The sequence below is a fragment of the Thalassovita gelatinovora genome, from assembly GCF_001458355.1.
Taxonomy (GTDB): domain Bacteria; phylum Pseudomonadota; class Alphaproteobacteria; order Rhodobacterales; family Rhodobacteraceae; genus Thalassobius; species Thalassobius gelatinovorus.
Map to the genome: position 1 here is coordinate 173,922 of NZ_CYSA01000007.1, position 100,624 is coordinate 274,545.

Annotated in this window: 95 protein-coding genes, 1 tRNA gene and 1 riboswitch (1 of these 97 running past the window's edge); of the genes, 51 read left to right on the plus strand and 45 right to left on the minus strand. The window is 59.1% G+C overall.

The features are described 5' to 3' along the window. Positions 1–1,310, plus strand: partial view of a nidogen-like domain-containing protein gene (locus tag TG4357_RS03315; protein ID WP_058261444.1) — the 3' end only. It extends 2,494 nt beyond the left edge of the window; 1,310 of the gene's 3,804 nt are visible here — the last part of the coding sequence; its start codon lies off the left edge, out of view; the stop codon is at positions 1,308–1,310. 109 nt (positions 1,311–1,419) lie between these two features. Here the strand turns inward: TG4357_RS03315 and TG4357_RS03320 are convergent, their stop codons facing one another. Both TG4357_RS03320 and TG4357_RS03325 read right to left on the minus strand, forming a co-directional pair. After that, positions 1,420–2,025 carry an enoyl-CoA hydratase/isomerase family protein gene (locus TG4357_RS03320; protein ID WP_058261445.1) on the minus strand — a complete coding sequence of 202 codons (606 nt, stop codon included), beginning with the start codon at positions 2,023–2,025 and terminating at the stop codon, positions 1,420–1,422. After that, the gene (locus TG4357_RS03325) at positions 2,022–2,768 is read right to left on the minus strand and encodes an SDR family oxidoreductase (protein ID WP_058261446.1); all 747 of its coding nucleotides are present in this window, start codon (positions 2,766–2,768) and stop codon (positions 2,022–2,024) included. Before TG4357_RS03325 ends, TG4357_RS03320 begins: the two co-directional genes overlap by 4 nt. A gap of 126 nt (positions 2,769–2,894) precedes the next feature. Here TG4357_RS03325 and TG4357_RS03330 point away from each other — a divergent pair, with 126 nt between their 5' ends. The 6 genes from TG4357_RS03330 to lpxK all read left to right on the plus strand — a co-directional run bounded on the left by TG4357_RS03330 (position 2,895) and on the right by lpxK (position 9,251). Further along, a complete protein-coding gene (locus tag TG4357_RS03330) occupies positions 2,895–4,412 on the plus strand; it encodes a DUF2125 domain-containing protein (RefSeq protein ID WP_058261447.1) in 1,518 nt (505 codons plus the stop codon). A gap of 124 nt (positions 4,413–4,536) precedes the next feature. Then, positions 4,537–5,883, plus strand: coding sequence for a TldD/PmbA family protein (locus TG4357_RS03335; protein WP_058261448.1), 1,347 nt, complete (start codon positions 4,537–4,539; stop codon positions 5,881–5,883). Then, positions 5,870–6,655, plus strand: coding sequence for an inositol monophosphatase family protein (locus TG4357_RS03340; protein ID WP_058261449.1), 786 nt, complete (start codon positions 5,870–5,872; stop codon positions 6,653–6,655). The genes TG4357_RS03335 and TG4357_RS03340 overlap by 14 nt, the downstream gene beginning before the upstream one ends. Positions 6,656–6,785: 130 nt before the next feature. Then, the gene (locus TG4357_RS03345; RefSeq protein ID WP_058261450.1) at positions 6,786–7,028 is read left to right on the plus strand and encodes a DUF4170 domain-containing protein; all 243 of its coding nucleotides are present in this window, start codon (positions 6,786–6,788) and stop codon (positions 7,026–7,028) included. Between the two features lie 10 nt (positions 7,029–7,038). Then, a complete protein-coding gene (locus TG4357_RS03350) occupies positions 7,039–8,256 on the plus strand; it encodes a 3-deoxy-D-manno-octulosonic acid transferase (RefSeq protein WP_058261451.1) in 1,218 nt (405 codons plus the stop codon). Next, positions 8,256–9,251 carry a tetraacyldisaccharide 4'-kinase gene (lpxK, locus tag TG4357_RS03355; RefSeq protein ID WP_058261452.1) on the plus strand — a complete coding sequence of 332 codons (996 nt, stop codon included), beginning with the start codon at positions 8,256–8,258 and terminating at the stop codon, positions 9,249–9,251. The genes TG4357_RS03350 and lpxK overlap by 1 nt, the downstream gene beginning before the upstream one ends. A gap of 44 nt (positions 9,252–9,295) precedes the next feature. On the opposite strand, the gene TG4357_RS03360 is transcribed toward lpxK, so the two are convergent. Next, positions 9,296–9,790, minus strand: a complete 495-nt coding sequence (locus TG4357_RS03360; protein ID WP_058261453.1) for a L,D-transpeptidase family protein — start codon at positions 9,788–9,790, stop codon at positions 9,296–9,298. Continuing rightward, entirely contained in the window at positions 9,787–10,878 is a 1,092-nt protein-coding gene (gene ribA, locus TG4357_RS03365) for a GTP cyclohydrolase II (RefSeq protein ID WP_058261454.1), read from the minus strand. The genes TG4357_RS03360 and ribA overlap by 4 nt, the downstream gene beginning before the upstream one ends. 164 nt (positions 10,879–11,042) lie before the next feature. Between ribA and TG4357_RS03370 the strand changes: the two genes are divergently transcribed. After that, entirely contained in the window at positions 11,043–11,729 is a 687-nt protein-coding gene (locus TG4357_RS03370) for a response regulator transcription factor (protein ID WP_058261455.1), read from the plus strand. Positions 11,730–11,853: 124 nt separating this feature from the next. Here the strand turns inward: TG4357_RS03370 and TG4357_RS03375 are convergent, their stop codons facing one another. Beyond that, positions 11,854–12,984: a TauD/TfdA family dioxygenase gene (locus tag TG4357_RS03375; protein ID WP_058261543.1), complete on the minus strand. Its 1,131-nt coding sequence runs from the start codon at positions 12,982–12,984 to the stop codon at positions 11,854–11,856. A 277-nt stretch (positions 12,985–13,261) separates the two neighbouring features. Here TG4357_RS03375 and TG4357_RS03380 point away from each other — a divergent pair, with 277 nt between their 5' ends. Further along, on the plus strand, positions 13,262–14,050 hold the full coding sequence (locus TG4357_RS03380) for an exodeoxyribonuclease III (protein WP_058261456.1): 789 nt from the start codon (positions 13,262–13,264) through the stop codon (positions 14,048–14,050). 11 nt (positions 14,051–14,061) lie between these two features. Here TG4357_RS03380 and TG4357_RS03385 read toward each other — a convergent pair whose 3' ends face one another. Continuing rightward, positions 14,062–14,910 carry a LytTR family DNA-binding domain-containing protein gene (locus tag TG4357_RS03385; RefSeq protein ID WP_058261457.1) on the minus strand — a complete coding sequence of 283 codons (849 nt, stop codon included), beginning with the start codon at positions 14,908–14,910 and terminating at the stop codon, positions 14,062–14,064. Positions 14,911–15,218: 308 nt separating this feature from the next. On the opposite strand from TG4357_RS03385, the gene TG4357_RS03390 reads away from it, so the two are divergent. The 3 genes from TG4357_RS03390 to TG4357_RS03400 are packed head-to-tail and all read left to right on the plus strand — an operon-like array spanning position 15,219 to position 16,996. Further along, the gene (locus TG4357_RS03390) at positions 15,219–16,142 is read left to right on the plus strand and encodes a thioredoxin family protein (RefSeq protein WP_058261458.1); all 924 of its coding nucleotides are present in this window, start codon (positions 15,219–15,221) and stop codon (positions 16,140–16,142) included. A gap of 27 nt (positions 16,143–16,169) precedes the next feature. Further along, on the plus strand, positions 16,170–16,814 hold the full coding sequence (locus tag TG4357_RS03395; RefSeq protein ID WP_058261544.1) for an LON peptidase substrate-binding domain-containing protein: 645 nt from the start codon (positions 16,170–16,172) through the stop codon (positions 16,812–16,814). Then, complete coding sequence (locus TG4357_RS03400; RefSeq protein ID WP_058261459.1) at positions 16,811–16,996, plus strand: Trm112 family protein; 186 nt, start codon at positions 16,811–16,813, stop codon at positions 16,994–16,996. Before TG4357_RS03395 ends, TG4357_RS03400 begins: the two co-directional genes overlap by 4 nt. Before the next feature lie 21 nt (positions 16,997–17,017). Here the strand turns inward: TG4357_RS03400 and TG4357_RS03405 are convergent, their stop codons facing one another. Further along, on the minus strand, positions 17,018–17,443 hold the full coding sequence (locus TG4357_RS03405) for a DUF1810 domain-containing protein (protein WP_058261460.1): 426 nt from the start codon (positions 17,441–17,443) through the stop codon (positions 17,018–17,020). Positions 17,444–17,524: 81 nt separating this feature from the next. Between TG4357_RS03405 and TG4357_RS03410 the strand changes: the two genes are divergently transcribed. The 5 genes from TG4357_RS03410 (at position 17,525) to TG4357_RS03430 (ending at position 21,594) form a co-directional block, all read left to right on the plus strand. Beyond that, entirely contained in the window at positions 17,525–19,009 is a 1,485-nt protein-coding gene (locus TG4357_RS03410; RefSeq protein WP_058261461.1) for an AMP nucleosidase, read from the plus strand. Between the two features lie 131 nt (positions 19,010–19,140). Next, complete coding sequence (locus TG4357_RS03415; protein WP_058261462.1) at positions 19,141–19,428, plus strand: HU family DNA-binding protein; 288 nt, start codon at positions 19,141–19,143, stop codon at positions 19,426–19,428. A gap of 86 nt (positions 19,429–19,514) precedes the next feature. After that, a complete protein-coding gene (locus TG4357_RS03420; RefSeq protein WP_058261463.1) occupies positions 19,515–20,390 on the plus strand; it encodes a DMT family transporter in 876 nt (291 codons plus the stop codon). Between the two features lie 18 nt (positions 20,391–20,408). After that, the gene (locus tag TG4357_RS03425) at positions 20,409–21,161 is read left to right on the plus strand and encodes a cytochrome c biogenesis CcdA family protein (protein WP_306345473.1); all 753 of its coding nucleotides are present in this window, start codon (positions 20,409–20,411) and stop codon (positions 21,159–21,161) included. A 16-nt stretch (positions 21,162–21,177) separates the two neighbouring features. Continuing rightward, a complete protein-coding gene (locus TG4357_RS03430) occupies positions 21,178–21,594 on the plus strand; it encodes a thioredoxin family protein (protein ID WP_058261465.1) in 417 nt (138 codons plus the stop codon). Between the two features lie 25 nt (positions 21,595–21,619). Here TG4357_RS03430 and TG4357_RS03435 read toward each other — a convergent pair whose 3' ends face one another. Beyond that, the gene (locus TG4357_RS03435) at positions 21,620–23,509 is read right to left on the minus strand and encodes a CRTAC1 family protein (RefSeq protein ID WP_233487419.1); all 1,890 of its coding nucleotides are present in this window, start codon (positions 23,507–23,509) and stop codon (positions 21,620–21,622) included. Between the two features lie 598 nt (positions 23,510–24,107). Here TG4357_RS03435 and TG4357_RS03440 point away from each other — a divergent pair. Continuing rightward, positions 24,108–24,839 (plus strand): hypothetical protein, encoded by a 732-nt coding sequence (locus tag TG4357_RS03440; protein ID WP_058261467.1) that lies wholly within the window; start codon positions 24,108–24,110, stop codon positions 24,837–24,839. A 155-nt stretch (positions 24,840–24,994) separates the two neighbouring features. Here the strand turns inward: TG4357_RS03440 and TG4357_RS03445 are convergent, their stop codons facing one another. The 6 genes from TG4357_RS03445 to TG4357_RS03470 form a co-directional block, all read right to left on the minus strand. After that, positions 24,995–25,651: a sulfotransferase family 2 domain-containing protein gene (locus TG4357_RS03445; RefSeq protein ID WP_058261468.1), complete on the minus strand. Its 657-nt coding sequence runs from the start codon at positions 25,649–25,651 to the stop codon at positions 24,995–24,997. A 101-nt stretch (positions 25,652–25,752) separates the two neighbouring features. After that, a complete protein-coding gene (locus TG4357_RS03450; protein ID WP_058261469.1) occupies positions 25,753–26,919 on the minus strand; it encodes a hypothetical protein in 1,167 nt (388 codons plus the stop codon). Between the two features lie 49 nt (positions 26,920–26,968). Then, the gene (locus TG4357_RS03455) at positions 26,969–27,247 is read right to left on the minus strand and encodes a hypothetical protein (RefSeq protein ID WP_058261470.1); all 279 of its coding nucleotides are present in this window, start codon (positions 27,245–27,247) and stop codon (positions 26,969–26,971) included. 330 nt (positions 27,248–27,577) lie between these two features. After that, positions 27,578–28,783, minus strand: coding sequence for an SEL1-like repeat protein (locus TG4357_RS03460; RefSeq protein WP_058261471.1), 1,206 nt, complete (start codon positions 28,781–28,783; stop codon positions 27,578–27,580). Next, positions 28,780–30,387 carry an SEL1-like repeat protein gene (locus TG4357_RS03465; protein ID WP_058261472.1) on the minus strand — a complete coding sequence of 536 codons (1,608 nt, stop codon included), beginning with the start codon at positions 30,385–30,387 and terminating at the stop codon, positions 28,780–28,782. Before TG4357_RS03465 ends, TG4357_RS03460 begins: the two co-directional genes overlap by 4 nt. Positions 30,388–30,486: 99 nt before the next feature. After that, on the minus strand, positions 30,487–31,245 hold the full coding sequence (locus TG4357_RS03470) for a prepilin peptidase (protein ID WP_058261473.1): 759 nt from the start codon (positions 31,243–31,245) through the stop codon (positions 30,487–30,489). A 145-nt stretch (positions 31,246–31,390) separates the two neighbouring features. Between TG4357_RS03470 and gspG the strand changes: the two genes are divergently transcribed. From gspG to TG4357_RS03505, 7 genes are all read left to right on the plus strand, one after another. Further along, positions 31,391–31,846, plus strand: coding sequence for a type II secretion system major pseudopilin GspG (gene gspG, locus TG4357_RS03475; RefSeq protein ID WP_074646974.1), 456 nt, complete (start codon positions 31,391–31,393; stop codon positions 31,844–31,846). Continuing rightward, positions 31,831–32,331, plus strand: a complete 501-nt coding sequence (locus TG4357_RS03480) for a prepilin-type N-terminal cleavage/methylation domain-containing protein (protein WP_058261474.1) — start codon at positions 31,831–31,833, stop codon at positions 32,329–32,331. Before gspG ends, TG4357_RS03480 begins: the two co-directional genes overlap by 16 nt. Next, the gene (locus TG4357_RS03485) at positions 32,316–32,681 is read left to right on the plus strand and encodes a prepilin-type N-terminal cleavage/methylation domain-containing protein (protein WP_058261475.1); all 366 of its coding nucleotides are present in this window, start codon (positions 32,316–32,318) and stop codon (positions 32,679–32,681) included. Before TG4357_RS03480 ends, TG4357_RS03485 begins: the two co-directional genes overlap by 16 nt. Then, a complete protein-coding gene (locus TG4357_RS03490; protein ID WP_058261476.1) occupies positions 32,678–33,358 on the plus strand; it encodes a type II secretion system protein GspJ in 681 nt (226 codons plus the stop codon). Before TG4357_RS03485 ends, TG4357_RS03490 begins: the two co-directional genes overlap by 4 nt. After that, positions 33,355–34,278 carry a type II secretion system minor pseudopilin GspK gene (gene gspK, locus TG4357_RS03495; protein WP_058261477.1) on the plus strand — a complete coding sequence of 308 codons (924 nt, stop codon included), beginning with the start codon at positions 33,355–33,357 and terminating at the stop codon, positions 34,276–34,278. Before TG4357_RS03490 ends, gspK begins: the two co-directional genes overlap by 4 nt. 66 nt (positions 34,279–34,344) lie before the next feature. After that, positions 34,345–35,520 carry a type II secretion system protein GspL gene (gspL, locus tag TG4357_RS03500; protein ID WP_058261478.1) on the plus strand — a complete coding sequence of 392 codons (1,176 nt, stop codon included), beginning with the start codon at positions 34,345–34,347 and terminating at the stop codon, positions 35,518–35,520. Then, a complete protein-coding gene (locus TG4357_RS03505; protein ID WP_058261479.1) occupies positions 35,517–36,011 on the plus strand; it encodes a type II secretion system protein M in 495 nt (164 codons plus the stop codon). Before gspL ends, TG4357_RS03505 begins: the two co-directional genes overlap by 4 nt. Positions 36,012–36,018: 7 nt before the next feature. On the opposite strand, the gene TG4357_RS03510 is transcribed toward TG4357_RS03505, so the two are convergent. Beyond that, positions 36,019–36,531: an outer membrane protein assembly factor BamD gene (locus TG4357_RS03510; RefSeq protein ID WP_058261480.1), complete on the minus strand. Its 513-nt coding sequence runs from the start codon at positions 36,529–36,531 to the stop codon at positions 36,019–36,021. Between the two features lie 108 nt (positions 36,532–36,639). Here TG4357_RS03510 and TG4357_RS03515 point away from each other — a divergent pair, with 108 nt between their 5' ends. Next, entirely contained in the window at positions 36,640–37,122 is a 483-nt protein-coding gene (locus TG4357_RS03515) for a type II secretion system protein N (protein ID WP_058261481.1), read from the plus strand. A gap of 21 nt (positions 37,123–37,143) precedes the next feature. Here TG4357_RS03515 and TG4357_RS03520 read toward each other — a convergent pair whose 3' ends face one another. From TG4357_RS03520 to aroC, 6 genes are all read right to left on the minus strand, one after another. Further along, on the minus strand, positions 37,144–38,355 hold the full coding sequence (locus TG4357_RS03520; RefSeq protein ID WP_058261482.1) for a type II secretion system F family protein: 1,212 nt from the start codon (positions 38,353–38,355) through the stop codon (positions 37,144–37,146). Then, entirely contained in the window at positions 38,352–39,863 is a 1,512-nt protein-coding gene (locus TG4357_RS03525; RefSeq protein WP_233487420.1) for a GspE/PulE family protein, read from the minus strand. The genes TG4357_RS03520 and TG4357_RS03525 overlap by 4 nt, the downstream gene beginning before the upstream one ends. Then, positions 39,802–41,769 carry a secretin GspD/PilQ domain-containing protein gene (locus TG4357_RS03530; protein ID WP_082644056.1) on the minus strand — a complete coding sequence of 656 codons (1,968 nt, stop codon included), beginning with the start codon at positions 41,767–41,769 and terminating at the stop codon, positions 39,802–39,804. Before TG4357_RS03530 ends, TG4357_RS03525 begins: the two co-directional genes overlap by 62 nt. Before the next feature lie 226 nt (positions 41,770–41,995). Then, the gene (locus tag TG4357_RS03535; RefSeq protein WP_058261483.1) at positions 41,996–42,940 is read right to left on the minus strand and encodes an AEC family transporter; all 945 of its coding nucleotides are present in this window, start codon (positions 42,938–42,940) and stop codon (positions 41,996–41,998) included. After that, the gene (locus TG4357_RS03540) at positions 42,937–43,596 is read right to left on the minus strand and encodes an HD domain-containing protein (RefSeq protein ID WP_058261484.1); all 660 of its coding nucleotides are present in this window, start codon (positions 43,594–43,596) and stop codon (positions 42,937–42,939) included. Before TG4357_RS03540 ends, TG4357_RS03535 begins: the two co-directional genes overlap by 4 nt. After that, positions 43,596–44,702: a chorismate synthase gene (gene aroC / locus TG4357_RS03545; protein ID WP_058261485.1), complete on the minus strand. Its 1,107-nt coding sequence runs from the start codon at positions 44,700–44,702 to the stop codon at positions 43,596–43,598. The genes TG4357_RS03540 and aroC overlap by 1 nt, the downstream gene beginning before the upstream one ends. A 91-nt stretch (positions 44,703–44,793) precedes the next feature. Then, positions 44,794–44,905: riboswitch (TPP riboswitch) on the plus strand. Between the two features lie 39 nt (positions 44,906–44,944). Here aroC and thiB point away from each other — a divergent pair. From thiB to TG4357_RS03570, 5 genes are all read left to right on the plus strand, one after another. After that, entirely contained in the window at positions 44,945–45,925 is a 981-nt protein-coding gene (thiB, locus tag TG4357_RS03550) for a thiamine ABC transporter substrate binding subunit (RefSeq protein WP_058261486.1), read from the plus strand. After that, on the plus strand, positions 45,922–47,454 hold the full coding sequence (locus TG4357_RS03555; RefSeq protein WP_425329295.1) for a thiamine/thiamine pyrophosphate ABC transporter permease ThiP: 1,533 nt from the start codon (positions 45,922–45,924) through the stop codon (positions 47,452–47,454). Before thiB ends, TG4357_RS03555 begins: the two co-directional genes overlap by 4 nt. Then, positions 47,441–48,136, plus strand: a complete 696-nt coding sequence (locus TG4357_RS03560; protein ID WP_058261488.1) for a thiamine ABC transporter ATP-binding protein — start codon at positions 47,441–47,443, stop codon at positions 48,134–48,136. The genes TG4357_RS03555 and TG4357_RS03560 overlap by 14 nt, the downstream gene beginning before the upstream one ends. A 72-nt stretch (positions 48,137–48,208) precedes the next feature. Next, the gene (locus tag TG4357_RS03565) at positions 48,209–49,018 is read left to right on the plus strand and encodes an SDH family Clp fold serine proteinase (protein WP_058261489.1); all 810 of its coding nucleotides are present in this window, start codon (positions 48,209–48,211) and stop codon (positions 49,016–49,018) included. A gap of 38 nt (positions 49,019–49,056) precedes the next feature. Further along, positions 49,057–49,911, plus strand: coding sequence for an SDR family oxidoreductase (locus TG4357_RS03570; protein WP_058261548.1), 855 nt, complete (start codon positions 49,057–49,059; stop codon positions 49,909–49,911). 193 nt (positions 49,912–50,104) lie between these two features. Here the strand turns inward: TG4357_RS03570 and dxs are convergent, their stop codons facing one another. From dxs to TG4357_RS03605, 7 genes are all read right to left on the minus strand, one after another. Beyond that, the gene (dxs, locus tag TG4357_RS03575) at positions 50,105–52,033 is read right to left on the minus strand and encodes a 1-deoxy-D-xylulose-5-phosphate synthase (RefSeq protein WP_058261490.1); all 1,929 of its coding nucleotides are present in this window, start codon (positions 52,031–52,033) and stop codon (positions 50,105–50,107) included. Between the two features lie 18 nt (positions 52,034–52,051). Next, on the minus strand, positions 52,052–52,921 hold the full coding sequence (locus TG4357_RS03580) for a polyprenyl synthetase family protein (RefSeq protein ID WP_058261491.1): 870 nt from the start codon (positions 52,919–52,921) through the stop codon (positions 52,052–52,054). Beyond that, a complete protein-coding gene (locus tag TG4357_RS03585) occupies positions 52,922–53,164 on the minus strand; it encodes an exodeoxyribonuclease VII small subunit (protein ID WP_058261492.1) in 243 nt (80 codons plus the stop codon). It lies immediately after the preceding gene. Beyond that, positions 53,161–54,090: a histone deacetylase family protein gene (locus tag TG4357_RS03590; RefSeq protein WP_058261493.1), complete on the minus strand. Its 930-nt coding sequence runs from the start codon at positions 54,088–54,090 to the stop codon at positions 53,161–53,163. The genes TG4357_RS03585 and TG4357_RS03590 overlap by 4 nt, the downstream gene beginning before the upstream one ends. 37 nt (positions 54,091–54,127) lie before the next feature. Continuing rightward, entirely contained in the window at positions 54,128–54,625 is a 498-nt protein-coding gene (locus tag TG4357_RS03595) for a hypothetical protein (RefSeq protein ID WP_058261494.1), read from the minus strand. A gap of 152 nt (positions 54,626–54,777) precedes the next feature. Then, positions 54,778–55,479 (minus strand): response regulator, encoded by a 702-nt coding sequence (locus TG4357_RS03600; protein WP_058261495.1) that lies wholly within the window; start codon positions 55,477–55,479, stop codon positions 54,778–54,780. Then, positions 55,476–55,973 (minus strand): MarR family winged helix-turn-helix transcriptional regulator, encoded by a 498-nt coding sequence (locus TG4357_RS03605; RefSeq protein WP_058261496.1) that lies wholly within the window; start codon positions 55,971–55,973, stop codon positions 55,476–55,478. The genes TG4357_RS03600 and TG4357_RS03605 overlap by 4 nt, the downstream gene beginning before the upstream one ends. Positions 55,974–56,146: 173 nt before the next feature. On the opposite strand from TG4357_RS03605, the gene TG4357_RS03610 reads away from it, so the two are divergent. Then, positions 56,147–57,013: a branched-chain amino acid aminotransferase gene (locus TG4357_RS03610; protein WP_058261497.1), complete on the plus strand. Its 867-nt coding sequence runs from the start codon at positions 56,147–56,149 to the stop codon at positions 57,011–57,013. Positions 57,014–57,170: 157 nt separating this feature from the next. Here the strand turns inward: TG4357_RS03610 and TG4357_RS03615 are convergent, their stop codons facing one another. The 4 genes from TG4357_RS03615 to TG4357_RS03630 form a co-directional block, all read right to left on the minus strand. Continuing rightward, on the minus strand, positions 57,171–58,382 hold the full coding sequence (locus TG4357_RS03615; protein ID WP_058261498.1) for an ABC transporter permease: 1,212 nt from the start codon (positions 58,380–58,382) through the stop codon (positions 57,171–57,173). Between the two features lie 5 nt (positions 58,383–58,387). Next, a complete protein-coding gene (locus TG4357_RS03620) occupies positions 58,388–59,761 on the minus strand; it encodes an ABC transporter permease (protein ID WP_082644057.1) in 1,374 nt (457 codons plus the stop codon). A 73-nt stretch (positions 59,762–59,834) separates the two neighbouring features. Then, on the minus strand, positions 59,835–60,926 hold the full coding sequence (locus TG4357_RS03625; RefSeq protein ID WP_058261499.1) for an extracellular solute-binding protein: 1,092 nt from the start codon (positions 60,924–60,926) through the stop codon (positions 59,835–59,837). A gap of 113 nt (positions 60,927–61,039) precedes the next feature. Next, positions 61,040–62,140: an ABC transporter ATP-binding protein gene (locus TG4357_RS03630; protein ID WP_058261500.1), complete on the minus strand. Its 1,101-nt coding sequence runs from the start codon at positions 62,138–62,140 to the stop codon at positions 61,040–61,042. Positions 62,141–62,606: 466 nt separating this feature from the next. Between TG4357_RS03630 and TG4357_RS03635 the strand changes: the two genes are divergently transcribed. Beyond that, entirely contained in the window at positions 62,607–63,884 is a 1,278-nt protein-coding gene (locus TG4357_RS03635; RefSeq protein ID WP_074646976.1) for a M24 family metallopeptidase, read from the plus strand. A 104-nt stretch (positions 63,885–63,988) separates the two neighbouring features. Here the strand turns inward: TG4357_RS03635 and TG4357_RS03640 are convergent, their stop codons facing one another. After that, on the minus strand, positions 63,989–65,386 hold the full coding sequence (locus TG4357_RS03640; protein ID WP_058261501.1) for an aspartate aminotransferase family protein: 1,398 nt from the start codon (positions 65,384–65,386) through the stop codon (positions 63,989–63,991). Between the two features lie 107 nt (positions 65,387–65,493). Further along, entirely contained in the window at positions 65,494–66,150 is a 657-nt protein-coding gene (locus TG4357_RS03645; RefSeq protein WP_267886187.1) for a GntR family transcriptional regulator, read from the minus strand. Positions 66,151–66,318: 168 nt separating this feature from the next. Here TG4357_RS03645 and TG4357_RS03650 point away from each other — a divergent pair, with 168 nt between their 5' ends. The 5 genes from TG4357_RS03650 (at position 66,319) to TG4357_RS03670 (ending at position 71,629) form a co-directional block, all read left to right on the plus strand. Continuing rightward, entirely contained in the window at positions 66,319–67,404 is a 1,086-nt protein-coding gene (locus TG4357_RS03650) for a polyamine ABC transporter substrate-binding protein (RefSeq protein ID WP_058261502.1), read from the plus strand. A gap of 65 nt (positions 67,405–67,469) precedes the next feature. Continuing rightward, positions 67,470–68,597 carry an ABC transporter ATP-binding protein gene (locus TG4357_RS03655; protein WP_058261503.1) on the plus strand — a complete coding sequence of 376 codons (1,128 nt, stop codon included), beginning with the start codon at positions 67,470–67,472 and terminating at the stop codon, positions 68,595–68,597. 1 nt (position 68,598) lies between these two features. Then, positions 68,599–69,489, plus strand: a complete 891-nt coding sequence (locus TG4357_RS03660; protein ID WP_058261504.1) for an ABC transporter permease subunit — start codon at positions 68,599–68,601, stop codon at positions 69,487–69,489. Next, positions 69,486–70,301: an ABC transporter permease gene (locus tag TG4357_RS03665; RefSeq protein WP_058261505.1), complete on the plus strand. Its 816-nt coding sequence runs from the start codon at positions 69,486–69,488 to the stop codon at positions 70,299–70,301. The genes TG4357_RS03660 and TG4357_RS03665 overlap by 4 nt, the downstream gene beginning before the upstream one ends. Next, positions 70,301–71,629, plus strand: coding sequence for an NAD(P)/FAD-dependent oxidoreductase (locus TG4357_RS03670; protein WP_058261506.1), 1,329 nt, complete (start codon positions 70,301–70,303; stop codon positions 71,627–71,629). The genes TG4357_RS03665 and TG4357_RS03670 overlap by 1 nt, the downstream gene beginning before the upstream one ends. Positions 71,630–71,669: 40 nt before the next feature. Here TG4357_RS03670 and TG4357_RS03675 read toward each other — a convergent pair whose 3' ends face one another. Next, positions 71,670–72,593, minus strand: coding sequence for a DMT family transporter (locus TG4357_RS03675; RefSeq protein ID WP_058261507.1), 924 nt, complete (start codon positions 72,591–72,593; stop codon positions 71,670–71,672). Between the two features lie 128 nt (positions 72,594–72,721). Between TG4357_RS03675 and TG4357_RS03680 the strand changes: the two genes are divergently transcribed. Then, a complete protein-coding gene (locus TG4357_RS03680) occupies positions 72,722–74,242 on the plus strand; it encodes a malonate--CoA ligase (protein ID WP_058261551.1) in 1,521 nt (506 codons plus the stop codon). A gap of 138 nt (positions 74,243–74,380) precedes the next feature. Further along, positions 74,381–74,974, plus strand: coding sequence for an outer membrane protein (locus TG4357_RS03685; RefSeq protein WP_058261552.1), 594 nt, complete (start codon positions 74,381–74,383; stop codon positions 74,972–74,974). Between the two features lie 48 nt (positions 74,975–75,022). On the opposite strand, the gene msrA is transcribed toward TG4357_RS03685, so the two are convergent. From msrA to TG4357_RS03720, 7 genes are all read right to left on the minus strand, one after another. Beyond that, positions 75,023–75,523, minus strand: a complete 501-nt coding sequence (gene msrA / locus TG4357_RS03690) for a peptide-methionine (S)-S-oxide reductase MsrA (RefSeq protein WP_058261508.1) — start codon at positions 75,521–75,523, stop codon at positions 75,023–75,025. Next, complete coding sequence (gene msrB / locus TG4357_RS03695; protein WP_058261509.1) at positions 75,520–75,966, minus strand: peptide-methionine (R)-S-oxide reductase MsrB; 447 nt, start codon at positions 75,964–75,966, stop codon at positions 75,520–75,522. Before msrB ends, msrA begins: the two co-directional genes overlap by 4 nt. A gap of 66 nt (positions 75,967–76,032) precedes the next feature. Continuing rightward, a complete protein-coding gene (gene queG, locus TG4357_RS03700) occupies positions 76,033–77,082 on the minus strand; it encodes a tRNA epoxyqueuosine(34) reductase QueG (protein WP_058261510.1) in 1,050 nt (349 codons plus the stop codon). 69 nt (positions 77,083–77,151) lie between these two features. Further along, positions 77,152–77,817, minus strand: a complete 666-nt coding sequence (fzlA, locus tag TG4357_RS03705; protein WP_058261511.1) for an FtsZ-binding protein FzlA — start codon at positions 77,815–77,817, stop codon at positions 77,152–77,154. Positions 77,818–77,878: 61 nt separating this feature from the next. Continuing rightward, positions 77,879–78,607 carry a monofunctional biosynthetic peptidoglycan transglycosylase gene (gene mtgA / locus TG4357_RS03710; protein ID WP_058261512.1) on the minus strand — a complete coding sequence of 243 codons (729 nt, stop codon included), beginning with the start codon at positions 78,605–78,607 and terminating at the stop codon, positions 77,879–77,881. A 136-nt stretch (positions 78,608–78,743) separates the two neighbouring features. Continuing rightward, positions 78,744–83,282, minus strand: coding sequence for a glutamate synthase large subunit (gltB, locus tag TG4357_RS03715; RefSeq protein ID WP_058261513.1), 4,539 nt, complete (start codon positions 83,280–83,282; stop codon positions 78,744–78,746). 90 nt (positions 83,283–83,372) lie between these two features. After that, on the minus strand, positions 83,373–84,806 hold the full coding sequence (locus tag TG4357_RS03720; RefSeq protein WP_058261514.1) for an NAD(P)-dependent oxidoreductase: 1,434 nt from the start codon (positions 84,804–84,806) through the stop codon (positions 83,373–83,375). Positions 84,807–85,030: 224 nt separating this feature from the next. Between TG4357_RS03720 and TG4357_RS03725 the strand changes: the two genes are divergently transcribed. Beyond that, positions 85,031–85,834 (plus strand): undecaprenyl-diphosphate phosphatase, encoded by an 804-nt coding sequence (locus tag TG4357_RS03725; protein WP_058261515.1) that lies wholly within the window; start codon positions 85,031–85,033, stop codon positions 85,832–85,834. 48 nt (positions 85,835–85,882) lie between these two features. Here TG4357_RS03725 and TG4357_RS03730 read toward each other — a convergent pair whose 3' ends face one another. Beyond that, on the minus strand, positions 85,883–86,866 hold the full coding sequence (locus tag TG4357_RS03730; RefSeq protein WP_058261516.1) for a complex I NDUFA9 subunit family protein: 984 nt from the start codon (positions 86,864–86,866) through the stop codon (positions 85,883–85,885). A gap of 145 nt (positions 86,867–87,011) precedes the next feature. Here TG4357_RS03730 and TG4357_RS03735 point away from each other — a divergent pair. From TG4357_RS03735 to TG4357_RS03775, 10 genes are all read left to right on the plus strand, one after another. Next, positions 87,012–87,098: transfer RNA gene (locus TG4357_RS03735), tRNA-Leu, on the plus strand. Between the two features lie 254 nt (positions 87,099–87,352). Beyond that, entirely contained in the window at positions 87,353–88,468 is a 1,116-nt protein-coding gene (locus tag TG4357_RS03740) for an MHYT domain-containing protein (RefSeq protein ID WP_058261517.1), read from the plus strand. Between the two features lie 138 nt (positions 88,469–88,606). Next, the gene (locus TG4357_RS03745) at positions 88,607–89,461 is read left to right on the plus strand and encodes an FAD binding domain-containing protein (RefSeq protein ID WP_058261518.1); all 855 of its coding nucleotides are present in this window, start codon (positions 88,607–88,609) and stop codon (positions 89,459–89,461) included. Between the two features lie 12 nt (positions 89,462–89,473). After that, the gene (locus tag TG4357_RS03750; RefSeq protein WP_058261519.1) at positions 89,474–89,968 is read left to right on the plus strand and encodes a (2Fe-2S)-binding protein; all 495 of its coding nucleotides are present in this window, start codon (positions 89,474–89,476) and stop codon (positions 89,966–89,968) included. Continuing rightward, on the plus strand, positions 89,965–92,382 hold the full coding sequence (locus tag TG4357_RS03755) for an aerobic carbon-monoxide dehydrogenase large subunit (RefSeq protein WP_058261520.1): 2,418 nt from the start codon (positions 89,965–89,967) through the stop codon (positions 92,380–92,382). The genes TG4357_RS03750 and TG4357_RS03755 overlap by 4 nt, the downstream gene beginning before the upstream one ends. A gap of 52 nt (positions 92,383–92,434) precedes the next feature. Next, positions 92,435–93,310: an AAA family ATPase gene (locus tag TG4357_RS03760; protein ID WP_175473936.1), complete on the plus strand. Its 876-nt coding sequence runs from the start codon at positions 92,435–92,437 to the stop codon at positions 93,308–93,310. Next, positions 93,307–94,488 carry a vWA domain-containing protein gene (locus TG4357_RS03765; RefSeq protein WP_058261521.1) on the plus strand — a complete coding sequence of 394 codons (1,182 nt, stop codon included), beginning with the start codon at positions 93,307–93,309 and terminating at the stop codon, positions 94,486–94,488. The genes TG4357_RS03760 and TG4357_RS03765 overlap by 4 nt, the downstream gene beginning before the upstream one ends. Continuing rightward, on the plus strand, positions 94,485–95,288 hold the full coding sequence (locus TG4357_RS03770) for an XdhC family protein (protein WP_058261522.1): 804 nt from the start codon (positions 94,485–94,487) through the stop codon (positions 95,286–95,288). Before TG4357_RS03765 ends, TG4357_RS03770 begins: the two co-directional genes overlap by 4 nt. Next, positions 95,281–95,430: a hypothetical protein gene (locus TG4357_RS19440; RefSeq protein ID WP_158509045.1), complete on the plus strand. Its 150-nt coding sequence runs from the start codon at positions 95,281–95,283 to the stop codon at positions 95,428–95,430. The genes TG4357_RS03770 and TG4357_RS19440 overlap by 8 nt, the downstream gene beginning before the upstream one ends. A gap of 111 nt (positions 95,431–95,541) precedes the next feature. Continuing rightward, positions 95,542–95,991: an SRPBCC family protein gene (locus TG4357_RS03775; protein ID WP_058261523.1), complete on the plus strand. Its 450-nt coding sequence runs from the start codon at positions 95,542–95,544 to the stop codon at positions 95,989–95,991. 122 nt (positions 95,992–96,113) lie between these two features. On the opposite strand, the gene TG4357_RS03780 is transcribed toward TG4357_RS03775, so the two are convergent. Further along, the gene (locus TG4357_RS03780; RefSeq protein WP_074646982.1) at positions 96,114–97,436 is read right to left on the minus strand and encodes an MmgE/PrpD family protein; all 1,323 of its coding nucleotides are present in this window, start codon (positions 97,434–97,436) and stop codon (positions 96,114–96,116) included. A gap of 249 nt (positions 97,437–97,685) precedes the next feature. Continuing rightward, complete coding sequence (locus TG4357_RS03785) at positions 97,686–100,589, minus strand: DUF7933 domain-containing protein (protein ID WP_497986783.1); 2,904 nt, start codon at positions 100,587–100,589, stop codon at positions 97,686–97,688. Positions 100,590–100,624: the final 35 nt, after the last annotated feature.

Here is a 100,624-nt window from a genome sequence, read left to right on the forward strand (position 1 = left end):
ATACGGCGAACGGGTCCGGCGACCGGGTGGTCAACCTTGGTGACGGATCAACCCTGACGATGACAGGTGTGCCGCGCAACACCGCCCCAACCGGCGACGTGGGGATCAGCGGAACCGCCGCGCAGGGGTCGACCCTGACAGCCGACGCAAGCAGCGTGGCTGATGCGGACGGTCTTGGGCCGTTTTCGTACCAATGGATGCGCGGCGGGGCCGATATTGCCGGCGCGACCGGGGGAACTTATGGGCTGACGCAAGAGGATGTTGGTGAACAGATTTCGGTCCGTGTCAGCTATACCGACAGTTTCGACACCGACGAGAGTATCGCCAGCGATCCCACCACAGCGGTGTCTAACGTCAATGACGCCCCCACCGGGGCCGTGACCATTTCGGGTACGGCGGAAAGCGGTCAGACGCTTACGTCGGACACCTCCACCCTGGCCGATGCCGATGGGTTGGGCACACTTTCGTTCCAATGGCTGCGTGATGGCACGGCGATCACCGGCGCAACATCCGCGAGCTATGAGCTTACCAGCGCGGATATCGGGACGGCGGTATCGTTGATGGTCAGCTATACCGACGGTCAGGGCACCAACGAAATGGTGACAAGTGCGGCCACGGATACGGTCGCCACCAACAACCTGACCCTGACCGGAACGCCCGGTGCAGACAGGTTGATCGGCGCGGACGGAGATGACACCATTTCCGGGCTGGACGGCCCTGACACGCTGAGCGGCAACGGCGGCAATGACAGCATTACCGGCGGCGCAACCGAAGCCGATCTGCGCGACGTCATATTCGGCGGCGATGGCAACGATTATATCGACGGCGGGTTTGGCAATGACGAATTGCGCGGCGATGACGGAAACGACACGATTATCGGTGGTTTCGGTGTCGATACGGTGATCGGCGGTACCGGCGACGATGAACTGACCGGGCAGGCCTGGTCGGACCTGATCTTTGGCGGCGACGGCAATGATTTCATCAATGGTGGCTTTGGTTATGACCGGGTCAATGGCGGCGCTGGCGGTGATCGGTTCTTCCATCTGGGGATTGCAGATCATGGTTCTGACTGGATTCAGGATTATTCGGCGACGGATGGCGATGTTCTGGTCTTTGGCCAAGCCGGAGCTTCGGCCGGTCAGTTCCAGATCAATCTGGCCGAAACCGCCAATGCCGGTGTTGCCGGTGTCCAGGAAGCCTTTGTGATCTATCGCCCGACCGGGCAGATCATGTGGGCGCTGGTCGATGGCGGCGGGCAAGACAGCATCAATCTGGTGCTGGATGGGGTCACCCACAACCTGTTGGAGTAATCGGTTGGGCCGCTTTTGCGGCCCGATCAGCGAAAAACATACGGCGGCATGGAAACATGCCGCCGTAATTATTTCATCTTGCGACTTTGGTGTTTGCGCAACGCGCCGGTCAGCGGCACATATCCTTGATCCCGACCGCGATATCGGGACGTGCGGCCAGTGTATCGGCGGCGATTTCCCTGGCCGCGGCGACGACATCGCCTTCGACCAACCGGTCGACCAGACCGAACGCAAAGGCATCCTGAGCGGTGATTTTCTGACCCCCCATCAGGATCAGCTTGGTCCGGGCCGGACCGATCAGCGCCGTCATTCGTTTCGGATCGGACGGTTGCGGCAGATAACCCAGCTTCATCACCGGATAAAACACCTTGGCTCCCGGCACCGCCAGCCGCAAATCGCAAGCCAGCGCCATGCCGTTGGCCCCACCCGCCAAAGTGCCGTTCAGCGCCGCGATGGTCAGCCCCGGCAAAGCGGCGATGGCCCCCGACAGACGTTCCCATAGCGGCGAAGTGGCCAGCCCGGCCTTTGCTGCGTCCAGATCAGCCCCGGCGCTGAACACCTTGCCCGCACCGGTCAGGATCAGACCCCGGGCTTCTTGCGCGGATTCGGCGATTTCACACAGCCGTTCCAGCATGTCGCCGGTCAGCGAATTGGCCTTGTCAGGGCGGTTGATCGTGACGATCCACAGCCCGTTATCCTGTTCCAGTTCAATCATGTCAGCCCCACTTGTTTGCGCACGTCTTCATCCCGCAGCGACACTTCCTGACCGCGCAGTCCGTCCCCAGCGGGTCCGCACATCCACAACAGGCATTTGGCGGGCCATTCAGGGGGTACGTGGTCTTCCCAGTTCAGGTTCGAAACCGGGTTGACGCCGCTGGCCTTGATTTCGCGCTGCATTTGGGTTGCCACCGTGCCCGGCGAAAGGCCCATGACCCGGATGCCCTTGTCGCGGCATTCCAGATCGGTGCAGCGGGTCAGCATCGCCGCTCCGGCCTTGGAACTGCAATAATGGCTCCAGCCTTCCAGCGGGCTATGCGCCGCGCCGGAACTGATGGTGATAATGGTGCCCGCCCCCGTGGCCACCATCCCCGGCAGCGCCGCGCGGATGCCGTTGAAAACGCCCTTGAGGTTGATGTCGATGGCAGTGGCCCAGCCGTCGGGATCGGCATCAAGGACCGAAGCCACGGGTTCGATCACCCCGGCATTGTTGATCAGGATATCGAGACCGCCAAAGCGATCCACCGCAGCCGCGACGGCGTGGTCCATATCGCCATAGGTGGCGACATCGCCGGTGACTGCAAGGCCGCCGATTTCCGCCGCGATGTCTTCGATGGCACCGGCCGAACGGGCCATCAGGACCACGTTCGCCCCGGCGGCGGCAAATTCCCGCGCCGCAGCTGCGCCGATGCCGCGGCTGGCGCCAGTGATCAGCACTGTTTGACCGTTTATTTCTGTCATGTCGCTATCTCCTCGGTTGCGGTTAGAGGTAAACCGCGCGTTCCGCCGGGTCCAGCCCGTATGCCCTTGACCCTGACAATTCAAAAGCAGAAGCTAACGGCAAAATTTTCGGAGGAAGGTTCTTTCATGAAAAATACGATAGCTTTTAAAACGCCGCTGATGGCGGCGATACTTCTGTCTGCCTCTGCGGCTTGGGCCGACGTTAAACCGACCGATGTCTGGGGGGACTGGAAATCACAACTGTCCGGGTACGGGTACGATATTTCCGCGCAGGAAACCATGTCGGGCGGCGATTTGGAAATTTCCGATCTGAAGATGAACATCACCCTGCCCGAAGACGAAGGCACGGTTGACGTGATGCTGTCCGGGTTGAAATTCCGTGATAATGGCGATGGCACCGTTTCGGTTCAGTTCCCCGCGATCATGCCGATCGATATGCATGTCGAAGCAAAGAATGAAAACCCGGTCGATATCAAGGTGAATTACACCACCACAGGTTTGACCATGGTGGTATCGGGCACGCCTGAAAGCATGACCACGACCTTTTCCGCCGCATCGATGGGATTAGCCTTGGCAGATGTGATGGAAGGCGGGAATACCGTCGATATGGGTGACGCCAGTTTCAGCCTGACCAATATCAGCGGCAATTCCTCCACCGGCGGCACCGATATCAAGACCCGCAAACAGGATTTCCGCGCCGAGAGCCTGTTTTACGTGATCGACATGGCCAACCCGGACAATGCCGCCGACAAGGTGATGCTGAAGGGTCAGATGAACGGGCTGAGTTCCAATTTCGCGGCCGCGATGCCGGAAGGCGTGGATTTTCAGGATATGGCCGCAGCGCTTGCCGCCGGGTTTTCGGCCGATGGCACGTTCACCTATCAGGGTGGGCAATCCGAATTCGCCTTCTCCGGCGATGGCGACAGCGCCAGCGGCAATGGCAGTTCGAAAAGCGGCCAGTTCGCGGTTCAGATGAATGCCGACACGCTTGGCTATTCGTTCGAATCCACCGGCGCACAGATGACCATGCAGGTGCCCGATCTGCCGTTCCCGGTCGAATGGGCGATGGAAAAAGCCGGTTTTGCAATGGATATGCCCGCCGCCAAGACCGAAGACCCACAGGATTTCCGGTTCTCGGTGACGCTGGGCGATTTCACCATTTCCGACATGATCTGGGGCATGTTCGACCCCGCCGGTCAATTGCCGCGCGATCCGGCGACCATCGCCATCGACATGGCTGGCAAGGCCAAGATGCTGACCAATATCTTCGACCCGGCGGAAATGGAAACGATCGGCGAGGCAGCCCCGGGCGAATTGCATGCGCTTGAAGTCAAGGATCTGACCGTGCGCGCGGTGGGGGCCGAATTGACCGGCAAGGGCGCGTTCACCTTCGACAATAGCGATCTGGAATCCTTTGACGGCATGCCGCGCCCCGAAGGGGTGCTGAACCTGGCGCTGTCGGGCGGCAATGCGTTGCTGGACAAGCTGGTGGCGATGGGGTTCATCCCCGAGGATCAGGCGATGGGGACACGGATGATGATCGGCATGTTCGCGGTGCCGGGGGACGGGCCGGACAGCCTGAAATCAACCATCGAAGTCAACGATCAGGGCCATGTTATGGCCAATGGTCAACGGTTGAAATAATCCCGCCAGAACGACGTGATTTTGGGCTACGGGCAAATGTCCGTAGCCCTTTTTGTGCCGGGAACTTGCACCGGGGGCCGTGGCGGTTTACCTGACGTGGACCCTTTGAGATGCGATTGAACCCATGACCCAAGACCTGGACCAGCTGACCCATGCCCTTCTTGATGCCGCGCGCAAGGCCGGGGCAGAGGCCGCCGATGCCATCGCGGTGACCGACACGTCGGTTTCCATTGACGTGCGTGGCGGCGCGCTGGAACAGGCCGACCGGTCCGAAGGCACCGATATCGGATTGCGGGTTCTGATCGGACAGCGGCAGGCCAATGTGTCGTCATCGGACACCCGGCCGGAAACTTTGGCGATGATGGCCGAACGCGCGGTCGCGATGGCCAAGGAAGCCCCCGAAGACCCCTATATCGGTCTGGCCGATCCCAGCCAATTGGCACGGGATTGGGACATGGACGCGCTGGAAATGGCCGATCCGACAGCAGAACCCGACCCGGCGGTGTTGCAGGACGATGCCTGCCGCGCCGAAGCGGCTGCTTTGGCGATCGAGGGCGTAAGTCAGGTGCAATCGGCCAGTGCCGCCTATGGCCGTCGAAGGATTCACCTGGCCGCAAGCAACGGGTTTTCCGGCGGTTATGCCCGCACCGATCGTTCCACCAGCTGCGTTGCCATCGCCGGCACCGGGACCGAGATGGAGCGTGATTACGACGGCGATATGCGCATTTTCCAATCCGACCTGCGCAGCCCTGAAGACATCGGTGAAACCGCAGCGCGGCGCACGATCGAACGGATGAACCCGCGCAAGCCCAAGACCGGCAGTTACCCGGTGTTGTTCGACGAACGTATCGCCGCGTCGCTGATCGGGCATCTGTTGGCCGCGATAAATGGCAGCGCCATCGCGCGCGGGTCGTCTTGGTTGCGGGATGCGATGGGGGAACAGGTTCTGCCCAAGGGGTTCGACCTGATCGAAGACCCGTTGCGCCCGCGCGCCACCGGGTCGCGCCCGTTCGATGCCGAAGGATTGCCGACACAGCGCCGCGCCGTTGTCAGCGACGGGATGCTGACCGGCTGGACGCTGGATCTGGCGACCGCGCGCAAGCTGGGGCTGCAATCGACCGGCAACGCGGCACGCGGCACGTCGGCACCGCCTTCGCCCGCGACATGGAACATGGCGCTGACCCAAGGCGACAAGACCCGGGCCGAACTGTTGCGGGACATGGGCACCGGGTTGTTGGTCACCTCGATGATCGGATCGACGATCAACCCCAATACCGGCGATTATTCGCGCGGGGCGGCCGGATTCTGGGTCGAAAACGGCGAAGCGCAATACCCGGTCAACGAATGCACCATCGCGGGCAATCTGCGCAGCATGTTGAAATCGGTTCAGCCTGCCAATGATGCCCGCCCTTATCTGTCCCGCGTGGTTCCTTCGCTTCTGGTCAAGGGGCTGACCCTTGCCGGCGACTGATCTTGACCTGTTGATCGAAGCCGCCCGCGAAGCCGGGGACATCGCCCGCAGTTTCAGCGGTCCGACAGCACAGGCGTGGAACAAACCCGGCGATCAGGGACCCGTGACCGAAGCCGATCTGGCGGTGAACAGCGCCTTGCATGCGCGGTTGATCGGGGCGCGGCCATCCTATGGCTGGCTGTCGGAAGAAGACGAAGACACAGCGCATCGGCTGACCCGGCCGCGGGTTTTCATCATCGATCCTCTGGACGGAACCCGCAGCTTTATCGAAGGGGCATCGACATGGGCGCATTCGCTGGCGATTGCCGATAACGGTGTAGTGACGGCCGCTGCGATCTATCTGCCAATGAAGGACAAGCTTTATACCGCCGCAGCGGGACAGGGCGCGTTTCTGAACGGGCAGCCGATCAGGGTGTCAACGCGGCAGGATCTGACCGGGGCATCGGTTCTGGCGGCCAAACCCAACTACACGCCGACCAATTGGAAAGGTCAGCAGGTGCCGGATGTGAAGCGGTCCTACCGCCCGTCATTGGCCTATCGTTTGAGCCTTGTTGCCGAAGGGCGCTATGACGCGATGATGACCCTGCGCGACAGTTGGGAATGGGATATCGCGGCGGGTGATCTGATCCTGCGCGAAGCCGGTGCAACGGTGTCGGATGTGCGCGGCGCGGCGCTGCGGTTCAACAATCCCCACCCCAAGGTCAAGGGCGTGATCGCGGCCGGGAGCGCGGTGCATGACGCCATATCCCGGCGTTTGGCCCACTGGCCATAGTCGAATATATCCGACTTACCGGATGTACGTTTCCACCTTGGCGAGGCCTGCGCCGCCGCCTGGGTCCAACGCTGCCTTGCAGCATCAAGCGTCACCGCTTAGATTGACCCCGTCCTATCAGGAGACTTCCATGACCCAGCGCCTGCATCTCGTCTTTGGCGGCGAACTTGTCGATCCGTCCAAAAATGTTTTCAAAGATGTCGACGACATCCATATCGTCGGCATGTTCCCGGATTACAAAACCGCCTATGACGCGTGGAAATCCGAGGCGCAGCGGACCGTCGACAACGCTCATACGCGCTATTACATCGCCCATATCCATCGCCTGCGCGATGAAGAAGCGGAAGTATCGCCGACCGAAGAATTGGGCTGACCCGACCCCGATGGCGCCTTCTCTCAGCCTCGTGGCCTATATGGCTCTTGCACGGCGCGCGCCCCGCGACCGGATCGATTTCGATACCGACCGGCCCGATGGTGAACTGGTCTGGGCGCATGTGTCATCTTTGCCAAGAGCGGCGGCAATCTTGCAGCTGTTTCACCGGCTGGAACTGCTGCGCCCAGGGATCAGGCTGCTGTTGACCACCGCGCCGGGGCTGCCGCGCCCCGACCATCTGAAACGCCGTGTGATCTGGCAACAGATTCCCGAAGAATCGGTTGCAGCGATCCATCAGTTTCTGGACCATTGGAAACCCGATCTGTGCCTGTGGACCAGCGGCCATTTGCGCCCGGCGGTGATCGAGCTGACGGCGCGCAGCAATGTGCCGCTCTATCTGGTCGATGCCGAAACCGCCGCTTTGGAAGACGCGCGGTTTCGCTGGCTGCCGGATATGAGCCGCGGCATTCTGCGCCGGTTTCGCAAGATCCTGGCCAGCGATGCCGCCGCCGCGCAACGGCTGCGCCGGATCGGGCTGAGCAGCGATGACGTATTGAGCATCGGAGCGCTACAGGAAGGCCGCGCGGCGTTGAATTGCGACGAAGCTGCCCGTGATCGGCTGGCGGCGACGTTGACCGGGCGACCGGTCTGGTTGGCCGCGATGGTGCAGTTTGGCGAAGTCGGCATCGTCGCGCAGGCGCAGCGATCGGCGATGCGATTTGCCCATCGGCAATTGCTGATCCTGGTGCCAGATGACGAAACCCGAGGGCCGCAAATCGCCCGACAACTGCGCGATCAGGGCTGGACCGTCGCGGAATGGTCGCAAGGCGATTATCCCGAAGAAACCACCCAGATCCTGCTGGCCGATACCCGTGGCGAAATGGGGTTGTGGTACCGGCTGTCGCCGATCACTTTCATGGGCAGTTCATTGCTGTCCGGGTATGGTGGCCGCGATCCCTATGAACCGGCAGCGTTGGGATCGGCCATTCTTTACGGGCCGAATGTGGGCCGCTACCTGTCCGGCTACAGCCGGTTTTCGACCGCCGGAGCGGCGCGGATCGTGCGCGATGCCGATAGTCTGGCCGGTGCAGTGATGCAATTGTCGGCCCCCGATCAGGCCGCCGCAATGGCCCATGCGGCATGGGAAGTCAGTTCCTTGGGCGCAGAAGTGACCGATGCGGTGATCGAGATGATTCAGGACGAACTTGACCAGCGGGAGGCGTCGTGATGCGACCACCGCGTTTCTGGTTCACCGGTCCCGACAAACCCGCGATCCGGGCCCGGTTGTTGGCACCTTTGGGGTGGCTTTATGCCGCTGCGACGGCGCGGCGGTTGCGCCGGGGCGATCCGTACAGGGCAAAAGTGCCGGTGATCTGCGTCGGCAATCTGAATGCGGGCGGCACCGGCAAGACCCCGACCGCAATCGCGGTGATCGAACGTCTGACCGCGATGGGCAAGATGCCGGTGGTGGTGTCGCGCGGCTATGGCGGGTCCGAAACCGGGCCGGTCGCGGTCGATCCTGCATCCGATACGGCGGACCGGGTCGGGGATGAGCCGCTGCTGCTGGCGGCCTTTGCCAAGGTGGTGGTGGCGCGCGACCGCGCCGCCGGGGCGCGGTTGGCCTGCGATCTGGGTGCCGATGTGATCGTGATGGATGACGGGTTGCAGAACCCTGGATTGCACAAGGATCTGTCGATCATCGTGGTCGATGCCGCCAAGGGGTTCGGCAATGGCCGCTGCCTCCCAGCCGGACCGCTGCGCGAGCCGGTGGCGGCGGGGCTGCGCCGCGCCGACTTAGTACTGTCGATCGGTGCGGATGATGCGCAAGCGGCGTTTGCGGCGCAATGGGCCGGGCAGATCGCCCTGCCGCATCTGGCCGGGCATCTGGCACCGTTGCGGACCGGGATCGATTGGCAGGGGATGGAGGTTCTGGCCTTTGCCGGGATCGGCCATCCAGAGAAGTTTTTCCGCACCTTGCGGGAATTGGGCGCGGATGTTCTGCGGGCCGAGGCGCTGGACGATCACCAGATACTGACCCCGGCCTTGCTGACCCGGCTGGAAACCGAGGCCCGGCTGCGCGGGGCGCAGATGGTGACGACCGAGAAGGATGCGGTGCGGTTGCCGGACAGTTTCCGATCCAAAGTGGTGACGCTGCCGGTGCGGTTGGAACTGAAAGACGGTGCCGCGCTGGACGCTATGTTGCACGGGCTGTTCACGTCTTAGGGGGCGACGCCCCCCGGAAGTATTTTGCCGAACAGTGAAAGCGGTCAGCGGATGATCAGGCGGCAGCCCGGCGCGATGGCGCGGGCGATGCGGATCAGGTGATCGCGGCGAAAGGCGATGCAGCCTTCGGTCGGGAAATGCGGCCGCCGCCATTGATGCAGGAAAATGGCCGAGCCTTTGCCCGCTGTGGCGTCCGGGTAGTTCCAATCGGTGATCAGCACGATGTCGTATAGAGGATCAGCGCGGCGCAGGTTTTCGTGACTGTGGCGGTAAGGCGTGTGGACCGGGTGATTGTAATCGGGTTGTGACGCGTCGTCGGACCACAGGTCAGTCGGACCGATCGGGATTGCCCAAGGGGCCGGTTGCGGCAGCCGGTCGGGGCGGTAGAGCATGCCGAGGATGCGGTGCCGACCGATCGGCGTGGCACCGTCGCCTTCGCGCTTGTCGCCGGACAAACCGCCACGGCCGATGCTGCAGGGGAAATAGCGGCCCTGAAACCGCAGGCCGCGCCGGGTCAGTACCAGATCGGCAGGGGTCACAGCAGGTGCCCCGATTTCGCTGCCTTGGTCGCCAGGTAGCCGCGATTGTGATGGGTTTCACCGACTTTCAGCGGCACCCGTTCGACCACGTCGATCCCGTTCTTTTCCATCATCGCGATCTTACGCGGGTTGTTGGTCAAAAGCCGGATCTGGTGGAAACCCATCGATTTCAGGATGCTGGCCCCCAGTTTGAAATCGCGTTCATCATCTTCGAAACCGAGCCGGTGATTGGCTTCGACCGTGTCGAAGCCCTGATCCTGCAAGGAATAGGCGCGCATTTTATTGGCCAGCCCGATACCGCGGCCTTCTTGATTGAGATAGAGCAGAACACCGGCGCCTTCGGTGCCCATCTGGGCCAGAGCGCCGCGCAATTGCGGGCCGCAATCGCATTTCAGGCTGCCCATCACGTCGCCGGTGAAACAGGCCGAATGCAGTCGCGCCAACACCGGTTTGTCACGTGGCGGCGAGCCGATTTCGAAAGCGTAATGTTCTTCGCCGCCGTCTTCGGGGCGGAAGATGTGCAACCGTCCCGCTTCGGACGCTTCGACCGGCAAGCGGGCGCTGACCACCGGGTGCGGATGCGGTGAGGCGGTCAGAAGCGGCGCAGCGAGAACGGTATTGACCGCAGTCAGCGCGTTTTCACCGGCAAACACGTAAGGATCGGTCAGCGGCAGTACCAGCGCAGCGGGCAACAACCGCGCCGATTTGGTCAGCGCAATGGCAACCCGGTGCAGATCGGCGGCACCGTCGCGCAGGGTCTGCAGCGGTCCCTTCATCGGCGATTTCAGGTCATCGGCGGGATCGGCAACCCCGCGCAGCCATGCCATCGACACGTCGGAGGGCAGGACCACCCGGGCCAGGTCGCCGTCATAGGCACGCGCCTTGAGCGTTTCGGCGCGGCGCGATGTGATCGCCAGAACCGGCTGCCCGCCCAGCGCACGCAGATCGGCCAACCGCTGCGCATCGAGCGTTTCGGCGGCAAGGATCAGCGCCCCTGCGCCATTGCCGACCAGCACGACCGGCACCCCCATGCGCAGGTCGGCGCGGGCACGGGCGATGATTTCAACGGTGTCAGGGGCAAAGCTCATGCCGGATTCCTTCAAACTCAGGCCTGTGACTTAGTCCTTTTTGTTGGAATTTGAAACATTTCCCGGGCAAAGAACACGTCCGCGTGAGCGAATTGAAGCAAAACTTGTCAGGGTCGTCATCCAACCGCATGTCTATATCAACAAAAGGCAAGGAGGCCGTGACCATGGGACAGCTCAAGAAAATTCTGCTGGTCGACGATGATGACGATCTGCGCGAAGCGTTGAGCGAACAATTGGTGATGACCGAAGATTTCGACGTGTTTGAAGCCGATAGTGGCGTCGAAGCGATGAAACGGATCAAGGAAGGGATTTACGACCTGCTGATCCTTGACGTCGGATTGCCCGATACCGATGGCCGCGAGTTGTGCAAGCTGATGCGCAAGCAGGGGGTGAAAAGCCCGGTGCTGATGCTGACCGGTCATGACACCGATGCCGATACCATTCTGGGGTTGGATTCGGGGGCCAATGATTACGTGACCAAGCCGTTCCGGTTCCCGGTTCTGTTGGCGCGAATTCGCGCCCAGTTGCGCCAGCATGAACAATCCGAAGACGCGGTATTCCAGTTGGGCCCGTATTCGTTCCGCCCGGCGCAGAAGATGTTGGTGACCGAGGAGGACAAGAAAATCCGCCTGACCGAGAAGGAAACCAATATCCTGAAATTCCTCTACCGGTCGTCCGAAGGCGTGGTGCCGCGCGATGTGCTGCTGCACGAAGTTTGGGGGTATAATGCCGGGGTGACCACCCACACGCTGGAAACCCATATCTATCGTCTGCGGCAGAAGATCGAACCCGATCCGTCCAATGCCCGTCTCCTGATCACCGAAAGCGGAGGCTACAAGCTGGTCGCGTAAAAGTTGATCAGGATCAAGGAAACCGAGCCGTGTTCGAGTTACTTAATATGTATACCGTCGCATAAGCGGTCATCTTATGCACCTCCCTGTTGGACTGCCCGGGCTTGAAGCCCGGGCGTTTTTTTTAACAGATGCGCGGGTCGCGTGACCGTGACAACACCCTTATGCGGCTTTCGAATTCGCCACGGTCGACATAGCAACCGCGCAGATGCCGGAACCCGGTTTGCGGATCGAAGGCGTCGCGCCCATGCAGCACCCGGCGATTGTCGAACACCACCATTTCACCCCCCGTCAGTTTGAACCGGACCAGATAGGACGGATCGCGCGTCATCTGCATGACCTGCCGGTAGGCACGGTAATAAGGCGTCATCAAATCAGGTGCCAAGTCGAAGAAATCCGCCAGATGCGCGTTGAAGCAAATTTCGATCACCTGCCCGTCTTCGTCGAGATTGATCACCTTCTTGCGGTTGCGGATATCGGTCACCGCGTCGTGGAACCGGAACGGGATCGACACGGTGCTGAGCATTTCGAACGCTTCAGGGTCGCTTTGGCGCAGATCTTCGGCCACCGCATAGCCGTCACAGAACAGCGATCCGCCGCCTGTCGCCTCGTTGGCGAGGCAATGCAGAAACTGGAAGCCGGGCGGCAATTCCTGATTGGTCAGATCGGTATGCAATGGCAGCGCGATGGGCGTATAGGCCAGATTGTTCGGGTTCGGTTTGGATTTAACTTCGAAGGTGATGCCGAAATTGGTTTCGCGCAGGAACCCAATACGGCGGGCGATTTCCATCCCCGCTTCGGGATCGGCGCGCAGCCCCGCGACCACTGACAAACCGTGGCGTTGGGTCTGAATCAGCCAGTCTTGCAAAGCGGCATCCGACAACAGGATTTCGTCGGCTTGGATGCGCGGCACCCGATCGCGGCCGAGATCGGCGCGCCAAGGGGCGAAGCCGGTGCGGGCCGGATCGTGGGCGCGGCGGCCGGGCAGGTGCCCGCGCAGCCAAGTCAGGTCGAACCTGCTGGGGGTATCGCCGTCCTGCCACCAAAGAGTCAGGAAATTGCCGTCGGCTTGAACCTTGGTCACCCGGATATCAAGGGAAACCGCCGTCAGATCGGCCACCCGTTCGTGTGTTTCGGGGTGAAATCCGGCCGGATCGTTGTCTCGCAGCCAGATGAAGGGGAAATCGCCGCTGGTGCCGTCAGGCCAATCGACATGCACCATTGGGGCGTCGGGACGCAGATGAGCGTTCGTCATGGGAGCCTCCATGAAATTGAATTTGAAAGGGGGTGTCACGCGCAGCACTGGACCGTGGCGGCGGCCACCAGTCATAGGCTTTGCGATACGGGTGCCCCGGACGGCGCCCAAGTACGACAACCATTTCAACTTCATCCAATCGCATGAGGAAAAAGATGGTTTTCCCATATTGGTGGCTTTGGCAAGCGAATTGTCGCGCGGTTGCGTCGTATTTCGGGTTGCACCCGGTTGGACGCTGCGGGCATCCTGCACCGCATATCGCTGATCGGAGACCGCAATGTCCTTCACTCTTGCCACATGGAACATCAATTCGGTCCGCCTGCGCGAACCTATCGTTTGCAAGCTGCTGGCCGAGGAAGGTCCGGATGTCCTGTGCCTTCAGGAATGCAAAAGCCCGGTCGACAAAATCCCGACCGAGGCGTTTCGCGAACTGGGCTATGGTCACATGGTGGCGCGCGGGCAGAAGGGCTATAACGGCGTGGCGATCCTGTCGAAACTGCCGATCGAGGATGTCGGAGACAAGGATTTCGCATCCTTGGGGCATGCCCGGCACGTGGCGGGGCGGTTGGAAAACGGTGTCACCATCCACAATTTCTATGTCCCGGCGGGCGGCGACAAGCCGGATCGCGAAGTGAATGAAAAATTCGGTCAGAAACTGGATTACCTGACCGAGATGCGCGACTGGTTCCACAGCGATCGGCCGGAAAAGGCGATTCTGGTCGGGGATCTGAACATTGCCCCGCGCGAAGACGATGTGTGGTCACATAAGCAATTGCTGAAAATCGTCAGCCACACCCCGGTAGAGGTCGATCACCTGCACGACGTGATGGACGCGGGCAAATGGGCCGACGTGACCCGCAACGACATCCCCAAGGGCAAGCTTTATTCCTGGTGGTCCTACCGCGCTCGCGATTGGGACGTTGCCGACAAGGGCCGCCGTCTGGATCACATCTGGGCCACGCCGGACATTCAGAACGCTGCCCATTCCAGCCGGGTGCTGCGCGCAGCACGGGGATGGGAAAAGCCAAGCGACCACGCGCCGGTTTTTGCGACATTTGATTTGTAACCCGCGTCAGCCTATGCGTTGAGCCAGTTTTCAACCTCGATGCGCCGATTGCGCGCGACGGGGATTTCTTCGCCCTTCACCGTGGTCAGCAAGTGCTTGCCGCTTTTTCGGATCAGGTTTTCGGCCTCGGTGCGGGCGACCCAGTAGGATCGGTGGGGCTGGATGCCGTCGACCCCGTCAAGCTGATCGACGAGATCGCGCAAGACCGCGCGTTCCATGCGGGTTTCGTCGTCGTAGTTAAATTCGACATAATGTTCGACCGATTTCAGATACCGAAGGCCTTCGACCGGAAATTGCGTTTGATTGACACGCAGATGTTGCGTCTGCGTCGGTTCGGGCATGTCGCCGCTTTCTTCTGCGATCTCCCCCTGCGGTTTGGTTCCGAAAATCGACCTGCCCCATTTTTCGAAGGAGATTTGTTCGAACTGCGGCATGATGAAGGATACCGTGACGACTTCAAACACCAGCGCGATGAGCTGATAGCGCAGAAATTCCAGCCAGACGGACATCATGCTGAGTGCAGGGCCGCCCAGCAGTTCGCGGGAAATCAAATAATTCATCCAGACCGCCGCAGCGACGCCGACTGCGCTAAGAACGGTCAGGGGCGCGGGAATTTGCCGACCGGCACGCACATTCACCCAAGCGATCAACCAGAATTGCAGCATCCACAACGAAGTCACCAAGACGCAATCGAACAACCAGATCAGATATCGCCCGCCGAGCGACAGAGTCACCCCATGCGTTGGCGCGTTGAACATCGCCACCATGAAACAGAACAACAAAACCGACGTGAGTTGCAGTTTTGAAAAAACGACCTTCACCAGAACCTGAAAGGTCATCCGGTAGGCCGTGCCATTCATGGCAATCACGCACACTTCATGACAGTTGGGGTTGTTTGAATTGGTCTTCATAAGGAAAAACGGCTTCGGTAGTTAACGAGTGTGATCAATGGAATAGCGCGACGTCAGGGCTATTTCTAATTCTAATCAGTGTCTACCTGCCATTAACCTTGCCCGCAGTCTTTATGGCTGCGGGTTTTTTTCATTTCTCCCTTCGTTGAAGACAGCAGCCCGCCAATAAACACGGTTTGAAAAATCCCCGACCTTGGAATTTGTCCCGGCAGGGTTCATATAAAGACAAACGCGAAATCCCAAGGAATAGGGTTGTCATGCTTGAACTAGGTTCCACCCCACCCGCCACCGATCTGATCAAGGACGTGACCGAGGCCAATTTCATGGCCGACGTGGTCGAAGCCAGCCAGGACGTGCCGGTGATCGTCGATTTCTGGGCCACATGGTGCGGCCCGTGCAAAACGCTGGGCCCGATGCTGGAAGAGGCCGTGACCAAGGCCAAGGGCGCCGTGAAGATGGCCAAGATCGATGTAGATGCCAATCAGGGTCTGGCGCAGGCATTGGCCCAGCAGGGATTGCCTTTGCAGTCGATCCCGACGGTTGTCGCCTTTGTCAAAGGCCGCCCCATCGACATGTTCCAAGGCGCGGTTCCCGGATCGGAAATCGATGCCTTCATCGCGCGCGCGATTGAAGCGGGCGGCGGTGACGCCAGCGGCGGGTTGGATGATGCTTTGGCGGCCGCCGAAGAAATGCTGGCCGAAGGTGCGGTGGATGACGCCGCCCAGACCTTTGCCGCCATTATCGAAGAAGACCCGATGAATGCCGACGCCTTTGGCGGCCTGGCACGGTGCCAGATCGCGCTGGGCGAGCTGGATCAGGCCGAAGCGGTGCTGAACGGGGTTCCGGTGGAAATTTCCGCAGCCGCCCCAATCGAAGCGGCCCATGCACAGCTGGAACTGGCGCGGCAAGCGGCCAATTCCGGCCCGCTGGACGAATTGAAAGCCGCGATCGAAGCCGATCCGGACAATTTGCAGGCCCGGTTCGATCTGGCGACAGCGCAGCATGCTGCCGGTCAGGTCGAAGAAGCGGTCGATACCTTGCTGGAACTATTCCGCCGGGATCGGGAATGGAACGACGGCGCGGCCAAGACGCAGCTGTTCACGATCTTCGACGCGCTCAAGCCCAGCGATCCGATCGTGCTGCATGGGCGTCGCAAACTCAGCTCGATGATATTTGTCTGAGCGCCGGTTCGGGCTATGTCCTCGATCATGACAAGACCGATTGATCTGCCGGACACCATCCCGGTATTCCCGTTGCCCGGTGCGCTGTTGCTGCCCCGGGCCCGGCTGCCGCTACATATCTTTGAACCGCGTTATCTGGCGATGCTGGACGATGCTCTGAAAACGCCGGAACGGTTGATTGGCATGGTGCAAACCTGTCAGGCGCCGGGATGCGACAGCAACCGATTACATCAGATCGGCTGTGCCGGGCGGGTAACGCAATTTTCCGAAACCGAAGACGGCCGCTATATGATCACCCTGACGGGCATATCGCGGTTTCGCATTCGGTCCGAAGTCGACGGGTTCGCCCCTTATCGTCGTTGCGAAGTGTCCTGGGCCGGGTTCGAAAAGGATCAGGGCGCGGAAGAACACGATCCGGGGCTAAACCGGGACGGTTTCATGGACCTGCTGACGCGGTTTTTCAAACTGCGCGGGCTGGATACCGATTGGGAAAGCATGGCCGACGCCGACGACGAATTGATGATCAATTCGCTGTCGATGATGCTGGACTTTGCGCCCGAGGACAAACAGGCCCTGCTGGAAGCACCATGCCTGTGTACGCGGCGCGAAACACTGGTCACGCTGATCGAATATGCGCTGCGCGGCGGCGCGGATGAGGAGACGGTACAATGACCGAAACACCCCCCCTGTTCGACCGCCATATGCTGGAGGCGCTGATTTGCCCGGTCAGCCATGGCCGGTTGGATTATGACGCCGAGGCGCAAGAGCTGATTTCGAAATCGGCCAAGCTGGCGTTTCCGATCCGCAACGGTATTCCGATCATGTTGGTCGATGAGGCACGCAAGCTGACCTAAGCGGGCTGATCCGGGCCGCGTTCAGGATCGCCCCAGCAGCGCCAGCGTTTTGTCGCAGCGCTGACCGTCGTAAAACGCGTTCAGTACCTCGCTGAAAACCGGGTCCGCCCCGGGCAGTTCGGCAAACAGCGTGGCCGAGCTGCGCAGTTTCAGCGCGTCGATGCCGCCAAGGATGTCTTCGGGTCTGTGCCCCCTATGGGTCAGCATCAGCGCCATCATCTGCCGCAATCGCGCCCCCAGCACCGGATGAGCGAGATAGGCCGCCGCTTCGGTCAGATCGGCAATACCGTAAAGTTGGGCGAAATTGGACCGGCCCAATCCGCGCAGCTGTGGGTAGACGTACCATATCCAATGGGTCGTCTTGCGCCCTTGGGCGATTTCCCGTTCGGCATCGGCATAATTGCGTTGCTGCGCCAGCAAGAACCGATCAAGCCCGTCCTGTTTCATACCGCGCCCCGCTGTGTTTGCACGAATGGTTGAACCTGCACGGGTCCCGTGTCAACGTCGGTGGTAAAACAGGATATTGCGATGACCCCCAGCGCCCCCGACCTCAGGATCGAAACGCCAAACCTGCCCGACGCCGAAGCCTTTGACGATGCCGCCGCCGCAGTTGCCCGGCTGGAAGAGCTGTATCGTGGCGCAATCGATTTCTTGGGTCAGAATTTCCGCACCGCGATGGCAAGTGGCCAGTCCGATTGCCGCTACCGCGCATTTTATCCCGAAATTCGGGTCACAACCACCAGCTTTGCCAAGATCGACAGCCGGTTGAGTTTCGGCCACCTGTCCGAACCTGGCAGTTTTGCCACCACCATCACCCGGCCCGACATGTTCCGCCATTACCTTGAGCAACAGATCGGGCTGCTGATCGAAAATCATGGTGTGCCGGTGGTGATCGGGGTTAGCGACACGCCGATGCCGGTGCATTTCGCGGTGGCGAATGAACAGGATGTCACGGTGCCACAAGAAGGCGCGGGCGATTTCATCCTGCGTGACGTGTTCGACGTGCCGGACCTGAGCACCACCAATGACGATATCGTCAACGGCACCTACCAGATTCCCTCCGACGGAACCCAGCCTTTGGCCCCGTTCACCGCGCAGCGGGTGGATTATTCATTGGCCCGCCTGTCGCATTACACCGCCACCGATCCCGAACATTTCCAGAACCACGTGTTGTTCACCAATTACCAGTTTTATGTGTCGGAATTCGAAGCCTATGCCCGTGACATGCTGGCCGATGCGAACAGCGGCTATACGTCGTTCGTGGCGACCGGCAACGCCGAGATTACCGCGCCGGATCAGGATTTGCCGCGCGCCGACAAGATGCCGCAAATGCCGACCTATCACCTGAAACGCGCCGACGGATCGGGAATCACCTTGGTCAATATCGGGGTTGGCCCGTCGAACGCGAAGACCGCCACCGATCATATCGCGGTGTTGCGCCCGCATGCCTGGATCATGGTCGGCCATTGTGCCGGGTTGCGGTCAAGCCAGTCCTTGGGCGATTTCGTTCTGGCCCATGCGTATCTGCGCGAAGACAAGGTGTTGGATGACGACCTGCCGGTCTGGGTGCCGGTGCCGGCGCTGGCAGAAATCCAGATCGCGCTGGAACAGGCGGTGGCGCAGGAAACCCAGCTTGAAGGATATGACCTGAAGCGGGTGATGCGCACCGGCACGGTGGCCAGTCTGGATAACCGGAACTGGGAATTGCGCGATACATCCGGTCCCGTTCAGCGGCTGAGCCAATCGCGCGCGGTGGCTTTGGACATGGAAAGCGCGACCATCGCGGCCAATGGATTCCGGTTCCGGGTGCCCTATGGCACGCTTTTATGCGTCAGCGACAAGCCGCTGCATGGCGAATTGAAACTGCCCGGAATGGCGTCGGATTTCTATAAAACGCAGGTATCGCGGCATTTGCTTATTGGCATTCGAGCGATGGAAAGGTTAAGGGAAATGCCATTGGAACGCATCCACAGCCGCAAATTGCGCAGTTTTGATGAGACAGCGTTCCTTTGATCTCAAGTAAATCGTACTTTTTTGCTGGTTTAAGGCTTGTTGCAAGACACAATTCGTTGTGTTTATACGCGACATACAGTTAAATACGCGCAATGAGGCCCAAGTGATCGGGCAAGTTAAGGAGACCAAAAATGGCAAAACCGATGACCAAGACCCAGCTTGTGGCTGCTCTGGCTGAAGAAATGGGCGCAGAGAAAAAAACCGCAGGCGCGGCTCTGGACGCCGTCGTAGCGATCATCACCAAAGAAGTTTCTGCCGGCGGCGCAGTGACCCTGCCCGGCATCGGCAAAATCTACTGCCGCGAACGCCCCGAGCGTATGGTGCGCAACCCTGCCACCGGCGAGCAGATCAAGAAAGAAGCCGACAAGGTCGTGAAAATGACCATCGCAAAAGCGCTGAAAGACAGCGTGAACGGCTGATCTTGCATCTTTGGCAAGTTTCGGAAAGGGTCGCCACGGGCGGCCCTTTTCCATTTGGTCGGGCCTTTGGAGGATAGGGTTTCACAATGAATTTACGCGCGTTGGCGATGGGGCTGGCCTTTGCCCTGATGTGGTCATCGGCCTTTACTTCGGCGCGGGTGATCGTCGCCTATGCGCCGCCGATGGCGTCGCTGTCGCTGCGGTTTCTGGTGTCGGGGCTGTTGGGGATCGGGATCGCGCTGGCATTGGGTCAGAGTTTCCGGCTGACCCGGGCGCAATGGCGGGCAACCATCATTTTCGGCATCTGCCAGAACGCGCTTTATCTGGGATTGAATTTCATCGCGATGCAAACGGTCGAAGCATCGCTGGCGTCGATCGTGGCATCGACCATGCCGTTGATGGTGGCGCTGGCGGGGTGGGTGGTGTTCCGCGACCGGCTTTCGATGCTGGGCACGGCCGGGTTGGTTTTGGGCGTGATTGGCGTGACCTTGATCATGGGGGCACGGATCGAGGCCGGGGTGGACCGCTACGGATTGGCGTTGTGTTTCATCGCCGCTGCGGCGCTGACGGTAGCGACCTTGTCGGTGCGCGGCGCGTCATCGGGCGGCAACGTGATGATGATCGTCGGGTTGCAAATGCTGGTCGGGGCCGCCTGTCTGGCGGTGGCGGCAGTGCTGTTTGAACCGTGGCATCTGACCCTGAATTGGCAATTGGGCGTCGCCTTTGCCTATACCACGCTGGTGCCGGGATTGGCCGCGACATGGGTCTGGTTCACCTTGGTCAACCAGATCGGCGCGGTGAAGGCGGCGACGTTCCATTTCCTCAACCCGTTTTTCGGTGTCGCCATCGCGGCGGCTTTGTTGGGGGAACGGTTGGGCCTGCTGGATGTGATCGGTGTCGTGATCATCGCGGCGGGCATTCTGGCGGTGCAGCTTTCGAAACAAATGCCCACGGCGAAGTGATCCGCTGTCAGGGCATTGTTGGATGACAGAATTGCGCAGGCTGCGCATTCTGTCGCAATGGAATTGCTGTTTGGATATCTGGCCGGGTTGCTGACACTGATCAACCCGTGCGTTTTGCCGGTGCTGCCGATCGTGTTGACCGGGGCATTGCAGGCGCACCGGTTGGGGCCGGTGGCGTTGGCAGCAGGGATGAGCCTGTCCTTTGTCACGCTGGGCCTGCTGGTATCCGCCTTTGGCTTTGCTCTTGGTCTGAATGAACAGATGCTGGCGCAGGCGGGCGCGGTTTTGATGCTGGGTTTTGGTGTGATCCTGCTATTGCCGCGTGTCGGCATGGTGTTTTCCACCGCCACTACCGGGTTTTCCAGCCGCGCATCGGCACGGCTGGATGGGTTGGATCAAGACCATCTGGGCGGGCAGTTTCTGGCCGGGCTGTTACTTGGCGCGGTGTGGAGCCCCTGTATCGGGCCGACCTTGGGCGGGGCTATCGCATTGGCCGCGCAAGGCAGCAATCTGGGCTGGGCTGCGGCCATCATGATCAGCTTTGCTCTGGGTGTGTCGAGCATCATCCTGGTGCTTGGCTATGGCGCACGCGGGATGCTGAACCGGCACAAACCGGTGATGCGGGCGCTGGCGGAACGGGCGCGGCCCCTGATGGGCGCGGTTTTTATCATCGTCGGGTTCGCCATCCTGTTTCAACTGCACCATCTGATCGAGGCTTGGGCGGTGGAGGCTTTGCCGATCTGGCTTCAGGACCTATCGGTTCGTTTTTGATAGAAAGGAATACCGCATGAAACGTCGTGACTTCATTATCCTTGGGACTGCCGGGACGGTTTTGGCGGGGCAGCCTGTCCGGGCCGACCCGCTACAATATTCCGACGGGTTGTTACAAAGCCATTTGGCGGCGGGCGATACCGTCTTTCTGGATTTCAAGGCCAGTTGGTGTTCGACCTGCGCCGCACAGGATCGGGTTTTGACCAAGCTGAAGGCGGGCAATGCCGATTACGAAGCGCATATCACCTTCATCGATGTCGATTGGGACGCGTTTGGTCAATCCGATCTGGTCAAGCGCCTGCGTATTCCGCGCCGGTCGACATTGGTGGTGCTGAAGGGCGATCAGGAATACGGTCGCATCGTGGCGCAAACCGGCACCGCACAAATCCAGCAATTGATGGATGGTGCGCTGGCGCTGGCGCAAAGCAGCTGATCAGGCAGTCAACACCTTTCGCGGGTCAGCGCCGTTCGATCGTGTAGAGCGATCCCGGCAACAGCGGTCCGCTGATCACCGTTTCGGCCCCATCGATCCAGCGAATGCGCGCTTCGGTCACTTCGGTCGCATCGCCCAGCCCGAAATAGGCCCGTGGCGCGTCGAAGGACATGAAACCGCCGCCAAGCTGAATTTCGCGCGACCGTGTCCGGCCGTTTTCGTCGGTCACGGTGATCTTGGCGCCGATACCGTCACGGTTGCCGACAAAGTCGCGCAACGTAAAACCGACGGCCTGTTGTTGCGCATTGTTGCGGAACAGTTGCAGCGGCCCGTTCACCGTGTGGGTCAGTAGATCCTGATCGCCATCATTGTCGAAATCGAAGGACGTGGCCCCGGCGGTCATCAGGTAATCTTCCAACCCGGAAGGACCGGAGGCTTCGGTGAAGTGGCCGGTTCCATCGTTTTCGAAATACAGGTTGGAGGGCGAATTTTCATTCGGCACCCAAGTGCCGTTGGCGATGAAAACGTCCTGATCACCATCATTGTCGAAATCTTCGAACTTGGTGTCCCAGCTCCAGCCGCCGATATCCAGACCGCGCTCTTCAGCGGTGTCTTCGTAGGCGGTGCCGTTCCATTCCAACATCACGTTTTGATGCAGGATCTGTTGCAGGCTGGCATCGATTTCATCCGGGGTGGGGCGGCGGGTTTCCTTGAAATGCAGATCGCAGAAACTGCGCGGGACCGGCTGATTGGCCGGGATCAGGCCGCAGATCGTTTCATCGTCTTTCTGGATGGCCAGATCCTTGATCAGCATCGCCTTGCATTCGGCCTGATAACGTCCGGTCAGTTCGGTACATTTTTCGGCATAATCGGGATCAAATTGATTGCCGGAACGGTACCAGCGTTTGATTTCCATGTTCTTTTCGCACAACGCCCGGTCCGCGTCCCGCTTGATGCCGTCGCAATATTTCTGTTGATCCTGCATCTTCAGAATCTTCGACGCCTGCCGCGACCGCCCGGCGATTTGCGCCAGATATATTTCGTTTTGGCCGTCGCCGGTCAGATCCCCGACCTTGATCGCCATGGTGGTAGTGGTGGTGTGCGGAATGATTTCATCGTCATAGGTGATCGCTTTGAACCCGCCCTTGCCATCGCCAAGATAGAAATAATCGGGCACATCGAAATCGTTGCCGATCAATAGGTCGGTCAACCCGTCATCATTCATATCCGAAAACAGCACCGACAGAGTTTCACCGGGGATCCCCGGCAGGTCGGTGAAGGTTTCGCCGGTCAGTTCGCCGTTTTCGTTCCAAATGATCCGGTTGCGCGATTCTTCGCCCGGAATGCGGCGGTACCAACCGGCGGTCCAGTTGCCCAAAGCGATATCGAGATCGCCATCGCGGTCGGGGTCTGAAATCGCCATCGTCATGGTCAGGACGGCGTTTTCACGATTGGCCACCGGCAACGGCGGTTCGGTGCCGAATTTTCCGTCGACATTGCGCAGCACGTAATTACCGTGCCGGTAGGAGGTCAGGAACAGGTCGGGCCAACCGTCATTGTCGATATCGGCCAGAACCGCATTGAACATCGGCATCTTTGCCAGATCTCCGAAATCCGTATCGGTTCGCGTGAATTGACCGGTGCCATCGTTTTCAAACAGGTAAATGCCCGCTTCGGTCGACGCGATTGCAACATCGAGATCGCCATCGCGATCGATGTCGGCGCTGGAAACGGCGCGGCCTTCCCAGAACGGGGGCCACATGTCGCGCAGGCTGAATTCCAGCGGTTTGTCGATCCCGGTTTCCCAGGCTTCGATGCGGGTGAACCCGGTTTCACCGGCAGGCGAAGACGGGGCAAAGGCAGTGGCCTGAATGGAGATACCGTCTGCATCCGGGCTTGTTACGGCCCAAGGCATGTCGTCGGCCTGTGCCGCGCAGGTTAGTGCGCCGAAAAGTAGAACAGACCCACTAGGAAATCCCCTTTTCAGCAGGGTCGAAATGCGCCCGCCGCAACGAAAATAGTGAGAGAAGCGCGCAAAATCCACCATAACAAATTCCGGGAATATGAGGTTAAAATCAGCACAATATTGAGGCATTCAGGCCCGATTTGTAAATAGCCTTAGGGTGTCGCCCTGCGCACATGGCCATAGATGTCGTGTTCCAGCGGTCATTTGGACCGAAACCATTCACGAAGAGGTGGCTCGGAGAATCTGAACAGGTGAGTTCGGTGGATTTTCTACTCTCAAGCCAGTAGTTTTGCCGGGACAAAGGAGCAAAGATGGCCGAGACGGAACCCTGGCCCTGCTTTCAAGGCGAAAGTCGTGTGGCGGCTTTGAAGGACGACAGGACGATAAGCAAACTGGCGACGCAGTTCGACCTGCATTCGAACCACCTCTAGCTCGCATACGATATGTTATCCCGCGAACTGCCTTTACCCGAAAGAGGCAGACATTTAAGATGTGCGTCAGGAGCCTTCCTGCTGGCAACTACATTTTGGCTCTACAAGGACATTTTATGAAAGCCCACTTGGTCACCTTCGCAGATGGACCGTTTTCAACGCGTCTTTACAGCTTTCTGGCTCAAGCAGAAAGCATGGAGTTGTTCGATACGATAAAGACCCATAGTTTTTCCACTTTACAGCAAGATTTCCAAGCGCAGCATGCGGAGTTTGTAAACGCTAACCGACGCGGATTTGGCTTCTGGGTTTGGAAAAGCCAAGCCATTTTGGAAGCTTTAGAGAGCGCTGACAGCGATGATTGTATCATATATCTAGATGCCGGATACACGCTAAATCCCAAAGGCCGTGACCGCTTTTTGGAATATCTCGAAATCACGTGTGACAGTCGCCATTCGTTGCTGTCGTTTCAAAATATTCATACCGAAGCATATTGGACAAAAGCAGATCTACCTGCTCGCTTGGGACTGAAGACCAACGGAACTGAAATGAAAACGAGTCAGTTAACGGCGAATTTTATGATACTTCGACCAGCGCCTGATAATTTTGATTTCGTGCGACTTTGGCAACAAATATCGATTGAAAAAGATTATCATTACTTAAATGACAGCCCATCGGAGATACCGAACCATCCGCTTTTTCGGGAGCATCGGCACGACCAAAGCATATCAAGCTTGATCCGAAAAATGCGCGGAAGCGAAATCACCCATTTAGAGACACAGAGTTACGAAGGTTACTTTGATAAGTACAAAAACAGCCTTCCGTGTTGGGCCACCCGATCCAAGACCTGACTTCACTGAGCCCCATTGATCAAGTGCGAGTCGACACATCTCAAACGCCTGCCTAACCCAACCCACCAATTGAACAAATAAAATGGTGCTTCGTCTTCCTCTTATCCCTGATTGGTTGAGATAACCGCAACTAAAACGATGGCATTGCGACAGAACTATGCACCCTTTGCTAAGTAGGTGGGGTAATCAAAATATTTCATGTCGTCTGCATATCGTTGTTCAACTGCGTCTCGCAGCTCATAATTTGAAAGGCAGGCCAGGACTTGTTCCTTGGTTCCAGCACTCATATTGGAGTTGGGTATTTGAAATTTTGCCCCCACAGGGATTTTCAGATCATCAAATGCCTGTTTGCAATCTTCTTGCATGTACTCGGTCCGTATTTCGACATCCGGCTTGCGCAACTGCTCGTTGACGGTGATATAGCTCACCATGCTATGAAGCGCGCTGAGGCAATTCAAAAACTCAGATTCATCCCAGATCGGTTCGATTTGGCTCCAATCACCCTTGGGCGATTTCCGAATCCATCGATGTGGAGAATAATAGAATGACACCGCTCTTTCGAATGGATGACGCCGACTGACAACCACTTTGTAGTTGGTAAGTTCACCACCGAGAGCATCTGCGTAGAACTGTAGATTGGTATGTTTCTTGTCTGTTATCGGACCTGACAAACCAAACCGGTTGATGCCGTCATGATGCCCTTCAGTGATTTGAATTTCGTCATCGCTGAAGGGAATTAAAGATGACTGCAACGCATTGCCACCTGTCTTTGGAATATGGATGTAAATGAAACGGAACTTGCTCGAAATCATGTGAATTATCCGTGGTCATCCATATGGAGACAGTGTCTTGCAGTCATAAAAACTCCCGCGCAGACAAGGCGCGGGAGGGTCACATTTTTCGTGTATCGCGATCAGTTCGCGTCTGTAGCAAGCCGAGTTTCAAGCGCCGCGATACGATCATTCAGCTGCCCGATATAAATATGAGCGTGCTCCAGTTCGTTCAGCATCCGGCCCATTTTATCCGAGATATTGAACGGACCATCTTCGGCAGTCGGCCCGACATTGGGCAGGTATCCATTTGCCCACATCAGGTCCATCCGTTCATTCAGAGGCATGATTTCATATTCTGCATCAAACACACGGTCGCAACCGACCGAACAACTGCCCGAGGTCGTCAGGGTGCCTTCGAGCGTGAGATTCCCTGACGTGTCCAGAACGAATTCCTCATCGCTATCGGTATTGCTGGTCAGCCTGAATTCTTCGCTGGCCGTGTCGTGGAAAATCCGCCATTTGAAGCTGGTGTTGGAGTTTTCCATCGTGATGGAACTGCCGCCATTGTTTACAAGCGCCAGCATGTTGCGGGTTGCGGTGGTTCCGAACGTATCTTCGACCAAAATCTTCGCGGTTCCGTTCGAGCGCGAAACGTGCAGAGCGGTGTCCGGGGATGTACCGGCCCCCATCCCGATATCGCCATCGCTGTCGATGTAAATCGCGCTGGTTGGCGCACCGGGTTTAATCCGGAACGGCAATGTCGATCCGTTGGTTGCGTCCCGAACGAAGAAGTTGGTTTCGTTGGCCGCCACATCGAAGGTTTGAGCGGTAAAGCCGGACGACCCGTCCTGAGCCAGACGCAGAGTCGGGGTGTTGCCGCTGACGACATGGATATCGACCACCGGGGTCGAGGTGCCCAAACCAAGACGGCCAGCATCGTCAACATAAAGCGAATGCGATGGTGCTGTTGCTTCGATCGTGAACGGGGTCTTACTGTTTGTAATATCGTCGAGCGAGAACTTGTTGGCACCGCCATTGCTGCTGTCATTTGCGGTCAGTTGCCAGTCATTGCTCGGGAAGCTGGCGGAGCTCGACGTATCGTCGAATTTGATCCGGAGATTGTTTTCCTTCAGCCGGATGGTATCAAAGCCAAAGGCTTCGCCATTCACGCAATCCACCCCGACGCAGAGCGATCCGTCGACAATTACGTCATCATTGAAAACCTGATCGGCCGACGCGGTGCCGGCCAAGGCGACGATGGCGCTGCTTGCCATCAGTTTGAGTGTGTTGCGATTTAATTTTGCCATCGGTCCAGATTCTTTCTTTTCCAAATTTTGTTAACGGAAGGATGTCGGCCTAGCCGTCGTCTTCCTTGATTTCGTCCGGTGTGATGATCACACCTCGGGCCACGGTGAAATACCCGCTCGTATAGAACGGTTTCAGCATGGAATTTTCGGCTTTTTCGCCACGACCGTTATCGACCGGATTTACAATCTCGACCGTTTCTTCGGTCGCCGCCTTCAATTCGTACCGATAAACACCATCAACCGCGTCGCGGCCAGACAGCTGAAACACAGGCGTGCCCGAATCCGTGTAGATTGTATCGACTTTGCCATTCGGGGTGGAAATCGTCATGGTTGCATTGCTCAGACCAGTCCAGTTTTCAAACCAAACGGCATTCGAGTTATGCTGCTGAACAGGTTCTGGCCCAGCCGCGACAAGCGGACTCGCGCATGTCAGCGTCGCAGCTAAGAACAAGTGAGACAGAAACCGATTCATTAAAAACGCCTCCTCAAGCAAATTTCTTTAAACAAAATACAAGGTAAAAATATGGTTACAAACTGGATAATACCGAAAAATCTCTTTAAATGGAACTATTTTTAACCTCTCGTTAACTGAATGTATTCACGGATCATTGCTGATGCGACTGGACCCGTTTTAAACACGCGATGAAACGTACAAACGCTATTGCAGATTGGATTTGTTCGCAGCCAGTTGCTGTGCTTCGTTGATTTGGCCGGATGTCATACGTTCCGACAGTGCAGAACTGACCGAAATTGCATCCGGCATACCAGCCGTTCCGGCCAGAATCAGCCACATCTGACCGAGCACGTAATCTTGTGGCACGCCCGCGCCTTCGTAATAGAGAATGCCCAGATTCATCATCGCCGGGGCCAGGCCCTGTTCGGCGGCCTGTTGCAACAACCCCGCGGCCTGATACCGGTCTTTGATCGTCGGATCTGACTTGTGCAGCAGCAGCCACGCCATTTGAAACCGGGCAACCGGATCGCCCGCCTGCACCGCCTGACGCAGGATATTCAGGCCGGCTTCGGTGGTATCGGGCGGGGCCAGACGCCGATCATAGACCGGTTGCAGCGCCTGCTTTTGTGCTGCGTCGCCGCGGCCCCCCCGGCGGTACAATTCAGTGGCCAGTGCTTCGTTCACTTCGACCCCGAACCCATTTTCATACATCACGCCCAAATTGGTCATCGCCACCGACAGCCCTTGGTCGACAGCGCCGGAAAACAATTTTACGGCGCGTTCGTAATCCTGTTCGATGCCGTTGCCGCGCACATAAAGTAGACCCAGATTGTTCATTGCACGGGCGTGGCCGCGCGATGCCGGACCTTCATAAAGCTGCCGGGCGCGGGTCAAGTCCCGTTCGACGCCCAGCCCGTTTTGATACAGAACCCCCAGACTGACGATCGCATCGTCATGGCCCTGTTCTGCGGCGCGGGCGTAAAATTCAGCGGCCTTGGCCGGGTCCGCAGAGCCGTCCAAGCCGTTTTCCAGCGCCGAGGCGTAATCATAGAGGTATTGCGGAGTTCCCTTTTCCGCCGCCGATGCCAGCCATTTCTGCGCCAGCGCCGCATCGCGCGACACTCCCAGCCCAGAAAAGTAATACTGTCCCAGCCGGTTCATCGCGCCGGCGTGCCCCTGATCGGCGGCCTGCTGCAACAGGTCGACCGCGCGGGAAAAGTTCTGCAAAACCCCGCGCCCGTTGTGATAGCGCATTGCAAGGGCGAACTGGGCCTCGGCCGCGCCGGATTGCGCCGACTGCTGTAGTTTGTCGATGGGCGCGTTGGCCCAGTCTGGGGCGCTTTGCGCCCCGGCCCCGGTGGCCAGTAAGATCGCGATCAGCGCCAGCGCAAGCGATCGCTGCGGTTTCATTTTTGCACCTCGCCGGCAGGCAGGTTGCGGATTTCCTCGAAATAGGTGCGGGCCAGACGCTGTGCTTCGGCGATCTGTTCGGTGGTCATCAGATCGGAAATCACACCGCGCATCTTGGCGGCTTCGCCATTGCCGCTGGCGGCTGCGATGTTCAGCCATTTATGGGCTTGAACGTAATCCTGATCCACCCCTTGCCCTTTGGTCAGCATCATACCGAGCTGATATTGGGCTTCGACATCCCCGGCACGTCCCGCAGTTTCGAACAGATCTGCCGCCTGCAGTAGGTTTTCATCGGTTTCCAGATACCATTTTGCCAAGGCGGTCCGCGCCGGGCGCAGCCCCTGCCCGGCCTGCGTCTTGACCCAGTCGAGCGCGGCCATATCACCGTCCTGTGCCGCAACAATGGCCCAAGGCACCGCGTAATGCGGTGGCGTCAGACCGTCGAGCCTACCCGCCCCGGCCAGATGCCCCAGCCGCAACGCAACGCTGCTGTCTCCCTGTGCCAGCGCCTTGCGATAAAGCCCTACCGCCTTTTCCAGATCGGGCACATCGCCAATACCTTCGTCCGCCATGCGGGCCAACGCCGTTGTCGCCGGGCCGAAATCGTCATCCGACGCCCGTTGAAACCACGCCCAGGCCCGGCCCGGATCGGCCGACAGGGTTTTCCCGGCCAGATAGGCCGTGCCCAATTCATAAGCCGCCTGAGTATCCCCGCGCTTGGCCGCCAAAGTCAGCCAGCGCAGCGCTTCTTCTGCATTGGGTTCGACCGTTTCGCCGGCGATGTATTTCATTCCAAGCACACGTTGCGCCAAGATCATGCCGCCCTCGGCAGACCGGCGCAGCCAATCCACAGCAGCATGTTTGTTTTGCTCCATCCCGTTGCCGGTATCCATCGCAAGTGACACGAAAAATTGCGCCTCGGTATGGCCTTCTTCGGCGGCCCTGCGCAGCCAGCGCACCGCTTCTTCAGTGTTCAGCTTGGTTCCGCGACCGCGCGAATAGGCTTTGCTGACCTCATATTGCGCGCTGACATTGCCGCCCTCGGCGGCGGCAAGGAACCAGTTGAAGGCTTGTACCGGATCCGCCGGAGTGCCCAAACCGGACAGGTAAAGCCGGGCGAGATAATATTGCGCCTCGGTTTGGCCGCGCGCGGCGGCGTTAGCAAACAGATCAACCGCGCGTTCAGGGTTATAGAGAGGGTCGCCGTCTTGGCCAGACACATAAATCCGGCCCAACAGGGTTGCCGCTTCGGCATGGTTCTGTTCCACGGCTTTTTCCAGCCAATCACGCGCCGCCTTCATATCGCGCGGCCCGCCTTTGCCTTCCAGCAGGACCCGACCATAGCGGTATTGGGCAAGCGCGGTGCCGGTTTCTTCTGCCAGTTGTTGCAGCCCCTTGCGGACGAAAACAAAATCGCCGCGCTGATAGGCCCGTTCGATTTCGGCCATCGTCGGCATCGCGCCGGGCGCGGGGTCGGCAGCGTTTTCTGTGGGATTTTCTATGGCAATGGCCGCAGCATCTGAATCCGCTGTTGCCTGTGCGGTCAGAATGCCGGGCAGAACCAACAGGACCGGAAGAATGAATGTCAGCCTAAAATTGCCCATTTGCCACCGCTGTTCAAAATCTTTGTGAATAAGGAATTAGACCCGAAAGGCCCACGTTGGTGACCCTAGGACCTCTACCGGTCAAATTCAACGATGCAGTCAGACGCCCGCGCGCAGCAGCCACAAAATCGCCGCAGCAGCACACAAAGCCGAACCAAAGGGCAGTTTTCGCACCGCCAGCGGTGTGTCCTGCGCGGTCCTGTCGAGCAGGTATCCCCCCCCCGCCACGGCCAGCGCCCCAAACGCCGCGATCAGCACCAGCAATGGCAGGTCCAGCGGCCCGGCAAAGGCGCCCAGCCCCGCCATCAGCTTCACATCGCCCAACCCCAGACCTTCGCGCCCTCGGATCGCGTGATAGCCCAGCCGCAGCGCCAGAAACGCCCCTGCCCCCAACCCGGCCCCGATCAGCGCCTGATCCATCGCGCCGCCCCGGACCGCCATCCCCAAGGTGATCAAAAACAGCATCCCGGTCAGCAGATCGGGTAGCCGGAACCATTGCAAATCACAAAGCGTCAGCACCAGAAGCAGCCACAGGAAGCCCGCAGACAGCCAGATATCAATAGTCCCGCCCCCAGCCAGAACCGCCAGAATCGCCGCGCCGGTCGCGATGATTTCGCTATAAAGCGTCACCGGCGGGATCGCCGCACCGCAATGGCGGCAGCGGCCACGGGTCAGCCCAAAAGACAGGACCGGCAGCAGATCGCGCAGCCGCAGCCGGGCGTTGCAATCGCGGCAATGGGACGGTTTGACGATAACGTCTTCGCCGCGCGGCAACCGGTCGGCCAGCAGCGCCAAGAACGATCCCATGAAAGGACCGGCCAGGATCAGCAGCAACGCGGAAAAGCGGGGGTCAGGCAAAGCAACGGTCCAATCGGTGATGGCACCGTTTTAGGCGGAGGGCTGCGCGTTTGTCCATTGCCGCACGACGGGGCAGGCCTATACAACCGTGGACATTCGGGAATGGCTTTCCCTATCATGCCACAAGCAAAAGGATTGATCGCCCATGACGCCGCAGACCGCACCGATGCCAAAGACCCGCCGCGCCGGCGATGAGGGCTTTTCCCTGCTGGAACTGATGGTGGTGGTGGTGATCCTGTCGATCCTTGCCTTGGTGATCGTGCCGCGTGTCATCGACCGTCCCGATCAGGCCCGCGCAGCGCGCGCCAAGACCGATATCGCCGCCATTGGCAGCGCGGTGAACCTGTATCGGCTGGACAATTTCCGTTATCCCACAACCGAACAGGGGCTGCAGGCGCTGGTTACCCGGCCTTCGACCGATCCGGTGCCGGAAAACTGGGCCGGGTATATGGACCGGTTGCCGATTGATCCGTGGGGCAAGCCGTATCTCTATCTGCAACCGGGCGTGCATGGGGATTTCGACATCTTTTCCTATGGGGCCGATGGCAGTTCTGGCGGCGATGGCGCGGATGCGGATATCGGATCATGGGATGCCAGATAAATCCGCGATCGCGCGCGAAGGGTAACAGCGTGCTGCACCGGGTGAGGGATGCCGGTTTCACCCTGATCGAGCTGTTGATCGCGGTTGCCATCATGGCGATTCTGGCGGTCGGGGTCAGCCTGTCGGCGGCGCGGGGACCGCAGGAACGGTCCGATCTGGCGCTGTTTCGCGAACAGTTCAATAGCACACAGGCCCTGGCCATTGCCGGCGGGCAGAGCCGGGGGGTTCAGGTCAGCCCGCGCGGGTTGCAAATGGCGCAGCGGACCGCGGCGGGGTGGCAGGTTTCCGACCGGGTGCTGCGCTGGCGAGGCCGGGTTTCGCTGCGGGTGCCGTTCGGTACTGAGCCCGGCGGCCGCGACACCCCCGATCTGGTTTTTCTGGCGACCGGGCAGGTAACGGAATTCGACATTGTCTTTGCCGATCGGGGCCGGGTCGAAAGCTGCCATTCGGACGGTTGGACGGGGTTGATATGCGACGCCGACTGAAACCCGACACCGGTCTGACCTTGCTGGAATTGATCATTGCGATAGCCATTCTGGCGATTGGCAGCATCGCAGCGATCCGGGCAACCGATCAGTCGCGCATCGCCATCGGCGGTGAAACCCCGCGACTGCTGGCCCGTATCGCCGCCCGCAACCGGGCCGAAGAATTACAATTGCTGGGCGCGGCGGCGGCTTTGCCCGACACGGTGATGCAGGGCGGCCATGCCATCGCAGTGAGTGTTGCCACCGAAGCCACCGCAGGCGGGTTGGTCCAAGCCACCGTCACCGCGCGGGCCGAAACCGGGGAAGGGGCGCAGTTGATCCTGTATCTGCCGCCCAGGGTGACGCGATGACCCGGCGTGACGCCGCGACCCGTGGCCTGACCTTGATTGAATTGGTGCTGGCGATGGCGCTGTTCGCGCTGGTTGCGGTGATGGGGGCGCAGGCGCTGACCGGGATGATCCGGATGCGCGACGGCCTGACGGCGCGCAGCGAAACCGCGTCCGATCTGGCGATGGCCACCGGGTTGTTGCGGGCCGATCTGTCGGCAGCTTTGCCGATGCTGTTTTATCCGCCGGGTGGGGCCGCGCCGCAATCGGCGCTGCGCCTGCGGCAAGGGGTTTTCGCCATCACGGTCGGGGGGCAGCCAGTGTTGCGCCCCGGTGCTGACGGAATGTTGCCCGATCACGTCGATATCCGGGTCGAATACCGGCTTGAGCCATCTAATCAGACCCTGTTTCGGCGCAATTGGGCCGCATTGACCCCGGCGCGGGACGATGCACTGTCCCCCGAAACACCGATCCTGACCGGTGTGACCGCGCTGCACCTGCGCAGTTACTGGGACAAATTCGGTTGGGTCGACGGGGTGACCCCGCCTGCCGGGGCGCAGAGCGGGAATGGCACCAATGCCGACGACGACGTGACCGGCCCCGCCCCGGAAGTGTATTCCGACATCCTGCCCGACGCGGTCGAAATAACGCTGGAGACCGAAAGCCACGGCAGCATCATCCTGCTGGAGGCGTTGAAATGAGGGATCGCGGGTTCATTTTGGTCAATGCGTTGGTGATTGTGGCGGCGTTGACGGCAGTGGCGGTATTTTTGCTGAGCCGCGCCGAAACCGGCCGGGTGCGGTTGCTGGCCGGGACCGAGGCCGAACAATTGGCGCTGAACCTGGACGCTTACGAGGCCTGGGCGGTGACGCTGTTGGCCCGCGACAGCGATCCGGTGCGGGATCATCTGGGTGAAGATTGGGCCAATGCCGCTGCCGATCTGCCGTTGGCGCGGGGGCGGGCGGCCGGGAAAATCACCGATGTTCAGGGTCTGTTTAACCTGAATTGGCTTGCCGACCCGGAAAATCGCTTGGCGCGGGATGCGTTCGACCGGTTGTTGACCCGGATCGGGGTGCCACTTGAAGCAGGGGCCGCGATACGCGACCTGTTGCGCCCCGGCGGGCCGGAAAACCGCGACGCCTATCTGCGACTTGATCCGCCGATTGACCCAGTGGGGGGCAGCCTTCTGAGGCGTGATCAACTGCGCGGGATTCCGGGTCTGTCGCCGCAGGCCATGTCCCGGCTGGCCCGATATATCACCGCGATTCCGGGCGATAGCCGGTTGAACGTCAACACCGCACCCGAAGCCATTCTGGCCGCTTTCCTGCCCGATCTGCCCGCCGCTGCGTTGAACCGGATCGTGGCCGAACGGGACCGCGAGCCGTTTGCTTCGGTCGAGGCGTTCATGACCATCGTGGGGTTGGCCCGCGCCGAAGATGGCCAAGAAGACCCTGATACTGCGATCCTGAGCGTTGACCGGGTGGCGATCGGGTCGGACTGGTTCCGGGTCGATCTGGCGGCGCAACTGAACGGGCGCAGTGCCGAACGCGAAACCATGCTGCGCCGGGGACCGCCCCCGACCCGACCCGAAATCGTATGGAGGGTCAGCCGCAGGCCATAACCCGTTGCAACCGCAGGCCAAGCCCGGCATCCTGCCTGAAACCATCAATCCGAACTGGACCTCGTCGTGACAGCCACAGCGCCAAGACCTGACAGCCCCGCGGATTTTATCCGGCTGGGCACGGCAGCGCCCGGCACGCGTCAGGTGGCGTTGGTGCCGGGGGTTGAATTGCCGTTGTTCACGCTGGACCTGCCCAAAGGGTTGCGCGGGCAAGCGCGCGAACAAGTGGCGCTGCGGCAACTGGCCGACCGCGTCGGTTTGCGCGACGGCGCGGTGGAAATGCGGCCCTTCACCGCCGGGGCCAAACCCGACGACTGGACCCGGGTGTTGATTTCCGATCCCGACCGGATGGCACAATGGCGCGGGGTGCAATGCCGCGCGGTTTTGCCCGATTACCTGTCTTTGCCAAGCGCCGACGGCGTCTGGACGGTTCAGGGTGAAATGGTGGATGGCACGGCATTGGTCATGGTGCGGCTGGGACCGCAGGACGGGTTCAGCGCGGTGCCGGGCATTGCGCTGAAACTGCTGCAACAGGCCCTGACCGGGCCGAAACCGCGCGCCATTTTGCACTTGGGCGACCCGTTGCCCGGGCTGGCAGATCTGGCGGCGGAACAGGCGGTGCCTTTGGTTGATACAATCGAAGATATCGGCAAGATCGGACTGCCGCTGCCACAGGTTCTGGCCCATGGCGAATTGTCCTGCGATCTGCGCAATGATCCGATGGCGGCGCGGGCCCGGTTGGCGCGGCAGGTCTTGCCGTGGCGCTGGCCGCTGCTGATCGGGATGATCGCTGCCGCGCTGTGGGCGGCGGCACAGATCGTGGCGATTGACCGGATCGAGGCACGCAGTACCGGGATCAGCGCACAAACCGAGGCTCTGGTCCGGCAGGATTTCGTGAAAACCGGGCCGATTCTGGATACCCGGACGCAGGTCAGCCGCGCCTTGGACGAGACCCGTCGCGCTGCCCGATCCGGGGACGAAACAACCGATCCGCTGGACCTGACCCGGCACGCGTCCGAGGTCATTGCGGCAGCCCGCGCCGTGCCGGAAACGATCCGGTACACATCCGGCGAAGGGTTGACTCTGATCCTGCTATTGGCCGATTTCGCCGCCGCCGAACGGATCACTGCCGCTTTGATTGCCGAGGGAATGGAGGCTTCGTTGGTGGAATCGCGGGTCAGCGACGGCAATAGCGGCGTGCGCACCGAAATCCGCATCGCAAACAAGGAGCCGGTGCAATGAGCGCACGATTGATCGATCTGCTGCTCAGGCTGAGCCCACGCGAACGGGGGTTGCTGGCAATTGCCGTTTTCGTGGTGGGGCCGCTGGTGGTCGTGTTTGGTTTGTTGCTGCCGCTGACGGAGCGGCGCGAGGCCGCTTTGCAAACCGAGGCCGAGGCGGTCGCGCTACACAATTGGGTGCAGGATCGGGCCGCCGAGCAGGTGCAATATGGGGCCGCACCGCAGCAAGTTCCGCAACCTGCCATCGGATCAAGCGGGATCGAACAACAGCTGATCGACGCCCAACTGCGCCCATCGGTGTCCGAACTCGCCACGCAAGCGGGCGGCGTGGTCGAATTGCGCTTTGACGAGGTGGATTTCATCCGGTTGGCAAATTGGATGACTTCGGCGCATCCCGATTGGGGCTACGCCATCGCCAGCTTCCGGTTCGAAGCCAGTGACAGCCCGGGCAAGATCGCGGCCTGGCTGGTGCTGCGGCCGCAGCAGGGCTAAGCCGCGTTCAAATTCGGTTCAGACGCGAGTCGATCGCGGCCTTGCGCCCGGCCATCGATCCCAGCGGATCAAGATCGGGATCGTTTTTCAACAGTTCCTCCAGCGCCGTCTTGGCCGCCAGCAGCATCTGTTTGCCCGCTTGGGTTTCGCCGTCGTGCAGCAATTGCTGCGCCAGTTCGTGCTGTGCCGTGCCCTGTACCGCCAGCGCCGCGCTACGCGCGGTGCCTTTCTGGCTGTTGGCCAAACCACCGGCCAGTCTGGCCGCTTCGGCAAAATTACCGTCGCGCAGTTCGCTATGGGCGTATTCCAGTTGCAGCCGGGGCCGCAACGGTCCGGCATCATTCATCAGCCGCGCATAGCTGCGCTTGGCCCGGTCATAGTTGCCGGTTTCCAAAGCATCACGCGCCACCGCATATTGCGCCGCGAATCCGCTGCGACCGCCGCTGCCTTCTTCGCAACTGCCCAGCAATAAAATCAGCGCACCGGCAAAGCCGACTTTGAGAATGGAATTTGCCTGCATCTTATGCTCGTTATTGTTTGTTATTATGGTATTGTTTTGAAGAACCCTAGCATGATTTCGGCTTTGCGTCCATCTGGGACGCAACACCTCACGGAATTGGGAAAACCGATGCGCCTGATCGCCGCCCTTTTTACTTTGCTTTGCCTTGCCGCCGCCGCTTTGGCCGGTCAGGCGCTGTGGCAGCAGGTCAGTGCGCCCGAAGCCGTGATCGCGCCGCAGCAGAATCGAACCGCACAGGCCAATCAGGCCACACCCCCGACCGTGCCCCGTGTCGCGCGGCATTGGCCCGCGATTTTTGGTGAACCACAACCGCCGGTTCCGGCCCCCGCAGCGCCAGTCGTCAAGGCCGAACCACAGCCGCCGCAACCGCCCAAACCACCCTTGGACAGCCTTGGTTACACGCTAAAGGGTGTGGTGCAGGCCGGGACCGGAACTTGGGCAATCCTGTCCCATCCCACCGGTGAGCGGCTGTTGCGGGTGGGCGATGCGCTGACTCAGGGGATCATGGTGGCACGAATCGACGATGCCGGACTGTGGGTATCGCGCGACGGCGACGATCCCGAATTGATGGGCTTTCCGAAACAGCCCTGAACGATTGCCGGCAAACCCGTCCTACCCGGCCACGATTGCCTGTAGGTCGAAGATCGGCAGCAATACCGCCAGCACGATCACCAAGACCATACCGCCGACGATCATCATCAGCATCGGTTCCAGCAACGCCGCGATGCGTTTGCGTTCGGTCGACAGCCGATGTTCGACCAGAATCGCCGCCCGTTCGGTCATCTGTGCCAGCCGGACAGAAGTTTCACCGGCATGGATCAGTTGCCGGGCAACCGGCGGCAGGAAGCTGAGCCGTTGCAGCGACGAAGACAGGCTTTCCCCTTGGCGTACTGCGGTCGCGACCTGTTGGGCTTCACTGCGAAACCCGGCCACGGTCAGCACATCCACCGCGCTGTCGACCGCGCTGAGCACGGCGTGGCGGCTGCCCAGCACCAGAGCCAGCGTGCGCATATATTGCACCGCTTCGGCCAACCGCTTCAGCCGACCCAGAACCGGCAACCCGAGGACAACCCGGTCACGGATGTCCTTGAGCACCTCAACTCGGGGCGTCGCCACGCCCAGCACCAGCAATGCGACAAAACCAACGGCCAGCCCCACCAGATGCGCCTGTATCCAATCCGACACGGCCAGCACGGTGCGGGTCAGTTGTGGCAAGGGCCGGCCCGACATTTCGAACATCGCGACGATTTCCGGCGCGACGGTGGTCATCAGGATACCGCAGACCAGCATCGACACCGCCGCGACAAAGGCGGGATAGATCAGCGCGGTGGAAATCTGCGCCTTGTCCGTCCCCAATTGATCGAGATGATCGGCCAGTTCGGAAAACACCCCGGCCAGATCCCCAGCGGATTCACCCGCCCGGATCGCGGCCAGAAAATAGGGCGGAAATCCCGCGCCGGTGCCATCGAGCGCTTCTGACAGGGCCGCGCCGTCCATCAGCGCCGCCCGCGCCTGAGCCGCCACCGCGTCCAGCGCCGGATGACCGCCGGTCCGCACCGCTTCGAGCGCCGCTTCGACCGGCAATTCGGCTGCTAGCATCACTGCCATCTGGCGGGTGAAGACCGCTTGCAGATCGGCGTTCAGCCGGCTGCGAAGTCCCGATTTCATGCCGCCGGTGGCCCGGTTCCGGGTGGCCGAAACTTCGGCAACGAAAAGTTCCTGCTTGGTCAGCTGCGCCGCTGCGTCCGCTTCGGTTTCGGCTACAACGGTGCCGGATTTGCGCCGCCCTGTCCTTGTATAGGCGGTATAAGCATAGGCCTTCACGCGACGTCCCCAACCACGCGCAGGGTTTCGGTCAGGCTGGACGTTCCCGCCGCAGCTGCCGTCAGCCCCTGCCCGAACAGGGTTTCACTGACGCCCAGCGCATGCGTCTTCATTTCGGTTTCGGTGGCGCCCCGATCAATCGCGGCGCGCAGGGTTTCGCCCACTTCGATCATTTCGAAAATCCCGATCCGACCGGAATGGCCGGAGCCACCACAGGTGTCGCAGCCGAAAGGTTCATAAAGCACATCAGGCACCGCGATGCCGTGACGGCGAAAAAGGTCGGCTTCGTCTTCGGTTGGTTGGTGCGGGCGGCGACAGTCAGGGCAAAGTTTGCGCAATAACCGCTGCGCAATAACCCCGCGCAAAGTGGCGGCGATCAGGAAATTGTCGAGGCCGAGATCGCGCAGCCGCACGATGGCCCCGATCGAGCTGTTGGCATGCAGAGACGAAAACACCAAATGCCCGGTCAGCGCGGCCTGAGTCGCGACGCTGGCGGTTTCGGGATCGCGGATTTCACCCACCAGAATCACATCCGGGTCTTGCCGCAGCGTGGCACGCAGACCGGCAGCGAAGGTCATGCCGATATCGGCGTTGATCTGACTTTGCGATATGCCGGGCAGATCGTATTCGATCGGGTCTTCGACGGTGACGATATTGCGTTCGGCCCGGTCAGCCAGTTGCAACAGCGAATAAAGCGTCGTTGTCTTGCCCGCGCCGGTCGGGCCAGTGGCCAGAATGATCCCGTTGGGCAGCGCCGACAGCCGTTTCAACAAGGTCTGCTGCGTCCGGGTCAGGCCCAGATCGGTTAGCGGCATCAACCCTGCCGAGCGATCAAGAATCCGCAAAACGATGCGTTCGCCGTAATGACCGGGCAGCGATGATACCCGTGTGTCGATCATCCGCCCGCCCAGCGTCAGCGGAATGCGCCCGTCCTGCGGCAGCCGGGTTTCGGCGATATCCAACCCGGCCATCACCTTGAGCCGCGACACGATCCGTTTCACCGGCACGTCGGGGCGGTCCATCACTTCTTGCAGGAAGCCATCGATCCGCATCCGCACCCGCAGCCCGTGTTCATGTGGTTCCACATGCAGGTCCGACGCCCCGTTCAGCACGGCCCGTTTCAGCAACCGATTGACCAGCTGGATCACCGGCGCGTCGCCGGGATCGTCCAGCAGATCGCGCTGCCGGGCATTGGCAGCGCTGTCTTCGAGATCGAACAGAAGTTCGGGATCGGTGCCAGTATCGGCATCGGTTTCGCCGGCGTTGTATATTCGCGCCAGCGCGGTTTCGAACCCGGCCTGATCGGTTTCCTGCACATCGACATCGGGGACCAGACCCAGCCGCCGCTGCGCTTCGCGCAGGCCAAGCTGGGTGACGGCGGGGCCGACGATCAGCCGCCCGTCCTCCAGCAAAACCTGCTGATCACGGGCAAAAGCGAAGGGCAGCTTAGTTGCCAAACTGGATTCGGCTGGGAAGCGGTGGGAAGTTTCGGCGTTGCGCGACATCATCGACGAATCCGGCATCAAACGGTTGGTTCAGGTCAACCCCGTCAAAGGGCAGCGCCCCGGACGGTGATTTCGGGTACTTTCCGTCATCCAGGGGTTCGATGGCAAGGCTTGCTTTGCGCGCATCACGGGCGATTTTGCGGCTGAGGTCCTGCGCTTCTTGTTCGGAATTGACCACCTGTGGGCGCAACAGCACCAACAGAACCCGTTGGTTCTTGGTGGCGTTCTTGCCCCGGAACAACCCGCCGATCAGCGGCAGTTTGGAAATGCCCGGCACCCTTTGGCTGACTGACCCTGAGCCGTTTTCCAACAATCCGCCAAGCAAGATCACGTTGCCATCACGCACCAGAACGGATGTCGACAGCGACCGTTTCGAAGTGATTTCCCCGCCCGAAGCCGCCTGCGACGAGGTCAGGTTCGACACTTCTTGCTTGATATCCATCCGCACGGTGCGGTCGGCGTTGATCTGTGGCGTGACGTTCAGGGTCAGGCCGACATCCTGCCGTTCGATGGTCTGAAACGGGTTTTCCACCGCGCTATCGCCGACGGTGGAATAGGCCCCGGTGACGAAAGGCACGTTCTGCGCCACGACGATTTCGGCTTCTTGATTGTTCAGGGTCATGATCGACGGGGTCGATAACAGTCGGGTCGAGGTGGTCGAGGCCACGGCAGACAGGAACCCGGCGACGCCGCGGTCGCCCTGTGACGGCACCCCGGCAATGATCCCGCCCGATCCGGCATCGATGGTGGTGCCGTTGAGGACCGAGGCCACCAGATTGGTCAGGCTGGGACGGCCCTCCAGCGTGAATTGCGCCCCGCCAACCACCGCATTGTTCAGAATTCCGGCCCATTGCACCGCCAGATCGGCAAAGCCGTCGACCGACATTTCAAAGATCACCGCTTCGACCAGAACCTGACGCGGGCGGCGGTCAAGATAGCGGATCATGCTGACGATATCGTCCATCCGGTCCTGCGGTGCCGTCACCAGCAATGTATTGGTCTGTGGTTCCGGCACGATATGGATGGGGGCTTCGTTCGCGCCTTGCTGTTCGTTGGTGATGGCGCGCAACACTACATCCGCCAGCGCGGCAGCATCGGCATAGTTCAGCCCCACCGCGTGACTGACGACGTTGTTTTGCTGGGTATCCAGCCGCGATGCCAACACCCGGATCTTTTCCCGAAAATCGGCGGAACCGGACACCACAAGGGCGTTGGACCGGCGATCCACCGACAGCGCCGCGCCGTCCGGCAAGATGCCCATCGACTGAATCACCTGAGCCACTTCGGACGCGTTGGCATTGCGCAGCCTGATCATCTGAATCGGTTCATCGCGCGGTTGGTCCAGACGGCGGATCAGCGCTTCGATCCGGCGGAAATTCTGACCGCGGTCGGACAGGATCAGCATCTTAGAACCGGGCACCGGGGTCAGGATCGCATCGGCGGGCAACAATGGCCGCACCACTTCGACGACATCTTGCAAGGGTGCGTTTTCGACTTCGATCACCCTTGTTTCATAGGTGCCTTTGCTGCCGGCAACATCCGGTCCCGACGCCAATCCGCGCGCATTGCGCATGGCCACGATCCGATCCGCCCCGCCGCCTTCGATCAAGGTCAGGCCATTGAGTTCCAGCACGCTGAGAAAGACTTCGTAAAGTTCATCTGCGGACATGTCGTCGGGGGCAAGAACAGTGACGTTGCCGCGCACTTCGGGGTCCAGAATGAAACGGCGGTTGGTCGCTTCGGAGACGATTTCGATAAAGCTGCGGATATCGGCATCGCGCAGATCCAAAGCCACCTGCGCCCGCGCCGGTTGGGCATCCAGAACGAGGATTGCCAAGGGGCCGATACCCGTCGCGAGCATCAGCCCGAACGCGGCCAGTGCAGGCCGGATCGACGCTAGAATTTTCATAACCTGCTCTTTCGTCCCGGGCAGATTTCCCTTGTCCCGGGGTTGCCTGCCACTTGTAATTTCCCGGCATCATAGCCGAATGGGCGTCAAAAGGCACTCTTTTTGGTTTGAAGCGGTCGATCTGTGACTCGTTGGCTACAACCCGCCCGCCCCCGGAAGTGTGGGCACAATCGCTGCGACCGCAACGAAACCGGTTTTGGCACGATAAATCCCGGAAAATTCGGGGTCAGACCAGCACGGCCAGCAGGATACTGAGGGTCACAAAGGACCCAAAAGTCGCCCCCAGAAGCGCGATCGAGGCCACGCCTTCGTGGCCGTAATCCAGTGCGAAAACGGTGTAGATCAGAAACATCGGCATCGCCGCCGACAGGATCACCGCCATGTGCATGTCCGCCCCCAGCATCGGCAGGCCGATCAGCGGCAGCAACAGCGCCGCCGCAGCCACCAGCGCCGGGTGCAGGATCAGCTTACCCAAGATAATTTGCGTCGCCAGAACCTGATTTCCTTTCAACGGCAGCCCGAACAGCGATCCACCGATCACGAACAGCGCCAAGGCGCTGGCAGAAGCCGCCAGCATATCGAGCAACCGCAGCCCCGCCGCAGGCAGCGTGACCCCCGACAGCATGACCGCCAGCCCGGCCAGCAAGCCGATGAAAAGCGGCCGTTTCAGGATCGACAGGAACAGCGATCCCAGCATGTGCCAGCGGCTTTTATGCGTCTGGTCGCGCGACGATTCCAGCAACACCAGACCGATCGGGATCAGAACGAAATTTTCCACGACGAAGTTCAACGCCAGAATGATGCCCGCCTTGTCGGGAAACAGCAGCAACATGACCGGATAGCCGACAAAGCCGGAATTGGGACAGCTTGCCCCCATCACCCCGATGGCGCGACGCGCCGGGCCTGTGCCCTGCACCGACAAGATCGCATACATCACCGCGATCGTCGCCACCCCGCCGACGGCGAAAACCACGATATAGGACAGGTCCAGCACTTCGGCCAGATCGCGTTTCACCAATGCGGCGCATAGCAGCGCGGGCAGGGCGATGTTCTGAACGTATTTCCCCATGATTTTCATGTCGGTCGGGCTGAACATGCCGAACCGGACCACGGCAAAGCCAAAGGCGATGGCCGCGAAGATCGGGAAGGTGATGGAAAGGATGTCGATCATGTCTGAAAGGTCCAATGTTGCGGCGGTTCGGTGCCGATTTCGTCAGCGAGATCGGACAGGTAGCGGTGCATTGACGAAAGGCGTTTCTGCGCCAATGCGCGCCCGGTTTCGGTTGTCATGCCGTCGGCCAACCGCAACAGCTTAGCCGGCCAGTGATCCAGCGCATAGGCGCCGTCATCCGGGGTGCGGTGGATGGCGAAAGGGTCATCGGGGTGATGGATAGGGCGGTTCAACTGGCCCGACACGGCAAACGCCCGGGCAATGCCGATGGCCCCGATCGCATCCATCCGGTCGGCATCGCGCAGGATGCGGGCTTCTTGGGTTTCAGGCTCTATTCCAGCGGAAAAGCTGTGGGCTTCGATGGCGTGACGGGTTTGGGCAATCTCGGTTTTGGAAAATCCCAGTGTTTGCAGATGCGGCGCAGCGGCCTTTGCGGCCAGTTGCGACGCCTGCGTCCGGTTCGGTGCGTCCTTGGGCAGGTTGACCAGATCGTGCAGGTAAGCCGCTGCCAGCAGCACCTTGCGATTGCCGCCTTCTGCCGCTGCGATCCGGGTGCAAGTGGACCAGACCCGATCCAGATGCGCCAGATCATGGGCGCTGTCCTGCGCCATGTCGCGCCCGGCAATATCCCGCAGGGTCTGACGCAGAGGGTCCATCACCCGATGGTGCCGCGATTTTCGCCGATCTGACCGCGGTGCAACAGCAGGTGATCGAGGATCACGCAGGCCATCATCGCTTCGGCCACCGGAACCGCGCGGATGCCAACGCAGGGGTCGTGGCGGCCCTTGGTGATCACCTCGGTCGCGGTGCCGTCCCGGCGGATTGATTGGCGCGGGGTCAGAATCGACGACGTCGGCTTGACGGCAAAGCGCACCACCACGTCTTGCCCGGTGGAAATCCCGCCAAGAATGCCACCCGCGTGGTTCGAGGAAAACACAGGCTGACCATCATTACCCATGAAGATTTCATCGGCGTTTTGCGACCCGCGCAGTTTCGCCGCTGCCATGCCTTCGCCGATCTCGACGCCCTTGACGGCGTTGATCGACATCATCGCGGCGGCCAGATCGGTGTCGAGCTTGCCATAGACCGGGGCGCCAATGCCGGCAGGAACGCCGCGCGCCACCACTTCGACCACGGCGCCGACGGAATCGTGATCCTTGCGCAGCTTTTGCAGGTAATCTTCCCAGTGTTGCGCGATGTCGGCCGTTTGTGGAATCCAGAAATCATTCTGATCAATGGCATCCCAGTCGAATTTTTCCCGGTCGATTTCAAGATCACCCATCGCGGTCATGTAGCCCTTGATCTGCAATCCCGGCACCATCGCCTTGATCGCTTCGCGCGCCACACCTCCGGCGGCCACTCGGGCGGCGGTTTCGCGGGCCGAAGACCGGCCACCGCCGCGGTAATCGCGGTTACCGTATTTCAAATGATAAGTAAGGTCAGCATGCCCGGGGCGGAAGGTTTGTGAAATCTCACCGTAATCGCGTGACCGCTGATCGGTGTTTTCGATCATCAACTGAATTGGTGTGCCGGTGGTTTTGCCGTCAAACACGCCCGACAGGATTTTCACCGCGTCGGGTTCATTGCGCTGTGTGGTGTTTTTGTTCTGCCCCGGACGGCGCATGTCCAGCCAGTGCTGCAACATCGCCGCATCGACCGGCACTTCGGGCGGGCAGCCATCCACCGTTGCCCCCAAGGCAGGCCCGTGGCTTTCGCCCCAGGTGGTGACGCGGAACAGGTGACCGAAAGTGTTCATGCTCATTGCAGCGCTCCTTTGATGCCTGCAATACAAAGGGTGGCCGTGGCGCTCAAGCTGTTTTGCCTTGAAACGCGTGATCTGTGGCGCTAGGTCTGCGCTTACCTCGGGGTGCCTGCCACGCGTTGTGACCGGCTGAGATGCGATATTGCGAACCCGTTGAACCTGAACCGGTTAAGACCGGCGGAGGGAAGGTTTGGATAATGGTATCCGTTCTGACTCCGCCCGTCGCAGTGAGGAGGATACCAATGAAGTATCTTGCATTTGCCACGGGATTGTTTGCTGCCACCACAGCCGTGGCCGAAACACCCGTTTTGACAATCTACACCTATGACAGTTTCGTGTCCGACTGGGGCCCCGGCCCGGCGGTGGAAAAAGCGTTCGAAGAGGTCTGCGATTGCGACCTTCAATTCGTCGGTGCCGGCGATGGCGCGGCTTTGTTGGGGCGGTTGAAGCTGGAAGGTGCGCGCACCGAGGCCGACGTGGTTCTGGGGCTGGACACCAACCTGACTGCCGCTGCCGCCGCGACCGGGCTGTTCGCGCAATCCCCGGTCAGCGCCGAATACGCTCTGCCGGTGGCGTGGAACGATCCGCTTTTCGTGCCTTATGACTGGGGCTATTTCGCCTTCGTTCAGAATGCCGATCTGGAAAATGCCCCCGCCGATTTCAAAGCGCTGGCTGACAGCGATCTGAAAATCGTCATCCAGGACCCGCGCAGTTCGACCCCCGGTCTGGGCCTGCTGATGTGGGTGAAAGCGGCCTATGGCGACGAGGCCCCGGCGATCTGGGCGGGCCTGAGCGACAACATCGTCACAGTGACCAAGGGTTGGTCCGAAGCTTACGGGCTGTTTCTGGAAGGCGAGGCGGATATGGTTCTGTCTTACACCACATCGCCCGCCTATCACCTGATCGCCGAAGAAGACGCATCGAAAACGGCGGCGCCTTTTACCGAAGGACATTATCTTCAGATCGAAGTCGCGGGCAAAATCGCCGGAACCGATCAGCCTGAATTGGCCGATCAGTTTTTGCAGTTCATGGTGACAGATGCGTTCCAGTCGGTGATCCCGACCACCAACTGGATGTATCCCGCCGTGACCCCCGAAACGGGGTTGCCGGAAGGATTCGAGACCCTGATTCAGCCTGAAAAGGCCTTGATGGTGCCCCCAGCCGATGCGGATACCATACGCGACGCGGCGCTGGCCGAATGGCTCGAGGCGTTGACGCAATGATCAGAAGTGGCCCGGGATACGCGGCGGCAGGGTTTGTCCTGCTGTTCATTTTCGGGCCGCTGATCATGGTTTTTGTCAAAGCCGGGGGCGGGGTTTTACCCGGCCCCGGCGATTGGGCGGCGATCCGGTTTTCAATCACCCAAGCAACGTTGTCGGCGCTGTTCAGCACGGTTTTGGCAATCCCTGTCGCCCGTGCCTTGGCGCGGCGGCAATTTCGCGGCCGTGGGGTGTTGATCACACTGCTGGGGGCGCCTTTCATCCTGCCGGTGATCGTGGCGGTTCTGGGCCTGTTGGCGGTTTTCGGGCGTAGCGGCGCGCTAAACAGCCTGCTGATCTGGATCGGGGTGCCACCCGTGCAGATCTATGGCCTGCACGGGGTGGTGTTGGCGCATGTGTTTTTCAATCTGCCGCTGGCCACGCGCATCCTGCTGCAAGCCTGGCAGCAGATCCCGGCGGAACGGTTCCGGTTGGCCGCCAGCCTGAACCTGAGCGCGGGCCAAATCGCCCGGCAATTGGAATTTCCGATGTTGCGGGCCGCTGCGCCGGGGGCGTTCGTGGTGATTTTCGCGCTCTGCCTGAGCAGTTTCACCGTCGCACTGACCCTTGGCGGCGGGCCAAAGGCGACCACGGTGGAATTGGCGATCTATCAGGCGTTCCGGTTCGATTTCGATTTGGGTCGTGCCGCGATGTTGGCGGTGATTCAGACCCTGTTGGTGGGCATTGTGGCGCTGTTCGCGCTCAAATATTCGCACGGCGAAGGATTTGGCGCCGGGTTGGATCGGGTGGTGACGCGCTGGGATGCGCAATCGACCCTGTTACGGCTGAATGATGCTTTGATTCTGATTTTTGCGGCGCTATTTTTATTGCTGCCGCTGACGATGGTGGTGATCAACGGCATCGCTGGCTGGTCCAGAATGCCCGCTCAGGTCTATTCGGCGCTGTGGGTTTCGGTGACGATCGCACTGTTGTCGACCGCGCTGACGCTGGCGCTGGCGCTGCCTTTGGCATTGACCGCGCTGCGGCGCGGATGGATCGAAGTGATCGGGCTGTTCGGAATTGTCAGTTCACCGCTGGTTCTGGGCACCGGGTTGTTCCTGATCGTGCATCCCTTTGCCGATCCGGCACGGTTGGCCTTTGCGGTGACGGGTCTGGTCAATGCGCTGATGGCGCTGCCGTTTACCCTGCGCGTGCTCATCCCGTCCTTGCGCGCGTCCGAGCAGAATTATGGCCGGTTGGCGGATAGTCTGGGCCTGACCGGCTGGACCCGGCTGCGGTTGCTGTTGCTGCCCCGGGCGCGGCGGGCGCTGGGGTTTGCGGCCGGTCTGACGGCGGCGATGTCGATGGGTGATCTGGGGGTGATCACGTTGTTCGCCGATCCTAGCCACGCCACCCTGCCACTACAGATGTACCGGCTGATGGGAGCATTTCGGATGGAAGCCGCCGCCGGGGCCGGGTTGGTATTGCTGATGTCCAGTTTGGGCCTGTTTTGGATATTGGACAAAGGAGGGCGCGGTGATGTTGACGCTTGAACTGGTGCGGATCGTTCAGGACGATTTCAGCCTAGCGGTTGATTTTACGCTCGAACAGGGTCGCATATTGGCCCTGATCGGCCCGTCGGGGGCAGGAAAATCGACCCTGCTGAACGTCATCGCGGGATTTTTCCCACCGCAATCGGGTCGGGTGATGTGGCAGGGGCGTGATATCACCGGGCAAGTGCCCGGCCAGCGGCCAATCGCGATGCTGTTTCAGGACAACAACCTGTTCCCCCACCTGAGCGCGCTACAGAATGTCAGTCTGGGCCTGCGTCCCGATCTGAAACTGGATCAGGCCGAACGGGATCAGGTGCAAGACGCGCTGCGCCGGGTCGGATTGGCGGGGCTGGGGGATCGCAAACCCGGCAACCTGTCGGGCGGACAACAAAGCCGGGTGGCCTTGGCACGGATTTTGGTTCAGCGCCGGCCGCTGGTGTTGCTGGACGAACCGTTTGCCGCGCTGGGTCCGGCGCTGAAACGCGATATGTTGCGGCTGGTTCGGGACGTGATGGCCGATATTGGCGGCACCCTGATCATGGTCAGCCATGACCCCGATGATGCGCGAATGATCGCGGATTTGACGGCAGTCGTGGCCGATGGAACGGTCAGCACGCCGCAGCCCACGAAAGACCTGTTTGAAACCCCATCCGCCGCGCTGCGGGCCTATTTGGGCGATTGAATAGTGGCTGATGCTTGCACCGGCAGGCCGGGACGGCCACAATCGATTTGATGTCACTGAAAGGACCGCCCGATGGATTTCATGTCGTTGATCTGGATTTTTGTCCTGCTTATGGTGCTGCAGCCGGTTCTGCAGAAAAAGGTGCAAGAGGCGATGCGCCAGCGCAAGATCGACGAAATTCAGCGCAAACGCGGATCGCGGGTGATCGTGTTGGTCCACCGGCAGGAAACCATGAGCATCCTTGGCATTCCGTTGATCCGTTATATCGATGTGCAAGACAGCGAACAGGTGTTGCGGGTGATCGACAATACCGATGATGACACCCCGATCGATTTTGTCGTGCATACCCCGGGCGGTATGGTTCTGGCTGCGGTGCAGATCAGCCGGGCACTGAAGAAGCACAAGGCCGATGTGCGCATTCTGGTGCCGCATTATGCAATGTCGGGGGGGACTCTTCTTGCTTTGGCTGCGGATCAGATCGTGATGAACCGCCACGCGGTTCTGGGTCCGGTTGATCCGCAGTTGGGGCAACAACCCGCCGCTTCGATATTGGCGGCGGTGGCGAAGAAGCCGGTGAAAGACCTGGAAGACGCCACGCTGATCAATGCTGATATTGCGCAAAAAGCCATCGTTCAGGTTCGCACTGAAGCCGAAGACCTGTTGGCCAGCCACATGGATGCCGCGCAGGCCAAGGAAGTCGCCAACAAGCTGGCGTCAGGCGTGTGGACCCACGATTACCCGATTTCGGCCGAAGAAGCGCAGCAGATGGGGCTGCCGGTCAGCACCGACATGCCGATCGAAGTGATGGATCTGATGCGTCTTTATCCGCAGCCAGCCAATAAACAGGGCGGGGTGGAATACCTGCCGCGCAAACACGGGTAAGCCCTGCCGTTTTCCAGATGAAGGCCCAGAGCGACCGCATGACCAAGACATTGATTTCCTTTGGCCACGGCTATAGCGCCGCTGCGCTTGCCAAGCTGCTGATCCCGCAGGGATGGCGGGTGATCGGCACCACCCGCAAACCGGAAAAGTTCGAAAGCCTGCGCGCGGCAGGGGTGGACCCGGTGCAGTGGCCCGATACCGACCTGTCCCCGGTTCTGGATCAGGCCAGCCATTTGTTGATTTCCGCCGGGCCGGATGCCGACGGTGATCCGGTGCTGCGGCTTTACCGCGATCAGATCGCGGCGCGGGCGGATCGGTTCGACTGGGTCGGGTATCTGTCGACCACCGGGGTTTACGGCGATCATGGCGGCGATTGGGTCGACGAGTTTACCCCGCTGACCCCGGCCACCAAACGCGGCCAGATGCGGGTTGCCGCCGAAACGGAATGGCGCGGTATTGCCGGGTTGCCGCTGCATATTTTTCGGCTGGCGGGCATCTATGGCCCCGGTCGCGGTCCGTTTGCCAAGGTCCGAAACGGTACCGCGCGGCGGATCATCAAGGAAAATCAGGTGTTCAGCCGGATTCACGTCGAAGATATCGCGCAGGTACTGGAAGCGTCGATCCAAACCCCCAATCCGGGTGCGATTTATAACCTGTGCGATGACGATCCAGCCCCCCCCGAAGACGTGATCGCCCATGCGGCAGAGTTGTTGCAGATGCCGGTGCCGCCCGCCATCCCGTTTGAAACGGCGGACATGACGCCGATGGCGCGCAGTTTCTATGCGGAATCGAAACGGGTGCGGAATGATCGCATCAAGACCGAATTGGGCATTCGGTTGAAATATCCCAGCTATCGCGATGGGTTGGCTGCGATGCTGACGACCGGGGGCTGATTCCGCTTATTTCGGCCCGATTGCAACCAGCGTCACCACCAGCAAGGCCACACCCATCGCCAGAGTGGCGTCAGAAGAGGACGACGCGGCTTCGGCGACGATGACTTCGGGTTCCATGATCGGTTCAGCGGATTGCCAGCCCAGAGGGGATTTGCACCAAGTGTCAGGCAAAGCGGCAGGACAGTCAGACGTTTCATGCTCTTTTTTCTCCGATAGTAGCAATTCCAAGCGCATCAAGGACTTTGGCCTCGATATCGGACGCGCTCAAGCCCGCGACGTCATACATCACGTCGGGGGAGGCCTGATCGATGAAAATATCGGGCAGAACCATCGATCTGAACCGCAAACCGCTGTCGAAGACACCGTTTTCGGCCAGTAATTGCGCGACATGACTGCCAAAGCCGCCAATGGCGCCTTCTTCTATGGTGATCAGCGCTTCGTGATCATGGGCCAATGTCAGGATCAGATCTTCGTCCAGCGGTTTTGCGAACCGGGCATCGGCCACGGTTGGTCTGATCCCTTTGGCGGTCAGGTTTTCACAGGCTTTCATCACCTCCTGCAACCTTGTGCCAAAAGACAGGATCGCGACCCGGCTGCCCTTTTGGATCATCCGGCCTTTGCCGATCTGCAACGGCGTGCCGCGTTCGGGCAGGTCGACCCCGACCCCTTCGCCGCGCGGATAGCGGAAAGCGATCGGCCCGTCATCATGCGCCGCAGCGGTGGCGACCATATGGACCAGTTCGGCTTCGTCGGCGGCGGCCATCACCACCATGCCGGGCAGGTTGGCCAGAAAAGCGGTGTCAAAGCTGCCTGCATGGGTGGCACCGTCAGCGCCAACCAGACCGGCGCGGTCGATGGCAAAGCGCACCGGCAGGCGTTGAATGGCGACATCATGCACCACCTGATCATAGCCGCGCTGCAAGAAGGTCGAATACATCGCGCAGAACGGTTTCAGCCCACCCGCAGCCAGAGCGGCGGAAAAGGTCACACCATGCTGTTCGGCGATACCGACATCGAAACAGCGGCTGGGATAGCGTTCGGCGAACAGGTTCAAACCGGTGCCGTCAGGCATCGCGGCGGTCACCGCGCAGATCTTGTCATCACGCGCCGCCAGATCCAACAACGCCTTGCCAAAGACGTTGGTGTAGCTGGGCGCGTTCGACGGTGCTTTTTTCTGTTCGCCGGTCAACACGTCGAATTTGGCGGTGGCATGACCGCGATCGCGGGCGCGTTCGGCTGGGGCATAGCCTTTGCCCTTCTTGGTCTGCACATGGATCAGAACCGGCCCGGTGGCCCGCGCCTTGACCGTGCGTAGCACCGGCAGCAATTGGGTCATATCGTGGCCGTCGATTGGACCGATATAGGTAAAGCCCAGTTCTTCGAACAAGGTGCCGCCGATGGTCATGCCCTTGAGCATTTCCTTGGCCCGTTTAGCCCCTTCGCGGAACGGTTCGGGCAGCAGGCTAACCGCGCCCTTGGCGGCGGCCTTGAAATCTTGAAACGGTTCGCCGGAATACAGCCGGTTCAGGTAATTCGACAACGCCCCCACCGGCGGGGCAATCGACATGTCATTGTCGTTCAGGATGACGAAAAGCCGCTTTTTCAGGTGGCCCGCGTTGTTCATCGCTTCGAACGCCATGCCCGCGCTCATCGACCCGTCGCCGATCACCGCGATGGCGTCGCCCAGACCGCCTTCGGCGCTTCCGCCCAGATCACGCGCCACGGCAAACCCCAAAGCGGCAGAAATCGAGGTCGAGCTATGCGCCGCGCCGAACGGGTCATAGGGGCTTTCGCTGCGTTTGGTGAAGCCCGATAGCCCGCCTTGCTGCCGTATCGTGCGGATACGATCACGCCGCCCGGTCAGGATCTTGTGCGGATAGCTTTGATGGCTGACATCCCAGATCAGTTTGTCCTTGGGGGTGTCGAACACCGCGTGCAGGGCGACGGTCAGTTCGATCACGCCCAAGCCCGCGCCGAGATGGCCGCCGGTTTCCGACACCGCGCTGATGGTTTCGCTGCGCAATTCATCGGCAATCTGGCGCAGTTGCGGATCATTCAGCCGTTTCAGGTCGGACGGCTGATGGATTTCATCGAGCAACGGGGTTTTGGGTTTGTCTGGCATTGGCCCCCTCCGGGGAGTTTAGCTTTGCCGCGCAATAACGAAACGGGCGGCGTCCCGCAAGCTTTCGGCGGCGTCACCGTAGATATCCAACGCGGTGTGAGCCTGTTCGATCAGTTCGGCAGCACGGGCGCGGGCACCGTCCAGACCCAGCAGCGACACGAAAGTGGCCTTGCCCGCCTTTTCGTCCTTTTGCAGCCTTTTGCCAGCGGTTTCTTCATCACCCGTTACATCCAAGATGTCATCGGCGATCTGAAAGGCAAGCCCTAACGCCTGCGCATAGGTGCGCAGCGGCGTCGCATCGGCCCCGGCCAGAACCGGCCCGGCGGCGGCGGACCATTCGATCAGTGCCCCGGTTTTCCCCGCCTGCAATGCGGTAATCTGATCCAGCGTCAACGGGTCTGGCGCGGTTTCTGCGGCGATATCAAGCGCCTGTCCCAAAACCATACCTTCGGCACCGACGGCGCGGGCAAGGCCCAGAACCAGATCGACGCGCACGGCGGCATCGGGCGAACATTCGGGACGGGCCAGCAATTCAAACGCGAGCGTCTGCAACGCATCCCCGGCCAGTACGGCGGTGGCCTGATCCCACTGGATATGCACCGTGGGCAGTCCCCGGCGCAGATCGTCGTCATCCATGCAGGGCAGGTCGTCATGCACAAGTGAATAGGCATGCAAAGCCTCGACCGCGGCGGCGGGCCAGATCGCCTGTTGCGGTGCAATGCCGTGCAGCCGCGCCGTTTCCAATACCAGAAAGGCGCGCAGGCGTTTGCCGCCGGTGCTGGCATAGCGCATCGCCTGCACCACGGGCAGATCGCCCATCGGTGCGATGACGGCATCCAGATGCGCCTGCACCTGCTGCGCAGTGTCTTTCAAACGGGTTTCGAACACTTACAGACCTTCGACCGGCTTCAATCCTGTCGGGTTTCCGTCCCCGTCAAGGGTGATCGCGGCAACCTTTTCTTCGGCTTCTTTCAGCTTGGTTTCGCAGCGCTTCTTCAATTCAGCACCGCGTTCATAGAGCTTGATGGAATCGTCGAGCGCGACATCGCCGCGTTCCAGTTGACCCACAACCTGTTCCAGCTCTTTCATCGCGTCTTCGAAGCTCATTTCGCCGACGGGTTTATCGCTCATGCGCCCTTCTCCATCAAAACCTGAACATGCGCGGCGGTCGAAGCCGCCAGCGCCGTCAGATCATATCCGCCCTCCAAAGTCGAGACAACGCGGCCCGCGCAATGTCGTAAAGCCAGATCGCAGAGATGTTCGGTAATCCAAGTATAATCGTCCACTTCCCATTCCAGCTGTGCCAGCGGATCGGCGCTGTGGGCATCGAAGCCGGCGGAAATCAGGATCAGTTCGGGTTTGAATGCTTCGATCATCGGAAACACCTGACGCACATACATGTTGCGCATTTCCAAGCCGCCGGTTTGCGGCGCCAAGGGCAGGTTCACGATCTGATCGTATTTTCCGCGTTCGGATTCGGTGCCGGTACCGGGCCAAAGCGGCGACTGGTGCGAGGAAAAGAACAGAACCTTGTCATCGGTCCACAGCAATTCTTGGGTACCATTGCCGTGATGCACGTCGAAATCCACGATCACCACCCGGGTCACCCCATGCGCCATGATCGCGTGTTTCGCGGCAATGGCGACGGTCCCGAACAGGCAGAACCCCATCGGGGTTTCACGTTCGGCATGATGGCCGGGCGGGCGGCAGGCGACAAAGGCATTGGCCACTTCGCCGGTCATCACCGCATCGATTGCGGCACAAGTACCACCAACGGCGCGGCGCGCGGCTTGCAATGATCCCGGTGACATGAAGGTGTCTTCATCCAGCGCGATACAGCCTTGCTGTGGTTCCGCCGCCGCGATCCGGTCGATATAGCTTTGCGGGTGGCACAGACCGATCAGCCGATCCGGCGCAACCGGCGCGTCGCGCCGATCCAGTGCGGTAAACCCCTGCAAGGCCTCTGTCACGGATTGCAGCCGGCCAACCTGTTCGGCATGGCCGGTCGGTGTCTGATGTTTCAGGCAATCCGAATGCGTATAGAAGGCCGTCGTCATTTCCCCCCCTTAGCGCGATCCGCGACGCGGTTTTGCACTATTGCGAATCCTGGCATGCAATCGCTTCTTCCAGCGCGACCATGGATCCACCAAGTTCGATCGACATGACTTCGCCGTTATCGTTATACAGGGTCAGCGTGTATTTCGAAGCCAGATCCCACAGGAAATCTTCGCTGTCGAAATAGATATCGGCCCCCGGCATGCCGTTCAGATAGATCCCCGTCGCTTCGCCTTCATAGCTCTGTCCGTCGAGATCAAAGCTGATGTCGTATTGCGCGCCTTCTTCGATCCCGCCCCAATTGTCATGGAACGCGGTCAGGTAGGCGGACTCTTCGTTCAGATCGAAACCGATCCGAACCAACACGCCGTTGTCATACTCGGCCTGAATCAGGCAGCCATTGCCCAGCGTTGGATCGATCATTATATCCCAACCGCCGGCTTCGCCCCAATATTCCAGATCAGCCGCCGGCGCCATCACCGGGGCGGTCAAGGCAACGACAACTGTCATCGCCGAAAGAGTTTTAAACAAGTCCATTGTCGCTCTCTATCTGTTCGCAGTCGTTTTGATTCTGCGTTGGTAACTCTTGCGCGTGAAAGCTAGCACAATTCTTCCAGAAACAAGGCGTTATTCGGTCGGTCCGGACGCAATCCCAGATGCTGAAGCGACGACTCAACCGGGTCGCCCGGTCAATCGGGTGCCAACATGTATCCCGCACCCCGCACGGTTTGCAGATACCGCGGCTGTTTCGGGTCATGTTCGATCTTGCGGCGCAGCCGGGTGATTTGGACGTCGACCGCACGTTCCTGCGCCTGACCATGATCGCGGCCCAGATCTTCGACCAGATTGGCCCGGCTGATCGGTTCGCCGGGGCGGGCAGCAAAGATTTTCATCAGCTGGTTTTCGGTCGCGGTCAACCGTACCAATTCGCTGTCGCGCCATAATTCGCCCCGGTCGACATCGTAGCGGATCGGCCCCAGCGACAGAACCTTCGGGGCGGTATCTTCAGGCGTCAGCGCCGGCATCCGCCGCAGGATGGCATTGATCCGCAGCAACAATTCCTTGGGTTCGAACGGTTTGGACAGGTAATCGTCCGCCCCGGCTTCCAACCCTGAAATCCGGTCTTCGGTTTCACCCTTGGCCGTCAGCAGCAGGATCGGTGTGGTGATCGTCTGGCGCAGATCCCGGGTCAGGCTGATGCCGTCTTCGCCCGGCATCATCACGTCCAACACGATCAGATCGAAATCCAATCCTGACAGCAATCGACGTGCATGTGCCGCATCGCGTGCCGAAGAGACCAGAAACCCATTGCGGATCAGGAATTTTTGCAGCAACCCGCGAATGCGTTCATCGTCGTCGACGATCAATAGATGGGCATCGACATCGTTCATGCGCCATTTTCCTTGATAGCATGGTATTTGCGGCGCATTTCGGCATCCATCATCGCTTCCAAAACCTGCCGGAACCCGGCCACCGCCTGTGGCCCTGCGGCACGGTACGCCGCCCGCATACGGGCGCGTTGGGCATCGGACAATTTGCGTTCTAATTCGTGCCCTGCATCTGTCAGGTACAGGTGGCGTTCGCGTTTATCGGCCTTGCCGACACGGCTTTCCACCAAACCGTCTTCGATCAATGTGCGCAACACCCGGTTCAACGATTGTTTGGTTACCCCCAGCAGCACCAGCAGATTGTTGACCGTGGTGCCAGGGGCGCGGTTGATGAAATGAATCGCCCGATGATGCGCCCGACCATAGGCCATGCTGGCCAAGATGCGATCGGGATCGGCGGTAAAGCCGCGATAGGCGAAAAACATCGCCTCGATTCCCTGCCGCAACTGTTCGTCGGTCAGAAAAAGAAGTTTTTCACCCGTGGTCACATCCGCCATAAATATCCCCCGGAATTCATCAATATGCCCGCAATACGGGCAGCTTAAGTCAGTCTTATTGACTTTCCAAGATCAACTTGGTACCGAATCGCAGTTTTCGCGCAATATTATGTCCGTTTCGGACCGAAGATGCGCAATATTTGCAAAGGCGCGTAGGCGCAGGAGGACGGGATATGGCCGGATACGATGATCGCGACGGTAAAATCTGGATGAACGGCAAACTGGTGGACTGGCGCGATGCCAAGGTCCACGTGCTGACCCATGCCCTGCATTACGCGTCGTCGGTGTTCGAAGGCGAACGCTGCTATAATGGGACCATCTTTAAAAGTGTTCAGCACTCCGAGCGGCTGCGCAATTCCGCCAACCTGCTGGATTTCGACGTGCCCTATTCGGTGGAGGAGCTGGAAAAGGCCAAATACGACGTGTTGACCGCCAATGGCTGGACCGATGCCTATGTCCGCGCCATCGCTTGGCGCGGCGCGGGCGAAGACATGGGCGTGGCATCGCGCAACAACCCGGTTCAGGTTGCCGTCGCGGCCTGGGAATGGGGCAATTACTATGGTGACGCCAAGATGAAAGGTGCCAAACTGGACATCGCCAAATGGCGCCGCCCCGATCCGGCCACCATCCCCTGCGAAGCCAAGGCTGCCGGGCTTTACATGATTTGTACCATGTCAAAACACGCCGCCGAAGACAAAGGCTGTTCCGACGCGATGATGTTCGATTATCGTGGCTATGTCGCAGAAGCCACCGGCGCCAATATCTTCTTCGTCAAGAACGGCGAAGTGCATACGCCGAAACCCGACTGTTTCCTCAATGGCATCACCCGCCAGACCGTGATCGGCATGCTGAAAGAACGCGGCATCACAGTGACCGAGCGCCACATCATGCCTGAAGAGCTGGAAAGCTTCGAGCAATGCTGGTTGACCGGCACCGCCGCCGAAGTCACCCCGGTCGGCCAGATCGGCGATTACAAGTTCGAAGTCGGTGCGCTGACCCGCGACATTTCGGAAAGCTATGAAAAGCTGGTGCGCAGCTGATCAACCGGCGTAACCGGCCCTCGTTCTTCTGTTCACAAATATCCCGGGGGCGGTGCGCACCGCGCGGCGGGGGCAGCGCCCCCTCTGCTTCGCCCAAGGGGCGAAGCGCATCCTGCGCGCGCCGTCAGGCGCGCACAATCAAGTCACGTCAGGCACTTTACGACGGGCTCATCCCACGCATCCGTTCGGACCGGCGGCGCAACAATTCCACCGTGGTCAGCAACAGGATCGAAATCGCCACCAAGATGGTCGCCACTGCCAAGATGGTCGGGGATATCTGTTCACGCAGGCCGGTGAACATCTGCCAAGGCAACGTCTTCTGTCCGGCAGACCCGACGAACAGCACCACCACCACTTCGTCGAAAGAGGTGATGAAAGCGAACAGCGCCCCGGAAATCACCCCAGGCAGGATTAGCGGCATTTGCACCTTGAAAAACGTGGTGACCGGATCGGCCCCCATATTCGCGGCAGCCCGGGTCAGCGACCGGTCGAACCCGACCAGCGTCGCAGTGACCGTGATGATCACGAAGGGAATACCCAGAACCGAATGTGCCAAAATCACCTTGACGTAGCCGACGAAATTTTTCGGCAGCCCCAAAGTGCCTTCAAGCCAGTTGCCGATATCGGAGTAGAAGAAGAACATGCCGGTGGCCGAAATGATCAGCGGCACGATCATCGGCGAAATCATCACCGCCATGATGGCGCGACGCCCCGGCACATGCGATTGCGACAGACCGATGGCGGCCAATGTTCCCAGCGACACCGAAATGATCGTCGCGATCGGTGCGATGATCAGCGAATTCTTGAACGAACGCTGCCATTCGCTGTTGGTGAAGAAATCGACGTAATGTTTCAGCGAATACCCCGCCGGATCGAAACGCAGCATTTCCGGCGTGAAGGTGAAGAAGTTTTCAGCGTTGAAGCTGAGCGGCATCACCACCAGGATCGGCGTGATCAGGAAGACGAAGATGGCGCCGCAGATCACCCGGAAACTGTAGAACCACAGCACCTGACGCGATGTCAGATAGGGCAGCAATTTGGCGCGATACCGGCCTTCGTAAAGCCAATAGGTGAACCAGTGGTAGAACCAGCCCGAAAGCGCGCCCAGAACCACGCCCGGCACACCAGCAAAGACAAAGCCCAAGGTTGCGAAGCCGAGGATGGAAATCCATTTGGACAGCGTCTCGTTTTTCAACAATGCGATATAGACAAAGCCCATGAAGGCGATCAGCGCAGCGCCGATCACAACCCCAAGAAAACCGGATCCATTGGCGGTACCGACGAACAGCCCCAGAAAGGCCCCGGCCGCTGCAATCGTGGGCAGGACCAGGGACAGGGGTTTGCGGGAGATAGGAGTGAGTGCAGCCATGATCGTTACCCCAGTTTCACGTTGTCGATGCCGACAATCTTGTCATAGGCCCAGTACAGGATCAGCACGACAGCCAGCAGGATGGTGCCCAAGGCCGCAGCCAGACCCCAGTTCAACGAACTGGAAATGTGATAGGCGATCCGGTTCGAGATGAAGACGCCTTTGGTACCGCCGACGATTTCAGGTGTGATGTAATACCCAATCGACAGGATGAAGACCAAAATCGACCCGGCACCGATGCCCGGCACCGACTGCGGGAAATAGACCCGCCAGAACGCGGTCCAGTTGGTCGCCCCCATCGATTTCGCCGCCCGCAGATAGGTCGGCTGGATCGTCTGCATCACCGAATACATCGGCAAGATCATGAACGGCAACAGGATATGGGTCATCGCGATGATCGTACCGAGTTGGTTATTGATCAGCACCAACCTGGCGTCATCGGGCACGATGCCCAGCCAGACCAGAACTTCGTTGATCACGCCTTGTTGTTGCAACATCACCTTCCATGCCGAGGTGCGCACCAGAAGCGAAGTCCAGAACGGGAGCAGCACCAGGATCATCAGCATATTGGCAGACCGCGCCGGCAGGTTGGCCAGAATCCAAGCCACCGGATAGCCCAGCAAGATGCAGGACGTGGTGATCACCAGCGACATGAACAGCGTTCGCATGAACAGGGTGATCAGAATTCGTTTGTTTTCCGGCTGCGCAACCGCGCCTTCTGCGGTGCGCTGCATATCGATGGCATTGAGGAAATAGCCATTGGTGTAGCGAACCGAATGGGTCTTGATGGTGCGCCAGGTTTCCAGTTCACCCCATTTGTCGTCGATATCGATCAACTTGTCCTTGAACGGACCGTCGGTTTCTGGATCTATTTTCTTGATCTTGCGCCCGGTTTGCCGGAACAGCGACGACAGGCCGGTTTGTTCGTAATTCAGCCGCGACCCGAGCTTGGTATGTTCCTTGGCTTCGACCGCAGCGACCATATCGGTAACGAAAGCCTGATACAGCGCTTCGTCCGGCAAAGTGTCGCTTTCGGCATCCCAGTTTTTCAATTCGGCCACGGTCAGCGGCAGCGTTTGTTCAACGAAACCGTTTTCCACCGACCTGAACAGCATCGACCCAATCGGAATGATAAAGGAAAACAACACAAAGATCAGGAGGGGAGCAATCAATGCAAGGGCGCGCAGTTTTTGCCGTCGCAAGGCTCGGCTCAGGCTGCGCTTCAACGGTGTTCCGTCCGCAGCAAGGACAGGACCGCCATTGCGACCTGAACTTTGGGAATCCGTTTCGCGTGCGTCTAGCGCCGCCGCTTCGTGAAAAGCGTCTTCCGGTGTGGGCGCGTCAGCAGTTTGCTGACCGGTGCCTTTCAGTTCGCTCATGATGTCCCCGTCGTATGAATTGCGGATGGGCCTTTGGCGGCCCATCCTTTGTTACAGTCTCGAAGCGGACTGATTACTTGGCCAGCCAAGCCTGGAATTTCGCGTCGATATCGTCGCGATAGTCGGCCCAGAACTCGTAGTTATACAGGAACGTGTTCGTGGCATTGGCCGGATCAGTCGGCATGTGCGGAGCCATGTCGATGCCCAGTTCGGCATGTTTGCCGACCAGCGGTGCCGAGGAGGCACGGGCCGGACCGTAGGAGATGTACTGAGCCTGATCCGCCAGACGCTGGGTGTCGGTGGCGAAATAGATGTAATCCAGCGCCTGCTTCTGGCGCTCTTCGCTCAGACCGGCGGGGATGATCCAGCCGTCCAGATCGAACACCTGCGCGTCCCACAGCATGGCGACGGGCTGTTTCTGTTCGACGATCAGGCTGAACAGACGACCGTTATAGGTCGACCCCATGACGACTTCGCCATCGGCGAGAAGTTGCGGCGTGTCGGCACCGGCCGACCACCAGACTACGCTGTCCTTGATGGTGTCGAGCTTGGCCAGCGCTTTGTCCTGACCTTCCGGGGTTTCCAGAACGTCATAGACGTCTTCCTTGGCAACACCATCACAGAGCAGAGCCCATTCCATGTTGTTGATCGGACGCTTTTCCAGCGCGCGCTTGCCCGGATAGGCTTCGAGGTCGAACACGTCGCAGACATCATCCGGAGGGGTGTCACCGACCAGATCGGTGCGATAGCCGAAAGTAGTCGAATAGACGATCTGCGGGATGAAGCAATCAGACACCAGCAAATCGCCGAAATCGTCAGCTGCCGAGGTGCCATCCGGCGCCGGGGCCAGTTGAGTATCGGGATCGATTTCCATCGCCAGACCTTCGTCGCACAGACGCATTGCGTCGGCGGCCACAACGTCGACCACATCCCAGGTGACGTTGCCCGCTTCGTTCATCGCGCGCAGCTTGGCAACTGCTTCGTTCGAGCTGTCATCGTTGATGATATTGACACCGGTCTTGGCGGTGTAGGGTGCATGATACGCGTTCTGCTGCGACTTGGAATAGGCGCCGCCCCAAGACACGATGGTCATGTCTGCTGCAGCAACTGCGCCTGCCGAAAGGGCGAGGGCAGAGCTGGCAATCAGAAGCTTGGTCGGTTTCATTCAGTAACTCCCAGTAATTTCCCGTTCTAGAATTATGGACCCCGGGGTCACGGGTTTACCGCACGAGGTCTCAGGCGATCCCGCACCCCTGAACGGGATGCGGGGTTATCCTGTTACGCGTCGAGTGCGTGACAATCCTGAGGCAGCCAACCGATTTCGATCTGCTGCCCAGGTTTCAGCCGGACCTGGTCCGGCGCGTTGCGCGATTTGATGACGAAATCATCATTGCCGGCAACGCTGAGACGGGTGCGGAACACGTCGCCCATGTAAATGAATTCCTTGACCGTCGCCTTCAGAAGATGCGCGTCTTCCTTCAGCCGGTCCTTGTTGAATTCCACCCGTTCGGGACGGATCGACACCTTGGTGCGTTCGCCCACCTTCGACACGTTGACCGGTTTGCAGTCGATCAGTTCGCCATCGTCCAGTTGCACCACGGCAGAGTCTGAAGTGATTTCCTTGACCACACCTTCCAGCGTGTTGTTTTCGCCGATGAACTGCGCAACGAAGCTGTTTTGCGGCGATTCATACAAGGTGTCCGGCGGATCAAGCTGCTGAATCCGGCCATCGTCGAACACGGCGACGCGGTCGGACATGGTCAACGCTTCAGTCTGGTCGTGGGTCACGTAAACCGTGGTGATGCCCAATTCATGCGCCAAACGGGTAATTTCGAACTGCATATGTTCACGCAGCTGCTTGTCCAGCGCGCCCAAGGGTTCGTCCATCAAGACCAGTTCAGGTTCGAACACCAGCGCGCGGGCCAGTGCGATCCGCTGTTGCTGTCCCCCCGAAAGCTGTGCTGGGCGGCGGCCACCAAATTCACCCATCTGGACCATGTCCAGCGCGCGCCTGACCTTGGCTTCGCGTTCGGATTTGCCAATCTTGCGCACTTCCAGAGGGAAGGACAGGTTTTCGGCCACCGTCATATGCGGGAACAGCGCGTAATTCTGGAACACCATGCCGATGCCGCGCTTGTGCGGTGGAATGTTGTTGATCGGCTTGCCGTCCAACAGGATTTCACCATGAGTTGCTGTTTCGAACCCGGCCAGCATCATCAGGCAGGTGGTTTTGCCCGATCCCGATGGTCCGAGCATCGTCAGAAACTCGCCCTTCGGCAAACTGAGGTTCAGGTCTTTTACGACCAGTGTTTCGCCGTCGTAACTCTTTTGGACGCGTTCAAACGCGACAAAAGCATCGCTTGTCGATCCGTCTGGCAATGTATTTCCCCGTTCTCTAGTGGCGTATTTTACGCTCGTTCATTTCAAACTAAAGCCTGTAGCAACCAGTCTTGCAACCAAATCGCGGCACTTTTGAACAAAAAGCGACATTAAACTTCAGCCTGAAAGATTTATTCGGTTCCTTAGCCTGCTTGAGGCGAAGTTTCAGGCGAAACCGCCCCCATCGCCAATTTTGCCAGAAAAACAGGCAGAATCGAGCGCTTAAATTTTAGCCGATATCAAATCTCCGACAAAGGATTTGTCCGGAACCTGATGGGTTTCGGTACATAATTTTTTCTGCTCGGATCATGCGCCATTTTTTAGGCAACTGTCGTTTTTGAACCTTAAAAGAGCTGTTTTACGCATAACAACATAGATCAACCGTCATAGGATTCGAGTCGTAGGTCGATTCCGCACGGTCGAACCAGCGGGTCGCATTTCATCGTATTCTTATGCGGAGGCCCCGATGACTCAGAAAGCGATATCCTTTTCTCCAGCCGAATATCGTCGACGGTTGATGCTGACACGCGCTGCGATGGCCGAACGGGATCTGGACGCGATTTTCATCGAAGATCCGTCGAATATGGCATGGCTGACCGGCTATGACGGCTGGTCGTTTTATGTTCATCAAGGCTTGATCGTCACCCATAACACGGACCCGGTGTGGTGGGGGCGCAATATGGATGCCAATGGCGCGCGTCGCACCGCGTGGATCGGCGAAGACGTGATCCGCCCCTATGGCGATGAATATGTGCAATCCACCAGTCGCCACCCGATGCAGCACCTTGCGGCGCTGTTAAAAGAGATGGGGTTTGAAACCGCCCGGATCGGGGTGGAAATGGAAAATTACTATTTCTCGGCCAAAGCCTATACCACATTGTTGGCAGAACTGCCGCAGGCCGAAATCGTTGATGCCACAGCTTTGGTGAACTGGCAGCGTGCGGTGAAGTCGGATGAAGAACTGACCTTCATGCACCGCGCCGCGCGAATCGCTGAAAAGATGGTTTTGGGCGCGATTGACCGCTCTGACGTCGGGGTGAAGAAAAACGAACTGGTCGCAGACATCTATCACGATGCGCTGACCGGGGCAGACGGGCATTGGGGCGATTACCCGGCGATTGTTCCGATGTGCCCTTCGGGTGCCGATGCCTCGGCTGCGCATTTAACCTGGAACGGGGCGGAGCTGCGGTCGGGGGAATGCACCTTTTTCGAACTCGCGGGCGTTTATCGCCGTTATCACACGCCGCTTTCGCGGACCGTGTTCCTGGGCACGCCGCCCGAAGACATGAAACGTGCCGAAGCCGCTTTGGTCGAAGGGTTGGAGGCGGGGATCGATGCTGCCCGCGCAGGCAATGTCGCTGGCGATATCGCCCGGGCGCTGGCCGGGCCGCTGGATCGCGCCGGGATTGAGCGCGGGGCGCGTTGCGGCTATTCGATCGGCCTGTCTTATCCGCCGGATTGGGGAGAACGCACCATCAGCCTGCGAGACGAGGATGAAACCGAACTGCTGCCCGGCATGACATTCCATTTCATGCCCGGCCTGTGGACCCCGGAATGGGGGCTGGAAATCACCGAACCGGTGCTGATCACCGATAGAGGTCCGGCCAAACCGTTCTGCAACCTGCCACGCCAATTGTTCGTCAAAGCGGATCGAAATTCGATCATGGCACCGCTGGATCACAGTGATCCGATTCTGGCCGCGTCCTTGGCCGCGCAGGAGCTGAGCAAGGAAAACCCAATCTGATCAAGCGGTGATTTCGCCTTGATCACAAAGGTGCGCCCGCATCCAGGATCGGAGGCGGGCGCTTTTGTTGGTTTGTGCTTGCCCCGATCAACCGGCGCAAAAGTTCACGAAGCGGGCTTCCACAACCCTTCGTCCTTGATCCGTGCCATGCCTTCGTCCAACGATTTTGCCGCGCGTTCGATCAGGGTATCGACTTCGTCGCGGGTCATCACCAATGGCGGGCTGATGATCATCCGGTCGCCAACATGGCGCATTACCAGATTGTTGGCAAAGCAGCGTTCGCGGCAGATATAGCCGACGGTGCCCGCATCGGATGCGAATCGGGCGCGGCTTTCCTTATGTGGTGTCAGGGCGATAGAGCCCATCATGCCGACGATATTCGCTTCGCCCACCATCGGGTGATCGGCCAGCGCCTGCCATTTTTCTTTCAGGTAGGGGCCAACGTCGTCACGAACGTGTTCGACGATCTTTTCTTCCTGCATGATATTGAGGTTTTCCAAAGCAACGGCGGCGGCCACCGGGTGGCTGGAATAGGTATAGCCGTGATTGAATTCGCAACCGCCAATCACTTCGGCGATTTCATCGCTGACGATGGAGGCCCCGATCGGTTGATAGCCCGAGCTGAGGCCCTTGGCGATGGTCATGATATCGGGTTTCCACCCCACGGTCTGCGATCCGAACCAATTGCCAGTACGGCCAAAGCCGCAGATCACTTCATCCGCGATCAGCAGAATTTCGTACTTGTCGCAAATCCGCTGAATTTCGGGCCAATAGGTTTCTGGCGGCACGATGACCCCACCGGCCCCCTGCACCGGTTCGGCGATGAAGGCGGCGACATTGTCTTCGCCCAGATCGTTGATCGCCTGTTCCAGCTGGCGGGCGCGTTCCAGACCGAATTCTTCGGGGCTTTGATCGCCGCCTTCGGTCCACCAATCGGGTTGATCGATATGGTGGATATCCGGAATCGGCAGACCGCCCTGCGCATGCATACCGCCCATACCGCCCAGTGACGCGGCACCCACGGTCGACCCGTGATAGGCATTTTTACGGCTGATAATGATCTTTTTCGTCGGCTTGCCTTTTTCGGCCCAATAGGTGCGCACCATGCGCAGATTGGTGTCGTTGGCTTCGGACCCGGACCCGGCATAGAACACGTGGTTCAGGTTGCCCGGCGCGAGTTCTGACAATTTCTGTGACAGCGCGATGGCAGGCACGTGGGTGGTCATGAAAAAGGTGTTATAATAAGGCAATTCCTTCATCTGCCGCGCCGCGACTTCGGCCAGTCGATCGCGGCCATAGCCGATATTGACGCACCACAACCCGGCCATACCATCGAGGATTTTGTTGCCTTCGCTGTCGTGGATCCACACGCCTTCGGCGCGGGTGATCACCCGGGCACCGCGTTCAGCCAGTTCGTTCTGTGTGGTGAACGGATGCATGTGATGCGCCGCATCAATCGCCTGCAATTCATCCGTGGGCATGTGGTTGGAGATCGTGGACATCAAAGCCTCATTTGTCTGGAAATTACATTTGAACCGCGAATGGCGGCCGTTGATTCCAAAATATGATCAAATTAAATTTTGTCAATCGAATCGATCATGTCACCAAATCAAGACAACATCGCGCGAACTTGCTGCATACCTTGCATCATATCTTCAATATTTGCCTGCGCGGCGCGATCTTTTTCTCTGGCTTCCAGCGCGGCCACGAGGTCCTTGTGCATGTCCGGCAGGTTCTGCGTTCCGACCCGGCCACAGACGACCCGCAACGAAGGCCCGAAACGCAGCCACAAGCCTTCGGCCAGATCGCTGAGAATCGGCGCGTCGGCCATTTGGTAAATCCGTTGATGAAAGCGGTAATTGTTTTCCAGATAGGCCTGCAAATCACCGGTCACGATAGCCTGGTCCAGCAGATCGTCAAACCTTCTGAGTTCCCGTACATCGGCAGGCTTTGCATTCTCGGCAGCGCGTCGGGCCAGATCACCTTCAAGGCATTGTCGAGCAACAATAATTTCTTCTATATTCTTTGCCGTCAACAACGGCACAATGACCCGGCGATTGCCCTGAAACTTCAGCGCGCCCTCGGCGGTGAGACGACGGATCGCTTCGCGGACCGGCGTCATACCCGCATCCAGCCGTGCGGTCAGTCCCTGAATCGTCACCGGCTGGCCCGGCGCGATTTCCCCAAACAGTATTTGTTCCCGCATCTTGCGATAGACCAATTCATGCGTGGGGAGCCGCTTTTCAACGGTATCAATAACGGTCAATTTTCGGGCACCTCGGTCTATCACTGCTCATTTCTCAACTCTGCTTATTCGGCTTCGCTTGCGAGTTTAACGACAGCATGGATACTTTACCATATTGCCTTGTGCGGCAAAGTTTGATCAAATTAAATCGATGGGCACCAAGACCCTCGATCAACGGGAGATTAAAATATGAAGAATCGTTTTCTAACCGCGGCAGCCAGCCTTGCGCTGTTTGCGGGGGCCGCAACCGCCGAAGAAGTGCGGGTTTATAACTGGTCAGACTATATCGACGAAGAGTTGCTGGCCAAATTCGAAGCAGAGACCGGTATCGATCTGGTATATGACGTGTTCGACAGCAACGAGGTTCTGGAAACCAAGATGCTGGCAGGCGGGTCAGGGTATGACGTGGTGGTGCCTTCTGGCTCTTTCTTGCAGCGCCAGATCACTGCGGGTGCATTCCAGAAACTGGACATGGCGAAACTGCCGAATCATGCGAACATGTGGGATGTGGTCGAGAAACGCACTGTTCAATACGATCCCGACAACGCCTATTCGATCAACTACATGTGGGGCACCACCGGCATCGGCGTGAATATCGGCAAGGTGCAGGAGCTTTTGGGTGAAGACGCTCCGATCGACAGTTGGGCTTTGGTTTTCGATCCCGCCAACATGGAAAAGCTGGCCGACTGCGGGGTACATTTCCTTGACGCGCCGGGTGAAATGATCCCGGCGGCGTTGCAATATCTGGGCGAAAACCCCGACAGCCAAGACCCCGATGTGATCGCCAAGGCCGAAGGTGCCTATATGGCGATTCGCCCCTATATCCAGAAGTTCCACAGTTCGGAATACATCAACGCGCTGGCCAATGGCGACATCTGCGTCGCGGTCGGCTGGTCGGGTGACGTGTTGCAGGCACGTGACCGTGCGGCAGAAGCCGAAAACGGCGTCGAAATCGCCTTTCACGCGCCCAAGGAAGGGGCGCAGATGTGGTTCGACCAGATGGCGATCCCGGTCGATGCACCAAACCCGGATGCAGCGCACAAGTTCCTGAACTTCATCATGGACGCTCAGAACATGGCGGCGGCGTCGAACTATGTCTATTACGCCAACGGCAACAAGGCGAGCCAGGAATTCCTGGTTGAAGACGTGATTGGTGATCCGGCGATTTACCCGGATGCGGCGACCCTTGAAAATCTGTTCACCACCCGGCCGTATCCAGCCAAGGTGCAGCGGGTAGCCACCCGGCTGTGGACCAAGATCAAATCGGGCATCTAACAAACCTGTCATCCATATGGGCCTGCGCCACACCGGCGCAGGCCCTTTTTCCAGCAAGGACAGCCATGACTCAGACCGTATTCGCCCCTTGGGAAGACCCCGGGGAAAAGCCGCTGATTCAGTTCAAGAACGTCACCAAACGCTTCGGCAGCTTCACCGCCATCGACAACCTGACCCAAGATATCTATGAGCGCGAATTCTTCGCGCTTCTGGGGCCATCGGGCTGTGGCAAAACCACGATGATGCGTATGCTGGCAGGGTTCGAAGAAGTGACCGAAGGCCAGATTTTGCTGGCCGGTCAGGACATGGCGCGGGTGCCCCCCAATGAGCGCGCTGTAAACATGATGTTCCAGTCCTATGCGCTGTTTCCACATTTGTCAGTTTGGGAAAATATCGCATTCGGCCTGAAACGGAAAAAGATGCCGAAAAGCGAACTCGACGCGCGGGTCGATGAAATGCTGCGCTTGACCCGGTTGGAACGATTTGCCCGGCGCAAACCGCATCAGATTTCCGGCGGTCAACGGCAGCGCGTGGCGCTGGCCCGGTCGCTGGCCCGTGCCCCCAAGCTGCTGTTGCTGGACGAACCTTTGGGCGCATTGGACAAAAAGCTGCGGCAGGATACCCAGTTCGAACTGATGGATATTCAGGAAAAGACCGGCACCACTTTCGTGATCGTGACCCACGATCAGGAAGAATCGATGACCGTCGCTTCGCGCGTGGCGGTGATGGACGAAGGTCAGATCATCCAAGTGGCAACACCTGACAAGATCTATGAAGAACCCGCTTCGCTATATGTGGCCGATTTCATTGGCGACGTGAACATCATCGAGGGAATCGCGACGAAATCCGGTGAAGACGGTTACAAAATCAATTGGTCCGAGGGCAAAGAACCGTTTCAGGCCAAGACCCCCCGCACCCTGAGCGAAGGGCAGAAAGCCTATATCGCCATCCGGCCGGAAAAGATCGCGGTTTCACAGGACAAACCCGACAGTGCCTTGAATTCGATCAAGGGCAAGATCGTCGACATCGCCTATCTGGGCAATATGTCGACCTACCATGTCGAAATTCCCGGCGGGTTGACCATCAAGGCGCAGACCGCCAATACCCGCCGCCTGTCACGGCGCAGTTTCACTTGGGAAGACGAAGTCTGGCTGAGTTGGACGCTGACCGCCGGATCGGTATTGGAGCGATAGGATGAGACGATTTTTTCTCATCTTCATCCCCTATATCTGGCTTCTGGCGCTGTTTCTGGTGCCGTTCCTGATCGTGTTCAAAATTTCGCTCAGCGACATCGCGCTGGCGATCCCGCCTTATGTGCCGGTGATCGAGTGGTCTGATGGCTGGGCGGGGTTCAAGAATTTCCTGTCGCAGTTGGATTTGGAAAACTTTGTCTGGCTGACCCAAGACGACCTGTATTGGAAAGCCTACCTTTCCAGCCTCAAAATCGCCGCTGTTTCGACCGTGCTGACGCTTATGGTTGGTTATCCGATCGCTTACAGCATGGCGCAGGCACCGAATGAATGGCGCCCGACGCTGATGATGCTGGTGATCCTGCCGTTCTGGACCAGTTTCCTGATCCGGGTCTATTCCTGGATGGGGATTCTGGGAAAAGAAGGTTTTCTGAACCAGTTCCTGCTGTGGACCGGGATGATATCGGAACCTTTGCAGATCATGAACACGCCGACGGCGGTCTATATCGGCATTGTTTATACCTATCTGCCTTTCATGATCCTGCCGATTTATTCCGCTTTGGAAAAGCTGGACGCAAGCCTGCTGGAAGCCGCCGAGGATCTGGGATGTTCGCGGCTGTCGGCCTTTTGGCTGGTGACCATTCCGCTGTCGAAAAACGGTATCATCGCAGGTAGTTTCCTGGTCTTCATCCCGGCACTTGGCGAATTCGTCATTCCTTCACTTCTGGGCGGATCGGGGACGTTGATGATCGGTAAGGTTCTGTGGGAAGAATTCTTCTCCAACCGGGATTGGCCGGTGGCCAGCGCGGTGGCGGTGGTGTTGCTGCTGCTGCTGATCATCCCGATCATCCTGTTCCAGAAAAACGAACAAAAATCCCGGGAGATGGATCAATGAGACGGTTTTCATGGTTCAATGCGACCTCGCTGACCTTCGGCTTCGTCTTTCTGTACCTGCCGATGCTGCTTTTGGTGATTTACAGCTTCAATTCTTCCAAGCTAGTCACGGTGTGGGCGGGATTTTCGACCAAGTGGTACGGCGAACTGCTTCAGAACGAAGCCTTTCTCGATGCGGCTTGGGTCACCCTGCGCGTGGCGGTGATATCTTCGACCATCGCTACGGTTTTGGGCACGATGGCAGCCTATGTTCTGGTGCGCAGCGGCCGGTTCCTGGGCCGGACGCTGTTTTCCGGCATGATCTATGCGCCGCTTGTCATGCCCGACGTGATCACCGGCCTGTCGCTGTTGTTGCTGTTCATCGGTATCGGGCTGGACCGCGGTGTTCTGACCATCGTTCTGGCGCATACGACCTTTGCGATGTGCTATGTGTCGGTAGTGGTGTCGTCGCGGCTGGTCAGTTTCGACAAATCGCTAGAAGAAGCGGCTTTGGATCTGGGTTGTACACCGATGCAAAGTTTCCGGCTGGTCACCTTGCCAATCATTGCACCGGCGGTCATTTCAGGCTGGCTTCTGGCCTTTACCCTGTCGCTTGACGATCTGGTGATCGCGTCGTTTACCGCTGGTCCTTCGTCTACCACGCTGCCGATCAAGATCTTTTCGGCAGTGCGGTTGGGTGTCAGCCCGGAAATCAACGCGCTGTCGACCATCATGATCGGGATCGTCACCATCGGCGTCATTTCAGCGTCTTTGATCACGAAACGATCAATGGTGCGGCAACAACTGGAAGAACAAGAAGCGATACGTACCTGATGAAACGGATCATGCCGAATTACGCTTATGGCCCGGGACCGCGCGCGCGCTGTTTTTGGGGGCCAAGCACCCTGCCCGACGATCATATGCCACCGGCAAGTGGCACAATCCGCACTCAATTTGCGGTGATCGGTGCCGGCTATACCGGGTTGAACGCTGCGCTGCATCTGGCGCAGGCAGGGCATGCCGTCACCCTGTTCGACGCCGAAAGTCCCGGCTGGGGGGCGTCGGCCCGCAATGGTGGATTTTGCTGTCTGGGCGGGGCCGCGCTGCCGTTCAAGGCCATCGCCAAACGCTATGGGCAGCAGGGGTTGCAAGACTGGTGCGCCAGCGAAGTCGCCGCGATCAAACAGGTTCAGGACTTTCTGACCCGGACCGGCACCGATGCCGAAACCCATTCGAACGGCGAAACCATTTTGGCCCATACGCCCGCCTCCATGCGCGAACTGCGCGCCGAACAGGCAGAACTAGAGACTAATTTTGGCGTCGATACGACACTGATCGAAGCCGAGGATCTGGCCGCGCAAGGGATGCACGGGCGTTTTCACGGCGCACTGACATTGCCAATCGGATTCGGGCTAAATCCGCGCAAATATGCCGATGGACTAAGCCGCGCCTGTCTTGCGGCGGGGGTGACGATACACGCGCAAAGCCCGGTCAAATCGGTCAAGCGCGACGGGGACGGTTTCACCCTACAAACGCCGAAGGCCACGGTCCGGGCCGACAAGGTGATCTTTGCCACCAACGGCTATTCCTCCGAAGACGTGCCGGACTGGATGCGGGCGCGCTACATGCCGATGCAATCGAACGTCCTGGTCACAAGGCCGCTGAGCCCGGAAGAAATCCGCGCCGGGTGGAGCAGCGACCAGATGGCCTATACCCACCAGACATTCCTCAATTACTTCCGGCTGATGCCGAACGGGCAATTCCTGTTCGGGATGCGCGGCGGGTTGGGGTCATCGGCCAAGGTCGACACGGCGCTGCACCGGCGCACACGTGAACGGTTCGAAGCAGTCTTTCCCGATTGGGCGCATGTGGAAACGCCTTATGGCTGGAATGGCATTCTGGCCTTTTCGGCAAAGCTCGCGCCCTATGTCGGGCCAGTCCCGGAACTGCCGGGGGCTTTTGTCGGCTTTGCCTATCACGGCAACGGTGTTGCGATGGGGTCTTATGCCGGGGCTTTGCTGGCCGATCTTGCGCAGGGGAAAGACCCCGAACGGCCATATCCCGCCTTGATTCGCGATGTGCCGAAGCGGTTCCCGTTGGGCCGATTCCGCCGGATGCTGATCGCACCGGCATACGCCTATGCGTCGATGACGGGGAAGTAGCGGGCAAAGATCCGCGCCTGCCCGGTGGGTGGGCCTTTGTTCAGCCCTGCGGTGTCATCCCTGCCCGCGCCTTGGCCCGTTTCAACCCAAGCGCATGTTCGCGCCAGATGATCAGCACACCCGCCAAAATGATCAAAGACGCCCCGGCCAACATCTGCGACGTTGGCACTTCGTCAAAGATGAAATAGCCGATCAGCAGCGCGAACAGCATCGAGGCGTAATCGAACGGTGCCACCACTGACGCCCCGGCAAAGCGATAGGCGGAAGTCAGGAATATCTGTCCCAACCCGCCGACCAACCCCGCGATAATAAGCAGACCCGCCTCGGGCAGGGCGGGCACGACCCAGCCGAAGGGCAATGTCAGCAGCGACAAGGTGGTCGAGGTCAGCGAAAAGAAAAACACGATGGCCGAAGTCTGTTCGGTCTGAACCAGATTGCGAATGTGGATTTGCGCCAGCGCCGCGAAGACCGCCCCAAGCAGGACAAAGGCCGCGCCCAGCGCTTGGGCGGTCCGCACCGTTTCGCCGGCAAACAAAGTCAGACGCGGTTCGATCACGATCAGAACCCCGATCAGGCCTAACCCGACCGCCGTCATTCGGAACAAATGAACCTTTTCGCCCAGAAACATCGCCGCGAAAATCACCGTCAGCAACGGCGCAGCATAGCCGATGGCAGTCACTTCGGGCAGCGGCAGAAGGCCTAGACCGGCAAACATCATCCCCATTGCACAGGTCCCGATCAGGCCGCGCCAGAAATGCCCTATCGGCGAGGCCACCTTCAACCCGGTGCGCAGATCGCCGCGCAGCCACAACCAGATCAAAATCACCGGCATGGCAAGAAGCGAGCGGAAAAACACCGCCTCTCCGGGCGGCACATGACCAGATGTCGCCTTGATCAGCGCCGCCATGGTGATGAACATCACCACCGAACACAGCTTCAGCAAAATGCCTTTGACGGGGTTCATTTCGGGGTCTCCTTGCGGTTGCGGCGATGCTGAACGGGTTAAGGAAAAAGGTCCAGCCCTTGCGTTCGCTCAAATCCATGCGAAAAGAACAAGGCCAGATTGTAGAATACACAAGGATCGTGGGCCCAATGTTCGACGCCAATTACCTTATCAGCCGCTTGTCCCGGGCTATGGAAACCACGCCGGGCAAGGTTTTCGCCACCCGCCCGGGCCTGCCCGGTGTCACCTATGCGCAGTTGTTTGCAGGGGCACAAAGTCTGGCGCAGAAATTGATGCTGACGGGGCTACAGCCGGGAGATCGGGTGGCAGTTCAGGTGGAAAAGACACTGGAAGCGGTGGAATTGTATCTGGGCACGGTTTTGGCCGGTGGTATCTTTCTGCCGCTGAACACCGCCTATACCGGGGCCGAGATGGACTATTTCATCACCGACGCCGCCCCGCGGATTCTGGTCTGCGATCCGGGCCGGATTGATGAACTGGCCCCGTTGGCAGGCGGTGCCACGGTTTTCACCTTGGATAAAAACGGTAAGGGCACGTTAATGACCGACCTGCCCGATCCTGACCCGGCATTTAAACCGGTGCCGCGCGGGGCGGATGATCTGGCCGCGATCCTTTATACCTCTGGCACCACGGGGCGGTCCAAGGGCGCGATGCTGAGCCACAAGAACCTTGCTTCCAATTCCGAAAGCCTGCGCGATTTATGGCGGTTCACCGATCAGGACGTATTGATCCACGCTTTGCCGATCTTCCATACTCACGGGTTGTTCGTAGCAACCAATGTGGCGCTGTTAGCCGGGGCTTCGGTGGTGTTCCTGCCAAAATTCGATGCCGAGGCAATTCTTGATGCGATGCCGACATCGACCGCGCTGATGGGGGTACCGACATTCTATACCCGCTTGCTGGACAATCCGCACCTGACGCTGGAACAGTCTCGAAACATGCGGCTGTTCGTGTCGGGATCGGCGCCGCTTCTGGTCGATACCCATGAAAAATGGCAGACCCGCACCGGACATCGCATATTGGAACGATACGGCATGACCGAAACCAACATGAGCACCTCGAACCCGTATGACGGTGAACGTCGCGCAGGCACGGTTGGCTTGCCGCTGCCCGGGGTCGAATTGCGCATCATGGGGACCCATGGCGAAGTCGCGCAGGGCGAAATAGGCGTGATCGAGGTGCGCGGCGACAATGTATTTCAGGGCTATTGGCAAATGCCGGAAAAGACCGCCGAGGAACTGCGCCCTGACGGGTGGTTCATCACTGGCGATCTGGCGACCCGCGATGCCGACGGGTATGTCAGCATCGTCGGCCGGGCCAAGGATCTGATCATCACCGGCGGGTTCAATGTCTACCCCAAGGAATTGGAAAGCCTGATCGACGATATTCCCGGTGTGTTGGAAAGCGCGGTGATCGGGGTGCCGCATCGCGATTTCGGCGAAGCTGTGGTAGCGGTCGTGGTCAAGCAAACCCCTGACCTGACGCTTGAACAGATCAAAACCGTCACCAGCCGCGATCTGGCCAAGTTCAAACAGCCAAAACAGACCCTGTTCCTGCCTGAATTGCCCCGCAACACGATGGGGAAGGTGCAAAAGAAGGCTTTGCGGGAAACCTTTGAGGATCTGTTCAGCCAGGAATCGCCGACCTGACCCCGCGGCATCGGCAGGCATTGGCCGAAACGGAACCGCACGGTTTAATTCCGTCCGACGGACCCCAGATAGTTTTTCGTTCAACAGCGTATGTGGCCATTCAGACCCATGCCAGAAAAAGAACGAAAGGAACTGGATATGACTTTCAAAACACTAAGCTTCGCCACCTTGGGCGCGGCCCTGATTGCTGCCCCGGCCTTGGCCGGATCACCGGTTGAACCCATGGCCGAACCTGTTATCGCCGCCCCCGCCCCGGTTGTGTCCACCGGCGGCGACTGGACCGGCGCTTATGGCGGTCTGAGCCTTGGCTATGCCGATGTCAGCACGACCGGCACCTCGACGCTGAGCGGCGACGACGTGATCGGCGGTTTGAGCCTTGGCTATGATTACGATTTTGGCCAGTTCGTATTGGGTGCCGGGTTGGATTACGACGTGTCCAATACCGACCTCAGCGGCACCGACACGTTGGAAAGCATCGGGCGGCTGAAACTGCGCGCCGGTTACGATCTGGGCCGTGGGTTGATCTATGCCACTGGCGGTGTCGCACAGGCGTCCTTGGCCAGCATGGGCGAAGATACCGGTTACTTCGCCGGGATCGGGTATGAACACATGCTGACCGACAACATCTCGGTCGGGGGCGAGGTTCTGTATCACGCGTTCGACAATTTCAACGGATCGGGCACCGATGTTGAGGCAACCACCGCCTCGGCCAAGGTGAATTTCCGCTTCTGATCTGGCAACGGGCGCTTTGACAAGCGCCCGTTTTCGCCTTGTCAGAGTCTATTTCCGGCTCGGCAACGCCCAGTCGGGACGCGGAAAATGGCAGGTATAACCATTTGGAAGCCGTTCCAGATAATCCTGATGTTCCGGTTCCGCCTGCCAGAAATCACCAACCGGTTCGACTTCTGTCACCACTTTGCCCGGCCATATCCCGCTCGCCTCGATATCGGCGATGGTTTCCAGCGCGCAATCCTTTTGCGCCGCGTCGACGTAATAAATCGCGGACCGATAGCTCAATCCCAGATCGTTGCCCTGCCTGTTCAGCGTGGTCGGATCGTGGATCTGAAAGAAAAACTCCAACAGCTTGCGGTAGCTGATCTTGTCCGGGTCAAAGATGATTTCGATCGCTTCGGCATGGCTGCCATGGTTGCGATAGGTCGCATTGGGCACATCGCCGCCGGAATAGCCCACCCGCGTCGACAATACCCCGGGCAGTTTGCGGATCAGATCCTGCATCCCCCAGAAACAGCCCCCCGCCAATACAGCGCGTTGGTCCATCATATGTCCTCCACTTGATTGAGGTAATCGCCATAGCCTTCGGCCGTCATGTCATCGCGATGGATGAAGCGCAGCGAAGCTGAATTGATACAATAGCGCAGCCCGCCGCGATCCGGTGGCCCGTCGTTGAACACATGACCCAGATGGCTGTCGCCATGGGTCGAGCGCACTTCGGTACGAACCATGCCGAGGCTGGCATCGCGCAGTTCGGCAATATGGGCCGGTTCGATCGGCTTGGTAAAGCTGGGCCAACCGCAGCCGGATTCGTATTTGTCCGCTGACGCAAAAAGCGGTTCACCGGACACCACGTCGACATAGATACCCGGCGCCTTGTTGTTCAGCAATTTACCCGATCCGGGCCTTTCGGTGCCGTTTTCCTGAGTGACCCAGAATTGTTCCGGCGTCAGATTGGCCACCACATCGGGGTGTTTTTCAAATTTCGGCATTGCGGCCCTCCGGTCCTGTTACGTCCTGACAAGATGGCGCAGTTTGACCAAAAACAAAGTCCTGTTTCAATCCTTTGTCGCATTCGTGTTCAACCGCAGCACCGCCCAGCGCGCCGCATCCGCCACGGTGGCATCGGTATCTTCGGTCAACCGGCGCGCCACGGGCAACAGATCGGATTGGCCGGAATTGCCGATTGCATAGAGCACGTTACGGACAAAGCGGTTGCGTCCGATCCGCTTGATCGGACTGCCGGAAAAGAACGCCCGGAACCCGGCATCGTCCAAGACGGCCAATTCGGCCAGTTTCGGCGCTTTCAATTCTTCGCGCGCATGATAGCGCAATTCGCGCGCTTCAATCGCGAATTTGTTCCACGGGCACACCGCCAGACAATCGTCGCAACCATAGATGCGGTTGCCCAGCAACGGCCGCAGGTCCTGCTCTACCGGTCCGTGATGTTCGATGGTCAGATAGGAAATGCAGCGCCGCGCATCGATCTGGTAGGGTGCCGGGAAAGCCGCGGTCGGGCAAATGTCCTGACAGGCGGTACAAGACCCGCAATGGTCGGTTTCGGCTGGATCAGGGTCTAATTCCAGCGTGGAAAAGATCGAGCCGATGAAAAACCAGCTGCCCAGTTCGCGGCTGACCAGATTGGTATGCTTGCCCTGCCATCCCAGCCCCGCCGCCTGCCCCAAGGGTTTTTCGGCCACCGGCGCAGTATCGACGAACACCTTGACCTCGCCACCCGCTTCGGCAATCAGCCAGCGTGCCAGACGCTTCAGCCGTTTCTTGACAAGATCATGATAGTCCTTGTTCTGCGCATAGACCGATATCGCACCACAGTCGCGCTGCTGCAAAATCTGCAACGGATCATGTTCGGGTGTATAGCTTTCTGCCAGAACGATCACCGAACGTGCCTCGGGCCACAATGCCGAAGGGTTGCCGCGCCATTCGGCCCGGTTTTCCATCCATGCCATCTGACCGTGCCGCCCCTTGGCCAGAAACGCCGACAGGCGCTTGGGCACCTGCGGGATATCGCCGGGCCGGCAAATGCGACAGGCATCGAATCCCTCTTGCAGGGCCTGCGATACCAGCGATTGTTTCAACCCCTGTTTCATCTTGGTCAAAATACTCCGGGGGCGTCGCCCAAGGGGCGACGGGGGCAGCGCCCCCGACACCCGTCCGGATCAGAAATCCAGATCGGCATAATGCGCCGGCTGCGGAAAGCCGGGGATCTGGTCGGCCAAGATCGACCGGAACGCCGGGCGCGATTTAATCTTGGCATACCAATCCTTGACCACCGCATGGCGGTTCCAATCCACGTCACGGATATAGTCCAGCGTGGACAGATGCGCAGCGGCGGCAAAATCGGCCAGGCTCATCGCGTCGCCGGCCAGCCAGCGGCGTTGATCCAACAGCCAAGCCATGTAATCGAGATGATATTTAATCTTCTGTGCCCCGGCCTTCACGTTCTTCGAATCCGGATATCCCAACCCCATCACCTTCTTGTTGACCCGCTCATAAAGCAGTTTCGACGTCACTTCATGATGAAACTTGTCATCGAACCACGCCACCAGACGGCGCACTTCATAGCGATCATCCGGGGTGCGCGGCATTAGCGGCGGGTCGGGATAGACTTCTTCGAGATATTCGCAGATCGCCCCGCTTTCGGCCATCGTTTTGCCATCCAGCCGCAGCACCGGCACCTTGGCGGCGGGGTTGCGGCGCAGGAAGTCCGGGTCCTGTTCCCAATAGCGTTCTTCGACCAATTCGCATTCGATGCGTTTTTCGGCCAGACACAACCGGACCTTGCGGCAAAACGGGGACAGGGGAAAATGATAGAGCTTGGCCATTGGCTATATTGTTCTTTCAATCAGCGGGCGTATTCCTGAATGCCCTCTTGAGCGGGGATTTTCAATCCTCGAAACAGGCTGCGCGACCATCCAAACGGATAGTCTCGGCCCCGTCACGGACACTGGCGGCACGGCGTCGGACAAATTCCGCCGGTTGCGACGCCGACCGCGCTTTGGGCGACGGTAGGATGGCGGCCAGTCGCGCGGCCTGAACCGGGGTCAGCCGATCAGGCCCGACATCGAAATAGTGCCGCGCAGCCGCGTCGATGCCAAAGACGCCTTCATCGAATTCCGCCACGTTTAGATAAACCTCGATGATGCGCCGTTTCGACCAGACCAGTTCGACCATCGGCGTCATCAGGGTTTCCAGCGCCTTGCGCACCCAACTGCGGCCATGCCAGAGGAACGTATTCTTGACCACCTGCTGGCTGATCGTCGACGCCCCGCGCGTTGCACCGTCTTCAATCGCGGCGCGGATCGCCGCCATGTCGAAGCCCCAGTGATTGCAGTAATTGGCATCTTCTGCCGCGACCACCGACCGCGCCATCACCGGCGCGACGTTTTCCAGATCGGTCCATTGCCGATCAACTGAGCCCAATCGGCGGGTTTCCTGTGCGATATAAATGGTGGTAGGCGGATTAAACAGCCCGTAGGCGGCAATCCAGATCATCGCCAGGCCCCAGCCAAGCACAACAAGGCGCAGCGCCCAGATCGCCAGCCAGCGAAACGGTCGGATTGGCTGTCTTTTACCCTTGGTTTGTTTTTTCTTGGTGCGCTTCTTGCCTGCCATGGTTCAGCTATAGGCAGACCGGGGACGGCTGAAAAGCCCCGCAAACGGCTGCATCACGGACTTCGCCCGAAAAAAGCCGGGTGAAAACGAAAACGGCGGCCCGAAGGCCGCCGTTCATCGTCTTTTGACCCCGACCCTATTCCGCCGGAACCGCAGTTTCTTCCAGACTCAGAGGGTGCGGGATATGGATCAGCATTTCTTTCGGGCAGACCTGAAGGAAGTTTTTCAACTCGCTGTCCCAGTGTTGCAAGATTTCGGCGGCTTTGCGGCTGCCGGTCTCTTCCAGATGCTGTTCGATCAAGCCTTTCAGCTGATCATGCCAATAGGCCACCGTGACCGGGCAGGTCACCAGCGTTTCCATGTTCATCAGCGTATCGGCCCGCCCGTCGGGATCGTAAAGATAGGCCATGCCGCCGGTCATCCCGGCCCCGAAATTAGCCCCGATCGATCCGAGAATCACCGCGACCCCGCCGGTCATGTATTCACATCCGTTCGAACCGCAGCCTTCGATCACCACCTTCGCACCCGAATTCCGCACCCCGAAGCGTTCCCCGGCGCGGCCCGCCGCGAACAGATAACCATCGGTCGCGCCGTAAAGCACAGTGTTGCCGATGATGGTGTTGTCTGCAGCGACCAGCGGGCTTGCCATCGGTGGACGGACTACGACGGTCCCCCCCGACAGGCCTTTGCCGACATAATCATTGGCATCGCCCGACACTTCCAGTTTCAACCCAGGTGCCGCGAAAGCCCCCAAGGATTGACCGGCAGAACCGGTCAGTTTCACCGTCAGATGGTTCGGTTGCAGCGCGTTGCGCATTCCGAAATTCTTGACGATATGGCTGGACGTGCGGGTGCCTACGGTCCGGTCGGTGTTCTGTACCGCATAGCTGAGCTGCATTTTTTCGCCATCCTGCAAAAAGCGCTGCGCGTCGCGCACGATTTCGGCATCCAGAGTGTCGGGCACCACATTGCGCGGCTTGTTGCGGTCATAGGTGATATCCTTGACCCCATCGACCATCAGCAGCAGCGGATTGAGGTCCAGATCATCCAGATGCGCCGATCCGCGGCTGACCTGGCTCAGCAAGTCGGCACGTCCGATCACTTCATCCAGCGACCGGGCCCCGATGGAGGCCAGAAGTTCGCGCACTTCTTGCGCGTAGAAAGTGATCAGGTTGACCACCTTGTCGGCGTTGCCAGTGAACTTTTCGCGCAGCGCTTCGTCCTGGGTACACACGCCCACCGGGCAGGTGTTCGACTGGCACTGACGCACCATGATGCAGCCCATCGCGATCAGCGCGGCGGTGCCGATGCCGAATTCTTCGGCCCCCATCATCGCGGCCATGACGATATCGCGCCCGGTGCGCAGCCCGCCATCGGTCCGCAGGGTGACGCGGGACCGCAGGTTGTTCATCGCCAGAACCTGATGCGCTTCGGTCAGGCCCATTTCCCAAGGCAGGCCGGCGAATTTGATCGACGTTGCCGGGCTGGCCCCGGTGCCACCATTGGCACCGGAAATCAGGATCACGTCGGCCTTGGCCTTGGCCACACCGGCGGCGATGGTGCCGACGCCGGATGCCGCGACCAGTTTGACCGTCACCTTGCAGCGCGGGTTGATCTGTTTCAGGTCATAGATCAGCTGTGCCAGATCTTCGATCGAATAGATGTCGTGATGCGGCGGCGGCGAAATCAGGGTCACACCCTTGGTCGAATGGCGCAGACGGGCAATCAGGTCGGTGACCTTCATTCCCGGCAACTGACCACCTTCGCCGGGCTTGGCACCCTGGGCCACCTTGATTTCCAGTTCTTCGCACTGGTTCAGATATTCGGCGGTCACGCCGAACCGGCCCGATGCGACCTGTTTGATCTTGGCGGACGGGTTGTCACCGTTGGGTTCGGGTACGAAATGCGCCGGATCTTCGCCGCCTTCGCCGGAATCGGACTTGGCACCGATCCGGTTCATCGCCACGTTCAGCGTCTTGTGCGCTTCGGGGCTGAGCGCACCCAGCGACATGCCGGGCGTCACGAACCGTTTGCGGATCGAGGTGATCGATTCGACCTCTTCAATCGGCACAGCCTTGCCCAGCGGTTTGAAATCCATCAGATCACGCAGGTGAATCGGCGGATTGCTTTGCATCCTGGCCGAATATTGTTTCCACAGCTCAAACGAGGCGCGATTGCAAGCCTGTTGCAGCAGGTGCATGGTCTGGGCACCCCAAGCATGGGTTTCGCCGGAATTCCGCGCCTTGTAAAACCCACCGATCGGCAACACATCACGGCCACCGCGCCAGCCCATCGCGTGGACTTCTTCGACCTTGCGCTGAACACCGCTGACACCGATACCGGAAATCCGGCTGAGCATGCCGGGGAAGAATTCGGCAACCATGGCGCGGCTCAGCCCGACGGCTTCGAAATTCAGACCGCCACGATAGGACGAAATCACCGAAATCCCCATCTTGGACATGATTTTCAGCAGACCCTGGTCGACGGCATCGCGGAACCGTCTGGTCGCTTCGGTCAGGTTGCAATCCAGCAGGCCTTTTTCGATCCTGTCGGACAGGCTGTCTTCGGCCAGATAGGCGTTGACCACGGTGGCACCGCAGCCAATCAGTACTGCGAAATAATGCGGATCGATACATTCGGCCGACCGCACATTCAGCGAACAGAAGGTTCGAAGGCCCTTGCGCGTCAGATGCGAATGCACCGCGCTGGTGGCCAGGATCATTGGCATCGCGACCTTGTCTTCGTTTTGATGCTGATCGGTCAGCGCAATATGCCCGGCACCGGAACGCACGGCATCTTCGGCTTCGTTGCGGATGCGTTCCAGATGGGCGCGCAGGCCGCTGCTGTCACCGCCTGCGGGGAAGGTACAGTCGATTTCCACCAAATCAGCGTTGAATTGACGGATCAGTTCTTCCCATTGCGCGTTGCCGACAAAGGGGCTTTCCAGAACCAGAATTTCGGTCTGAGCCGAGCTTTCATCAAGCACGTTCTTCAGGTTGCCGAACCGCGTTTTCAACGACATCACCCGGAATTCGCGCAAGCTGTCGATCGGCGGGTTGGTGACCTGACTGAAATTCTGACGGAAAAAATGGCTGAGCGGGCGGTATTTCTTGGACAGGATCGCGGATGGCGTATCGTCCCCCATCGACGCGATCGCTTCTTTGCCATCTTCGGCCATCGGTGCAAGAACCTGTTCCAGTTCTTCGATGCTGTACCCGGCGGCAATCTGGCGCTTGCGCAGTTCTGCCCCGGCAAAGACCGGCTTTTCGGTCAACCCAGACAACGCTTCGTCGAGATCATTGATTTTTCCGACCCAGTCGCCAAAGGGCTGGCTGGCGGCCAGTTTGTTCTTGATTTCGGTATCGTGGAACAACGCGCCTTCTTGCATATCCACGGCCAGCAACTGACCCGGACCCAATGCGCCCTTTTCCTTCACCGATGCTTCATCGGTCGGGACCATCCCGGCTTCGGACCCGGCGATCAACAGATTGTCCCCGGTCACGACATAGCGCATCGGCCGCAGCCCGTTGCGGTCCAGACCTGCACAGACCCAGCGGCCATCGGTCATCGCCAAGGCGGCAGGACCATCCCAGGGTTCCATCACGCTGTTGCAGTAGCTGTACATATCACGCCAGGCTTCGGGCAGTTCCTGAGCCTGCTTGGACCAGCTTTCGGGCACCAGCATGGTTTTCGCCATCGGCGCATTGCGTCCAGCACGCACCAGAACTTCGAACACGGCGTCCAAAGCGGCAGAATCCGACGACCCCGACGGGATGATCGGCTTGATGTCTTCGGCCAATTCACCAAAGGCGCTGGATGCCATGCGGATTTCATGGCTTTTCATCCAGTTGATGTTGCCCTTGAGCGTGTTGATTTCGCCGTTATGGGCCAACATGCGGAACGGCTGCGCCAGCCACCATTCGGGGAAAGTGTTGGTTGAATACCGCTGGTGGTAAATCGCAAAGGCCGATTCAAAGCGTTCGTCCTTCAGGTCGGGATAGAATTCGGCGACCTGTTCAGCCAGCATCATGCCTTTATAGATGATCGACCGGCAGCTCAGCGAACAGACGTAAAGGCTGCCGATACCGGCGGCGGCGGCGGCCTTTTCAATCCGGCGGCGGATCACGTAAAGTTCGCGTTCGAACGCTTCTTCGTCGATATCCTTGGCGTTGGAAATCAGGATCTGTTCGATTTCGGGCCGGGTCGCATTGGCCTTCTCACCAAGACAGGAAATATCGACCGGAACGTGACGCCATCCATAGATGTGATGCCCCATCCGCAGCACTTCGGATTCAACGATGGTCCGGCAGGTTTCCTGCGCACCGAAATTGACCCGCGGCAGAAACACCTGACCGACAGCCATCAGGCGTCCGTTATGGGGTTCATGGCCGGTGCGACGGATCTGATCATAGAAGAATGGGACCGGGATCTGTACATGGATACCCGCGCCGTCGCCGGTTTTGCCGTCGGCGTCCACGGCACCACGGTGCCAGATCGCTTTGAGCGCGGTGATCCCGGCATCGACAACTTTGCGGCTGGGTTTGCCATTCAGGCTAACGACAAGGCCGACACCGCAGGACGAATGTTCGTCTTCGATCCGGTACATGCCGTTTTCGGCAACCCACTGGCGCTTGGCTTCTTCTGCTGCGGCCCAGTTTTCATCATATTTCGTCATATCTAACCCTTCCTTGGCTGGTGGGTCAGGACCCTGAACGGGCCCCCGGGGAATTCTGTGGGACGGGCGGGTATGCCGCCCGGATTTGGCTTATTCGGCAGCGACGGCCTTGGCGTCGTTCAGGTAATCGAGGACCGCATCGGCGCTGTCGCGTCCATCCTTGATCGCCCAGACCACCAGAGAAGCGCCGCGCACGATGTCGCCCACGGCGAACACACCGTCGAGCGATGTCTGACCCGTGGTGAAATCGGCCCGGATCGTGCCCCAGCGGGTCACGTCCAACCCTTCGACACCCCAGAGCTTGGGCAGGTCTTCGGGTTCAAAGCCCAGCGCCTTGATGACCAGATCGGCCTCTTCCACGTAATCGGCGCCTTCGATCACTTCGGGGGACTGACGGCCCGACGCATCCGGCGCGCCAAGGCGCATTTTCTGCACCATCACGCCGGACACCGGATCACCCGCAAACCCCTTGGGCGCGGCCAGCCAGACGAATTCGACGCCTTCTTCTTCGGCATTTTGCACTTCGCGCTGCGATCCCGGCATGTTGGCGCGGTCACGGCGATACAGACATTTGACCGAAGTCGCACCCTGCCGGATCGCGGTCCGCACACAATCCATCGCGGTGTCGCCGCCGCCGATGACCACGACCTTCTTGCCCGCCGCGTTTAGAGAGCCATCTTCGTATTCCGGCACATCGTCACCGAAGCTGTGCTTGTTCGACACGGTCAGGTAATCGATCGCGCGTTCGATCCCGGTGGCGGTCGATCCCGGGCCGGTCAGATCGCGGGTCTTGTAGACACCTGTAGCGATCAACACCGCATCATGCTTGCCGCGAATGGCGTCGAAGCTGATATCTTCGCCGACATTGCAGTTCAGCACGAATTCAACGCCGGATTGCTGCAACTGGTCGATCCGGCGCATCACCACGTCCTTTTCCAGTTTGAAACTGGGGATGCCATAGGTCAGCAAGCCGCCGGCGCGGTCATGGCGGTCATAAACGGTGACCTGCACCCCGGCGCGGCGCAGCACGTCGGCCGCAGCCAAACCGCCAGGGCCTGAACCGATGATACCGACAGATTGATCGCGTTCCACGGCAGGAGTGATCGGTTTCACCCAACCTTTTTCCCATGCAGTGTCGGTGATGTATTTTTCCACCGACCCGATCGTCACGGTGCCATGGCCGGATTGTTCGATCACGCAATTGCCTTCGCACAGGCGATCCTGCGGACAGATACGGCCGCAGATTTCCGGGAAAGTATTGGTGGATTGGCTGAGCGCATAGGCTTCTTCCAGACGACCGGTCGCGGTCATCCGTAACCAATCGGGGATGTTGTTGTGCAGCGGGCAATGCGACTGACAGTAAGGCACGCCACACTGACTGCAGCGGCTGGCCTGTTCGCGGGCCTTTTCATCGGCGAATTCCGCATAGATTTCGTGGAAATCCTTGTTGCGCAATTCCGCGTCACGCTTTTCCGGCATGTCGCGTTCAATCGTCACGAATTTCAGCATCGGTTGCTTAGCCACGGCGCCGCCTTCCTAAGAAATAGAATGAGTCCGGCGTTCTTTACGACACCTTATCGACTAATAAAAGTCAGAACTACTTACCTAAATGTAGAAAAGTTACCCCCGAATGGAAGAAGATCTCCATCTCAGCAAGGAAATTAGGTCCGATACGGAACTTTAAAAAATCTTTCCCCGCATTCTCAGTGCTTTATACCACCAATAACTCAATAAACACAGAGCATCCCATGACCATCTTACATTTGCTCATTATCGCGCTGATTCAGGGCGTTACTGAGTTTTTGCCGATTTCATCTTCGGGTCACCTGATTCTCGTACCGAATCTGACCGGGTTGCAGGATCAAGGCCGGGTGATCGATGTTGCCGCACATCTGGGCACACTGGCGGCGGTCGTTTTGTTTTTCTGGACCGATGTGCGGATCGGTTTGGCAGGCATTCCACGGATGCTGACCGGGCGAATCGACACGCCGGGGTCAAAGCTGGCATTCCTTTTGGTGCTGGCGACCATCCCGGTGATCTTGGCCGGACTGGTTCTGGAACTGACCGGGCTTAGCGATACGCTGCGCAGTACGGCCGTCATCGGCTGGACCATGCTGGGATTCGGCGTGGTGCTGTATTGGGCCGATCAAAAGGGCAGCACAGAAAAGGTTGATTCCGATTGGTCCGTGAAGGACGCGATTCAGATGGGACTGTGGCAGGCGGTGGCGCTGATCCCGGGCACTTCGAGATCCGGCATCACCATCACGGCGGGCCGTTTCCTTGGCTATAGCCGGCATGACGCGGCAAAACTTTCGATGCTGATGTCTATCCCGACAATCTTTGCCAGCGGGGCACTGCTGACCGGGGAAGTCATTCAAACCGCAGATGCGGCCGCCGCGCGGGATGGAGGCATCGTGGCGGGAATGTCTTTCCTGTCGGCGCTCGTGGCGTTGAGCCTAATGATGCGGCTGCTGAGATCGACCAGTTTCACGCCCTATGTGATTTATCGCATGATCCTGGGGGGGATCCTGCTCGTGATCGCGTATCAATGAAAAAAGGCGGGCCAAGACCCGCCCTTTTTAAAAGCTGTTTCGTTGTGATCAGCTGATCTTCAGGTTCTTCGCCGAATCCTTAATCGCGTCATACTGACCCGAGGGGCGGAACCGCCACAGGTAATCCGGCAGCACCGCTTCCAAGGCGACCGGCTTAATGCCCAGATCGGCCAATCCCCTGGCGTCGCCGGACACCACATTGTCCTTGGCCAACAGCGTCACCTGATCCCGGGTCAGCGGTGCCGTGAACAGCCCCAAGCTTATCTTGCTGGTCAGTTCGAACAGCATCGCGTTGATCCGCGCCAGCCAGAATGGCAGATTCATCACCAGCTTGCGGCGATGGATTACGGTCAGCATGTGATCGATCAGATCGCGCAGGGTGTTCACATCAGGTCCGCCCAGTTCATAAACGCCCGGTTCGGCCTTGCCATCAACCGCCAGCATCGCAGCTTGGGCGACATCATCGACATAAACCGGCTGAAACTTGGTGTTGCCACCGACGATCGGCAGGATCGGCCCCATCCGCGACATCGAGGCGAAACGGTTGAAGAAACCGTCTTCGGTCCCGAAAATCACCGATGGGCGCAGAATCACGGCATTCGGCATATGCGCCAGAACAATCGCTTCGCCTTCGGCCTTGGTGCGGGCATACGCGCTGGCGCTGTCTGCATCGGCACCGATGGCCGACAGATGCACGAAGGTTTCAATTCCCTGCTCGGCCGCGATACGGGCGATCCGCCCGGCACCGTCGGCCTGAATCGCGTCAAAGGTATTTGCGCCCTTTTCGCCCATCAACCCGACGCAGTTCACAACCGCATCGGCCCCGTTCATCACCGCCGCCACGCTGGCTTCATCACGGATATTGCACAACACCGGTTCGACCTGACCCGGGGTGCCATAGGGTTTGACATGCATCGCTTCGTTCGGGCGACGGACCGCCACACGAATGCGCCAGCCGTCTTTAGCCAGACGCCGCGCGATATAACGGCCAACAAAGCCCGACCCGCCATAGATGGTCACGAGTTTCGACATGGGGATGACTCCGGCTAATGAAAACGTTGCCTTTTCCTAGCTCTGAAAGGGCGTTTTCACAAGGAGATTTGCCATCACGGCAAAAAGTTGAAAAACGACGTTGACACTGCCTGCGGGCAGGGATACATCGCCCTCCACGACACCTGCCCAGGTGGCGGAATTGGTAGACGCGCTAGCTTCAGGTGCTAGTATTGGCAACGATGTGGAGGTTCGAGTCCTCTCCTGGGCACCATTCAAAAATCCCCGAAAAACAAGAAAATGCAGCCTGACCGGCATTTTCTTATGGGGTGCCCCACGTTTTACCCCGCTGTCCGCCGTGAGCGTCCAAGATTGAAACGCGTGTTTTGATTGCGCACCGTTCGTGCGAACCAGATAACTGCGGCCCATAGAAAACCGACTCTCTTGAAAACAGACGCACGGCGGTAACCGGGGAAGGCGCGTATTCAAAACTTGCGAGGTCTCCTACAAATCGTTTAATCGTCGCACATGCAATTCCTTGATTTTTCCCACAACCCATTGCTTGTCTTTGCATCGCTGTTTGTGGCGATGATGTCGGGATTCACCGGGCTTTCGCTGACCAAGGGATTGTCTGGCCGCAGCGTGGCCCAGCGAAAAGTCCTGATTGCGCTTGCCGCGATCGCATTGGGCGGCGGAATATGGTCGATGCATTTTGTGGCAATGTTGGGCCTGCAATTGCCGATCTTGTTTTATTATGACGCGGCGGTCACCCTAGCTTCGGCCCTGATTGCCATTTTGGCAACTGGGATTGCATTGCTGATCCTACATTTCCACCCACGGACGCGAACCACATTGGTATTGGCGGGCGGTATCGTGGGTCTTGGTGTTGTCGCAATGCACTATCTTGGAATGTCAGCAATGCAGCTGTGCCGAGCGGTCTATTCGCCATTGGGTATCGTTTTGGCCATCACGTCTTCAACCGGGTTGAATATTGCGGCTTTTGCAATTGCCTATGGTCGACGCACGCAACGGAATTTGGTTTTGGGCACGTTGTTTTTCGGGTGTTCCGTTTTTTCCGTTCATTTCATTGCGATCAGTGGCACCAGTTTTATCGCGGCACCGGTCACGAACGAAGTCGGTCCCTTGATCAGTAACGAGATTATGGCGATTGGCGTGGTCCTCAGCAGCTTTGTGTTGTGCGGCGCGTTTCTGTTGACCGGAGTTACATTTCTCGCGCCAGCACAGCCACAAGCCAGCGCACCCGAAAAACCCGAAGATACTCAGGCGCAGCCTGAACCCGTTGCCAACGTTGCCAACAAACGAATTCCATACGAACAAGATGGGCGCACGCATTTCGTCGATCAGCAATCAGTGGCCGTGATCCGGGCCGAAGGGCGCTATACTTACCTGTACACGGCAAACGCAAAACTGTTTTGTGTCTGGTCAATCACGGAAGCCGAAAAACGGCTTGATGCGGGTGTGTTCATCAAGACCCACCGCAGTTACCTTCTCAATCCGGCTTTTGTGACCGGGTTCGAACGCCTCAAGGACAGTGGTGTGTGCCATCTAGAATTGGCCAACTTGACCAAGGTGCCCGTCAGCAGATCGCGACTGCACGCTGTGCGCGACGTGCTGGGCATCTGAAGCGGCGCATTTCGTGCGTTCTGATGCGCATTTCGTGCAGAATACGTCTCTTTTAAAGCCAAAACAGATGCTGCCGCATGCGGTTGCATACGATCCTTTCTGACAGCGGTCTAAATTTCACGTCAGGGAGGACAAGGAATGATACCAGCAGCGTTCGATTACTATCGGCCTAAGAAGATGGACGACGTGATCGCCCTTTTGGAACAGCACGGCGATGATGCACGTGTGATGGCGGGGGGGCATAGTCTGATCCCGATGATGAAGCTGCGAATGGCCGAAGTCCCGCATCTCATCGATCTGCAAGACATTGAAGGCCTGAGCGACATTTCTGTCGAGGGTGGGAAAATCACTTTGGGCGCGATGGTGACCCAGCATGATTTGATCAATCATGCCGGGTTGACGGCCGCTGCGCCGATTCTGCGCGAAGCGGCGCTTCAGATTGCAGATCCGCAAGTGCGCTACATGGGGACCGTCGGCGGCAACGTTGCCAATGGCGATCCGGGCAATGATATGCCCGGATTGATGCAGTGCCTCGATGCACAGATCAATCTGGTTGGCCCGAATGGCACACGCAGCGTGGCCGCACGTGAGTATTACGAAGCGGCCTATATGACCGACCGAGAGGATGACGAAGTTCTGGTGTCGATCAGCTTTGATACGCCTTCAGGTGGGTTTGCCTATGAAAAGCAAAAACGCAAAATTGGCGATTATGCCACCGCCGCCGCGGCCGTACAGATCGTCAAAGACGGGGGCAAAGTCGCGGCCGCATCGATCGCGATGACCAACCTGAGCGACGTACCTGTTTGGTCGGAAGGCGCCTGCGATGCCTTGGTTGGCACGAGCTGTGACGCAGCCGCGATGAAGGCAGCTGCGGCTGCGATGCTGGGCGACATTGATCCATCCGAAGACAACAGGGGCCCCGTTGCCTTCAAGCGCCATGTGGCAGGCGTCATTCTGACCCGCGCCATCACGCGCGCTTGGGATCGGGCATAAGGGACAACAGAAATGACTGAAAAAATGCACATCAAGCTGAAAGTGAACGGCGAAGACAAAGAATTTCTGGCCGAACCGCGCGAATTGCTGATTTACGCGCTGCGCGAAAAACTCAACATCACCGGCCCTCATGTAGGATGCGAGACATCCCATTGTGGTGCCTGCACCGTAACGCTGAACGGAAAATCGGTGAAATCCTGCACCATGTTTGTGGCCCAGGCCAACGGTGCCGAAATCACCACGATCGAAGGCATCGGCACCCCGGACGCGCTGCATGTATTGCAAGAAAGTTTCCGCGAACATCACGGGTTGCAATGTGGGTTCTGCACGCCGGGGATGATCATGAGGGCAACCAAGTTGCTGGAAGAAAATCCGACCCCCACCGAAGAAGAAGTTCGCTTCGGCATGGCCGGCAACATCTGCCGCTGTACGGGCTATCAGAACATCGTCAAATCCATCCTTGCCGCAGCAAGCGAGTTGAACGCCGCGAAGGAGGCCGCACAATGAACGATTTGTCTCCAGAACGCCAAGAACGCTCTGCCAACCTGAAAGGCATGGGGTGTTCGCGTAAGCGCGTCGAAGATGCCCGGTTCACCCAAGGCAAGGGCAACTATGTCGATGACATCAAGCTTGATGGCATGTTGCACGGTGATTTCGTTCGGTCCCCTTATGCGCATGCGCGGGTTGTTTCGATCAACAAAGACGCCGCACTTGCGCTGCCCGGCGTCGTTGCCGTTTTGACCGCAGAAGACCTGGCGCCTTTGAACCTGCACTGGATGCCGACTCTGGCCGGTGACAAACAAATGGTGCTGGCGGATGGCAAGGTGCTGTTTCAGGGACAGGAAGTGGCGTTTGTAGTCGCATCTGACCGGTATGTCGCCGCCGATGCGGTTGAATTGGTCGAGGTGGAATACGAGGAACTGCCGGTTATTACCGACCCGTTTGAATCCTTGAAATCCGACGTGGTTTTGCGTGAAGACCTTGCAGGGCAAACCGAAGGCGCACATGGTCCGCGCAAGCATCACAACCATATCTTCACGTGGGAACAAGGTGAAGAAGCCGCAACCAACCAAGTGATCGACAATGCCGACATCGTTGCCGAAGAAAGCATGTACTATCATCGCACACATCCTTGCCCGCTGGAAACCTGCGGATCGGTGGCGTCGATGGACAAGGTCAACGGCAAGCTGACGCTTTGGGGCACATTTCAGGCGCCGCATGTGGTGCGCACTGTGGCTTCGTTGTTGTCGGGGATCGAAGAACACAACATTCGCGTCATCTCTCCCGACATTGGCGGCGGGTTTGGCAACAAAGTCGGCGTCTATCCCGGCTATGTCTGTTCCATCGTGGCGTCCATCGTCACCGGCGTTCCGGTGAAATGGGTCGAAGACCGGATGGAAAACCTGATGTCGACCGCTTTTGCGCGCGATTATCACATGACCGGCAAGATCGCTGCCACCAAAGACGGCAAGATCACCGGGTTGCATTGTCATGTGACGGCAGACCATGGCGGCTTTGACGCCTGTGCTGATCCAACCAAGTTTCCGGCAGGGTTCATGAATATCTGCACCGGGTCTTATGACATTCCGACGGCCTACCTGGCGGTGGACGGGGTCTATACCAACAAGGCGCCGGGTGGGGTATCCTATCGCTGTTCGTTCCGGGTGACGGAAGCGGTGTATTTCATCGAACGCATGATCGAGGTTTTGGCGATCAAGCTGGACATGGACGCGGCCGAACTGCGCCGGATCAACTTCATCAAGAAAGAACAATTCCCCTATACTGCCGCCTTGGGCTGGGAATATGACAGCGGCGATTATCACACCGCGTGGGACAAGGCGCTGAAGTCCGTCGATTACGAAGGCTTGCGTAAAGAACAAGCCGAAAGGGTCGAAGCCTTCAAGCGCGGCGAAACCCGCACGTTGATGGGGATCGGTCTGTCGTTCTTCACCGAAATCGTCGGGGCTGGTCCAGTCAAGAACTGCGACATCCTTGGGATGGGCATGTTTGACAGCTGCGAAATTCGTATCCACCCCACCGGGTCGGCAATTGCACGTCTTGGAACCATCTCTCAGGGTCAGGGCCACGCGACGACGTTCGCCCAGATCTTGGCGAGCGAAATCGGTATTTCGGCGGACAGCATCACCATCGAAGAAGGTGATACCGACACAGCCCCCTATGGGCTTGGAACCTATGGATCGCGGTCAACCCCGGTTGCGGGTGCGGCGACAGCGTTGGCGGGGCGCAAAATCCGCGCCAAGGCGCAGATGATCGCGGCTTACCTGCTTGAAGTACACGACGACGATGTTGAATTCGACATCGACCGTTTTGTGGTCAAAGGCGCACCGGAAAAGTTCAAGACGATGAAGGAAATCGCCTATGCGGCCTATAATCAGGCCATTCCGGGAATCGAACCGGGGCTTGAGGCGGTCAGCTACTACGATCCGCCCAACATGACCTATCCGTTCGGGGCCTATGTCTGCGTGATGGACATCGACGTCGATACTGGTGTGCCGGAAATCCGCCGTTTTTACGCGCTGGACGATTGCGGCACGCGGATCAACCCGATGATCATCGAAGGACAGGTCCATGGTGGCCTTACCGAGGCGCTCGCCGTCGCGTTGGGACAAGAAATTGCCTATGACGAACTCGGCAACGTCAAGACCGGGACGCTTATGGACTTCTTCCTGCCAACAGCCTGGGAAGTGCCCAATTACGAAACCGACTACACCGTCACCCCCAGCCCGCACCATCCGATCGGGGCCAAGGGTGTGGGCGAAAGCCCGCATGTGGGCGGCGTGCCGTGTTTTTCGAACGCGATTCAGGATGCGTTCCGTCCGTTCGGCAATACCCATACCAACATGCCGCACGATCACTGGCGCATCTGGCAGACGGCCAATGGGCTTGGGCTGCATGACTAAGTGACTTGGGGCAGCCTTTGCGGGCTGCCCCCTTTACAGGTTGGATATGATGATGGATTGGACCACGCTGCAAACCGCCATGGCGGAACAGGGTTATATTGCCGATGATGATCTGGCCATGGCCGTGCATCTGGCGTTGGCTTTGGGTCGTCCTTTGCTGCTTGAAGGTGCCGCTGGCGTCGGCAAGACCGAAGTGGCGCGCGTCCTGTCGCAGGTCCGCGATACCCAGTTGATCCGCCTGCAATGCTATGAAGGTCTGGACGCGGCGCAGGCCATTTACGAATGGAACTATCAGCGTCAGCTGCTTTCCATTCGGGCCGCTGCCGAAGACGGGGAAACTGGCCGCGCCGTAGAAGACCGCATCTTTTCCCAAGATTTCTTGTTGGAACGGCCCCTTCTCAAAGCCATTCGGCAAGATCAGCCGCCCGTCCTTTTAATCGACGAAATCGACCGGGCCGATGAAGAATTCGAAGCCTATCTTCTGGAAATTCTATCCGAATTTCAGGTGACAATACCGGAACTTGGGACGATTACCGCGACTTCGCGCCCGATCGTCATATTGACGGCCAACGGCACGCGTGACCTGAGCGATGCGCTGCGCCGTCGCTGCCTGTATGCTCATGTCGGCTATCCTGACCGCAACACCGAATTGTCAATTTTGCAAAGCCGTTGCGCGGGTATCAACGGGCAACTTGCCGGCCAGATTGTCGGGTTCGTACAATCCCTGCGCAAAGAAGATCTGGAAAAGAAACCTGGCGTCGCCGAGATGCTGGATTTTGCTGCCGCCCTGATGGGGCTGGGGATTGCAGACCTGACAACCGATCCGAAGGTGCTGCAAGCCACGCTTGCCACGCTTTTGAAAACCGAAAGCGACCGCTTCAACATCACGACCGAAATCGCCCAGCGTCTGGCCGGGAAAGCCGCATGAGCAGGGTCACGAAATTCGCAGCCCGTGATCCCGGCCCGGCGGCACGCATGTCGGGGTTCATGGCACATTTGCGCGACAATGGGTTACGTCTTGGCGTTGGTGAGGCAGAACTGTCCCTGACAGCATTGACCCATGTGCAAGCCAGCGATCCCAACGAAGTCCGCCACGCATTGCGTGCGGTGTGCAGCGGCTGTGCCGAAGATGCCGCGCGGTTTGACGATTTGTTTGATGCTTTTTGGCTCAACGGTGGGCGGGTGGCGGAAAAGACGATGCCGGCGCAATCGCCCACCGCTGACAACGTCCATAGTTCGCGTAATGCCAAAGGGCTGGATGCGGCAAGTGGAGCCGGTTCCGCCACGTCGCCCGATGGCGATGACGGTGGCGCCGCTGAGGACGGCGAGGGAAAACTGGTGGCCAGCGTGGTGCAGGCCACGATGAAGAAAGATCTGCGAGATCTGGTTCAGCCCGAAGATATTGCCGAAGCGCAAGTGATCGCTCGGAAGCTCGGTGCGGCGCTGCACGACCGCCGCTCGCGCCGTCGCAAACAGGCCCGCAAAGGCGATAAAATCCATTTTCGCAAACTGATCCGCCAAAGCCTGTCGACCGGCGGGGAACCGTTACAATTGCCCAAGAAACAGCGCCCGGATCGACCTTTGAAAATCGTGACGCTGTGCGACGTTTCCGGGTCGATGACTGTCTATGCTCAAGTTTTTCTGGCGTTCATCGCGGGGCTGATGCGCGAAGACGAGACGACCGACGCCTATTTGTTTCACACCCGGCTTGTCCGCATCGCCGAAGCCCTGCGCGACAAAGATGCGCTGCGCGCGTTGGGGCGATTGTCGGTGCTGGCCGACGGGTTTGGCGGTGGATCAAAGATCGGGGTGTCCTTGATGCAGTTTTCGCGGACCTATGCGCGCCGGTTCGTCGATGGGCGCACCGTCGTGTTGATCCTGTCAGACGGGTATGACACCGACAGGCCCGAATTGATCGCCGATGCCCTTGCCGCGTTGCGCAAGCGTGGCTGCAAAATCATCTGGCTCAACCCGCTGAAAGGCTGGGACGGCTATGAACCCGTGGCCCGAGGCATGGCAGCGGCCTTGCCCCACCTTGATCTGTTCCATCCTGCAAACCGATTGGCCGATCTGGAAGCACTTGAACCGGAGCTTAGACGCCTATGATGCCTGTTGATTTCACCGACAAAGACATTTCGAAACTGGCAAAGGACATGCGCGCGCGCGGTGAACCCTTTGCAATTGCCACGGTTGTACGCACTTTGGGGGCCACTGCGGCCAAACCGGGCGCGAAGGCGCTTCTCAATGCGCAGGGCGTGATCTTGCAGGGCTGGATTGGCGGCGGTTGCGTCCGCAACGCATTGGCAAAAGCAACACAGCGCGCGATGGCCGACGGCGCCCCCCAACTGGTGTCGTTACATCCGCAAGATCTGTTGGACGAAAAGGGGATCACAGCAGGCGAAGACATCGAAGGTGTGCGATTTGCCCGCAATGGCTGCCCGTCAAAAGGATCGATGGATATCTTCGTCGAACTTGTCCTGCCGTTGCCCGAATTGCGGATTTATGGCGATTCACTCGTTGCGCAATCTCTCGCCCATTTGGCAGCGCAGTTTCAATGGGCAGTCAGCCACGGAACAGCAGACACGACGGCACCGGCGTTGGGCGAAGGCGATATGCGGATGATCGTTGTGGCCACACAGGGTAAAAGCGATCTGGATTGCCTGAAGGCCGCTTTGAACAGCGATTCCTCCTTCATTGCCTTTGTCGGAAGTCGGAAAAAGTTTGCCGTGCTGTCAGAACGTCTTGTTGCTGACGGCCTGCCCCAGGAAACCGTTGCGCAGATCCAAGCCCCCGCAGGGTTGGCGATCGGAGCCGTGACACCCGACGAAATTGCCCTGTCGATCCTTGCGCAATTAACCAGCATTCGGCGGCACGATCAGCGGCATCAAGGGGGCGACAATGAATAATTGCACCGCAATTACAAAACCCCTGACCGCCATCCCGGTAAATGTCGGTGCTTGTGCGGCTTCGGCCCCGGTTGTTTTGCACATCGACAAGACGTCCATGGATTTCAAAAATTTACCAGCAACCAGCGAGATGAAAATATGAAGAAACTGAAGTGTCTTATTCGCCGCTGGGTGACGCCCGCAAAACTGAACGAAGAGCAGGCCGAGATTCTTGCTTCGATAAAATTCCCATGCTGTTAAGAAGGACCTTCTTATGGAACTGAACGACGAAATCACCATCAATGCTTCCAAGGCACGCGTCTACGAAGCGTTGAACGATCCTGAAATTTTGAAACAGTGCATTCCGGGTTGTGAGGAACTGATCAAGCATTCCGACACCGAACTTGAAGCGAAAGTCGTGTTGAAAGTCGGGCCGGTCAAAGCGCGGTTCAGCGGCAATGTTCAACTTGATACATCCGGCGCGCCGGATGCGTTTTCATTGACCGGTCAGGGCAATGGCGGTGCAGCAGGCCATGCCAAGGGTGGCGCTGACGTCACTTTGAAAGAAGTCGATGGCGCGACGGTTTTGACATATGCTGCCAAGGCGGAAATCGGTGGCAAGCTTGCGCAACTGGGATCACGTTTGATCCAAAGTACCGCGAAAAAACTTGCGGCGAAGTTCTTCAAGCAATTCGCGGAAGTCGTCGACGAGGTAACAGCTTGATCAGGCTGTCACCGGTGCCTTTCGCATCGTGGCCAGTGTAGCAGTCGGTTCCTTGCCATACCGGCCAACGACTTCGGTGCAGAGGATTATCTCTTTCAGGCCCCTGATCAGGACGGTTGGACTTATTGCTGTTTCGCTTTCACAAAGGTGCCAACTGTTGTTGCATCGATCCTGTCAAACCCATCACGCAGCGCAATAAGGTCTTCGGCCCCGTCACCGATCAGGCTTCGGGCCTTTTGTGCCAAACGCATTTCCAGCGTTTCAATCGGCATCCGGTCGGCAAGATCGTGGGAAACCTGGATGTCCGCGCCTTTGGTCAATTCGATCAACACCTGCGTTTGCTGATCCGATAGTGACGGGTCTGAGGTAACGATCACTTTGCCAGCGAAATCCTGAAGCAACGGGTCGGTGCAAAGCGCGTCTGCGTAAGTCCGGTCGTGCCCGGTCGCATGACCGTAGAAAATCATGCCCGCCAACCAAGCATAGCTAAACTTGACCTCAAGCCCGGTTCGAGGCGTTTTGATGTCGCAAACGGAAAGCCATCGCGGGTTCACCCGTACGCGCAAACAGGTGACTTGATCGGGGTCAATATCATGCGTTTGACGCGCCGCCAGCAATGCTTCGATCATTGCATGTGTGCCGTGGCAGCAGGCGTGAAATTTGTAGCTGTTCCGTACAAACCGGAACTGTTGCGGTGGGGACGTTTGCCATCCCGTATCCCTGTCCGGCGCATCCGAATGCGTTGCGATGAATCCCTGCGGCCCCATGATACCATCATCGGCCGATGTCACGCCCAAGCCAGCCAGCAAGGCACATTCCACCCCGTTGGAGGCAGCCAATCCCGCATTATACGGTTTGCCCATCGTGCCGAATTGGGATTTGAGACCGGAAGCACGGGTGGCGCACAGGCCCATAGCGGCGCGCATCTGGACACGGCTGAGTCGGTAAAGCCGCCCGGCGGCAAGCGTTGCCCCAAAAGCCCCGGCGGTCGCCGTCTGGTGAAATCCACGATTATAGTGGGCCGCACCCAAAATCCGCCCCAACCGGATTGCCGCTTCGGCCCCGATCAGGAAACTGTCGGCCACGTCACGCACGGATGCGCCGGTTTCTTCACCAACAGCAAGTGCGGCCGGAAAAATTCCAACTGAAAGATGACCGACATGATCGAAATGGGTATCGTCGAAATCGAGCGCATGGCTGGTTGCGCCATTGACCAAAGCGGCCATCCGCGCTGGCACCTGAACGCCGCCAAATACCGAAGACGTGCCCGAACGGGCTTCGTGATCAGCAAAACTGCGCAGCTTGGTCGCGACCGGTTCGCCGATCCCCGCCCTGCCACATGCCAGCCAGTCGAACAGCGACGCATATGCAAGCCTGCGCACCTCTTCGGTGATGTCAGAACCCGGCATTTCCGACAGGTCGAGTATTTGATCCATCACAGTCATGCTATGGCCCCGCTTCTTCATGGTTCGGAGTGTTTCAAAACCTGTTCTGCAAGAATGCACAATCTCAGGTCATGGCGTAAATTACAACGAGGGCGCAAATTCTAAAACGAAGCTCCGAGGTTTGCACGGCATCGGCTTATAGAGATGCCGGATGATCCTTGGCCCGTTTGGTAAAACGCCCCGCTCAGTGAGCGGGGCGTATCGTGATCCAAGCCAGCCAGTGTCTTCCAGGCCCCACTCAGCCCGACGCTATTGCAGCGGGACAATCAATTTGAAGCTGACCCCGTAGCTTTCGAAGTCGTCCTGACCGATACCATCGTAATTCGCGGTCATGCTGAATTGCAGACCTTCGCGGTTGGTATAGTTGAATCCGCCTTCAAGACGCGCCCGCAGGCCTTCGCTTTCGGTGGTCGCATTGGCAGACAAGGTCGCCCCCGACGCATCGCTAAAGTTATAGATTGCATCAAGTGTGAAGAACGGTTCCCACACATCGCCGCCCAGCATGTCGAACCGGCGGGAGAAGTTGGGACCAAACCGAAGCTGACCCAGCGAAACCTTCTGGCCCGGAATTGGAACGCCAAGCGAATCCACATAGGCCTGCTGATTTTCCCGGATATAGGAAAGGCTGATATTAGGTGACATCATCCAGTTGTTTTTCAGCTCATATTGTCCGGTCAGGCTGGCATTGGCCAGGAACCGTTCGGTTTCGAACGTATCCGTATAGGTGTTGAATGGGCTGATGTCGTTGGTCGACCGGCCCATGGCGAACCGACCGTCAAAGATCAGGTTCGGCGCCAGCCGTGCGGTGACATACGGCCCTGCCATCCAACCTTGCCCTTCAACGGTGCTGCTGGTGACGGTGGATGCGTCGCGCATCGAATCGAACTGGATCAACGCGCCGATCAGCAGGTCTTTGGACACGACGTAATCAGCCCCGAAATACCCCAGCGCGAAATGCCCGCCTGCCCCTTGGGTGCCCGAGAATTCATTGTAGAACCCTTCGAACCAGACATCCCAACGGGTATTTTGCACATACATGCTTTCCAGATCGGGATTATGCGCCAACAACGCCATCGCCTGTGCCGACCGCAGCCGTTGGGTCGATGTGGCTATATGGTAGTTGCCCGATCCAATTGACATCAGATCGAATTCCAGCGGCGACATCGCCATGATATCACCGCTGGCGAAACGCAGCTGTTGACCGCCGGTGCCACCTGAATTCAATCGCTGCAACCGGCGCGACAGGCTGGGCTGGTTTGACAGCAGCAGGTTATTGCGCCGCTGCAGGAAGTTGTGGATGGTATCCACCGTCTTCTGCAACGTTGCCACACTGCTGATTGTGCAGGTGACGGATTCGAAATCGCCCAGTACCAGATTGATTTCGCCGCCGGTGGCATTGACGGTGCTGTCGTCATCGCTGCAACGGATCGTTTCGTTGCCCACGCCGGTCGGACGGCTTTGTTTCACGGCGTAATCACCCGACGGAATTTCGATCGGGCCGAAACTTCCGGTTCCGCTTGCCGTCGCAATGGTAAAATTCAACAAAGATTCGGTCGAGGTGAAACCGAAGTTGCCATCTTCCGTCGTTTCCTGAATGAAAGTGACATAGGCGTTGGGATTCACCACCACGGTGACTTCGATATCCGCAGGTGCCGCACCGACCCCGACACTAGAAGATAGCGGGCTCAGTACGCTGGCCAATGCCCCGACCGTGACCGAGGTCACGTTCAGACGGATTTCACAGCTGCTTTGTATACCAACGGTGCCAGCGCTGAAGCTGAAACCAGACTCCCCAGAAGTCGCGCTCAACGTCCCGCCACAGGTCGAACTTGCCCCGGTCGGATCGGCAATCCTCAGATTGCTCGGGAAAGTTCCATTGAAGGCAAGCCCGCCAACTTCGATAAAGTTCGCGCTGTTGTCGATGGTAACGATCAAGGTCGATGTGCCACCCTGAGCAATCGTTTCCGGATTGAACCGCTGCGACATGATCGGTGCATTCGCTGCCGTTACGCTGAGCGACGCGGTCGCGGTGCCGCTATTGCCCAAGCTGGACGTTAGCTCACCGCTTTCATTGTTGTAATCGTCTACAACGGACGCGGTGACATCCACGCTGATTTCGCAAGTCGTTCCAGCATCGACCGATCCACCAGCATATCCGAACGAAGACGTTTCAGCGACGGCCGTCATTGTCCCGCCGGTGCAGGTGCTGGTCGCGTTCGGCGTGGCCGCCACGGTCATACCCGCCGGGAAGCTGTCGCTGAACTCGAGCGCCGTGGCCGAAACCAACGCCGCGCTGTTGTCGATGGTGAAGGTCAGTGTTGTAACGTTGCCCTGAACGATGCTGTCGGGTGCAAACGCCTTGGCAAAGCCGGGCGCACCCGCTGCTGTCACGCTCAGCGTCGCGGCGGCGGTGCCGCTGTTGCCCAAAGACGACGTCAGGTCGTCCGACACGTTATCGGCATCCCCCACGGTGGCCGAAGTCACATCGACGCTCACATCGCAGCTCGATCCCGCGGCAACGGTTCCACCGGTGAAGCTGACGCTATCCGTGCTGGCTGTTGCCGTCAGCGTGCCACCCGAACAGGTGCTGGTCGCGTTCGGCGTGGACGCCACGGTCATACCCGCCGGGAAGCTGTCGCTGAACTCGAGCGCCGTGGCCGAAACCAAAGCACTGCTGTTGTCGATGGTGAAGGTCAGCGTTGTAACGTTGCCCTGCACGATGCTGTCGGGCGCAAACGCCTTGGCAAAGCCGGGCGCACCCGCTGCTGTCACGCTCAGCGTCGCGGCGGCGGTGCCGCTGTTGCCCAAAGACGACGTCAGGTCGTCCGACACGTTATCGGCATCCCCCACGGTGGCCGAAGTCACATCGACGCTCACATCGCAACTCGATCCCGCGGCAACGGTTCCACCGGTGAAGCTGACGCTATCCGTGCTGGCTGTTGCCGTCAGCGTGCCACCCGAACAGGTGCTGGTCGCGTTCGGCGTGGACGCCACGGTCATACCCGCCGGGAAGCTGTCGCTGAACTCGAGCGCCGTGGCCGAAACCAACGCCGCGCTGTTGTCGATGGTGAAGGTCAGCGTTGTAACGTTGCCCTGCACGATGCTGTCGGGTGCAAACGCCTTGGCAAAGCCGGGCGCNCCCGGGGCTGTCACGCTCAGCGTCGCTGCTGCGGTGCCGCTGTTGCCCA

What these genes read in the sequence shown, in the direction of transcription:
- TG4357_RS03320 (WP_058261445.1), bottom strand. Translation starts at nt 2,025, where the DNA reads ATGATTGAACTGGAACAGGATAACGGGCTGTGGATCGTCACGATCAAC.
- TG4357_RS03325 (WP_058261446.1), bottom strand. Translation starts at nt 2,768, where the DNA reads ATGACAGAAATAAACGGTCAAACAGTGCTGATCACTGGCGCCAGCCGC.
- TG4357_RS03330 (WP_058261447.1), top strand. Translation starts at nt 2,895, where the DNA reads ATGAAAAATACGATAGCTTTTAAAACGCCGCTGATGGCGGCGATACTT.
- TG4357_RS03335 (WP_058261448.1), top strand. Translation starts at nt 4,537, where the DNA reads ATGACCCAAGACCTGGACCAGCTGACCCATGCCCTTCTTGATGCCGCG.
- TG4357_RS03345 (WP_058261450.1), top strand. Translation starts at nt 6,786, where the DNA reads ATGACCCAGCGCCTGCATCTCGTCTTTGGCGGCGAACTTGTCGATCCG.
- TG4357_RS03350 (WP_058261451.1), top strand. Translation starts at nt 7,039, where the DNA reads ATGGCGCCTTCTCTCAGCCTCGTGGCCTATATGGCTCTTGCACGGCGC.
- lpxK (WP_058261452.1), top strand. Translation starts at nt 8,256, where the DNA reads ATGCGACCACCGCGTTTCTGGTTCACCGGTCCCGACAAACCCGCGATC.
- ribA (WP_058261454.1), bottom strand. Translation starts at nt 10,878, where the DNA reads ATGAGCTTTGCCCCTGACACCGTTGAAATCATCGCCCGTGCCCGCGCC.
- TG4357_RS03370 (WP_058261455.1), top strand. Translation starts at nt 11,043, where the DNA reads ATGGGACAGCTCAAGAAAATTCTGCTGGTCGACGATGATGACGATCTG.
- TG4357_RS03375 (WP_058261543.1), bottom strand. Translation starts at nt 12,984, where the DNA reads ATGACGAACGCTCATCTGCGTCCCGACGCCCCAATGGTGCATGTCGAT.
- TG4357_RS03380 (WP_058261456.1), top strand. Translation starts at nt 13,262, where the DNA reads ATGTCCTTCACTCTTGCCACATGGAACATCAATTCGGTCCGCCTGCGC.
- TG4357_RS03385 (WP_058261457.1), bottom strand. Translation starts at nt 14,910, where the DNA reads ATGAATGGCACGGCCTACCGGATGACCTTTCAGGTTCTGGTGAAGGTC.
- TG4357_RS03390 (WP_058261458.1), top strand. Translation starts at nt 15,219, where the DNA reads ATGCTTGAACTAGGTTCCACCCCACCCGCCACCGATCTGATCAAGGAC.
- TG4357_RS03395 (WP_058261544.1), top strand. Translation starts at nt 16,170, where the DNA reads ATGACAAGACCGATTGATCTGCCGGACACCATCCCGGTATTCCCGTTG.
- TG4357_RS03400 (WP_058261459.1), top strand. Translation starts at nt 16,811, where the DNA reads ATGACCGAAACACCCCCCCTGTTCGACCGCCATATGCTGGAGGCGCTG.
- TG4357_RS03405 (WP_058261460.1), bottom strand. Translation starts at nt 17,443, where the DNA reads ATGAAACAGGACGGGCTTGATCGGTTCTTGCTGGCGCAGCAACGCAAT.
- TG4357_RS03410 (WP_058261461.1), top strand. Translation starts at nt 17,525, where the DNA reads ATGACCCCCAGCGCCCCCGACCTCAGGATCGAAACGCCAAACCTGCCC.
- TG4357_RS03415 (WP_058261462.1), top strand. Translation starts at nt 19,141, where the DNA reads ATGGCAAAACCGATGACCAAGACCCAGCTTGTGGCTGCTCTGGCTGAA.
- TG4357_RS03420 (WP_058261463.1), top strand. Translation starts at nt 19,515, where the DNA reads ATGAATTTACGCGCGTTGGCGATGGGGCTGGCCTTTGCCCTGATGTGG.
- TG4357_RS03430 (WP_058261465.1), top strand. Translation starts at nt 21,178, where the DNA reads ATGAAACGTCGTGACTTCATTATCCTTGGGACTGCCGGGACGGTTTTG.
- TG4357_RS03435 (WP_233487419.1), bottom strand. Translation starts at nt 23,509, where the DNA reads ATGCCTTGGGCCGTAACAAGCCCGGATGCAGACGGTATCTCCATTCAG.
- TG4357_RS03440 (WP_058261467.1), top strand. Translation starts at nt 24,108, where the DNA reads ATGAAAGCCCACTTGGTCACCTTCGCAGATGGACCGTTTTCAACGCGT.
- TG4357_RS03445 (WP_058261468.1), bottom strand. Translation starts at nt 25,651, where the DNA reads ATGATTTCGAGCAAGTTCCGTTTCATTTACATCCATATTCCAAAGACA.
- TG4357_RS03450 (WP_058261469.1), bottom strand. Translation starts at nt 26,919, where the DNA reads ATGGCAAAATTAAATCGCAACACACTCAAACTGATGGCAAGCAGCGCC.
- TG4357_RS03455 (WP_058261470.1), bottom strand. Translation starts at nt 27,247, where the DNA reads ATGACGATTTCCACCCCGAATGGCAAAGTCGATACAATCTACACGGAT.
- TG4357_RS03460 (WP_058261471.1), bottom strand. Translation starts at nt 28,783, where the DNA reads ATGAAACCGCAGCGATCGCTTGCGCTGGCGCTGATCGCGATCTTACTG.
- TG4357_RS03465 (WP_058261472.1), bottom strand. Translation starts at nt 30,387, where the DNA reads ATGGGCAATTTTAGGCTGACATTCATTCTTCCGGTCCTGTTGGTTCTG.
- gspG (WP_074646974.1), top strand. Translation starts at nt 31,391, where the DNA reads ATGACGCCGCAGACCGCACCGATGCCAAAGACCCGCCGCGCCGGCGAT.
- TG4357_RS03480 (WP_058261474.1), top strand. Translation starts at nt 31,831, where the DNA reads ATGGGATGCCAGATAAATCCGCGATCGCGCGCGAAGGGTAACAGCGTG.
- TG4357_RS03485 (WP_058261475.1), top strand. Translation starts at nt 32,316, where the DNA reads ATGCGACGCCGACTGAAACCCGACACCGGTCTGACCTTGCTGGAATTG.
- TG4357_RS03490 (WP_058261476.1), top strand. Translation starts at nt 32,678, where the DNA reads ATGACCCGGCGTGACGCCGCGACCCGTGGCCTGACCTTGATTGAATTG.
- gspK (WP_058261477.1), top strand. Translation starts at nt 33,355, where the DNA reads ATGAGGGATCGCGGGTTCATTTTGGTCAATGCGTTGGTGATTGTGGCG.
- TG4357_RS03505 (WP_058261479.1), top strand. Translation starts at nt 35,517, where the DNA reads ATGAGCGCACGATTGATCGATCTGCTGCTCAGGCTGAGCCCACGCGAA.
- TG4357_RS03510 (WP_058261480.1), bottom strand. Translation starts at nt 36,531, where the DNA reads ATGCAGGCAAATTCCATTCTCAAAGTCGGCTTTGCCGGTGCGCTGATT.
- TG4357_RS03515 (WP_058261481.1), top strand. Translation starts at nt 36,640, where the DNA reads ATGCGCCTGATCGCCGCCCTTTTTACTTTGCTTTGCCTTGCCGCCGCC.
- TG4357_RS03525 (WP_233487420.1), bottom strand. Translation starts at nt 39,863, where the DNA reads ATGATGTCGCGCAACGCCGAAACTTCCCACCGCTTCCCAGCCGAATCC.
- TG4357_RS03530 (WP_082644056.1), bottom strand. Translation starts at nt 41,769, where the DNA reads ATGAAAATTCTAGCGTCGATCCGGCCTGCACTGGCCGCGTTCGGGCTG.
- TG4357_RS03535 (WP_058261483.1), bottom strand. Translation starts at nt 42,940, where the DNA reads ATGATCGACATCCTTTCCATCACCTTCCCGATCTTCGCGGCCATCGCC.
- TG4357_RS03540 (WP_058261484.1), bottom strand. Translation starts at nt 43,596, where the DNA reads ATGGACCCTCTGCGTCAGACCCTGCGGGATATTGCCGGGCGCGACATG.
- aroC (WP_058261485.1), bottom strand. Translation starts at nt 44,702, where the DNA reads ATGAGCATGAACACTTTCGGTCACCTGTTCCGCGTCACCACCTGGGGC.
- thiB (WP_058261486.1), top strand. Translation starts at nt 44,945, where the DNA reads ATGAAGTATCTTGCATTTGCCACGGGATTGTTTGCTGCCACCACAGCC.
- TG4357_RS03555 (WP_425329295.1), top strand. Translation starts at nt 45,922, where the DNA reads ATGATCAGAAGTGGCCCGGGATACGCGGCGGCAGGGTTTGTCCTGCTG.
- TG4357_RS03560 (WP_058261488.1), top strand. Translation starts at nt 47,441, where the DNA reads ATGTTGACGCTTGAACTGGTGCGGATCGTTCAGGACGATTTCAGCCTA.
- TG4357_RS03565 (WP_058261489.1), top strand. Translation starts at nt 48,209, where the DNA reads ATGGATTTCATGTCGTTGATCTGGATTTTTGTCCTGCTTATGGTGCTG.
- TG4357_RS03570 (WP_058261548.1), top strand. Translation starts at nt 49,057, where the DNA reads ATGACCAAGACATTGATTTCCTTTGGCCACGGCTATAGCGCCGCTGCG.
- dxs (WP_058261490.1), bottom strand. Translation starts at nt 52,033, where the DNA reads ATGCCAGACAAACCCAAAACCCCGTTGCTCGATGAAATCCATCAGCCG.
- TG4357_RS03585 (WP_058261492.1), bottom strand. Translation starts at nt 53,164, where the DNA reads ATGAGCGATAAACCCGTCGGCGAAATGAGCTTCGAAGACGCGATGAAA.
- TG4357_RS03590 (WP_058261493.1), bottom strand. Translation starts at nt 54,090, where the DNA reads ATGACGACGGCCTTCTATACGCATTCGGATTGCCTGAAACATCAGACA.
- TG4357_RS03595 (WP_058261494.1), bottom strand. Translation starts at nt 54,625, where the DNA reads ATGGACTTGTTTAAAACTCTTTCGGCGATGACAGTTGTCGTTGCCTTG.
- TG4357_RS03600 (WP_058261495.1), bottom strand. Translation starts at nt 55,479, where the DNA reads ATGAACGATGTCGATGCCCATCTATTGATCGTCGACGACGATGAACGC.
- TG4357_RS03605 (WP_058261496.1), bottom strand. Translation starts at nt 55,973, where the DNA reads ATGGCGGATGTGACCACGGGTGAAAAACTTCTTTTTCTGACCGACGAA.
- TG4357_RS03610 (WP_058261497.1), top strand. Translation starts at nt 56,147, where the DNA reads ATGGCCGGATACGATGATCGCGACGGTAAAATCTGGATGAACGGCAAA.
- TG4357_RS03615 (WP_058261498.1), bottom strand. Translation starts at nt 58,382, where the DNA reads ATGGCTGCACTCACTCCTATCTCCCGCAAACCCCTGTCCCTGGTCCTG.
- TG4357_RS03620 (WP_082644057.1), bottom strand. Translation starts at nt 59,761, where the DNA reads ATGAGCGAACTGAAAGGCACCGGTCAGCAAACTGCTGACGCGCCCACA.
- TG4357_RS03625 (WP_058261499.1), bottom strand. Translation starts at nt 60,926, where the DNA reads ATGAAACCGACCAAGCTTCTGATTGCCAGCTCTGCCCTCGCCCTTTCG.
- TG4357_RS03635 (WP_074646976.1), top strand. Translation starts at nt 62,607, where the DNA reads ATGACTCAGAAAGCGATATCCTTTTCTCCAGCCGAATATCGTCGACGG.
- TG4357_RS03640 (WP_058261501.1), bottom strand. Translation starts at nt 65,386, where the DNA reads ATGTCCACGATCTCCAACCACATGCCCACGGATGAATTGCAGGCGATT.
- TG4357_RS03650 (WP_058261502.1), top strand. Translation starts at nt 66,319, where the DNA reads ATGAAGAATCGTTTTCTAACCGCGGCAGCCAGCCTTGCGCTGTTTGCG.
- TG4357_RS03655 (WP_058261503.1), top strand. Translation starts at nt 67,470, where the DNA reads ATGACTCAGACCGTATTCGCCCCTTGGGAAGACCCCGGGGAAAAGCCG.
- TG4357_RS03660 (WP_058261504.1), top strand. Translation starts at nt 68,599, where the DNA reads ATGAGACGATTTTTTCTCATCTTCATCCCCTATATCTGGCTTCTGGCG.
- TG4357_RS03665 (WP_058261505.1), top strand. Translation starts at nt 69,486, where the DNA reads ATGAGACGGTTTTCATGGTTCAATGCGACCTCGCTGACCTTCGGCTTC.
- TG4357_RS03670 (WP_058261506.1), top strand. Translation starts at nt 70,301, where the DNA reads ATGAAACGGATCATGCCGAATTACGCTTATGGCCCGGGACCGCGCGCG.
- TG4357_RS03675 (WP_058261507.1), bottom strand. Translation starts at nt 72,593, where the DNA reads ATGAACCCCGTCAAAGGCATTTTGCTGAAGCTGTGTTCGGTGGTGATG.
- TG4357_RS03680 (WP_058261551.1), top strand. Translation starts at nt 72,722, where the DNA reads ATGTTCGACGCCAATTACCTTATCAGCCGCTTGTCCCGGGCTATGGAA.
- TG4357_RS03685 (WP_058261552.1), top strand. Translation starts at nt 74,381, where the DNA reads ATGACTTTCAAAACACTAAGCTTCGCCACCTTGGGCGCGGCCCTGATT.
- msrA (WP_058261508.1), bottom strand. Translation starts at nt 75,523, where the DNA reads ATGATGGACCAACGCGCTGTATTGGCGGGGGGCTGTTTCTGGGGGATG.
- msrB (WP_058261509.1), bottom strand. Translation starts at nt 75,966, where the DNA reads ATGCCGAAATTTGAAAAACACCCCGATGTGGTGGCCAATCTGACGCCG.
- queG (WP_058261510.1), bottom strand. Translation starts at nt 77,082, where the DNA reads ATGAAACAGGGGTTGAAACAATCGCTGGTATCGCAGGCCCTGCAAGAG.
- fzlA (WP_058261511.1), bottom strand. Translation starts at nt 77,817, where the DNA reads ATGGCCAAGCTCTATCATTTTCCCCTGTCCCCGTTTTGCCGCAAGGTC.
- mtgA (WP_058261512.1), bottom strand. Translation starts at nt 78,607, where the DNA reads ATGGCAGGCAAGAAGCGCACCAAGAAAAAACAAACCAAGGGTAAAAGA.
- gltB (WP_058261513.1), bottom strand. Translation starts at nt 83,282, where the DNA reads ATGACGAAATATGATGAAAACTGGGCCGCAGCAGAAGAAGCCAAGCGC.
- TG4357_RS03725 (WP_058261515.1), top strand. Translation starts at nt 85,031, where the DNA reads ATGACCATCTTACATTTGCTCATTATCGCGCTGATTCAGGGCGTTACT.
- TG4357_RS03730 (WP_058261516.1), bottom strand. Translation starts at nt 86,866, where the DNA reads ATGTCGAAACTCGTGACCATCTATGGCGGGTCGGGCTTTGTTGGCCGT.
- TG4357_RS03740 (WP_058261517.1), top strand. Translation starts at nt 87,353, where the DNA reads ATGCAATTCCTTGATTTTTCCCACAACCCATTGCTTGTCTTTGCATCG.
- TG4357_RS03745 (WP_058261518.1), top strand. Translation starts at nt 88,607, where the DNA reads ATGATACCAGCAGCGTTCGATTACTATCGGCCTAAGAAGATGGACGAC.
- TG4357_RS03750 (WP_058261519.1), top strand. Translation starts at nt 89,474, where the DNA reads ATGACTGAAAAAATGCACATCAAGCTGAAAGTGAACGGCGAAGACAAA.
- TG4357_RS03755 (WP_058261520.1), top strand. Translation starts at nt 89,965, where the DNA reads ATGAACGATTTGTCTCCAGAACGCCAAGAACGCTCTGCCAACCTGAAA.
- TG4357_RS03760 (WP_175473936.1), top strand. Translation starts at nt 92,435, where the DNA reads ATGGATTGGACCACGCTGCAAACCGCCATGGCGGAACAGGGTTATATT.
- TG4357_RS03765 (WP_058261521.1), top strand. Translation starts at nt 93,307, where the DNA reads ATGAGCAGGGTCACGAAATTCGCAGCCCGTGATCCCGGCCCGGCGGCA.
- TG4357_RS03770 (WP_058261522.1), top strand. Translation starts at nt 94,485, where the DNA reads ATGATGCCTGTTGATTTCACCGACAAAGACATTTCGAAACTGGCAAAG.
- TG4357_RS19440 (WP_158509045.1), top strand. Translation starts at nt 95,281, where the DNA reads ATGAATAATTGCACCGCAATTACAAAACCCCTGACCGCCATCCCGGTA.
- TG4357_RS03775 (WP_058261523.1), top strand. Translation starts at nt 95,542, where the DNA reads ATGGAACTGAACGACGAAATCACCATCAATGCTTCCAAGGCACGCGTC.
- TG4357_RS03780 (WP_074646982.1), bottom strand. Translation starts at nt 97,436, where the DNA reads ATGACTGTGATGGATCAAATACTCGACCTGTCGGAAATGCCGGGTTCT.